This is a genomic window from Pseudomonas sp. S06B 330 (assembly GCF_002845275.2).
In the GTDB taxonomy this organism is placed as follows: domain Bacteria; phylum Pseudomonadota; class Gammaproteobacteria; order Pseudomonadales; family Pseudomonadaceae; genus Aquipseudomonas.
This window is the reverse complement of record NZ_CP088149.1, coordinates 1,323,969-1,420,000: the sequence shown is the minus strand read 5'-3', so window position 1 is coordinate 1,420,000 and position 96,032 is coordinate 1,323,969. Positions and strand designations below refer to the sequence as shown.

The 96,032-nt window shown below is 59.5% G+C and carries 89 protein-coding genes and 2 pseudogenes (2 of these 91 cut by a window edge); 55 read left to right on the top strand and 36 right to left on the bottom strand.

Translation table 11 applies throughout. The features are described from left to right. Nucleotides 1-142: the 3' portion of an aminoglycoside phosphotransferase family protein gene (locus CX511_RS06645; RefSeq protein ID WP_101293685.1), read on the top strand. 665 nt of this gene lie to the left of the window's left edge; the window shows 142 of its 807 coding nt (coding positions 666-807); its start codon lies off the left edge, out of view; the stop codon is at nt 140-142. A 50-nt stretch (nt 143-192) separates the two neighbouring features. Beyond that, nucleotides 193-1,083, top strand: a complete 891-nt coding sequence (locus CX511_RS06640) for a formate/nitrite transporter family protein (protein WP_101293686.1) — start codon at nt 193-195, stop codon at nt 1,081-1,083. A 6-nt stretch (nt 1,084-1,089) separates the two neighbouring features. On the opposite strand, the gene CX511_RS06635 is transcribed toward CX511_RS06640, so the two are convergent. Further along, the gene (locus tag CX511_RS06635; protein WP_045185877.1) at nt 1,090-2,193 is read right to left on the bottom strand and encodes an MBL fold metallo-hydrolase; all 1,104 of its coding nucleotides are present in this window, start codon (nt 2,191-2,193) and stop codon (nt 1,090-1,092) included. A gap of 126 nt (nt 2,194-2,319) precedes the next feature. Between CX511_RS06635 and CX511_RS06630 the strand changes: the two genes are divergently transcribed. Both CX511_RS06630 and CX511_RS06625 read left to right on the top strand, forming a co-directional pair. Continuing rightward, nucleotides 2,320-3,396, top strand: a complete 1,077-nt coding sequence (locus CX511_RS06630) for a diguanylate cyclase (protein ID WP_101293687.1) — start codon at nt 2,320-2,322, stop codon at nt 3,394-3,396. Between the two features lie 56 nt (nt 3,397-3,452). Further along, on the top strand, nt 3,453-6,035 hold the full coding sequence (locus tag CX511_RS06625; RefSeq protein WP_101293688.1) for a bifunctional diguanylate cyclase/phosphodiesterase: 2,583 nt from the start codon (nt 3,453-3,455) through the stop codon (nt 6,033-6,035). A gap of 63 nt (nt 6,036-6,098) precedes the next feature. Here CX511_RS06625 and CX511_RS06620 read toward each other — a convergent pair whose 3' ends face one another. Continuing rightward, nucleotides 6,099-6,422, bottom strand: a complete 324-nt coding sequence (locus CX511_RS06620; RefSeq protein ID WP_045185849.1) for a DUF2025 family protein — start codon at nt 6,420-6,422, stop codon at nt 6,099-6,101. Nucleotides 6,423-6,625: 203 nt separating this feature from the next. Here CX511_RS06620 and CX511_RS06615 point away from each other — a divergent pair, with 203 nt between their 5' ends. After that, nucleotides 6,626-7,840, top strand: coding sequence for a GAF domain-containing sensor histidine kinase (locus tag CX511_RS06615; protein ID WP_045185846.1), 1,215 nt, complete (start codon nt 6,626-6,628; stop codon nt 7,838-7,840). On the opposite strand, the gene CX511_RS06610 is transcribed toward CX511_RS06615, so the two are convergent. Next, complete coding sequence (locus CX511_RS06610; RefSeq protein ID WP_101293689.1) at nt 7,779-8,696, bottom strand: LysR family transcriptional regulator; 918 nt, start codon at nt 8,694-8,696, stop codon at nt 7,779-7,781. The genes CX511_RS06615 and CX511_RS06610 overlap by 62 nt on opposite strands. Nucleotides 8,697-8,859: 163 nt before the next feature. Here CX511_RS06610 and CX511_RS06605 point away from each other — a divergent pair. Further along, nucleotides 8,860-8,961, top strand: a pseudogene (locus CX511_RS06605) (short-chain dehydrogenase); the annotation flags it as partial. Nucleotides 8,962-8,989: 28 nt separating this feature from the next. On the opposite strand, the gene CX511_RS06600 reads toward CX511_RS06605, so the two are convergent. The 7 genes from CX511_RS06600 to CX511_RS06575 form a co-directional block, all read right to left on the bottom strand. Next, a complete protein-coding gene (locus CX511_RS06600) occupies nt 8,990-9,859 on the bottom strand; it encodes an efflux RND transporter periplasmic adaptor subunit (RefSeq protein WP_045185842.1) in 870 nt (289 codons plus the stop codon). A 12-nt stretch (nt 9,860-9,871) separates the two neighbouring features. Continuing rightward, nucleotides 9,872-10,078, bottom strand: coding sequence for a DUF1656 domain-containing protein (locus tag CX511_RS06595; protein WP_045185840.1), 207 nt, complete (start codon nt 10,076-10,078; stop codon nt 9,872-9,874). Further along, on the bottom strand, nt 10,065-12,053 hold the full coding sequence (locus CX511_RS06590; protein ID WP_101293690.1) for an FUSC family protein: 1,989 nt from the start codon (nt 12,051-12,053) through the stop codon (nt 10,065-10,067). Before CX511_RS06590 ends, CX511_RS06595 begins: the two co-directional genes overlap by 14 nt. Before the next feature lie 178 nt (nt 12,054-12,231). Next, entirely contained in the window at nt 12,232-12,348 is a 117-nt protein-coding gene (gene ccoM / locus CX511_RS25470; RefSeq protein ID WP_045185836.1) for a cytochrome c oxidase subunit CcoM, read from the bottom strand. A gap of 135 nt (nt 12,349-12,483) precedes the next feature. Continuing rightward, a complete protein-coding gene (locus tag CX511_RS06585; protein ID WP_177327796.1) occupies nt 12,484-12,645 on the bottom strand; it encodes a hypothetical protein in 162 nt (53 codons plus the stop codon). Between the two features lie 78 nt (nt 12,646-12,723). Beyond that, entirely contained in the window at nt 12,724-13,053 is a 330-nt protein-coding gene (locus CX511_RS06580; protein ID WP_045185835.1) for a hypothetical protein, read from the bottom strand. Between the two features lie 117 nt (nt 13,054-13,170). Further along, nucleotides 13,171-13,857 carry a M949_RS01915 family surface polysaccharide biosynthesis protein gene (locus CX511_RS06575; RefSeq protein WP_045185832.1) on the bottom strand — a complete coding sequence of 229 codons (687 nt, stop codon included), beginning with the start codon at nt 13,855-13,857 and terminating at the stop codon, nt 13,171-13,173. A 117-nt stretch (nt 13,858-13,974) separates the two neighbouring features. On the opposite strand from CX511_RS06575, the gene rapA reads away from it, so the two are divergent. Both rapA and CX511_RS06565 read left to right on the top strand, forming a co-directional pair. Then, nucleotides 13,975-16,821 carry an RNA polymerase-associated protein RapA gene (gene rapA / locus CX511_RS06570; protein ID WP_045185830.1) on the top strand — a complete coding sequence of 949 codons (2,847 nt, stop codon included), beginning with the start codon at nt 13,975-13,977 and terminating at the stop codon, nt 16,819-16,821. Nucleotides 16,822-17,065: 244 nt separating this feature from the next. Next, nucleotides 17,066-19,342: a putative bifunctional diguanylate cyclase/phosphodiesterase gene (locus tag CX511_RS06565; protein ID WP_101293691.1), complete on the top strand. Its 2,277-nt coding sequence runs from the start codon at nt 17,066-17,068 to the stop codon at nt 19,340-19,342. Here CX511_RS06565 and CX511_RS06560 read toward each other — a convergent pair. Further along, nucleotides 19,242-20,129: an NAD(P)-dependent oxidoreductase gene (locus tag CX511_RS06560; RefSeq protein ID WP_045185828.1), complete on the bottom strand. Its 888-nt coding sequence runs from the start codon at nt 20,127-20,129 to the stop codon at nt 19,242-19,244. The two genes, CX511_RS06565 and CX511_RS06560, sit on opposite strands and share 101 nt — an antisense overlap. A 198-nt stretch (nt 20,130-20,327) precedes the next feature. Here CX511_RS06560 and CX511_RS06555 point away from each other — a divergent pair, with 198 nt between their 5' ends. Next, nucleotides 20,328-22,511 (top strand): hypothetical protein, encoded by a 2,184-nt coding sequence (locus tag CX511_RS06555; RefSeq protein ID WP_045185827.1) that lies wholly within the window; start codon nt 20,328-20,330, stop codon nt 22,509-22,511. A gap of 165 nt (nt 22,512-22,676) precedes the next feature. Here CX511_RS06555 and CX511_RS06550 read toward each other — a convergent pair whose 3' ends face one another. Next, nucleotides 22,677-22,982, bottom strand: a complete 306-nt coding sequence (locus CX511_RS06550; RefSeq protein WP_045185826.1) for a DUF2288 domain-containing protein — start codon at nt 22,980-22,982, stop codon at nt 22,677-22,679. 321 nt (nt 22,983-23,303) lie between these two features. Between CX511_RS06550 and CX511_RS06545 the strand changes: the two genes are divergently transcribed. From CX511_RS06545 to CX511_RS06525, 5 genes are all read left to right on the top strand, one after another. Further along, nucleotides 23,304-24,431, top strand: coding sequence for a branched-chain amino acid ABC transporter substrate-binding protein (locus tag CX511_RS06545; protein WP_045185824.1), 1,128 nt, complete (start codon nt 23,304-23,306; stop codon nt 24,429-24,431). 226 nt (nt 24,432-24,657) lie between these two features. Then, nucleotides 24,658-25,581: a high-affinity branched-chain amino acid ABC transporter permease LivH gene (gene livH, locus CX511_RS06540; RefSeq protein ID WP_045185823.1), complete on the top strand. Its 924-nt coding sequence runs from the start codon at nt 24,658-24,660 to the stop codon at nt 25,579-25,581. Further along, complete coding sequence (locus CX511_RS06535; protein WP_045185821.1) at nt 25,578-26,834, top strand: high-affinity branched-chain amino acid ABC transporter permease LivM; 1,257 nt, start codon at nt 25,578-25,580, stop codon at nt 26,832-26,834. Before livH ends, CX511_RS06535 begins: the two co-directional genes overlap by 4 nt. Further along, entirely contained in the window at nt 26,831-27,598 is a 768-nt protein-coding gene (gene livG, locus CX511_RS06530) for a high-affinity branched-chain amino acid ABC transporter ATP-binding protein LivG (protein ID WP_045185819.1), read from the top strand. Before CX511_RS06535 ends, livG begins: the two co-directional genes overlap by 4 nt. Continuing rightward, nucleotides 27,599-28,300, top strand: coding sequence for an ABC transporter ATP-binding protein (locus CX511_RS06525; RefSeq protein WP_045185817.1), 702 nt, complete (start codon nt 27,599-27,601; stop codon nt 28,298-28,300). 140 nt (nt 28,301-28,440) lie between these two features. On the opposite strand, the gene CX511_RS06520 is transcribed toward CX511_RS06525, so the two are convergent. After that, complete coding sequence (locus CX511_RS06520) at nt 28,441-29,349, bottom strand: LysR family transcriptional regulator (RefSeq protein ID WP_045185815.1); 909 nt, start codon at nt 29,347-29,349, stop codon at nt 28,441-28,443. A 108-nt stretch (nt 29,350-29,457) separates the two neighbouring features. Here CX511_RS06520 and CX511_RS06515 point away from each other — a divergent pair, with 108 nt between their 5' ends. The 3 genes from CX511_RS06515 (at nt 29,458) to CX511_RS06505 (ending at nt 32,522) form a co-directional block, all read left to right on the top strand. Then, entirely contained in the window at nt 29,458-30,057 is a 600-nt protein-coding gene (locus CX511_RS06515) for a short chain dehydrogenase (protein ID WP_045185813.1), read from the top strand. Between the two features lie 70 nt (nt 30,058-30,127). Beyond that, a complete protein-coding gene (locus tag CX511_RS06510) occupies nt 30,128-30,802 on the top strand; it encodes a COG3650 family protein (protein ID WP_045185811.1) in 675 nt (224 codons plus the stop codon). Nucleotides 30,803-30,908: 106 nt separating this feature from the next. Further along, nucleotides 30,909-32,522 (top strand): NAD(P)/FAD-dependent oxidoreductase, encoded by a 1,614-nt coding sequence (locus CX511_RS06505; protein ID WP_045185810.1) that lies wholly within the window; start codon nt 30,909-30,911, stop codon nt 32,520-32,522. 40 nt (nt 32,523-32,562) lie between these two features. Here the strand turns inward: CX511_RS06505 and CX511_RS06500 are convergent, their stop codons facing one another. Beyond that, a complete protein-coding gene (locus tag CX511_RS06500) occupies nt 32,563-33,657 on the bottom strand; it encodes a PLP-dependent cysteine synthase family protein (protein WP_045185808.1) in 1,095 nt (364 codons plus the stop codon). A 223-nt stretch (nt 33,658-33,880) separates the two neighbouring features. On the opposite strand from CX511_RS06500, the gene nhaA reads away from it, so the two are divergent. After that, nucleotides 33,881-35,059, top strand: a complete 1,179-nt coding sequence (gene nhaA, locus CX511_RS06495) for a Na+/H+ antiporter NhaA (RefSeq protein ID WP_045185807.1) — start codon at nt 33,881-33,883, stop codon at nt 35,057-35,059. A 68-nt stretch (nt 35,060-35,127) separates the two neighbouring features. Here the strand turns inward: nhaA and CX511_RS06490 are convergent, their stop codons facing one another. Then, the gene (locus CX511_RS06490) at nt 35,128-35,592 is read right to left on the bottom strand and encodes an outer membrane lipoprotein (RefSeq protein ID WP_045185805.1); all 465 of its coding nucleotides are present in this window, start codon (nt 35,590-35,592) and stop codon (nt 35,128-35,130) included. Nucleotides 35,593-35,737: 145 nt separating this feature from the next. Between CX511_RS06490 and CX511_RS06485 the strand changes: the two genes are divergently transcribed. After that, nucleotides 35,738-35,974 carry a hypothetical protein gene (locus CX511_RS06485; protein WP_045185803.1) on the top strand — a complete coding sequence of 79 codons (237 nt, stop codon included), beginning with the start codon at nt 35,738-35,740 and terminating at the stop codon, nt 35,972-35,974. On the opposite strand, the gene pdxH is transcribed toward CX511_RS06485, so the two are convergent. The 5 genes from pdxH to dinG form a co-directional block, all read right to left on the bottom strand. Continuing rightward, nucleotides 35,971-36,618, bottom strand: a complete 648-nt coding sequence (gene pdxH / locus CX511_RS06480) for a pyridoxamine 5'-phosphate oxidase (RefSeq protein WP_101293692.1) — start codon at nt 36,616-36,618, stop codon at nt 35,971-35,973. The two genes, CX511_RS06485 and pdxH, sit on opposite strands and share 4 nt — an antisense overlap. 18 nt (nt 36,619-36,636) lie before the next feature. After that, complete coding sequence (locus CX511_RS06475; RefSeq protein ID WP_045185799.1) at nt 36,637-37,602, bottom strand: OmpA family protein; 966 nt, start codon at nt 37,600-37,602, stop codon at nt 36,637-36,639. Nucleotides 37,603-37,701: 99 nt separating this feature from the next. Then, nucleotides 37,702-38,847 (bottom strand): serine hydrolase domain-containing protein, encoded by a 1,146-nt coding sequence (locus CX511_RS06470; protein ID WP_101293693.1) that lies wholly within the window; start codon nt 38,845-38,847, stop codon nt 37,702-37,704. A gap of 151 nt (nt 38,848-38,998) precedes the next feature. Continuing rightward, the gene (locus CX511_RS06465) at nt 38,999-41,254 is read right to left on the bottom strand and encodes a beta-galactosidase (RefSeq protein WP_101293694.1); all 2,256 of its coding nucleotides are present in this window, start codon (nt 41,252-41,254) and stop codon (nt 38,999-39,001) included. 81 nt (nt 41,255-41,335) lie between these two features. After that, a complete protein-coding gene (gene dinG, locus CX511_RS06460; RefSeq protein ID WP_045185792.1) occupies nt 41,336-43,480 on the bottom strand; it encodes an ATP-dependent DNA helicase DinG in 2,145 nt (714 codons plus the stop codon). A 97-nt stretch (nt 43,481-43,577) separates the two neighbouring features. Here dinG and CX511_RS06455 point away from each other — a divergent pair, with 97 nt between their 5' ends. Next, the gene (locus tag CX511_RS06455; RefSeq protein ID WP_045185790.1) at nt 43,578-44,042 is read left to right on the top strand and encodes a CopD family protein; all 465 of its coding nucleotides are present in this window, start codon (nt 43,578-43,580) and stop codon (nt 44,040-44,042) included. 115 nt (nt 44,043-44,157) lie between these two features. Here CX511_RS06455 and CX511_RS06450 read toward each other — a convergent pair whose 3' ends face one another. The 4 genes from CX511_RS06450 to CX511_RS06435 all read right to left on the bottom strand — a co-directional run bounded on the left by CX511_RS06450 (nt 44,158) and on the right by CX511_RS06435 (nt 46,761). Then, complete coding sequence (locus CX511_RS06450; protein WP_045185788.1) at nt 44,158-44,916, bottom strand: hypothetical protein; 759 nt, start codon at nt 44,914-44,916, stop codon at nt 44,158-44,160. After that, a complete protein-coding gene (locus tag CX511_RS06445) occupies nt 44,909-45,184 on the bottom strand; it encodes a DUF1145 domain-containing protein (protein ID WP_101293695.1) in 276 nt (91 codons plus the stop codon). The genes CX511_RS06450 and CX511_RS06445 overlap by 8 nt, the downstream gene beginning before the upstream one ends. 93 nt (nt 45,185-45,277) lie before the next feature. Beyond that, nucleotides 45,278-45,985 (bottom strand): PA1041 family peptidoglycan-binding anchor lipoprotein, encoded by a 708-nt coding sequence (locus CX511_RS06440; protein WP_101293696.1) that lies wholly within the window; start codon nt 45,983-45,985, stop codon nt 45,278-45,280. 89 nt (nt 45,986-46,074) lie between these two features. Further along, complete coding sequence (locus tag CX511_RS06435) at nt 46,075-46,761, bottom strand: PA1041 family peptidoglycan-binding anchor lipoprotein (protein ID WP_045185783.1); 687 nt, start codon at nt 46,759-46,761, stop codon at nt 46,075-46,077. 159 nt (nt 46,762-46,920) lie between these two features. Between CX511_RS06435 and CX511_RS06430 the strand changes: the two genes are divergently transcribed. The 7 genes from CX511_RS06430 (at nt 46,921) to CX511_RS06400 (ending at nt 54,592) form a co-directional block, all read left to right on the top strand. Further along, nucleotides 46,921-47,415 carry a DUF6231 family protein gene (locus tag CX511_RS06430; protein ID WP_045185781.1) on the top strand — a complete coding sequence of 165 codons (495 nt, stop codon included), beginning with the start codon at nt 46,921-46,923 and terminating at the stop codon, nt 47,413-47,415. Nucleotides 47,416-47,419: 4 nt separating this feature from the next. Continuing rightward, nucleotides 47,420-47,896, top strand: a complete 477-nt coding sequence (locus CX511_RS06425) for a YchJ family protein (protein ID WP_045185778.1) — start codon at nt 47,420-47,422, stop codon at nt 47,894-47,896. Nucleotides 47,897-47,901: 5 nt separating this feature from the next. Next, entirely contained in the window at nt 47,902-48,372 is a 471-nt protein-coding gene (locus CX511_RS06420) for an LEA/WHy family protein (RefSeq protein WP_373432770.1), read from the top strand. Nucleotides 48,373-48,378: 6 nt separating this feature from the next. Further along, nucleotides 48,379-48,579 (top strand): SEC-C metal-binding domain-containing protein, encoded by a 201-nt coding sequence (locus CX511_RS06415; protein WP_045185773.1) that lies wholly within the window; start codon nt 48,379-48,381, stop codon nt 48,577-48,579. Nucleotides 48,580-48,692: 113 nt separating this feature from the next. Next, entirely contained in the window at nt 48,693-51,134 is a 2,442-nt protein-coding gene (locus tag CX511_RS06410) for a penicillin acylase family protein (protein WP_045185771.1), read from the top strand. Nucleotides 51,135-51,320: 186 nt separating this feature from the next. Then, nucleotides 51,321-53,369, top strand: coding sequence for a c-type cytochrome (locus tag CX511_RS06405; RefSeq protein WP_101293697.1), 2,049 nt, complete (start codon nt 51,321-51,323; stop codon nt 53,367-53,369). 107 nt (nt 53,370-53,476) lie between these two features. Further along, the gene (locus tag CX511_RS06400) at nt 53,477-54,592 is read left to right on the top strand and encodes a succinylglutamate desuccinylase/aspartoacylase family protein (protein WP_045185767.1); all 1,116 of its coding nucleotides are present in this window, start codon (nt 53,477-53,479) and stop codon (nt 54,590-54,592) included. 21 nt (nt 54,593-54,613) lie between these two features. Here CX511_RS06400 and CX511_RS06395 read toward each other — a convergent pair whose 3' ends face one another. Next, nucleotides 54,614-54,844, bottom strand: coding sequence for a hypothetical protein (locus CX511_RS06395; protein ID WP_045185765.1), 231 nt, complete (start codon nt 54,842-54,844; stop codon nt 54,614-54,616). Nucleotides 54,845-54,943: 99 nt separating this feature from the next. Further along, complete coding sequence (dcd, locus tag CX511_RS06390) at nt 54,944-55,510, bottom strand: dCTP deaminase (RefSeq protein ID WP_028943496.1); 567 nt, start codon at nt 55,508-55,510, stop codon at nt 54,944-54,946. Between the two features lie 350 nt (nt 55,511-55,860). Here dcd and CX511_RS06385 point away from each other — a divergent pair, with 350 nt between their 5' ends. Continuing rightward, nucleotides 55,861-56,070, top strand: a complete 210-nt coding sequence (locus CX511_RS06385; RefSeq protein ID WP_010221054.1) for a cold-shock protein — start codon at nt 55,861-55,863, stop codon at nt 56,068-56,070. A 162-nt stretch (nt 56,071-56,232) separates the two neighbouring features. On the opposite strand, the gene apbC is transcribed toward CX511_RS06385, so the two are convergent. Then, complete coding sequence (apbC, locus tag CX511_RS06380) at nt 56,233-57,327, bottom strand: iron-sulfur cluster carrier protein ApbC (RefSeq protein ID WP_101293698.1); 1,095 nt, start codon at nt 57,325-57,327, stop codon at nt 56,233-56,235. 156 nt (nt 57,328-57,483) lie between these two features. On the opposite strand from apbC, the gene metG reads away from it, so the two are divergent. From metG to CX511_RS06340, 8 genes and pseudogenes are all read left to right on the top strand, one after another. Continuing rightward, on the top strand, nt 57,484-59,523 hold the full coding sequence (gene metG / locus CX511_RS06375) for a methionine--tRNA ligase (protein WP_045185761.1): 2,040 nt from the start codon (nt 57,484-57,486) through the stop codon (nt 59,521-59,523). 90 nt (nt 59,524-59,613) lie between these two features. Next, nucleotides 59,614-60,195, top strand: a complete 582-nt coding sequence (locus CX511_RS06370) for an Rnf-Nqr domain containing protein (protein WP_045185759.1) — start codon at nt 59,614-59,616, stop codon at nt 60,193-60,195. Continuing rightward, nucleotides 60,192-61,028 (top strand): annotated as a pseudogene (gene rsxB / locus CX511_RS06365) (electron transport complex subunit RsxB); the annotation flags it as partial. The gene CX511_RS06370 and the pseudogene rsxB, both read left to right, overlap by 4 nt. Nucleotides 61,029-61,032: 4 nt before the next feature. Beyond that, entirely contained in the window at nt 61,033-62,019 is a 987-nt protein-coding gene (locus CX511_RS06360; RefSeq protein WP_045185757.1) for an RnfABCDGE type electron transport complex subunit D, read from the top strand. Beyond that, nucleotides 62,016-62,633 (top strand): RnfABCDGE type electron transport complex subunit G, encoded by a 618-nt coding sequence (locus tag CX511_RS06355; RefSeq protein ID WP_177327795.1) that lies wholly within the window; start codon nt 62,016-62,018, stop codon nt 62,631-62,633. The genes CX511_RS06360 and CX511_RS06355 overlap by 4 nt, the downstream gene beginning before the upstream one ends. Continuing rightward, nucleotides 62,626-63,150 carry an Rnf-Nqr domain containing protein gene (locus tag CX511_RS06350; RefSeq protein WP_220639105.1) on the top strand — a complete coding sequence of 175 codons (525 nt, stop codon included), beginning with the start codon at nt 62,626-62,628 and terminating at the stop codon, nt 63,148-63,150. The genes CX511_RS06355 and CX511_RS06350 overlap by 8 nt, the downstream gene beginning before the upstream one ends. Before the next feature lie 4 nt (nt 63,151-63,154). After that, a complete protein-coding gene (gene nth / locus CX511_RS06345; protein WP_045185753.1) occupies nt 63,155-63,793 on the top strand; it encodes an endonuclease III in 639 nt (212 codons plus the stop codon). Between the two features lie 104 nt (nt 63,794-63,897). Further along, entirely contained in the window at nt 63,898-64,077 is a 180-nt protein-coding gene (locus CX511_RS06340) for a PA3496 family putative envelope integrity protein (protein WP_045185752.1), read from the top strand. A gap of 93 nt (nt 64,078-64,170) precedes the next feature. On the opposite strand, the gene CX511_RS06335 is transcribed toward CX511_RS06340, so the two are convergent. After that, the gene (locus CX511_RS06335; RefSeq protein ID WP_045185750.1) at nt 64,171-64,797 is read right to left on the bottom strand and encodes a response regulator transcription factor; all 627 of its coding nucleotides are present in this window, start codon (nt 64,795-64,797) and stop codon (nt 64,171-64,173) included. 425 nt (nt 64,798-65,222) lie between these two features. Here CX511_RS06335 and CX511_RS25775 point away from each other — a divergent pair, with 425 nt between their 5' ends. Further along, the gene (locus tag CX511_RS25775) at nt 65,223-65,783 is read left to right on the top strand and encodes a hypothetical protein (RefSeq protein ID WP_404824689.1); all 561 of its coding nucleotides are present in this window, start codon (nt 65,223-65,225) and stop codon (nt 65,781-65,783) included. Between the two features lie 41 nt (nt 65,784-65,824). Here CX511_RS25775 and CX511_RS06325 read toward each other — a convergent pair whose 3' ends face one another. Continuing rightward, nucleotides 65,825-67,042, bottom strand: a complete 1,218-nt coding sequence (locus CX511_RS06325; protein WP_045185748.1) for an argininosuccinate synthase — start codon at nt 67,040-67,042, stop codon at nt 65,825-65,827. A 129-nt stretch (nt 67,043-67,171) separates the two neighbouring features. Then, the gene (locus CX511_RS06320) at nt 67,172-68,125 is read right to left on the bottom strand and encodes a flagellar protein MotY (protein WP_045185747.1); all 954 of its coding nucleotides are present in this window, start codon (nt 68,123-68,125) and stop codon (nt 67,172-67,174) included. Between the two features lie 130 nt (nt 68,126-68,255). On the opposite strand from CX511_RS06320, the gene pyrC reads away from it, so the two are divergent. Next, complete coding sequence (gene pyrC / locus CX511_RS06315; protein ID WP_045185745.1) at nt 68,256-69,302, top strand: dihydroorotase; 1,047 nt, start codon at nt 68,256-68,258, stop codon at nt 69,300-69,302. Beyond that, complete coding sequence (gene rnt / locus CX511_RS06310; RefSeq protein WP_045185742.1) at nt 69,299-69,967, top strand: ribonuclease T; 669 nt, start codon at nt 69,299-69,301, stop codon at nt 69,965-69,967. The genes pyrC and rnt overlap by 4 nt, the downstream gene beginning before the upstream one ends. A gap of 76 nt (nt 69,968-70,043) precedes the next feature. Here the strand turns inward: rnt and CX511_RS06305 are convergent, their stop codons facing one another. Next, nucleotides 70,044-70,646 carry a peroxiredoxin gene (locus CX511_RS06305; protein ID WP_010221038.1) on the bottom strand — a complete coding sequence of 201 codons (603 nt, stop codon included), beginning with the start codon at nt 70,644-70,646 and terminating at the stop codon, nt 70,044-70,046. 234 nt (nt 70,647-70,880) lie between these two features. On the opposite strand from CX511_RS06305, the gene CX511_RS06300 reads away from it, so the two are divergent. After that, a complete protein-coding gene (locus tag CX511_RS06300) occupies nt 70,881-71,099 on the top strand; it encodes a bacterioferritin-associated ferredoxin (RefSeq protein WP_045185737.1) in 219 nt (72 codons plus the stop codon). 199 nt (nt 71,100-71,298) lie between these two features. Beyond that, nucleotides 71,299-71,769: a bacterioferritin gene (bfr, locus tag CX511_RS06295; protein WP_045185735.1), complete on the top strand. Its 471-nt coding sequence runs from the start codon at nt 71,299-71,301 to the stop codon at nt 71,767-71,769. 65 nt (nt 71,770-71,834) lie between these two features. Here the strand turns inward: bfr and grxD are convergent, their stop codons facing one another. Both grxD and CX511_RS06285 read right to left on the bottom strand, forming a co-directional pair. Next, nucleotides 71,835-72,167: a Grx4 family monothiol glutaredoxin gene (grxD, locus tag CX511_RS06290; protein WP_045185734.1), complete on the bottom strand. Its 333-nt coding sequence runs from the start codon at nt 72,165-72,167 to the stop codon at nt 71,835-71,837. 92 nt (nt 72,168-72,259) lie between these two features. Then, nucleotides 72,260-74,368, bottom strand: coding sequence for a molybdopterin oxidoreductase family protein (locus CX511_RS06285; RefSeq protein ID WP_101293699.1), 2,109 nt, complete (start codon nt 74,366-74,368; stop codon nt 72,260-72,262). A 366-nt stretch (nt 74,369-74,734) separates the two neighbouring features. Here CX511_RS06285 and argF point away from each other — a divergent pair, with 366 nt between their 5' ends. Together argF and CX511_RS06275 are read left to right on the top strand one after the other, a co-directional pair. Next, the gene (gene argF / locus CX511_RS06280; protein WP_045185732.1) at nt 74,735-75,655 is read left to right on the top strand and encodes an ornithine carbamoyltransferase; all 921 of its coding nucleotides are present in this window, start codon (nt 74,735-74,737) and stop codon (nt 75,653-75,655) included. Continuing rightward, nucleotides 75,652-76,761 (top strand): ABC transporter ATP-binding protein, encoded by a 1,110-nt coding sequence (locus CX511_RS06275; protein ID WP_045185731.1) that lies wholly within the window; start codon nt 75,652-75,654, stop codon nt 76,759-76,761. Before argF ends, CX511_RS06275 begins: the two co-directional genes overlap by 4 nt. A 116-nt stretch (nt 76,762-76,877) precedes the next feature. On the opposite strand, the gene ybaK is transcribed toward CX511_RS06275, so the two are convergent. Then, complete coding sequence (gene ybaK, locus CX511_RS06270; RefSeq protein WP_045185729.1) at nt 76,878-77,348, bottom strand: Cys-tRNA(Pro) deacylase; 471 nt, start codon at nt 77,346-77,348, stop codon at nt 76,878-76,880. 283 nt (nt 77,349-77,631) lie between these two features. Between ybaK and CX511_RS06265 the strand changes: the two genes are divergently transcribed. From CX511_RS06265 to glpD, 4 genes are all read left to right on the top strand, one after another. Further along, nucleotides 77,632-78,483 carry an MIP/aquaporin family protein gene (locus CX511_RS06265; protein ID WP_045185728.1) on the top strand — a complete coding sequence of 284 codons (852 nt, stop codon included), beginning with the start codon at nt 77,632-77,634 and terminating at the stop codon, nt 78,481-78,483. Between the two features lie 67 nt (nt 78,484-78,550). Beyond that, nucleotides 78,551-80,050 carry a glycerol kinase GlpK gene (gene glpK, locus CX511_RS06260; RefSeq protein WP_045185724.1) on the top strand — a complete coding sequence of 500 codons (1,500 nt, stop codon included), beginning with the start codon at nt 78,551-78,553 and terminating at the stop codon, nt 80,048-80,050. Between the two features lie 124 nt (nt 80,051-80,174). Further along, nucleotides 80,175-80,930, top strand: a complete 756-nt coding sequence (locus tag CX511_RS06255) for a DeoR/GlpR family transcriptional regulator (protein ID WP_045185722.1) — start codon at nt 80,175-80,177, stop codon at nt 80,928-80,930. A 183-nt stretch (nt 80,931-81,113) separates the two neighbouring features. Beyond that, nucleotides 81,114-82,652, top strand: coding sequence for a glycerol-3-phosphate dehydrogenase (gene glpD / locus CX511_RS06250; protein ID WP_045185719.1), 1,539 nt, complete (start codon nt 81,114-81,116; stop codon nt 82,650-82,652). 63 nt (nt 82,653-82,715) lie between these two features. On the opposite strand, the gene CX511_RS06245 is transcribed toward glpD, so the two are convergent. Continuing rightward, the gene (locus CX511_RS06245) at nt 82,716-87,050 is read right to left on the bottom strand and encodes an NEL-type E3 ubiquitin ligase domain-containing protein (protein WP_045185717.1); all 4,335 of its coding nucleotides are present in this window, start codon (nt 87,048-87,050) and stop codon (nt 82,716-82,718) included. A 354-nt stretch (nt 87,051-87,404) separates the two neighbouring features. On the opposite strand from CX511_RS06245, the gene CX511_RS06240 reads away from it, so the two are divergent. The 7 genes from CX511_RS06240 to CX511_RS06210 all read left to right on the top strand — a co-directional run bounded on the left by CX511_RS06240 (nt 87,405) and on the right by CX511_RS06210 (nt 94,238). Continuing rightward, entirely contained in the window at nt 87,405-88,337 is a 933-nt protein-coding gene (locus tag CX511_RS06240; RefSeq protein WP_045185715.1) for a glutamate/aspartate ABC transporter substrate-binding protein, read from the top strand. Between the two features lie 99 nt (nt 88,338-88,436). Next, nucleotides 88,437-89,183: an amino acid ABC transporter permease gene (locus CX511_RS06235; RefSeq protein ID WP_045185713.1), complete on the top strand. Its 747-nt coding sequence runs from the start codon at nt 88,437-88,439 to the stop codon at nt 89,181-89,183. After that, nucleotides 89,180-89,848, top strand: coding sequence for an amino acid ABC transporter permease (locus CX511_RS06230; protein WP_177327798.1), 669 nt, complete (start codon nt 89,180-89,182; stop codon nt 89,846-89,848). The genes CX511_RS06235 and CX511_RS06230 overlap by 4 nt, the downstream gene beginning before the upstream one ends. Further along, complete coding sequence (locus tag CX511_RS06225) at nt 89,845-90,579, top strand: amino acid ABC transporter ATP-binding protein (protein ID WP_045185709.1); 735 nt, start codon at nt 89,845-89,847, stop codon at nt 90,577-90,579. The genes CX511_RS06230 and CX511_RS06225 overlap by 4 nt, the downstream gene beginning before the upstream one ends. 69 nt (nt 90,580-90,648) lie before the next feature. Beyond that, nucleotides 90,649-92,556 (top strand): two-component sensor histidine kinase AauS, encoded by a 1,908-nt coding sequence (gene aauS / locus CX511_RS06220; protein ID WP_045185707.1) that lies wholly within the window; start codon nt 90,649-90,651, stop codon nt 92,554-92,556. Continuing rightward, on the top strand, nt 92,553-93,878 hold the full coding sequence (gene aauR / locus CX511_RS06215; RefSeq protein ID WP_045185706.1) for a two-component response regulator AauR: 1,326 nt from the start codon (nt 92,553-92,555) through the stop codon (nt 93,876-93,878). Before aauS ends, aauR begins: the two co-directional genes overlap by 4 nt. A 33-nt stretch (nt 93,879-93,911) precedes the next feature. Beyond that, nucleotides 93,912-94,238 (top strand): GlpM family protein, encoded by a 327-nt coding sequence (locus CX511_RS06210; protein WP_177327797.1) that lies wholly within the window; start codon nt 93,912-93,914, stop codon nt 94,236-94,238. Between the two features lie 19 nt (nt 94,239-94,257). On the opposite strand, the gene CX511_RS06205 is transcribed toward CX511_RS06210, so the two are convergent. Then, nucleotides 94,258-95,253: an alpha/beta hydrolase gene (locus tag CX511_RS06205; protein WP_045185702.1), complete on the bottom strand. Its 996-nt coding sequence runs from the start codon at nt 95,251-95,253 to the stop codon at nt 94,258-94,260. Nucleotides 95,254-95,529: 276 nt separating this feature from the next. On the opposite strand from CX511_RS06205, the gene metR reads away from it, so the two are divergent. Continuing rightward, nucleotides 95,530-96,032, top strand: partial view of a transcriptional regulator MetR gene (metR, locus tag CX511_RS06200; protein WP_045185700.1) — the 5' portion only. 415 nt of this gene lie beyond the right edge of the window; only the first 503 of its 918 coding nucleotides appear in the window; it begins with the start codon at nt 95,530-95,532; the stop codon falls past the right edge of the window.

Below are 96,032 nucleotides of genomic sequence, written 5' to 3'. Positions count from 1 at the left end.
ACGCCAACGCTTGCTGCAGTGGATCGTTGCCTGGTGCGGGTTGTCGGCAGCCTGGTTCCAGGAAGACGAGGACCAAGAGGCCGTCGAGCAACGACTAAAAGTGGCGCAGCAGGCACTCAATGCACTGGCGGCAGGCAACTAATCGGGCTCCGCGCTGATCTGTAGATAAGGCACCCCATGTGAGCCACTGCCATGAGCGAGACCGAAAGCAGCAAAACCCCGGGCCTGTCGGCGGACGAAGAGCAGGAAGTCAGCCACAACCAACCGCCGCGCGCGGCGGTGTTGCACGAGATCATCCGCTACCAGGGTGATCAGGAACTGGAGCGGACAATTGCCGCCCTGTGGTGGTCGGCACTGGCTGCTGGCTTGAGTATGGGGCTGTCGATGATGGCCATGGGTCTGTTCTATGCGCGTCTGCCCGAGGGTGAAAGCAGCCAGGTGATTGCCAGCCTTGGCTATTCAGCCGGTTTTCTCGCAGTGATTCTGGCCCGCCAGCAACTGTTCACCGAAAACACCCTCACCGCCGTGCTGCCCGTCATGACCGAACCCACGCTGAGTAACCTTGGGCGCCTGTTGCGCTTATGGTCGGTGGTCCTGCTCGGCAATTTGGCCGGCACTCTATTGGTGTCTTATGTGATGTTGTACCTGCCGATTTTCGACAGCAAGACCGATGAAGCCTTTCTTGATGTCGGTCGCAAGGTAATGGAGAACGACCTCGGCCAGATGTTCGCCAAGGGCATTATCTCCGGTTGGATGATCGCCACCATGGTCTGGATGATCCCCGCCATGGAGCACGCCAAGATCTGGATCATCCTGATGATCACTTACCTGATGGCCCTGGGCGATTTCACCCATATTGTTGTCGGCTCGGTGGAGGTTTCCTACCTTGTCTGGGCCGGCGAGGTCAGTTGGCAGGTGTTCTGGCTGAACTTTGCCGCGCCCACGCTGGTTGGCAACATAATTGGCGGCAGCTTTATCTTCGCCCTGATCAGCCATGCCCAGGTACGCAGTGACAGCGGCAAGCCCCCTTCTCAATTGTCGGTCCTGGACAAAGAAAAGCTGCGTAGGCGCTCTCAGGAGTAGCCCGAGTCACTTCAACGCTTTCATCGCCATGACCCGCTCACTCGTCCCTTGCGGCTGGCGCAGTGGTTTAGGTAACCACCAGGCTGGACCGCTGTGGGGTTGATCAAGGCTGACCCGCTCGCCCATCTGCGGGGTACTGAGCGGCACCTGGGCAGCATTGGCCAACGCCAGAATGCGGTCGAACGGCTCATGCCAACTGTGCACCGAAAGATCGAACGTGCCGTTATGGATCGGCAACAGCCAGCGCCCGCGCAAGTCCTGATGCGCCTGCAGGCTTTGTTCGGGCTGCATGTGCACGTTGGGCCATTCAAGGTTGTAGGCCCCGGTTTCGATCAGGGTCACGTCAAACGGGCCGTACTGCTCGCCAATCTGCTTGAAACCCTCGAAGTAACCGGTATCACCACTGAAGAACACCCGCAGGTTCTCCTCCAGGATCACCCAGGATGCCCACAACGTGCTGTTGCTGTCGAACAGGCCGCGCCCGGAAAAGTGTTGCGCCGGGGTGGCAACGAAACGGATACCGTCGACCTGGGTTTCCTGCCACCAGTCCAGTTGTCGCACCTTGGCAGCCGGCACCCCCCATTCGATTAACAGGTCACCGACGCCCATCGGCGCGAGGAAATGCTCGGCGCGATCGGCCAACTGTCTGATCGCCTGTTCATCAAGGTGGTCATAGTGGTCGTGAGAGAGGATCACCGCAGTCAACGGTGGCAGTTCTTCCAGCTTCAGCGGCGGCGGGTGAAAACGCTGCGGACCGGCCCACTGCACCGGCGAGGCGCGCTCAGCAAATACCGGGTCGGTAATAAAGAAGCGATCATGCAGTTTCAGCAATACCGTGGAATGCCCCAGACGCCACAGGCTGCGATCCGGTGCCTCAAGCAATTGCTGGCGCCCCAAAGGCTGGACAGCGATGTCCACATCCGGCCGGGTTCCTGCTGGCTTACCGAGAAGCAGAAACTTGAAGCCGATGCGCAACTTTTTCAGCGCGCTGTCTTGCGGTAATGGGCGCAGGTTGTGATACCGCCCATCCTGGCGCAACGCCGGTTCACCGGCCTTTGGGGGAAATGGGGCCATGACTAGAAGCACTCCGAGGATGAGGGCGAGTTTCATGTTACCCCGAGGTGGCTGCATCCACTGTGAAATGGCTTGTAAGGCCATTTTTCAACAGCCTGCGATTGTTCAACAATATTCACACCTTTTATGCGATAAACGGCGTCCCGGAACAGACCAGCGACCATGATGGATAATAGAAGCGGCAAGGGACTTTCATTTGTCAGGAGGATCTACCTGCCGCGCATTATTGGCTTGGGTATCGGCATGCTTGCCGTTATGGCCGGTATTTCCGGCCTGGACATCCCGCAATGGGCCTGGGTGCTGCTGCTGTTCAATGGCCTGATCTGGCCCCATCTGGCCTTTCAACTTGCTCGACGCGCTGGCGTGCCGTACCACGCCGAGTACCGCAACCTGCTGTTCGATTCGTTGATGGGTGGGTTCTGGACCGCAACCATGCAGTTCAATCCCCTGCCCAGCGTGACGATCCTGGCGATGATGGCGATGAACAACTTCGCCGCAGGCGGTCAGCGCCTGTTCCTCAAAGGGCTGCTGATTCAGGGCCTGGGTGGGGGGCTTTCGATCGCCCTGTTCGGCGCCGGTTTGCAGTTGCAGGCCACCCCCATGCAGATCTATGCGTGCCTGCCGATGCTGACGCTGTACCCAATGGCTGTTGGCTGGGTCTGCTACAACCTGGCGATGAAACTCGCTGAACATAAACGCCGCCTCAGCGCCCTGAGCCGCACCGACAGCCTCACCGGCCTGCTCAACCATGGTTCCTGGAAAGACCTGCTGCAACTCAAGTTCCAGATCTGCCAGCAGCAACACTGCCAGGCGGTGATTGCCCTTATCGACATCGACCATTTCAAAGCCATCAACGATACCTACGGCCATGTAGTTGGCGACTGCGTGTTGACCCAGCTCAGCAGCGAACTCAAACGCGGCCTGCGCGAAGATGACCTGGCTGGCCGCTATGGCGGCGACGAATTTTGCCTGATTCTGCCCAATTCCGATGTTGAACAAGCCCGCCAGACCATGGAGCGACTGCGCGAGCGGATCGGCAGCTACCGTAACCCACAACTGCCGGCGTTGCGGATCAGCTTGAGCATTGGCCTGGCCAGCTGCCGCGAAGACTTGACGGATGCCGAGGCGTGGCTAAACGAAGCCGATAAAGCCCTGTATGTCGCCAAAAACAGTGGGCGCAATCAGGTCAATTTCTCCCAACCGGACCTCACAACGCTGAAGCTGGCCTATCCTCAATGAACGTTCGCCCCGCGGCGTAACCGTCGGGACGCAGTTCACCAAGGATGTGCATGCGTATGGACAGGATCGTCGAGGTTTCGCCTACCAGCCCACCCCCCAGCCTGCCGACACGTAAACTTATTGCCAGTATTGCTGCACTGTTTGTCCTGGCCTGCCTGATTGCCCTCGGGGCACTGTTCAACGTCGCCTCCTCTTTGAACGCCAACGAACGCGAGAAAAGTAGCTTCTATGCGCACAAGGCACTGGAGCAACGGCTCGAAGCCGCCCGCCAGTTCCTCTCCAGCTACGCCGTGTGGGATGCTGCCTATGAACACCTTAATGGCACTGCCGACCTGCACTGGGCCTACGAAGAAGAGAACGTCGGCGACTCGTTGTACACCGCCAGCGGTTTTGAAGGCGTGTTTGTAGTCGATGACCTCAGCACTAAATATGCCTTGTTCAAAGGCCAGCTTAGCAGCGCACCGGCCAGCACCTATATAGAAGAGCCGCTGGAATCGATCATCACCCAGGCGCGAGGCGTTGCCGCCGACCGCCAGCAGATTACCCGCCACGTCCTGTTCAATGGCTGGCCTGCGGTGCTGGTAGCGGCTGCGATCCGTCCTGATGATGAACTCCTGAGCATTGACCCGCGCACCACCTCGGTGATGATATTCGTCGACCAACTAACGGCGGAAAAGCTGGTCAACCTGGGCACCGGCGCAGGCTTGAGCGGCATGCACATTGAGAAAATTGGCAAACTGTCTGCCGATGCATCCAGCCTGCCCTTGGGCGATACCGGCTACCGCCTGGAATGGCTGACGCCGCGCCCGGGTGATCAGTTGCTCTGGGGGGTAATGCCACCGCTGCTCGGCGCGATGCTGGTGCTGGGCCTGCTGATGGTCTACTTCTTCCGCTACGCCTTGCGCACCTCGCAGAAAATCGACAGCACCCTGGAGCGCCTCCAAACCAGTAACCTGGCGCTGGAGGCCAGCGAACAGCGCTTTCGAGCCGTAGCTGAAGCCGCCTCGGACTGGATCTGGGAAACCGACCGCCACCATCGCTTGAGTTATCTGTCGCAGCGCTTCGTCGCCGTTACTGGCTTCAACACCAATGACTGGCTGGGCCAACCGATCAATCAACTGCTCAGTTGTGAAACCACCCCCCTCACCCTCTGGCTCGACAACCAGGCTGATCCCGACTCTGCGCAAATGGCCAACCTGCGTTGCGGCTATCGCGACCAGAATGGTCATTTACGTTTTTGCCGGGTGTCGGCCCGCTCGATCATGGCGGGCAACAAACTGATCGGTTTTCGTGGCACCGCCAGTGACATCACCGATGAAGTCGCCGCCCATGCCCACATTCAGCACCTGTCCATGCATGATGCGCTGACCGGCCTGGCCAATCGCAACAAGCTCTCACGTTTTCTCGAACAAGCCCTGCTCAAAGGCCAGGACGCGACTCCGTTGACGCTGTTGCTGCTGGACCTGGACAGTTTCAAACCGATCAACGACTCCCTCGGCCATGCCGCCGGCGACGCGGTGTTGCTGGAAGTCGCCACCCGCCTGCGTGAATCGACCCGCGACGGTGATCTGGTGGCCCGCCTGGGCGGTGACGAGTTTGTCCTGGTAATGAACGGCATGGACAGCCGCAACGAAATCGACCGCTTTTGCGCCCGCCTGATCGACAACCTGCATCAGCCGATCCACTTCGAGGAACAGATTCTGCACATCGGTGCCAGCCTGGGTGTTGCCCAGACTCGCCTGCAGGGCTTCGATGCCGGCGAACTGATCCGCTGCGCCGATATTGCCCTGTACCAGGCCAAGGCCGACGGCAAGAACACCTGGCGCTACTTTTCACCCGAAATGAACGACCAGATCCAGTACCGTCGGCAACTGGAAAATGACTTGCGCAAGGCACTGAAGAACAATGAGTTCGTTCTTCACTACCAGCCACGCTATCGATTGGAGACCCTGGAAATCGTGTCAGTCGAAGCACTGGTGCGCTGGCAGCATCCGCTGGAAGGGCTGCTGGGCCCGGACACCTTTATTCCATTGGCTGAACAGACTGACCTGATCGTACCGCTGGGTCGCTGGGTGTTGCGTGAAGCCTGCGAGACGGCTCGCAGCTGGCCGGAGCATCTGCTGGTTTCGGTCAACCTGTCACCGGCACAGTTCTCCCGTAGCGATGTGGTCAGCGATGTCTACAAGATTCTGGTCGACACGGGTTTCCCGGCCCAGCGTCTGGAGCTGGAAATCACCGAAAACGTCATGCTCAACGATATCGAAGGGGCCCTGGGCACCATGACCGCCCTCAAGGAGCTGGGCGTGCGGTTGAACATGGATGACTTCGGCACTGGCTATTCGTCACTGGGTTACCTGCGCACCTACCCGTTCGATAGCATCAAGATCGACAAACGGTTCATTGCCGGCTTGAGCAGTGATGGCAATGACCGTGCGGTGGTCCAGGCAATCATCAACCTGGGCAGGGCCATGGGCCTGACCGTCACGGCCGAGGGGGTGGAAACCGAGCAGCAGCTCAACGCCCTGGGCAAAGAAAAGTGCCACGAGGTCCAAGGTTACTACCTGAGCAAGCCGGTCGATAAACACGCCTTTGAACAACTGCTGCATAACCCCGGCAGCAATCGCACGGGGGCCTCCTAACCGCTAGTTGATTCGTAGCCGCAGCCTGGCGGCAGCGGCTACAACTGGCCAAAAAGGCCGCAGTTATGACTGCAGACGGCGCTGCGCGGCGATCTCCGGCAGGTCGCGACGACGCAGGTAAACCCGCAGCGGCTCACTGACATTGAGCCGCTCGTCAACATTTTGCGCCAGCAGTATTTCGATAAGTTCCCGGCTCAGGGTCATGACCTCACCCTCGCCCGCTTGCCAGACAAATTCGCTGCTGGGAGTGATGCTGTCATCGGCGACATCCATGCCGAACGAGTCTTCACTAAAACGCACGATGTGCTTGCCAAGCTTGCGGTGAAAGCCGACAAACCCCTTGAGCTGGTCGGCGGCGGTACAGATGTCCTGTGATGTGATGTGCATGTCAAACCTCACTGAAGCACCCACTTGGATGCTGGGCGAAAGGGATTGGCACGCGGGCATTGCTGGTCACTCTCTGACGGAGCGGCTCAACGCCCAAGATTAATGGAAAAACCTGGTCGGCGGGTACGGATTTTTCGCCCAGCTCAGGCGAGGTCGCTAGACTTAACCCACACTTCTCATTCAAGCCCTACCGTGGAAGCTTCATGAGCAACGCCATCACGTCCGACATCGCCACGATTGGCCGAATCAATGCGGTGCCCGCCATCTTGCAGGTGATCTGCGAATCCACCGGCTTGCGCTTTGCCGCCGTTGCTCGGGTGACCGAGAACAGCTGGACCGCCTGCGCCGTACTCGACACCCTGGGTTTTGGTTTGAAAGTGGGCGGCGAACTCGATCTGACCACGACCTTGTGCCACGAAATTCGCGGCAGCCACCAGACCATCGTGATCGACAAGGCCAGCGAGGATGAACAGTATTGCAACCACCACACCCCACGCACGTACGCGTTCGAAAGCTATATTTCAGTGCCGGTGTTTCGCACTGACGGCAGTTTTTTTGGCACCATCTGCGCCCTTGACCCTCTGCCTGCGGCGCTTAAGGGCAGTGCCATCCAGCCGATGATGGAATCCTTCGCACGCTTGCTGTCGATCCAGATCGAGAGTGAGGAAAACCTCCAGAGAACCGAAGAGGCCCTGCAAAAGGAACGCGCCATCGCTGAACTACGTGAACAGTTTATCGCCGTGCTCGGCCATGATTTGCGCAACCCGTTGTTTGCCATCACTGCCGGGGCGGAACTGCTGACGCAACGTCTGCAGGACGAAAAAAGTCGCACCATTGCCCAACACATCCTCACCTGCGGCCGGCGCGCCACGCAGTTGGTGCGCGATGTCCTGGATTTTGCCCGAGGACGCCTGGGTAATGGCATCACTGTCAATATCCAGCCTTGTCCGGACCTCGGTGAGGCACTCAGGCATGTTGCCTCGGAACTGCATCACGTTCACCCACAACGGCAAATCAATTTGCACATCGGTGATCTGAGTGGGATCAATTGTGATCGCGAGCGGATCACCCAATTACTGTCAAACCTGCTTGCCAATGCTCTGGCTCATGGCGCTCAGGATCAACCGGTGGACGTCACGGCGCAGATTCGCGAGGATGCTTTCGTGCTCAGCGTGCATAACGTCGGTAGCCCGATTGCGCCACAAATCCTCGCGCAGCTGTTCCAACCTTTTTCCCACCCACTCAACGACACCGTACGCGCAGGGTTGGGGCTTGGCCTGTACATCGCCAACCAGATCGCCCTGGCCCATGGTGGGCGCATGGAGGTGATCTCAAGCCAGGAAGCCGGAACCTTGTTCAGCTTCCACCTGCCACTGGGTCCAGACGCGGCTCAAGCAACGCTGCCAGCCAATCAATGAAGGCACGCAACCTGGGTGGCACGTGTTGTTGCCGGGCATAAAGCAATGACACTGGCATCGGTGGCGGTACGAAATCTGCCAACAACGGCACCAGCTCACCAGATTGCAGGTACGCTTGCAGACCTGCCGCTGGTGCCTGGATCAGTCCGAGCCCAGCCACACAGGCACTTTCATAAGCTTCAGTACTATTGACGGTGATGCTCCCGACCATGGGTTGAACCTGTAAGGCACCGGCTTGCAGGTACTCGAAACCCGGACTGCGGCTGCCGAGGTTCTTCACATAGTGGATCAATCTGTGGTGATGCAGGTCTGCCACGCTTGTGGGTACGCCATAGCGTTGCAAGTAGCGCGGGCTGGCGCAGTTGATCTGGGCCAGGACACCCAGCGGGCGGGCAATCAGGTCCAGGTCGCTCAAGGTACCAATACGCAGCACGCAATCAAAGCCCTCGCGCAGCAGGTCAACCTGTCGATCGGTGCAACTGATCTCCAACTCAATGCCAGGGTGGCAATCCACGAACTGTGGCAGCTCAGGCAGAATGATGCGCCGCGCCATCAAGGTCGGCAGATCGATGCGCAAGTGGCCGCTCAACGCGGCTTGTTCACGGTGAAACAGCCCTTCTATCTCATCCATGCGCGACAACAGGTCTTTGCTACGCTCGTACAGGTGCAAGCCATCCTGGGTCGCCTGGACCCGCCGCGTCGTGCGGTTGAGCAAGCGCGTACCGAGCAGGTTTTCCAGGGCCCGGACGTGTTCAGAGACCGTTGATCGAGGCAGCCCCAGACTCTCGCCGGCCAAGGTGAAACTCGACAGCTCGCTGACCCGGACAAAGGTACGTAACAGCTCCAGTTTGTTCATGACGGCGGGCTCGATTGTTCGCAAGTGCCGACCAGTATTTCCGAGGTGTGTGGATTTATCAGTAGCTAACCGACCAATAGACTTTCCGCGACGCCCCACCCTCCCCGAGGTACAGCACATGAATCGGAAAATCGCATTGATCACCAGCGCCAGCCGTGGCCTGCTGTGCAACATCCAGCTCAAGGGGCCGTTTTTTCTCACGCAACGCTTGCTGCCCCTGATTGCCGACCTCAATGGCCAGCGCCTAGAGGTTTCCGGTGGCATGTTTCTGTGAGCGATCGGTACAGCGCTGATTAACGCTGCACCGGGTCTTCGCGTACCTGTACGCTGGCAGTCATGCCAGCGCTCAAGGTCATGCCATCAGGGAGCTGCTCCAGTTTGATCCGCACCGGAATGCGCTGCGCCAAGCGCACCCAGTTGAAGGTCGGTTCGACTTCGGCGAGCAACTGGCTGTCGGGGTTGGCATTGCGGTCGGTGATGCCGCGGCTGATGCTTTCAACCTGCCCCTGGATGGGCTCGCCGGCACTCATCAACCAGACCTTGACCGGGTCACCGACACGAATGCGCGGCAGCTTGGTTTCTTCGAAATAAGCCTGCACATAGAACGTCGAATCATCGATCAGAGCCATAACCGGTTCACCGGCATTGACGTAGTTACCCTCGGCCAGACGCAAGTTGGTGATGTGGCCATCGCGCGGCGCTTTGACTTGACTGCGGGCCAGGTTAATCGCCGCTACTTTGACCTCAGCTTGCGCTTCACGCAGTTGCCCGCGTGCCACCGCAGCGTTGATCTGGGCGTTCTCGCGCAGCTCGGCGCTGATCGCCTGTGGCCCCAGGGCGACACGCCGCGACGCTTCATGCTCGCGCAAGCGCAATTGATGCTGGCGGGTCTCAGCCACCGCGTTGGCCTTTTCGAGGGCAGCTTCAAAGCGATCACGATCGATCGACATGAGCAACTCACCCGCTTTGACCTGCTGGTTGTCGTGCACCTTGAGCTCGCGGACCCAGCCTGAGACGTCGGGGGCAATGATCACCACGTCGGCACGGATTTTCGCATCGCGAGTCCAGGGCGTGAGCATGTAGTACTGCCAGAGCTTCCAGCCGGCAAAGATCGCCACTACCACCAGGCACAGAGTTACTGCGATACGCAGCAATGCACGCATGAATCACTCTCCTTACAAAGGCCCCAGCCCGAGGGTTACCAGGGTCAAAACACAAATGAACAATGCGCAATCGAACAAGGCTTCATGCCAGATCCAACGCCCCACCGGGGTCAGGCGCAACAGTAGACGCACGGCACCGGTCAGCACCAAGGCCAGCAACACATAGATCAAAAAAGGGCTGAGCAACACACCGCCCAACGCCCACTCACGCAAGCCCATGGATTTCCTCCTGTCGACGGCACCATTTGCCCCAACTGCGCTGCAACTGCAGCACCGCCCCTTGTGCCAGGCGCAGCGGATCGCTGGGTGGCTGACCTTGCAAGGCGTCTATAAATGCCTCGCTGGCCGCATCCAGGCGCTTGCCTCTGCCCGGCGCCGGTCCCCGTGAAAGCACGCTTTCCAGTTGCTGCAGGTAATCGCGCTCGGCGTTGCCGATCGGCGCCTGCGCAACTGCCAAACAATGGCGCAAGTGCAACAGCTCATCACCGATATCCAGGCCATGAATACCATCATCCCAACGCTGGCGCTGCGGCTCGGTCAAGGCCGAATAGTGCCGCGCCATTTGCAACAAGCGGTCGGCCATGCGCCCCCCGAACCAGGTTTCAGCCCCGCGCAGGTCGCGGCGAGTCAGGCGTACCAGGTCACTCTGGGTTGCCGCACGCAGGCGCCGGCCGTGCCAGGCCGGGTTGTGCAGCACCAGCAACTTGAACGCCAGGACTGCTGCGCCTACCCCCATCAACATTGCCTGAGCGCTGTTGAGAAAGGTCGCGACTTCAAACTCCATAGTGTTGAGAGGCGCCACCAGGACAATGAAATGCAGGCAATAAGAAGTGGCCGTGGCCCCGATGCGCGGATTGGCCATCCCCAAGGCGCCAAAGAACAAGGGCACACCCATGGCCATGCACAACATGGCAAAGCCACTCCACTGTGGCAGCAGAATCTGCCCAACGAAAAATGCCACCGGTATGGCCAGGAGTATCCCCCGCAAGAAGCTCATGCCTATCTGGGCGCCGTTCTCGCGGCTGGCAAACAGGCTGCATACCACACAGGTCAGTACCAGCCCGCCAGGGGCTGCGGGCCATGCGGTGGCCAACCAGAAACTAGCCATGGCCAGAAACGCCAGGGCGCTGCGCGAACCGAACAACAGTGCCAGGGGCAGATCACGGTGCGCAGCGAGACTATCAGGGGCATCCACCGGCGCTTTGCCCTCCTCCACCGCCCGCAGGGCCAAGGTTGCGGCCATGGCGTTGTCGAGCAATAACGTCAGGCGGGCCAGGCAATAGTGTTCGGCCGAGCTGATGCGCTCATCGTGCGCCGCATCCCAGATCCGTTGGCGCAGCACTAACAGGCCGGCCTGGTCGGGTGCGCACAGGGCGTCATGGACCTCGTCCAACCACGGTTGCAGATGTTGCGCCTGAACCTCATCCAATTGCTGCCACTGGCGCCTTACCGACCGGGCGATGCGCAAAAGAATCAGCAATTTTTGACTCAAGCCGCGGATAGCCCTGGCCCGCTGTCGGCCAAGACTGCCCTCGAACCAGGCATGCTCACGTTGTGCGTCAACCGCGACAATCCGCCCGAGAATCTCCAGCAGGCCTTTACGTGCCTGGGCTTCGCCGGTCAATGTCGCGCTGGCCGCCTGCAAGCCACTGATCCAGGCTTGGTGCGCCTGACCACTAAGCTGTTGTTCAACGCGCATGGGCCAGAGCACCGCGCTGGTCACGGTGGCGCAGACAATCCCCAGGCAGATCTCGGTGCAGCGCGCCACCGCCTGATCGAACACGGCCAGCGGATGACTGATCGCCGGTAACGCAATGATCGCCACGGTGTAACCGGCCAATACAAACGAATAGGCCCAGGCACTGCGCAATAATGTCGAACATGCGGTACACAGCGCCAGCCACAGTGCCAGGGCCAGCAGAAACAACCAGGGCGTCTGAGCAAACAAGCCGATGAACAGCACCGACATGACCGTACCAACCAAGGTACCGCACAGCCGTGCCAGGCCTTTCTGCAAGACCATGCCGGACAACGGCTGAGCCACAATGAACGCCGTCATCAGCGCCCAGGCCGGTTGCTCCAGGCCCCAGCGCAGAGCCAGCCACAAGGCCAGGCCACCGCCCAGCAGGGTTTTGATCGCAAATTGCACGGCGAGTTTATTGGGCGCCAACAGGGCCTGCAAAGTGATGGGCACGAGACGAACCTTGGGTAACAGTGATGTAACGATAGACAGGATGGGCAGAAAACATCGGACACAGATTATTAGCTAGCTAACTAATAAGAGTCCAGTAAAGCGGAAAGGTTTCTTGCGGACAAAAAAATGGGCGACCGAAGTCGCCCTAAATGCCTTGCGTGCTCGTGTACCGGAAGAATCAGCGCTGTTTGCGCTTGTTCGAATCCCTCCAGATGAAAATTCCGAAACCGACAAAGAACAGCAGCATAAGGCCGACTGTAATCACTCCAGCGATAACCACATTATCGAAGAACATATCGGCCTCCATTCGCCTGTCCCCTGTCTGATGGGCTCAAGGTAACCAATGGCTGGCGGAAGGAAATTGACCGAGGTCAATAGCGCCCGGAGCCGGGCGCGAAAGGCGGGTGCAGGGTTGACCTGCATCAAGTTTTCAACGCTTCTTGGGTTTGCCCTTGGGCTTTTTCTTGGCCTTGCCCAACGGCATGGCCTGCTCGAATGCCTGGCGTACTTCGTTCAGGCGTTTTTCATTGAGGTCGTGGACACGTCGAGCGCGCTCGGCGCTGAGGTCGATCAGGTTGTCATCTTGGCTCATGTTCTGGCTCAGGAAGCGGATGGCGATCCTGCAATAATGAAGGCTGTTACCTTCGCTGACCAGTGACTGAACGGCTCTTCAGACTTCGATATCGACCAACAGCCCCTGACGCGGCTGTTCGCCCATCAGCGGCGCGACCGGTACGGTGTTGTCGGCATTGACCTCATCACCCGGCAATGGCTGATAAAGTTCATCATCCCGGCTTGACTGGCGGCGGCCCTGTTGACGGCGTTGCTCTTCACGCAGGAGCAGCGCTGCTTTCTCCGGATCACGATGTTTCAGGTCAATGGCGCCCTCACTGGAGGCCGGTTGCGCGGGCACCACCGGCTTGATATCGGGGGTCGGCTTGACCGGGTCCAGTTGCGATGTCACTGGGGCGGCACTGAGCGGAATGATGGGCGGCAGCATGGGGGAGATCTCCTGTCGCCTCTGTGTCGGCTCGCCACCGATGGCCTTGAGCTGACAATCAATAATATTGTGGAGCGCATCACAGCCTCCGGTGCCCGGAGTATAGCGTCTGAGCCGTTAAGGCTCGTCGCTGTCCTCAGGTGCCGGGGCAATTTCGCTCCAGGGGCGGGTGAGCACCTTGTTCCATACGCTATCCAGATGCCCGCGCAGTACAGCCGGTGCCGATTGCAATGAAGGGCTGTCTTCGCGTTCACCGCCAAAAGGCGCTTCGCCTGGCGGCGTAATCAACGACTGACCAACAATGGCGTACCTGGCCTGCCCTTCCCGCAGCTCCACGCGCAACTCATGGGAATCGACCCCACCGCCACAGAAGGCATGACTGGCTACTGTTAGCTCGGCCACACCATCACTGTTCAAGTCACTGGCACCGCTGACATCGGTATAGAAGCCGACATCCAGATCCAGCCCGGAGCAGTCGGTTTCATGTTCGATCTTCCAGCGGGCCTTGAACTCGTCATTGCCTGCAGCTCGCCCGTACAGGGTCGCAGTGAGCAACACCCGATCAAGGTCTTCGCCGCTTTCTGCGTCACGCACCTGATCGTCGTTACGGCTGAGCACCAGTAGCGCTTCACCCTCGCGATCACGATAGTGCACAGCCTGCACCGGTGACTGAATACCCAAAGCATCGAGCTGTTGCGTGGGCAACGGCGCCAGCACTTCGAAGCGGGGTGAGTCACAGGCAGCCAGCAACGAAAGGCCGCCAAGGAGCAAAAAACGGGGTACACATAACGGTTTTGAACGCATGGATGTCACGGCCCTCACTGGCGACAGCAGTTTTCGTCGCTGAAATTGCTAGACTCTTTGGTCTGCACAGTCCTATCCGTTAAGATAGTCGGCTTTTCATGGCGGGAGTCAGGCAGTATGGCGCAGCAGTATCAACCGGGGCAACGCTGGATCAGCGACAGCGAAGCCGAGCTAGGTCTGGGGACCGTTCTGGCACAGGACGGCCGCTTATTGACCGTGCTCTACCCGGCCACTGGCGACACCCGCCAGTACTCCCTGCGCAATGCGCCCCTGACCCGGGTGCGCTTCTCGCCTGGCGACCAGATCACCCATTTCGAAGGCTGGAAGCTGACCGTGCGCGAGGTCGACGATGTCGACGGCCTGCTGGTCTACCATGGCCTTGATGGGCAAAACCAACCGTGCACCCTGCCGGAAACCCAGCTGTCGAACTTCATTCAGTTCCGTCTGGCCAGTGACCGTCTGTTTGCCGGCCAGATCGACCCGTTGCCGTGGTTTTCCCTGCGCTACAACACTCTGGAACACACCAGCCGCCAATTGCAGTCCTCATTGTGGGGCCTGGGCGGCACCCGTGCCCAACCGATTGCCCACCAGTTGCATATCGCTCGCGAAGTAGCCGACCGTATTGCCCCGCGGGTATTGCTGGCGGACGAAGTGGGCCTGGGCAAAACCATCGAAGCGGGCCTGGTGATCCATCGTCAGTTGCTCTCCGGCCGTGCCAGCCGTGTACTGATCCTGGTTCCAGAGAACCTGCAGCACCAGTGGCTGGTAGAAATGCGCCGGCGCTTCAACCTGCAGGTCGCCCTGTTCGACGCCGAGCGCTTTATCGAAAGCGATGCCAGCAACCCGTTTGAGGATGCCCAGCTGGCGTTGGTCGCCCTGGAGTGGTTGCGCGAAGACGAAAAGGCCCAGGACGCGCTGTTTGCCGCCGGCTGGGACCTGCTGGTGGTCGACGAAGCCCATCACCTGGTCTGGCATGAAGAACAGGCCAGCCCTGAATATTTGCTGGTCGAGCAACTGGCCCAGGTTATTCCGGGTGTACTGCTGCTGACCGCGACGCCTGAACAGTTGGGCCAGGACAGCCACTTCGCCCGCCTGCGCCTGCTCGATCCAAACCGTTTCCATGACCTGGCCGCTTTCCGCGCCGAAAGCGAGCACTATCGCCCGGTGGCCGAAGCAGTCCAGGAGCTGCTCGACGAAGGTCGCCTGTCGACCAAAGCCCACGCCACCATCGAAGGTTTCCTCGGTGCTGAAGGCGAGGCCTTGCTGGCCGCTGTCAACGACGGTGATACCCAGGCCAGCGCACGCCTGATTCGCGAACTGCTCGATCGCCACGGCACCGGCCGCGTCCTGTTCCGCAACACGCGTGCCGCCGTCCAGGGCTTCCCTGAGCGCAATCTGCATCCTTATCCGCTGCCAAGCCCCGATCAGTACATGGAGCTGCCGCTGGGCGAGCATGCCGAGCTGTATCCCGAAGTGGCATTCCAATCCCAGGGCGACAGCACAGAGGAAGAACGCTGGTGGCGTTTCGACCCTCGGGTCGACTGGTTGATCGATACCCTGAAGATGCTCAAGCGGGTCAAGGTCCTGGTGATCTGCGCCCACGCCGAAACCGCCATGGATCTGGAAGACGCCCTGCGCGTACGCTCCGGCATTCCGGCCACGGTGTTCCATGAGGGCATGAGCATTCTTGAGCGCGACCGTGCTGCCGCCTACTTCGCCGATGAGGAATTCGGCGCCCAGGTGCTGATCTGCTCGGAAATCGGCAGTGAAGGCCGTAACTTCCAGTTCGCCCACCACCTGGTGCTGTTCGACCTGCCGGCTCACCCTGACCTGCTCGAGCAGCGTATCGGCCGTCTCGACCGTATCGGTCAGAAACACATCATTGAACTGCACGTACCGTACCTGCAGAACAGCCCACAAGAGCGCTTGTTCCAATGGTACGACCAGGCTCTCAACGCCTTCCTGGCCACCTGCCCAACCGGTAACGCCTTGCAGCATCAGTTCGGCCCGCGCCTGCTGCCGCTGCTCGAAAGCGGTGACGACGGTGAGTGGCAAGCGCTGGTCGATGAGGCCCGCGCCGAACGCGAGCGTCTGGAGGCCGAGCTGCACAGCGGTCGCGACCGCCTGCTGGAACTCAACTCCGGTGGTGCTGGCGAAGGTCAGGAGTTGGTCGAGGCGATCCTTGAGCAAGATGATCAATTCACTCTGCCGATCTACATGGAAACCTTGTTCGACGCCTTCGGCATCGACAGCGAAGACCATTCGGAAAACGCCCTGATCCTCAAGCCGAGCGAAAAAATGCTCGACGCCAGCTTCCCATTGGGCGACGACGAAGGTGTCACCATCACCTACGACCGCAACCAGGCACTGTCTCGCGAAGACATGCAATTCATTACCTGGGAGCACCCGATGGTCCAGGGTGGCATGGACCTGGTGCTGTCCGGTTCGATGGGCAACACCGCTGTAGCGCTGATAAAAAACAAGGCGCTCAAGCCCGGTACCGTGCTGCTTGAGCTGCTCTATGTCAGTGAAGTGGTCGCGCCACGCGCCCTGCAACTGGGCCGCTACTTGCCACCAGCTGCGCTGCGCTGCCTGCTCGACACCAATGGCAACGACTTGGCCTCGCGAGTGTCTTTCGAGACCCTCAATGACCAGCTCGAGAGCGTGCCCAAAGCCAGTGCCAACAAGTTCATCCAGGCCCAACGTGATGTGTTGACGCCGCGGATCAACAGCGGTGAAGCCAAGATCATGCCGCGCCATGCCGAGCGAGTGGCCGAAGCGCAACGTCGTCTGGCGGCAGAAACCGACGAAGAGCTGGCCCGCCTTACCGCACTGCAGGCAGTCAACCCAAGCGTGCGCGACAGCGAGATCGACGCCTTGCGCAAGCAGCGCGAACAAGGTTTGGCGATGCTGGAAAAAGCAGCGCTGCGCCTGGAAGCGATCCGCGTGCTGGTAGCCGGCTAACCCCAAGGGTTGCTGCACACCGAACGCGGACCGGCCCATCGCCGCCAACGCCGGCTCCCACAGCCCTGTGGGAGTCGGCGACGCGTTAGCGCTTTAGAACCCCTCGCTATTGCCCCAATGCCCAAATCGTAGAATCAAAGTGCCATTAATCAGGATAGGTTAATGCGCGCTTTCTATACTCCTCCAGAACGGTCTCCAGACAGGCTTCTGGGGGACGAGTGAAAACTCGACAAAGAGGCAAGCTATGGAGTGGCTGGGGCTACATTTGCTCGCCGAACTTCCGGCAACCGGACAGATCATCCTTGAGTGCCATTACAACCCTTACCTGGTAGTACTGGCTTTTCTGGTAGCTGGCGCAGGCAGCTACGCCACCCTGAGCATGGCCGAACGCCTGAACCATGTGGAACACCCAGCAGCCCAGCGACAATGGCGACTGCTCGGTGCCTGCTGCCTGGCTGGCGGAGTCTGGGCGCTGCATTTCATCAGCATGCTGGCGTTTCAGGCACCCATTGAAGTGCACTACGACTTCGCCCTGACCGGCCTGTCGTTGGCGGTCATGCTGTTCGCTGGCTGGTTGGCGATGAATACCCTGGGCTTGCGGGATCTTCGCGCCCGGCATTTCCTTCAGGCGGCTGTTTGCATCGGCCTGGGTATCGCCGCGATGCATTACACCGGCATGGCTGCCATGCGTTCCAATGCCCAACAAATCTATCGCCCAGACATGTTCGCTGCTTCTATTGCCGTTGCCATCTGTACCAGCCTGCTGGCGCTGGTGCTGGCCCGCTACTTTCGCTATGGCAGCGGCACGCTCCATCAATTGCTCAAGTACGGCGCTAGCCTGCTGCTGGCCGGGGGGATTTTCGCCACCCACTTCATCAGCATGTGGGGCATGACCTTAATCATCCCCGCCGATGCCACCGTGACCCTGCCGAGCGCTGACAATAACCTGCAACTGAGCCTGACCATTGCCTTCATCACGCTGCTAGTCAGCGCCAGCAGCATCAGCGCAGCGCTGTCCGACCAAAAGCTGCAGAGCAAGGAGCACGATCTGCGTCGGGTGAACGTTCTGCTCAGCCAGCTAGACCAGGCACGGGTATCGCTGCAACAGGCTGCTCATTACGACGCCCTGACCAACCTGATCAACCGCCGCGGCTTCAATCAGGTATTTGCCGAGCGCCTAGCCGAGCAGAGTGTCAATGAGGGCATGTTGGCGGTGATGTTCCTCGACATTGATCATTTCAAACGCATCAATGACAGCCTCGGTCATGATGCTGGCGATGAGCTGCTCAAGGTTATCGCCGGCTACATCAAGGCGGCGACCCGCAGTCAGGATGTGGTTGCCCGTTTCGGCGGCGACGAATTCTGCATCCTCATCGCCCTGAACAACCGTGAAGAAGCCCGGCACCTCGCTCAGCGCATCATGCAAAAAATGAAAGAGCCGATTGACCTGGCCGGGCGGCGCATGGTCATGACCACCAGCATCGGTATCAGCATCTTTCCTGACGACGGTCGCAGCTGTGATGAACTGCTCAAGAATGCGGACCTGGCGCTGTATCAGTCCAAGGGGTGTGGACGCAACAGCCTTAATTTCTTCAACAGCGCCCTTAAGACTCGCGCTACGCTGGAGCTGCAACTGGAAGAAGAGCTACGTATCGCCCTGCTTGAAGAACGGGGACTGCGCATTCATTACCAACCGATTTTCGACCTGCATACCGGTCAGGTGGCCAAGCTTGAAGCCTTGGTACGCTGGCAGCACCCACAACACGGCTTGCTCAGCCCGGACCGCTTTATCGGCATTGCCGAAGCCAATGGGCTGATCACCGATCTTGACCTGTGGGTACTACGCCATGCCTGTACAGACCTGGCCCAATTGAATCGCCATGGATACGCCGGGTTAAAGGTCACGGTCAATTGCTCGGCCCTGACATTAGGCTGCGAAGCGTTGGCCAGGGAAGTTGAGCATGCCCTGCAACACGCCGGGCTGGCCGCCTCTCAGCTGGAGTTGGAAGTCACCGAAAACGCACTGATGGGCAACATTCACAGCACCATCGCTTTGCTCAAGGACGTTCGCGCGCTGGGCGTGTCGTTGTCGATCGATGACTTTGGCACGGGCTATTCATCACTGGCTTATCTCAAGCGCCTGCCGCTGGACACCCTGAAGATCGATCGCTCGTTCATTCAGGATGTGCCGCGCTGCCGAGAGGACATGGAGATTGTTCAAGCAATCATCATCATGGCCCACACCCTCCACCTACAAGTGATCACTGAAGGCGTGGAAAGCATGGAGCAATACCAGTTTCTCGCCCAACAAGGGTGCGACTTCGTTCAGGGTTATCTGCTCAGCCGCCCGGTGCCTTTGGGTGAGCTGCGTACAATCCTCAGTCGGCTCGACCAGCGCCATGAGCCGTCGCTGGCCAGCTTCAATCCTTACGCCGGTACTGTTCAATCAGTGTCGCCGGATCTTTTTGCAGATAGCCCTGACTTGCATGCAGGCGCATCAGCTGTGCGGCGAGGCCGCTGATCGGCGTTGCCGAGCCCTGTTCGCGCGAGAATTTCACCGCCGTATCCAGATCTTTGAGCAAGGTCCGCACGTGCCACTTGACCGGCTCGAAGCGGCTTTCGGCCATTTGTGGTGCGAGGATCTGCAACGGCTTGGAGTCGGCAAAGCCGCCAGCCAGGGCTTCGGCAAGCAAACTGGCATCGACGCCGGATTGCTCGGCAAGCGCCACTACTTCGGCAATCACCAGCGCATTACACGCCACGATCATCTGGTTGCAGGCCTTGGTCACCTGCCCTGCCCCCACCGGCCCCATGTGGGTGACCCGTTGACCGAGGGTCAGCAGCACCGGGCGCACACGCTCAAGGTCCGCGGCATTGCCACCGACCATGATCGCCAGACTGCCCGTTTCGGCGCCCGGCGTACCGCCTGAGACCGGCGCATCAAGCCAGCTCATACCACTGAGGGCGGCAAGTTCGGCGGCCATCTCGCGGGTCGCGGTCGGCTCCAGGCTGGAAAAGTCCACCAGCAACTGCCCGGCTTTAGCGCCCTTGGCAATGCCTTCGGGGCCAAACACCACCTCACGCACCACAGCCGTGTCGGCCAGACACAAGAGCACCAGATCAGCCGCCTGACACAGCTCGGCCGGCGTCGACACCTGTCGAGCGCCCGCCTCTACCAAGGCTGCGCATTTGTCCGGTGAGCGGTTCCAGACCGTCAGCGGATATCCCCCCGCCAACAAGCGCCGACACATCGGTAACCCCATCAGACCGATTCCGGCAAACCCCAGTGAAGGACGTGCAGTGCTCATGTACAGCTCCAGGCAGATTAAAGAAGTTCAATGATTGGACGATTCAGTTGCAGGCGTGACAAGGAAAACTCCTACGGCACTAGGGTAACCCCCTATCGCTCACGCCAAATGCGCACTGATAAAGTCGCGAAACTTATCCAGTGATGGCTCTATGATATCTACTAGAACAGCCACCCACCCCCAGGCAAATGGCGCAAAATGACCTCCAAGACTACTTCTGCCAACGCGGTTTCCGAGCTGACGTCATCCACTCCCGCGTTCAGTGCTTCAGGCTCCAAAGAATTCTACAGCCCGCGAGCGCTTAATCCGCAGCAGTACCTGTATTTCACCGAGACCGATATCCAGCGCATCCTCGACAACCTCGACGGCCTGCGTGATCTGGTGTTTCCGCCCAGCAGCCATGTTGAGGACGAAAGCCAGCTACGCCTGGATCAGCAGTTTCCCTCGGTTTGCCTGATTGGCCTGGGTCGTTGCGGCTCGAACATCGCCCTGGATGTCGCCGAACTTGTATACAACGCCCGCACCTTTTACCTCAACGAATTCAACAATGATGACCGCGCTGGCAGCGAGCCCAACTACAGCCCGGCGCGCTGGATTCGCAACAACCTGCGCCTGGTGCAGAACAAAGGCAGCAAGCCGGTATTCTTGGTTGAACCGCTGGTGATGCTGGGGGACCTGGACAAGGACATTGCCGGTCGCATTCGCTTCTCGCGCAAGGGTGAAAAAAGCGGTTTCATCCGCGACTACAGCAAAATGAAGATCATGGACCTCTCGGAAGTCCATGCCGGGGGCGCAGGCAATGCGCCGATCCTCGGCCAGTATCTGGCCAAGATCATCCTCAACAAGGAAACCCATCGTTTTTCCAGTGCAGACTGGAAGCTGATTCACTCTTACCTGATCGACTCCTGCGGGATCAAGGCCAACCAGTCGCGCTTGTACTTCTACATATTCAGCGCCGGTGGCGGTACTGGTTCGGGCATGGCCTCGGAGTTCGGCCTGGCCCAGCAGTACTCCTACATGAACAAGACATTCGACACCAAGCCTGCCGATGAAAACGACGGCAAGAGCGGGCATTCGTTTGTGTTCGAGCCGATTTTCACCAGTGGCATTTGCGTACTGCCGAACATTTCCGACCATCGCAGCGAAATGTCAGAAGCCCTGCACATCAACGCTGGACGCCTGCTGTGTAAGTACCTGTCGGAAGAATGGGACTTCTCCTATAACTTCGACAATGAAGACAGCAGCGAAGCCAGCGTCATGGGACGCATCCGCCCGTGGAACGCGATGATGCTGATTTCCAACGACATCATGCGCTACGCCGAAGAGAATGATGACGGCAACATCCAGAACATTGATGTCAATGCCATGGAAAAGCATGCCAACCAGTACATTTCCCAGCAGATCTTCAACATCCTCACTGCCCAGGCGGTGACCACCGACTACGACCAGAACTACTTCCGCCGCGCCGGTATCGATATCGGCGAAACCATTCGCCTGGATGCCAACGACCTGTTCATGAGCTTGGCCGGCCCTGTGGCCATTGCCTATGCCGAATCGGTGGTACCGGAACAGCCGTCGCCGAACTCAGAAAAATTCAAAGTGTTCGAGAAGGACCAGCCGCGGCTGAACATCGACGACCTGTTCTTCCGCTCCATCGACCTGCCGCACTTCAATAAAGTGACCCAGGCCATCGAAGGCATCAGCCTGCTGCCGATCGAGTCGAAGCGCTATCGTGCAGCCCTTGAGCAGTACAAGGCATCCGGCTATGACGCCGCCGCCCTGCATGACCTGCACTTTTTCAAGAATTGCTCGTCGGTGGTGTCGATCGTCTCGCTGCCCAAGGACTACAAGCTCTCGTACATGGACCTGAACCGGCTCAAGACGCACCTCAACAGCCTGTTTCCCAACACCACCCTCAAGCGCTATGCCCTGGTGATCGGTGCATCGGCGAACCTGTCGCTGACGACACTGATTGCCAAGAGCCCGTGCCTGTCAGACGACTTCCTGACCTTGATCGTGGCCTTCATCAAGCGTTGCTTTGCGCGTAACCCATACCGCTTCGACGATACCCTGGATAACGCCATCCTTGAGTTCATCACCAGCGATGAGTTCGACGAAGACCGCATCGACGACCTGCTCAACGAGTTCGAGAACCCGGCGAAGATCCTTGATACCAACTGGTACGCGATCAAGCCGATGTACGAGAAAAAATACCGCGAACTGATCAATGACAAGAGCAAGTTCGTCTCGATCAATGACATTCGCCTGTCGCGTGAATGCGTCAAGAAGGCGGTGAAATACCTGCGCGAGATCTTCCGCCACCGGATCGGCAAGACGCGGGTCATCTCGCTCAACAGCCATACCGGCAAAGTGGATTATTGAGCTGAGGTCTTATTCAGCCTTGTGGGAGCGGATTTATCCGCTCCCACGGGTTGTTACCGTTAACGTTAAGCACACTCAACTGTTACCAACAGCCACCCTCGCTGAACAGTCCCGCGCACCAAAATCTGCTCACTGCTCGTTTTCGCGCACCAATCTGGAGCGCACTCAGGTTTTTTTCTTTTCTTGAATCACAATAAACGGTGAAACCACCACGGCCCAGATCTCTGGATCGCGGCTCTGAAGGTCTAGCGCCTGCTCGGCAGACACCGGGCCGACAGTGCCAGCATTGCGCCATGCGGCAAAGGTTTCGCCACGGTTTTCGGCCATTGCCTGTGCAACTTCAATCAGGTCCAGGCTCGGGTCGACCCAAATCAGGTCACCCTTGGCCCAAAAACGCTCCAGGGCTTTCCACTCGATTACTGCGGTCTCGCCGAGCAGTTTGGCATAGAGGGTGCTTGGTTGATCAGTCATGGGTTCCTGCCAGAAATAATTCGACTACTTTAAGAGGTCGGTATTTTTGCAGAAAAACCCGGTTTCAAATAAGTAATTGATCGAAAAGGACTTGAAAGCAAAGGATGGCCGCTTGCAATAGGGCGAGACCAAGCCGCTTTCCTGTACGTTTCTGTCAATTAAGCGACACGCGCCGAATTTGTCCCCGCGGGCCTGCTTTTCAAGCGACAAAGCAGCGCTCTACACTGTACCGGTACAGTTGCCAGGGCCATTTCGGAGCAATCCGGTCCTCACGCTCTGGCCGCAGGACTATAAAAATTACAACAGAATGAGTGGAGCACTATGAGTAAGGCTACTAAGCAGATTTCCAAGCTGTTTGCCGCAATGGTTCTGGCCGGGGTTGCCAGCCATTCGTTTGCAGCCGATACCATCAAAATCGGCATCGCCGGCCCGAAAACCGGTCCGGTTACTCAGTACGGTGACATGCAGTTCATCGGTGCAAAACAGGCCATCAAAGACATCAACGCCAAGGGCGGCGTCGACGGCAAGATGCTCGAAGCCAAAGAATACGACGACGCCTGCGACCCGAAACAGGCCGTTGCGGTGGCCAACAAAGTGGTCAACGATGGCGTCAAGTTCGTAATCGGCCACCTGTGCTCCAGCTCCACCCAACCCGCGTCCGACATCTATGAAGACGAAGGCGTGATCATGATTACCCCGGCTGCTACCAGCCCGGAAATCACCTCCCGTGGCTACAAGCTGATCTTCCGCACCATCGGTCTGGACAGCGCTCAAGGCCCCGCCGCCGGCAACTACATCGCCGACCACGTCAAACCGAAAGTGGTTGCCGTGCTGCACGACAAGCAGCAATACGGTGAAGGCATCGCCACTGCCGTGAAGAAAACCCTGGAAGACAAAGGCACCAAGGTTGCCGTCTTTGAAGGTCTGAACGCCGGTGACAAGGACTTCTCCTCGATCATCCAGAAACTCAAGCAAGCCAATGTCGACTTCGTCTACTACGGCGGCTACCACCCAGAGCTGGGCCTGATCCTGCGTCAAGCCAAAGAAAAAGGCCTGAACGCCAAGTTCATGGGCCCTGAAGGCGTTGGCAACGACTCCATCTCGCAGATTGCTCAAGGCGCTTCCGAAGGCCTGCTGGTGACCCTGCCCAAGTCCTTCGATGCCGAGCCTGAGAACAAGGCCATCGTCGACGCTATCAAAGCCGATGGCAAAGACCCAAGCGGCCCGTTCGTGTTCCCGGCCTACTCCGCTGTCGAGCTGATTGCCAAAGGCATCGAAGCCGCCAAGTCTGAAGACACCGACAAGGTGGCTGCAGCCATCCATGCTGGCACCTTCAAGACCCCGACTGGCGATCTGTCGTACGACAAGAACGGCGACCTGAAAGACTTCAAATTCGTGGTCTACGAATGGCATTTCGGCAAACCTAAAACCGAAGTTTCCCCTCAGTAATCCCGTCTGACTATATGACTACAAGCCCACTGTGCGAGCAGTGGGCTTTGTTTTACGAGGTTCATGGGCCTGACTCCCGCGATCCGGGGGCAGGTTCACCTGAAAATCTTAAAACCGTCACCAGCGGTTCTCTGGCAGTGCCTGCGTCGACGTGGCTCAAGACCACCCGAGCGAGCCGGGTCAAGCCCACCAGTGAAATGCGTATCGGGTTTTTAGGAGCGCTGTAATGCCTGAGATCTATCACTTCTTCCAACAGCTGGTTAATGGTCTGACCATTGGCAGCACCTATGCCTTGATAGCCATTGGCTACACAATGGTTTACGGCATCATTGGAATGATCAACTTCGCCCATGGCGAGGTCTACATGATCGGTTCCTACGTGGCCTTCATTGCCCTTGCCGGGCTGGCCATGATGGGTATCGATTCACTGCCGATATTGATGACCGTCGCCTTCGTCGCCACGATCTTCGTCACCAGTGCCTATGGCTACAGTATCGAACGGGTCGCCTACCGCCCTTTGCGTAACAGCAACCGGCTGATCCCGCTGATTTCTGCCATTGGTATGTCGATTTTCCTGCAGAACACCGTATTGCTATCCCAGGACTCTAAGGACAAGTCCATCCCCAACCTGATCCCGGGGAGCATCTCCTTCGGCCCAGGCGGCGCAGAGGAAGTGCTGATCTCCTACATGCAGATCCTGGTTTTCATCGTCACCCTGGTGGCCATGACCGGTTTGACCCTGTTCATCTCCCGCTCTCGCCTGGGGCGCGCTTGTCGCGCCTGCGCCGAAGACATCAAGATGGCCAACCTGTTGGGCATCAATACCAACAACATCATCGCCCTGACCTTCGTCATCGGTGCCGCCCTGGCGGCCGTGGCGGCGGTACTGCTGAGCATGCAGTACGGCGTGATCAACCCCAACGCTGGCTTCCTGGTGGGCCTGAAGGCCTTCACCGCGGCGGTGCTGGGCGGCATCGGCAGTATTCCGGGTGCCATGCTCGGGGGGCTGGTGTTGGGTGTGGCCGAAGCGTTCGGCGCCGACATCTTCGGCGACCAGTACAAGGACGTGGTGGCTTTCGGTCTCTTGGTTCTGGTGCTGTTGTTCCGTCCGACCGGCATCCTCGGCCGTCCGGAGGTTGAAAAAGTATGAACAAAAATCTCAAACAGGCGTTCTTCAGCGCCTTGCTGGTCTGGGCCGTCGCCTTCCCGGTGCTTGGCCTGAAACTCAGCATCGACGGCATCAACCTGATCGTTCACAGCCAAGGGCCTTTCACCCTCACGGTCATCGCCGTGTGTTCGGTGCTGATGTTCTTGCGCGTCTTGTTCGACAAGCAATGGAGCGCGGTAACCAGTCGGCGCTCGGACCGCAAGTTGATCTCGCCCGCCATGAGCAACTTCCTGACCCTGCCCAAGACGCAACGCTGGGTGATCATGGGGCTGATCGTGTTGGCGCTGGTCTGGCCGTTCTTCGGCTCACGCGGCGCAGTCGACATCGCTACCTTGATCCTGATCTACGTGTTGCTGGGCCTGGGCCTGAACATCGTGGTGGGTCTGGCTGGCCTGCTCGACCTGGGCTATGTCGGCTTCTACGCCGTCGGCGCCTACAGCTACGCCCTGCTGTCGCACTACTTTGGCTGGAGCTTCTGGATCTGTCTGCCGATCGCCGGCATGATGGCGGCGACCTTCGGTTTCCTGCTCGGCTTCCCGGTATTGCGCTTGCGCGGTGACTACCTGGCGATCGTGACCTTGGGTTTCGGTGAGATCATCCGCCTGTTCCTGCGTAACCTCACCGGTTTGACCGGCGGTCCGAACGGCATCAGTAACATCGAGAAGCCCACCTTTTTCGGCCTGACCTTTGAACGCAAGGCCGCCGAAGGCATGCAGACCTTCCACGAATTCTTTGGTCTGCAATACAACTCGATCAACAAGGTGATCTTCCTCTACCTGGTTGCCCTGCTGCTGGCCCTGCTGGCGCTGTTCGTGATCAACCGCTTGCTGCGCATGCCCATCGGTCGTGCCTGGGAAGCGCTGCGTGAAGACGAGATCGCTTGCCGTGCGTTGGGTCTGAACCCCACCGTGATCAAACTCTCGGCGTTCACCCTCGGTGCCTGCTTCGCCGGTTTCGCCGGTAGCTTCTTCGCCGCGCGCCAAGGCCTGGTGACGCCGGAGTCGTTCACCTTCATCGAGTCGGCGATCATCCTCGCCATTGTCGTGCTGGGCGGTATGGGTTCGCAGTTGGGCGTGATTCTCGCGGCCATCGTGATGATCCTGCTGCCTGAGTTGATGCGCGAGTTCAGCGAGTACCGCATGTTGATGTTCGGTGCGCTGATGGTGTTGATGATGATCTGGCGTCCGCAAGGCCTGCTGCCTATGCAACGTCCCCATATGGAGCTGCGTCGATGAGCCGCGAAATTCTGCAAGTCAGCGGCCTGAGCATGCGCTTCGGCGGCTTGTTGGCGGTCAACGGCGTGGCCCTGACCGTCAAGGAAAAACAGGTGGTGGCGTTGATCGGCCCCAACGGTGCCGGCAAGACCACGGTGTTCAACTGCCTGACTGGCTTTTACAAGCCCAGCGCCGGCACCATCCTGCTCGACGGCCAGCCGATCCAGGGCCTGGCCGGCCACGAGATCGCCCGCAAAGGCGTGGTGCGCACATTCCAGAACGTGCGTTTGTTCAAGGACATGACCGCGCTGGAAAACCTGCTGATCGCCCAGCACCGGCACCTGAACACCAACTTCTTTGCTGGCCTGTTCAAAACCCCGGGCTTTCGTCGCAGCGAGCACGAAGCGAAAGAGTACGCACGGTACTGGCTGGAGAAGGTCAACCTGTTCGAGTTCGCCAACCGTCCTGCAGGCACACTTGCCTACGGCCAGCAACGTCGCCTGGAAATCGCCCGCTGCATGATGACCCGTCCACGGATCATCATGCTCGACGAACCGGCAGCCGGCCTGAACCCAAAAGAGACCGAAGACCTCAAGGCGCTGATCAGCGTGTTGCGTGAAGAGCACAACGTCACCGTGCTGTTGATCGAACACGACATGAAACTGGTCATGAGCATCTCCGACCATATCGTCGTGATCAACCAGGGGACGCCCCTGGCCGACGGTACGCCGGAACAGATCCGTGACAACCCTGAAGTGATCAAAGCCTACCTGGGGGAAGCGTAAATGCTGCAGTTTGAAAACGTTTCCACGTTCTACGGCAAGATCCAGGCGCTGCACAGCGTCAACGTCGAGATCCACCAGGGCGAGATCGTCACCTTGATTGGCGCCAACGGTGCGGGCAAATCGACCCTGTTGATGACCTTGTGTGGCTCGCCCCAAGCGCACAGTGGCAGCATCAAGTACCTGGGCGAAGAGCTGGTCGGCCAACCCTCCTCGCACATCATGCGCAAAAGCATTGCGGTGGTGCCGGAAGGTCGTCGGGTGTTCGCTCGCCTGACCGTCGAAGAAAACCTGGCGATGGGCGGTTTCTTCACCAACAAAGGGGACTACCAGGAGCAGATGGACAAGGTCCTGCAACTGTTCCCGCGCCTGAAGGAGCGTTTTGCCCAGCGTGGCGGCACCATGTCCGGTGGTGAGCAGCAGATGCTTGCCATTGGCCGGGCGTTGATGAGCAAACCCAAGCTGCTGTTGCTCGACGAGCCATCGTTGGGCCTGGCACCGATCATCATTCAGCAGATCTTCGATATCATCGAGCAACTGCGCCGTGATGGGGTGACGGTGTTCCTGGTTGAGCAGAATGCCAACCAGGCACTGAAGGTTGCCGACCGTGCCTATGTGCTAGAAAACGGCCGGGTGGTGATGCAGGGCACTGGCGAAGCGCTGTTGACCGATCCCAAGGTACGCGACGCTTACCTGGGCGGCTGATCGGCGCCAGCAAATCTCCTGGCTGCCCCTGTAGCCGCTGCCGCCAGGCTGCGATCGGGCGTGAAACGGCCGTCATTTACGCCCATCACGGTGACTGGATGACGACTGCTTCGCAGCCGATCGCAGCCTGGTGGCAGCGGCTACAAGGCCTGTAACGCCTGGCCGCTGCATTTGAACCAGTGCAGCAGATAATCAGTAAGCACCTGAACCCGCTTGGGCATCCGGCCTTGATAAGGATGGACCAGAAACAACGGTACACTGCGGGTCTGATAATCACGCAACAGCCATTGCAGGCGCCCATCAGCCAGTTCCGCGTGCACCATGTAGGACGGTAACCGAGCAATCCCGGCGCCGAGCAGTGCAGCCTTCTTCAGCAAGCTGTAATGGTTACTGGCAAAACTGCCGCCGACCTGCACACGCAGCAACTCATGCTGTTGGTGATACAACCACTCCTCCCGCCCGCTGTAATGGCTATTGAGCAGACAGCGATGGCCACTCAGCTGCGCGGGCGTGAGCGGTTCGCCATGACGGTCCAGGTATGCAGGACTGGCACAGGTCAACTCCTGCATGGCCAACACCGGGCGCGCGACCAGGCGCGCATCGTCCTGTACCTCGGTGCGGATCGCCAGATCAAAACCATCGCCGAGCAAGTCACGGTAGCCATTGTTCAGCTCCAGCTCCACTTGCAGGTCCGGATAGGAAACGGCGAACTCCAGCAACAATCCATCGAAAAAAGTCTCGCCCAGCGATACCGGCACGCTGATTCGCACCGGTCCCGCCAATTCATCCTTGAGCATCGCCAGGGTTTGCCGGGCGCCTTCCATCTGCCGCAACAGCGCCTGGGCCTGAGGTAACAACATCGCCCCGGCGGCAGTAAGGCTCAGGCGCCGCGTGGTGCGATGCAGCAACTTCACGCTATGGCTGGTTTCTAAAGCACTGATGCGCTTGGACAGCTGCCCTTTGCTCCAGCCAAGCTGCTGCGCGGCCTGGGTAAAACTACCCAAATCCATCAACACGGCAAAGGCTGCCAAATCGTCCAGTTCGCTCATGGATTGTTTCCAGATGAAAACCAAAGGTTGCCTATTAGCACGCTTATCCTAGAAAAAATCCACCCTAGACTTGAGCCTGATTCCCACCATCTATAAAGGAACGGCTCAATGAAAATCCTCTTGATCGGCGCTAGCGGCACTATCGGCTCGGCCGTGGCCAAAGAACTGGAGCAACGCCATGAAGTGCTGCGCATCGGCCGCAGCAGCGGTGACTACCAGGTCGACATCAGTGACAGTGCCTCGATCCGCCGCCTGTTTCAGCAGACCGGCCGTTTCGATGCCCTGGTCTGCGCCGCCGGTAACGTCACCTTTGCCCCCTTGGACGAGATGAGCGAAGCACACTTTGCCCTGGGCCTGAACGATAAGCTCATGGGCCAGGTCAACCTGCTGCTGATCGGTCGTGAATTCATCAATGATGGCGGTTCGTTCACCTTCACCACGGGCATCACCAGCCATGACCCGATCCGCACTGGTGCTTCGGCCAGCCTGGTCAACGGCGCCATCGATGCCTTCGTCAAGGCCGCCGCCATCGAGCTGCCCCGTGGTTTACGGGTCAACTCGATCAGCCCCAATGTCCTGGAGGAAGCCATGCCGGCCTACGCCCCGTACTTTCGCGGTTTCAAACCGGTACCCGGCGCCGAGGTAGCACTGGCCTACGCCAAGAGCGTCGAGGGGCTGCAAACCGGCCAGACCTATCATGTCGGCTAAGGCCTTGTGATCAGCGTCCAGCCTGCGTAACGTGGCGGCACCTTTCGGTAGAGACCCTGGAGTTTGCTCGATGCGTGCCGCCCCTTCGCTGTTGCTTGTCACCCTGTTGCCCCTGTTCGGTGGCTGCCAGATGCTGGCCGATAAACCGCAGGCTGCTTCGACTGCAGGCATGACCCGCATGCAGGGCGAACTGAGCGCCCAAGGCGGTCAGTTGCTGTTCAAACCCTGTACCGAAAACCGTCACTTTGCCGTCTTCGATGCCGGTAACACCGGCGTGCTGCAGGAAGCTGCCGCCCTCGCCGATGAACCGGGCACTCTGTTCGCCGACGTCATTGGCACCCTCGGCGCCAGCCAGAAAGCCGGCAACGACGGGCAACTGAACGTTCAGCGCCTGTACCGCGTGGAACACTCCAACAGCGCCTGCAGCGATCCCAACTTCAAGCGCCTGACCGTTCGCGCACACGGCAATGAACCCGATTGGGACCTCAAAGCCAGCGGTAAGGGCATGGTCCTGACGCGCCCTGGAGTGCCGGAACTGGCCGTGCCGTTTCTGGAAGAACAATTGCCCGATGGTCGTTTCAGCCTCAGCACCGAGGCCAACGGTCAACGCGTTGAGCTCTGGGTCGCTCCGCAACGCTGTGTCGACAGCATGAGCGGCGCTGTCAGCCACCTGAGCGCCGAGCTGCGGGTCAACGGCCAGACCATGCGCGGTTGCGGTTACTACGGTGGCTCACGCAACGACTGATTATCGGCACTTGCTTTTATCCTGCCTGCAAAGGCAGCGAACAGCTTATACTTGGCGGTTTGTGTAAAGCCGCCGGCCGTTCATGGCCGGGATACTGGACCCTGCCATGTTACGAATCACCGAACTGAAGCTGCCGCTGGATCATCCTGATGAAGCCCTGCGCGAGGCCATCGTGCAACGCCTGGGCATCAGCGACGAGCAGTTGCTGGACTTCACCCTGTTCAAGCGCAGCTATGATGCCCGCAAGAAGAACAGCGAAATGCTGTTCATCTACACCATCGACCTGAACGTCAGCAACGAAGCCGAACTGCTGCATAAGTTCGCCGACGACCATAACGTCAATATCGCGCCAGATGTCAGCTACAAGGTGGTCGGCCAGGCACCTGCTGACCTGCAGGAGCGCCCTATTGTCGTCGGTTTCGGCCCGTGCGGGATTTTCGCCGGCCTATTGCTGGCGCAGATGGGCTTCAAGCCGATCATCCTTGAGCGCGGCAAGGAAGTCCGCCAGCGCACCAAGGACACCTGGGGCCTGTGGCGCAAAAGCGTACTCAACCCCGAGTCGAACGTGCAGTTTGGCGAAGGCGGTGCGGGTACCTTCTCCGACGGCAAGCTCTACAGCCAGATCAAAGATCCGCAGCACCATGGCCGCAAGGTCCTGCACGAGTTCGTCAAAGCCGGCGCGCCGGAGGAAATCCTCTACGTCAACAAACCGCACATCGGTACCTTCCGCCTCACCGGCATGGTTGAGAACATGCGCCACGAGATCCATGCGCTGGGCGGCGAAGTGCGCTTTGAAGAGAAAGTCAGCGACCTGTTGATGGAAGAAGGCCAACTCAATGGAGTGGTGCTGGCCAGCGGCGAACAGCTGCATTCCAAGCATGTGGTCCTGGCGCTGGGCCATAGTGCCCGTGACACCTTCCGCATGCTGCATGCCCGCGGCGTGTTCATGGAAGCCAAGCCGTTTTCCATTGGCTTCCGGATCGAACACCCCCAATCGTTGATCGATCAGGCACGCCTGGGTAAATACGCCGGACACCCGAAGCTTGGTGCCGCCGATTACAAGCTGGTGCACCACGCCAAAAACGGTCGTTCGGTCTACAGCTTCTGCATGTGCCCAGGTGGCACCGTGGTAGCCGCCACCAGCGAACCAGGACGTGTGGTCACTAACGGCATGAGCCAGTATTCGCGCAACGAACGAAACGCCAACTCGGGTATCGTCGTGGGCATTACCCCGGAGCAGGATTATCCGGGTGGCCCGCTGGCCGGTATCGAGCTTCAGGAACAACTCGAAGCCCATGCCTATGTACTGGGCGGCAGTAATTATCAGGCGCCAGCCCAACTGGTCGGTGACTTTGTCGCGGGTCGGCCATCCACAGCACTGGGCAGTGTCGAGCCGTCGTACAAGCCTGGGGTCAATCTTGGCGACCTCGCACCGAGCCTGCCTGACTTTGCCATCGAAGCCATTCGTGAAGCCCTGCCGGCCTTCGATCGTCAGATCAAAGGCTACAACCTGCACGATGCGGTGTTGACCGGGATCGAAACGCGTACCTCGTCGCCGCTGCGTATCACCCGTGATGCCAGCATGCAGAGCCTGAACCTCAAGGGCCTGTTCCCGGCGGGTGAAGGTGCAGGTTATGCCGGTGGGATTCTGTCGGCAGGTGTCGACGGGATTCGCATTGCCGAAGCGGTAGCACGCAGTATGTTGGGCTTGAAAGGCTAATCGAGCAGTGGGAGCGGATGAATCCGCTCCCACACGTGTTTCAAATCCCCGCGCGCAACACCGCCTCAGATAACGCCTCACCGCGCTCCACGCAAGCCGCCACCGCCTCGATCAATCCGTGCAACTCAAACCCCTGCGCCGCCAGCCAGTTCTCGTCGTAATAGCTGGTCGCATAGCGATCACCACCATCACAAAGAATCGCCACAATCGATCCGGCCTCCCCTGCTGTCTGCATGTGCTCAGCTGCCGCCAAGGCACCGATCAGGTTGGTACCACTGGAACCGCCCACGCGTCGCCCCAACCGTCCGGCCAGATAATGCATGGCTGCCAGCGACAGCGCATCGGGGACCTTGACCATGGCATCGATCACCTGCGGCAGAAATGATGCCTCGACCCGCGGTCGACCGATACCTTCGATGCGCGAGCCACAATCGAGCTGCAACGAGCGATCGCCACTGATGTAACTATCAAAAAACACCGAACGTTCGGCATCGGCACACAGTACCCGGGTGGCGTACTGGCGATAACGCACGTAACGCCCCAGGGTTGCGGTGGTGCCACCGGTACCTGGGCTTGAGATCAGCCAGGCAGGCTCTGGATAACGCTCGAAACGCATCTGGCTGAAGATCGATTCGGCAATATTGTTGTTGGCGCGCCAATCGGTGGCGCGCTCGGCGTAGGTGAACTGGTCCATGAAGTGGCCACCGGTTTCCCGCGCCAGGCGTTCGGATTCGGCATAGAGCTGCGTCGGATCCTCGACCAGATGACTGTGACCGCCATGAAAGGCGATTTGCGCGATTTTTTCCTGGGAGGTGCTGGCCGGCACCACGGCAATGAACGGCAGGCCGAGCAAGCGGGCGAAATAAGCTTCAGAAATCGCCGTCGAACCACTGGACGCTTCGATCACCGGGGCATTGGGCCGCAGCCAACCATTACACAACGCATACAGAAACAGTGAGCGCGCCAGACGGTGCTTGAGACTGCCGGTGGGGTGGCTGGATTCATCCTTGAAATACAATTCGACCTGAGGAAATCCAGGCAGAGAAAGCGGGATCAAATGGGTATCGGCACTGCGTTGAAAGTCGGCCTCAATGATGCGGATGGCTTCACGTGCCCACAGGCGATGATCACTCATGTGTTCTTTCCCGGAAAAAGATCGATATTCAAGGGATCATGTTAGGAAAATCCGTACAACATCAACAGATACAGCCAGGCAAAATATTTCCACATAACTGCTAGGCTGCATTTCGCAGGAGCGTTACAGCTTATAACAAAAAAGAATATAGTTTTTGTTTGAAAGCATATCCTCACAGGGTAGGGTGTGCCCCTGTTCAGAACCCTCAGGATGGAGATCGCCCTTGCTGCGTAGCACTTTCACACGTTTCTTTCAGTTGGAAGCTGCCAGCGGTCTATTGCTGATTGCTGCAGCTGCCCTGGCCCTGATCATCAACAACTCGCCGTTGTCCTATCTGTACAACGGCTTGCTGGATGTCCCGGTGGTCGCCCAGATTGGCGCGCTGAAAATCGCCAAGCCTTTGCTACTGTGGATCAACGACGGCCTGATGGCCCTGTTTTTCCTGTTGATCGGCCTTGAGGTCAAGCGCGAGATCATCGACGGGCATTTGTCCAAACCTTCGCAGATCGTTCTGCCGGGTGCTGCTGCGATTGGCGGTATGGTGGTGCCGGCGCTGATCTACTGGTTCCTGAACAAAGACAACCCCGCCGCTGTTGCGGGCTGGGCCATCCCGATGGCCACTGACATCGCCTTCGCCCTGGGCGTGCTGGCACTGCTGGGCAAACGCGTGCCGGTATCGCTGAAGCTGTTCCTGATGACCCTGGCGATCATCGATGACCTGGGCGCTATCATTGTCATTGCGCTGTTCTACTCGGGTGAGCTATCGAGCTTGTCGCTGATGCTTGCCGCCGCCTGCCTGGTAGCGCTGATTGCGATGAACCGGCTCGGCGTGGTCAAGCTCGGGCCGTACATGGTGATCGGCTTGATTCTCTGGGTTTGCGTGCTCAAGAGCGGTGTCCACGCCACCCTGGCCGGGGTAACCTTGGCCCTGTGCATCCCGATGCGTACCCGCAATGCCGAGCCTTCGCCACTGTTGACGCTGGAGCATGCCCTTCATCCTTGGGTGGCCTACGGCATTCTGCCGCTGTTCGCCTTCGCCAACGCCGGGGTTTCGCTGGCCGGGGTAACCCTGGAAAGCTTCACCCACTATGTACCCATGGGTATCGCCGTCGGCCTGCTGCTGGGCAAAACTGTCGGTGTCTTCGGCCTCACCTGGCTGGCAGTCAAACTGGGCATGGCTGCCCTACCGAGTGGTGCCAACTGGGGTCAAGTACTGGGTGTGGCGATCCTCTGCGGCATTGGTTTCACCATGAGCCTATTCGTCGGCTCGCTAGCTTTTGTACCGGGCAGCAGTGAATACGCTGGCATGGACCGCATGGGTATTCTCACCGGTTCGATCCTTGCAGCGCTGATCGGCTACAGCGTCACGGCACTGGCCAGTCGCAAGGCATCTGCAGCCTAAACCGGCCCAAGCAATAAAAAACCCCGACCGGCCTAGCCGCGTCGGGGTTTTTTATTACCGGTGACGTATCAGTGAGTGACTCGGCTGGTGCCGTCAACGGTCATGATGCGAACACGCTCGCCGACGCGGAAAATCTCGTTTTCCTGGACGGCCTGCACATAAGCACGGGTGCTGCCATCGTCTTCACGCACAGTGACTTCCACACCCTGGGTGCGGGTCAGGCCTTCTTCCGCAGCAGAACCTGCCAGGCCACCGGCCACAGCACCAATGACTGCTGCAACAATGCTGCCACGTCCACCACCAATGGCACTGCCCGCTACACCACCGACAATGGCGCCAGCGCCACCGCCGATAGGCGTTTTGGTGCCTTCGATTTTCACCGGTCGCAGCGACTCGATGGTCCCCATGCGCACGGTTTGCACACGGCGGGCTTCGTCGCGCGTGTAAGAGTCACCGGTCAGGCTTGAAGCACAACCACCGAGCAGCAGTGACATCGTGGTGAAGCTGGCAACCAGCAAAACAGATTTACGCATAGGACGATCTCCATAAGACAGGTGTTCATTAGACTCCGCCCATTGATCGCTGTCACGACTAAGGCGGGGTAAAATAGCTTCCATTCAGCTTTCATACAGGCTGCTTCTTCGATGTCGCCTGAAAACGTTTAGCGCAAGGATAGACATGGATTACTTCATCGTCGTCGTCACGACTGTGGCAGGGCTGTACTTTCACTGGTGGTTATATGTGCGCATCCGTCGCTGGATGGACCGCGACCTGGCGCTGTCATTGGCCGGAGCCGATGAAGGCAAGAAAGCCTACATGCTTGAATGTCTGGACAACGCCAAGGCGCAAAAGGTCAAACGCAGCGAGCTGGCGACCTGGCTGGAACGCGAGGCCGCCGCTTACCAGGGCGATTAAGGAGCCAGGCGCTCGCGCAACCAGGCACCCTGCTGCAGGTGATAATTGAGGCGATCATGCAGGCGGCTAGCACGGCCTTGCCAGAACTCGATGCGCTCTGGCAGCAAGCGGTAACCGCCCCAGTGTTCGGGGCAATGCGGCTGACTGTCACTAAAGCGCTGCTCGGTGGCTTTAACCAAGCCTTCGAGCTCCGCACGATCGGCGATCACTCGACTCTGCGGTGAGGCCCAGGCACCCAGGCGGCTGCCCAACGGCCGCACCTGGTAATACTCGTCAGACTCCTCGGCCGTGACCTTGACCACCTTGCCTTCAATACGCACCTGACGCTCCAGGGCTGGCCAGAAAAAAGTCATGGCCGCGCAGGGATTGACCAGCAGTTGCTGGCCTTTGGCGCTGTCGTAGTTGGTGAAGAAGGTAAAGCCTTGGTCATCAAGCCCCTTGAGCAAGAGGATTCGACAGTGCGGACGGCCTTCTGCGTCCACCGTTGCCAGGGTCATGGCATTGGCTTCCACCGGCGGCTGTTCGGTTTTCACCGCATCATCGAACCATTGCCGAAACAACGCGAAAGGCTCGTGCGGGGCCTGGGCTTCAGCCAAGCCATCACGGGTATAGTCGCGGCGCATATCAGCCAGGGTCTTGGTCATTACTGCGTTCCTTGACGATCAGTTGGTCTTCGCAGGGCTGGTGTTGGCAGCCACTTTTTTGGCCGCTGGCGCAGGCTTTTTAGCTGCAGCCTTGGCGGCAGGGGCTTTCTTCTTGGCTGTGGTGGCCTTGGCCGGAGCCGCTTTTTTGCTGGTGCTGGCTTTTTTCACCGGTGCCTTGGCAGCAGGCTTGACTGCAGCCTTGACTGGAGCCTTGGCGTCTTGCACCGCGACCAGCTCAGCCGGGCTCGGTGTAGGCTGCTTGTACTTGGCGAGCAAGGCCATCATGGTGTTTTGCGGGGTCAGCACCAATTCCACACGGCGGTTGAGGGCACGGCCTTCAACACTGTCATTGGCCGCGCGTGGCATTTCCGAGCCCATGCCACGCAACATCAAGCGGTCACGCTGCAAGCCACTGAGGCGGAAGATTGCAGCCACTGACTGAGCACGTTCCTGGCTGAGTTTCTGGTTACCGGCAGCGGCGCCGCTGGTATCAGCGTGGCCAAGTACCAGTACCGCAGTCTGTTTATCGGTTTCGATGGCTTTGGCAACACGGGTGATCGGACCCAGAGTGACGGGCAAGAGCATGGCCGGACGATCAGGGTTGTAGGAACTGTCCACTGGCACGGTAACCACCAGCACGTCTTCACGACGCTCAACTTCGAACTTGCTGTCTTTGATGGCTTCACGCAGGCGCGGCTCGTAACTGTCCAACCAGGCTTGAGTCGCCTTGTGGTCAATTTTCGGTACGGCTGCAACCTTGTCACTGGCGCCGAATGGCCACCACCAACGGCTGTTGCTCTCGGACTTGGCATCGGCTTTGGCGACTTTTTCGACCACCACGTCCTTCACTTCCTGCTCGGCAACCTTGTCCGAACCGAACGGCCACCAGTCGATCCCACTATCGGCCACACCTTTTTGAGAGTGCTGGGCGCAGCCGGTCATGGCCAAGCACAGGGCGAGAGCTAAGGTTTTATGTGAAGACATCAGTGATACACCATGAAAATGAAAGAAATTCTGCCCAGCAACACCGGGCATTGGAATTCAGAATAGACAAAGGGTTCAGGCAACACCGGGGTTAACCGATCAAAGGCAACTTGCCAGGACCCGCACCAACTTTTGCGCGCGCGGATCCATCAACACATAAGGGCCCAGGGTGTTGGTGACAAAACCAAAGGCGACATCGTACTCGGGATCGGCAAAACCAACCGATCCCCCGGCCCCCGGATGGCCAAAGGCCTTACTACCCAGGCCAAAAGTGGCGTTGGCCACGGTCGGCTGGTCAAGCATGCAACCCAGGCCAAAGCGGGTCTGGGTCAACAGAGTCTTGTCCTGGCCCAGGCTATGCTCACGGGTCAATTCATCGAGCAGTTCTGACTCCAACAAGCTGCCATCGAGCACTCCGGCATAAAAACCCGCCAGACTCCGGGCGTTGCCATGGCCATTGGCCGCTGGTTGCTGCATCCGTCGCCATTCTGGCTTATTGGTGCTGGTGAGCATACCCGGCGGGTTGGTAAAGGCGCGGGTGGATAGCGCCTGCGGCTCACGCAGGGTGACCTGGAGCAGGCGCTGAGCCGCTTCGTCGCCCATGTTGCCCTTGCCACGGGCAATGTGCGCCACCCGCGGAAAGTCCTCGTCGGTCAAGCCGATGTGAAAGTCCAGCCCCAAAGGCCTGGCAGTACGGGCAACGATCGACTCGCCAGGGCTACGGCCATCGGCACGGCGAATCAGTTCGCCGATCAACCAACCAAAGGTGATTGCCGCATAGCCATGGGCGGTACCCGGCGTCCACCACGGTGCCTCGCCAGCCAGTGCCTGAACCATGGTTTGCCAATCGTAGAAAGCCTCTGCAGGCAGCAGCTCACGAAGCGCAGGCACCCCGGCACGATGGCTGAGCAATTGACGCAGGGTAATGGCTTGCTTGTCGGCTTGGGCAAACTCCGGCCAATAGCGCGCTACTGGAACATCCAGGGCCAGCTTACCCTCGCCTACCAATTGCAAGGCAGTCACGGCGGTGAACATCTTGGTGCAGGAAAACAGATTGGCAATCGTGTCGCTGTGCCAGGCCTCGGCGCCGTCCTTGTCGGCGGTACCCGACCAGAGGTCAACGACGGTCTCCCCGCCGACCTGAATGCACAGCGCCGCGCCACGCTCCTGAGGATCGTCGAACAGCGCAGCAAAGGCTTCGCGCACAGCTTCAAACTTAAGCTCGTAATGACCTTGAATCTGCACCCAGCCACACCCCGCACATGCCGCAATCGAAAATGGCGTGCATTGTTTCAGCCCGCGACGCTTTTGGGAACACACAGCGGTCAGACCGTCACACAACCCTGCCTATTGCCGGCCTGATGCGTTGATCATGCATCAGGCCGTAGGCGTCTTGTTACGGGGCTTTTGCGGCCTTGTCAGCGACGACTTGCTTGCCGATCTGCTCCTGGGCTTGAAGATTGCTCTTACGCACGCTGTCGACAAAACCTTGGAACGGCACATCGGTGATGCCGACCAGTCCGAAGTGGCCGTTCTCGCCATCCAGCAAACGACCACTGACCGGTTGATCCAGGTACTGGAACCAGTGCACGCCAATAATCGATGGCTCAGCCAACGCAGCCTTGACGAAGGCTGCGTATGCCGGCCCCCGACCTTCTTCCTTGGCCACTTCCATCGGCCCTGGCCAGAACGGGCCGCGATCACGTGAACCGAACTGGAATTCCGAGACCAATACCGGCTTGTCCAGCGCCTTGAGCTGGTTGAAGTCGTAACCATCCTGGGGCTTGGGGGTATAGAAGTTGAAACTCAGGACATCACAGAACTCGGCACAGGCAGCGACCGCTTCAGGCGTGCTCACCGCATAGCGGCCACCGAGCAACAGGTGGTTGGGCGCATGCCATTTCAACGAGTCGGCAATGGTCTTGAAATAGGTGTCGGCAAAGACCTTCTGGAAATGCTTGAAGTCGGCCTCGATCTCGGGATGCTCAGGGCTCGGCAACGGTGGTTCAAAGCCTGGGTCTTCCATCAGTTCCCAGGCCGGCAGGTCGATGCCCCAGGCCTTGGACAAGCCAGCCTGGTTGCGGTACTTGTCGCGCAGTTGCTTGAGGAAAGCGCGCTTGGCCGGCACATCGGTGGTCAGGCGCAAGGTGCCGTAAGCCAGAGCGTAACGCGCCCTGGGATCTTCACCCGGTGCAGCCCAGGCCAATTCGTTGTCGGCGAAATAGCCGATCAACCAAGGGTCGTCGCGGTGATCACGCGCCGCGATGGCCACGGCGCGCTCGGTGGCCATGGCAAAGCGCGGGTCGAACGGGTCCGGCATGCGCCCCCACCAGTCCATCCCGGTGCTGATGCTGGTGTAATCACCGACGATCGACAACGGCAGGGTGTAAGGCAGGCGGTTGGCCTTGCCCAGGTCCGGTTCGCTCCAGTTGCCCAAAGTGTTGAAGCCCCAGGCCTGCAAGCGGTCAAGGGTATGCCCCTGCCAGCGCTGCTTGTCCAGGGTCGGCGTCGGGCACACCTGCGCAGCGCTGGTGTCGTTAGCCGCTGTCGGGGTGCAGGGCTTGCCGTGGCTACGCTCAAGGTTGGCGGCATAGAAATCGAACCAGCGGCCTTGGTTGAAACCGCGACCACTGGCCGATCCGTTACCGTCGTTGTTGTTACCTTCACCATAGAACTGCGCCAGCGGTTCACCGGCTTGCGGCAAGGCGCTAAACATCGTTTCACGCCCGGCGACATAGGTTCGACCACCATCAGGAGCAACGGTGTTGACGCCCAACGAATAGAACGGATGACCTTCCGGGGTAACCAGGTACCAGCGTCCATCACGCTTTTCAGTACGGAAGAAGCCCTTGGCGTCGAAGCTCGGGCCGCCGGTGACACCCCCAAACTTGTCTCGTTGCAAGTGGCTTCGCTCAGCCAGCCAGCCCTTGAGTTGCTGCTGCTCACGAACAGCGGCAGCCTTGAGTTGTTCATCATTGACGATTTTCTCTGGCCAGCGCCCACGCGTGGACTGCCCATAGCCATCAACCAGACCGGTATAGACAGCCTTTTGCAGCAGATCGTCATCCAGAATGCCGACGCGCTCGATCATCAAGCTTTGGGCAACGTCAGGCTTGTTCATCGACAAACTCACCGACACCACTTGCTTCAAGTCCAGCGCACCGCTGCTGCTGCTCAGCAGCCAACGCTGGCCCTCGTGTACCCAGGGCATCGGTGGTCCGGCACGCATGCCCTGGCTCAGCGGCGAACTGGCGGTCAGCGGCACCACCACCGTTTGCGCAGGGCCTGCGGGCAGGTCGATTCGGCTGGTGAGACGCTTGCCATCACTGCTCAGCACCGTGACATCCACAGTCAGTGGCCAGTCCATACCGCTTTGCAGGCGCAAGGTCATGGCCGTTGCTGCAGACCAATCCCAAGCGCCGGCTTGCGGACTCAAACGCAGGCTTGGCCGCTGCACCGGGTTGAACACCACGCGACGCAATACCTCGCCCTCTGCCGTCTGCTCTGCGTTGTACTGCGGCAAGTTGGCATCTTCGGTGACCACATTGACCACGGCGGCCGGGCGCACAAAACTGAACAGCGTCTGTTGCCCAGCCAGCAGCGGTGTGCTGAACAACAGTGCGAAGACAGCAGGCAAGGTACGGCGAATCATAGGGCTGGAGCTCTCCTTGAGGGCCCATGCGGGCCTTGAACTGAGTCATAGACAACACCCCGGAGCATTGATCCCCGGGGGTCAGGAAATTTCCCGTCGAAACGGCGGCAAAGCATTGAGAATAGCCTTGCCGTAGCGCTGGGTGACCACCCGTCGATCCAGCAGAGTGATGGTGCCGCGGTCCTCTTCGGTACGCAGCAGGCGACCGCAAGCCTGGATCAGGCGCAACGAGGCGTCCGGCACGGCAATCTCCATGAACGGGTTGCCTCCGCGGGCTTCGATCCACTCGGCCAGGGCCGCCTCGACCGGGTCATCCGGCACCGCGAACGGAATCTTGGCGATGACCACGTGCTCACAGTAGGCACCCGGCAAGTCGACCCCTTCGGCGAAGCTGGCCAGGCCGAACAGAACGCTGGAATCTCCACCGTCGACGCGGGCCTTGTGCTTGTTCAGGGTCTCCTGCTTGGACAGGTTGCCCTGAATGAACACCTGTTTGCGCCAGTCTCGGTCCAGGCCATCGAACACGTCCTGCATCTGCTTGCGCGATGAGAACAGCACCAGCGAGCCACGCGAGCCCTCTACCAACTCGGGCAGATCACGAATGATCGCTGCAGTGTGAGCGGCGGCATCACGGGGGTCAGCGCGCAGGTCCGGCACCCGCAACACGCCAGCATCGACGTGGTGAAAGGGACTCGGCACAACACTGGTGACCGCTGTTTTGGGCAGTCCCGCGCGCATGCGGAAACGGTCGAACTTACCCAGTGCAGTCAGTGTTGCCGAGGTGACCAGAGCACCATGGGCAACATTCCACAAATTGCGCCGCAGCATTTCTGCGGCAAGAATCGGGCTGGCATTGACCTCAATGTCGAACAGCGCCCCACTCTCCGCCAGGGTCAGCCAGCGGGCCATGGGCGGGCTGTCTTCCGGATCTTCAGCGGTGAAGGCGGTCCACAATTCCCAGTTACCCTGGGCACGCATCAGCAGGCTGCCAAACAGCGGGTACCACTCTTCAGCCTGATGGCTGGCAATACCAATGTTGACCTCGGCATCCATACCTTCCTTGAGCAACTCGGTCAGGCGGGTGAACAGGTCGGTCAGGCGTGAGAAGCCTTTTTTCAGCTCGATGCCCATCTCGCGCATGTGTTCAGGGACGACGCCACCTTCGAAACGATGACGTGGCCGCTCGCGGCCTTCCATGTCTTCGCCGGGACGGAAATCCGCGACCTGTTCGCAAGCGCTGAACATGAACTGCTGCTGCGCCTTGATTTCCCGCGCCAGCTCCGGCACCTGTTCGATCAACTTGCCCAGATCGCCGGGTAACGGGTGCTGGGCCAGCAACTTGGTCAGGTTCTTGGCAGTTTGCTCAAGCCAGTCGGCAGTGGAACGCAGGCGCGTGTAATGGGCGAAATGGCCGATGGCCTTGTCTGGCAGGTGATGGCCTTCGTCGAACACATAGATCGTGTCGCGCGGATCGGGCAATACCGCACCGCCGCCCAGGGCCAGGTCGGCCAAAACCATGTCGTGGTTGGTAACGATGACATCAACCTTGCCCATGCCCTCACGGGCCTTGTAGAAAGTGCACTGGCCGAAATTCGGACAATGACGGCCGGTGCACTGGCTATGGTCGGTGGTCAGGCGCGCCCAGTCCTGGTCTTCCAGGGCTTGGGGCCAGCTGTCGCGGTCGCCGTCCCAACGGTTGCCGGCGAGCTTTTCGATCATGCTGGTGAACAACTTCTGGCTCGCCTCGTCGACCTCGATCTTGAAGCCTTCTTCCTCGAATAGCTGAGCAGTGGCCGACTGAGCGTGGCCTTCCTGCAGCAGCAGATCGAGCTTGGACAGGCACAGATAACGCCCGCGCCCCTTGGCCAGAGCGAAGGTGAAGTTCAGACCGCTGTTGCGCATCAGGTCAGGCAGGTCCTTGAAGACGATCTGCTCTTGCAGCGCCACCGTTGCTGTGGCAATTACCAGGCGCTTGCCCGCGGCCTTGGCGGCAGGAATCGAGGCCAGGCTGTAGGCAACCGTCTTACCGGTACCGGTACCGGCCTCGACCGCCACCACAGCGGGTTCGCCGGAGCGTCGACCTTCATCGTCACAGTCGATGTCGCCAAGCACCTTGGCCACTTCGGCGATCATCAGACGCTGGCCGTAGCGAGGCTTGAGGCTCTTGGCTTCGAGAAAACGCGAATAGGCGCCCTGAATCGTGGTTTTGAGTTCGTTGCTGATCATGGTATCGGGGCGCCCGGAGGGCTGGATAAATTTTCAGTGTTTCGGTTGGGTCGCTATCATACCCCGCTATTGCCCTTTGCGCCGAATGGAGATCCTGATGACCGCCTTTGCCCTTCCTTATAGCCTGCACCTTCTGGCCGCCCTGGTCTGGGTTGGCGGCATGTTCTTCGCCTGGCTGATCCTGCGACCGGCGGCGGTTGCAGCGCTCGATGGCCCCGCGCGCCTGCGTCTGTGGGTAGAAGTGTTTCAGCGTTTTTTCGTCTGGGTATGGATAGCCATCGCCGTCCTTGCGATCAGCGGCATTGGCATGCTGCACCTGCGTTTTGGTGGTTTTGACGCCGCGCCACGCTACGTTCAGGTCATGATGGGCGGCGCCATCGCGATGATTGCCCTGTTCATTCGTGTCCAGGCATTGCTGCTGCCGGAATTGCGCAAAGCTGTAGAGGCTCAGGACTGGCCGAATGGCGCCGCAGTGTTGGGCAAGATTCGTCGTTTGGTGGGTATCAACCTGCTGCTTGGAATCGCAGTGGTACTGGTGGCGAGTACACGCCTGCTGATGTGAGCCAGTTATTAGTCGCTGTGGGAGCCGGTCTTGCCGGCGATGGGCTTTACGCCGTGTCAGTTGTTACGCGGCATCTGCATCGCGGGCAAGGCCAGCTCCCATAGCTTCGGGATAACTACAAGCGCTGCAGGATCAACGCCCCAGTAGCCCCCGCCAACCCAGGCTGCCCCGCCACGCCGGGCTTTCCAGCCGCACCTGCTGCGGTCTTGTAGACCAAGCACCCCTTACTCGCGCCTCCAGCCCCTGGTTTACCGGCAGCGCCAGCTACTCCAGGCGCACCTCCATCGAGCTGCACCTTGATCCGTTCAGCGGGAAAATTCGTCGGCAGGGCCAAGCGCACTTGCCCTCCGGCCGCGCCGTCATGACCATTGCCACCGTTGTCACCATTGGCGCCACGACTGGCCTGCCCCCAGGTACACCCCCCGGACTTGCCGTTGGCCCCGTCCAGCCCGACATAGCCCGGGGCTCCCGCCCCGCCGCGGGCATCGATGGCCAGCAGCGGCGCCTGAATCGAATGCAACTGGAGATCCAGGTTGCGACCCGCTTTCGCCGCTCGCTCATACGTCCCCGGAGCACCATGGGCAGTAATTTGGCTACCCTCCCCCATCTGCGCATTCGCCACCTCAACGCGCAACGTGCTATCAGCTGGCGCAATAGCAATGCGTGCCTCTTGCCCCAACTGCAACTCATCCACCTTCAGTTCGACCAGGCTGGCCGGCAGCAACAGCGTCCCCGCATCGGCCACGTGCAGACGTTCCAAGTGCACCACACTGGATTTGTTCGGCAAGCGCAACACCGAATGCGGCGCGACGCTGATCGACTCAGCCAACACCAAGGGGCTGAACAACGCCGCCAACAACACCAATTTACGCATGAGCAGACTCCTGTCGTGGGGCCGGAATTGAAAGGACATGAAAGATACCGACCAGCAGGATTTGCAAGCGGTCAAACCAGCGATGGCTGCGGCCACGTAGACGGCCATTGAAAAACAACACTTCAAGCACATGCAATCCAAGCAGCGTGGCGCCGACAAGGTTGATCAAACGATTGAAGGGGAACTCCTGGGGGATCAACAGATTCACCAGCACCACCCACCAGAACACCACCGTCAAGGCTTTGCCCAGTCCCAGTAAGCCCTTCATATGCGCCCTCTGCTGTTATTTTTGTAGGCGACGCCTGTAGCCGGCATCGCCTACAACATTAACGGCTGGCACTGCCCCGCACCAGCGCCCCGATCAATTGAGGTGCAGTTCAACCCTGCGGTTCTGGGCGCGCCCGGCCTCAGTGTCGTTGTCAGCGATAGGTTCGCTCTCGCCGCGGCCCATACTGGTCACCTTCGATGGCGAAAGCCCTTGGCTGATCAGGTATTCGGCAACACTGCTCGCACGCTGTTCGGACAGCGTCTGATTGTAGGCGTCGGAGCCACGGCTATCGGTGTGCCCAATGACCTTGACGCTGGCCACGCTGGATGCATTGAGCTTGCTGATCAACGCCTGCAACTGACTGTCGGCACTGCTGGTCAGCTCGGCGGAGTCATAGGCGAACATCACCGCCCCCTGGTCATTGAGGGTGATGACCTCAGGCTCAGCTGCCTTCTCGGTCACTGGATACTGCGGCAGTGGGCAGCCAGTGTGGCTGACCGGGGTATTGGCCGAGGTATCCGGGCACCGATCACGGCGATCAAATACGCCGTCTTCATCCTCATCACCGTCCTGGGCATAGCAGATCAGTCCCCCAGCGATGGCGCCGGCAACACCGCCCCCGGCTGCCCAGGCAGAACTTTCGATAGCCCCTAGCCCGCCACCCACCAAACCGCCAAGCAGGCTGCAGACTGGCCAGGTCCTTTGATTGAGTGGTGCGCTGCCATCGCTGTGGGTGGCGCAACCAGAGAGCAGGCTTGCAGCCACCAGCACCGGCAGTGCGGTCTTGAAGAGAACACTCATGGGAATTGCTCCTGTGTCACCGGCATCTACCGGTCACACAGGAGTAAAGACCGGCCTGCAGCACTTCTCAAGCCGCAGGCCGGTGGGCTTCAACGCTCGATGCGAATTTCCACGCGGCGGTTCATGGCCCGACCTTCAGCGGTCGAGTTGTCGGCTTCCGGCCGAGACTCACCAGCCCCCTGCACCGAAACAAAGCTGGCTTGCGGAACACCGCTGCTGACCAGGTAGTCAGTGACCGACTGAGCGCGTTGTTCTGATAATTTCTCGTTATAGGCATCTCGACCGACGCTGTCAGTGTGTCCAGTCACAGTCAGTCGGGCGGTAGGTGCCTCATTTTTCAGGCGGGTTGCGATGGTGTTCAAGCGTTCTTTGTCTGCCGGGGTCAAACGGGCAGAGTCGAACTCAAAGTGCACATCGCGAATGACGATGACCTCTTCCTTGACCACAACCACTTCTTCAACTGCAGGTGCAGGTGGGCAACCGTTGGCATCCACTTGCACACCCGGCGGTGTACCCGGGCACTTGTCACGGCTGTCCGGTACGCCGTCACCGTCTTCGTCGCCATCGCCATGGGCCCAGCAGTAGCCCGCCGCCATGCCAGCGCCAAGCAACGCGCCCCATCCAGCCCAACTGGAGCTCTCTATAGCGCCCAAGGCCGCGCCGCCTACACCCCCGACGGCAGCACACATCGGCCAGTCGGTCTTTTGTAAACCTGCGCAACCAGTCAACACGCTGGTGAGCAGAACCAGAGGTAATGCTGTGCGTACTATGCTCATTTGTTGCGTCTCCTAGGGGGAATCGGTTCAAAACCGATGCTCTGGGAGTAAAGACCGCGCACACCATCTCCGCCAGCAATAAGCCATGATGCGGTTCTGAGCCACTATGCCTAAGGGGCCGAGATGGTTAGTCTTGACGCATCTGATCGAGGGTTCCTGATGATTGACGGATTTTCCCAGCGCACGCCCCAACAGGCCTTGGCAGCGCTACTTGAACGCCACCCACCGCAACGTTTGTTGCTGGTCGGTTCTCGTTTTCCAGCCCTGGAGGCCTTTGCCCAGGCCCATCCGCAGGTCGAAATTGCCCAAGCCCAACCGGGTCCTCTGCCAGACAACCTGGCGGCTCAGCGTTTTGACCTGGCCTTGCTGGTCGATTGCCTGGAACACCTGCCCAAGCGCAAGGGGCTGGAACTGCTGGGCGGCATCCGCAACCTAAATGCCAGTCGCGTAGCGGTGCTGGCTGACCTGAACGCCTGCGGCTGGCAAGACACCGATTTCTTCGCCCTGGCCCTGCAAGCCAACGAAAAATTTCAACGAGATGATCAGGTATTGAGCCTGTTCACCTATGATCTACGTGAATACAAACAGGTCCCGGATTGGCTCAATGCCAAGTTCTGGGCCAACCCGGAAAATTTTGGCAAGTACTGGTGGTGAAACAATGAGTGTCTCGGTATGTCCCTGCGGCAGCGGTAATCTGCTTGACGCCTGTTGCGGACACTATCACGCCGGGCATCCGGCCCCTGACGCGCAAGCGCTGATGCGCTCGCGCTACAGCGCCTATGTGCTGGGGTTGATCGATTACCTGGTGCACACCACCCTGCCCGCGCAGCAGGCGGGCTTGGATCGTGACAGCATCAAAGCCTGGAGTACCCAAAGCACCTGGCTGGGCCTTGAAGTGGAAAGTGCAGAAGTGTTCGGCGGTCAGCCTGAGCATGCCTTTGTCACCTTCACTGCGCGCTGGCATGACAACGACGGTGAACATAGCCACCGTGAGCGCTCGGCCTTTGTGCAAAATGGTGGGCACTGGTACTTCATTGATCCAACAGTAGGCCTGAAGGCCGGACGCAACGACGCCTGCCCCTGCGCCAGCGGGCAGAAATTCAAGAAATGCTGCGCCAGTTACCTGGGGAGCTGAAGCCTATGGCCCGCCTGTTGCTGTTCAGCTTCCTGATACTGCAACTGACGGGCTGCGCCAGTTGGTTCAGCGATGACTACCGCGATCCCGAGGTGCACTTGGTCAAGGTCGAAGCGGTCAAGGTGCGCCTGCTGGAGCAGGAGTTCATCCTCCATGTGCGCGTCGACAACCCCAATGACGGACGCCTGTTCATACGCTACCTGAATTACAAGGTCCGCCTGAACGATTTGCTCCTGACCGAAGGCGAGGAGAGCCTTTGGCGCAGCGTTGGCGGGCATGCGCGGCGAACCTTCAAGATTCCTGTGCGTACCAACCTCTGGCAACAGATCAAGCCATTGGCGAAAATGCTCAAAAATACCGAGCAACCCCTGCGCTATCGTCTCGATGGCGAACTTATCAGCGGATTAATCTTCTCCCGCGAACTGCACTTATCGCGCAGTGGTGAGATAATTCCCGGCGATCTTTTACCGGAGTAACCCGCAATGACCCAACAACCCCATGTCCATGGCCCTGACTGCAACCACGATCATGATCATCATGACCATGACCACGGCCATGTTCACGGTCCGCACTGCAACCACAGCCACCAGGAGCCGGTACGCAACGCCCTGAAGGATGTCGGCCGCAACGATCCATGCCCGTGCGGCAGCAACAAGAAGTTCAAGAAGTGCCACGGGGCCTGATTTGAGCCCTGCGGCAGGCCGTTGAAAATAAAGGCTACGCCGCCGCTTGCATGGCGTGGTCGGGCTCACTAACGTAGCGCCTTTTAGACGCCACGCCCTGCAGGAGCCCGACCATGGCCGCGCCAGCCTTTTCCCCTTTCATCCCCCGGTTCGGCGTAGCCGCAGCGATGTTCGGCATGCTTGCCGTCAGCGGCTGTCAGATGGGCGGTTATCGCGACAGCGTGCCACCGGTCAGTGGCGTTCAACCGCTCAAAGGCTTGGCCCAGAACGTCTCGGTACGACGCAACGCCCTGGGCATGCCGTTGATTGAAAGCAACAACTTCCACGATGCGCTGTTCGCCTTGGGCTATGTACATGCCGGTGACCGCATCGGCCAGATGGTCGGCATGCGCTTGTTGGCGCAGGGCCGACTCGCCGAGATCGCTGGTGCGGATGTGCTGGAGGTCGACCGCCTGATGCGCGGCGCCAACCTGAAACAGTCCGCCAATCAGCTTTATGCCGATGCCTCGCCACGCCTGAAGCGCTTCTTCGAAGTCTATGCCCGCGGTGTCAACGCTTACCTGTTCCGCTACCGCGACCGATTGCCGGCGCCGTTGGCACAAACCGGTTACCGCCCGGAATACTGGAAGCCTGAAGACTCGGCGCTGATCTTCTGTCTATACAACTTCAGTCAGTCGGTGAACCTGCAAGAAGAGTTGGCCGCCCTGACTCTGGCGCAAAAAGTCGGCAGCGACAAGCTGGCCTGGCTGTTGCCCAGCTACCCGGATGAACCGTTGCCATTGGCCGAGGCCGACAAACTCAAGGGCCTGAACCTCAGCAGTCAACTCGCTGGGCTGGCACCGCTGACTGCCGCCAGTGAACAACTGGCAGCGCTCAATCTGCTGGGTACGGCGGGCTCCAGCAACTGGGCTATCGCCCCACAACGCAGCCGCAACGGCAAGAGCCTGCTGGCCAGCGATACCCTTGGCGCCTGGGCCATGACCCCGGTGCAGATTCGTGCGCCCAAGTATCAGGCCGCCGGCGTGTCGATTGCCGGCCTGCCGCTACTGCTTTCCGGCTACAACGGCAAACTGGCCTGGAGTACCAGCGCGGTCATGGCCGATAACCAGGACTTGTTCCTGGAGCGGATTAAACGTGAAGGTAACCGTCTGATGTACCAGGCCGACGGTAAGTGGCTGCCAGCGCAGGCACGCAACGAGACCTTCTTCATCAAGGGCCAGCGCCCGCGGCGCGAAACCCTGTACGACACCCGTCACGGTACACTGCTCACCGGTGCTCAGAACGCCAGTCTCGGGCTCGCCCTGCAGGTGCCTCAGCTCAAGGGTGATATGAGCATGGACGCGTTCTTCAACTTGTCGCGGGCGCAGAACGTCGAGCGCGCCTTCGACAACACCCGGGAAATCGGCGCCGCCGCGCTGAACTTTGTCTTCGCCGACGCCAGCAACATCGGTTGGCAGGTCAGCGGGCGTTTCCCCAACCGTCGCGAAGGCCAGGGGCTGCTGCCCTCACCAGGCTGGGAGGGACGCTATGACTGGGATGGCTATGCCGACCCGATGCTCCACCCTTACGATCAGGATCCGGCCCAGGGTTGGTTGGGCAATGCCAACCAACGCAGCGTACCTAAAGGTTATGGCATGCAGTTGTCCAATAGCTGGTACTACCCTGAGCGTGCCGAACGCCTGGGGCAACTGGCGACGAATGGCAAGCATGACAGTCGCAGCCTGATCACCATGCAAAACGATCAGACCACCCTGTTCGCCAGCAAACTCAAGCAGATGTTCGAAGCCCCCGGCATGGCGCAGCCGCTCAAGCAGGCAATCGATGCCTTGCCGGGCGATCAGCGCAGCAAGGCCCGTGAGGCCTACACGCGGTTAATGGCCTTCGATGGTCGCCTGAGCACCCTCTCAGCTGACGCCGCCCTGTATGAACTGTTCCTGCAGGAAAGTGCAAAACAGACCTTCCTCGATGAGTTGGGCCCAGAATCGTCAGCGGCCTGGCAGGCCCTGGTCGGCAACGCACGCTTGTCCTACTCGGCCCAGGCCGATCATTTGCTCGGCCGCGAAGACAGCCCGTTCTGGGACGACCAGCGCACCGCACAGCAGGAAGACAAACCGGCCATCCTCGCCCGCAGCCTGGCAGCTGCAATCAGTGCCGGGGAAGCGCAACTGGGCAATGACCGACGCGCCTGGCAATGGGGCAAGTTGCACGCATTGCGCTGGCCGACACCAACCTTCCATGGCCTGGGAGACGCCGTCAGCCGTAAGCCACAAGCCAGCGGTGGCGACCACAGCACCCTGAGCCTGGCGCCGTATGCCTGGGGCAAGGACTTTAATAGCCAACTGCCTCCGTCGCTGCGCATGGTGGTGGACTTTGGCCAGATCGAGCCGCTGCAACTGCTAAGCAGCAGCGGCCAGTCCGGCAACCCGGCCAGCCCGCACTTTGCCGACGGCCTGGACGCTTGGTTCAAGGGCCGTTACATGAGCGTGCCGCTGCAACCGCAGAACGCTGAGCGGGCCTATGGCAATAAGCGCCTGACCCTGGTGCCAGGCAAGTAACGACCCTTCCCCCGCAGCCGGTGCAATGCCGGCTGCGATGATCCAAATCAACTGCACCTGTGAGCAATTGCTCTACAACGAAACTCAGACGAGCTTCGTCTTTAGTGCTGCCTGATGAATCATAAAAACGATTGCGCGCCACTGCCCAGGGGACAACCCCAGGCCGGGTGATTAAAGGAATATGCAATGGCTTCTGTTCTTTCGCGTCTGGCCCTGTGCGCCACCACGCTGCTGCTGATACCCGCCCTTTACGCCAGCGAGCCAGACACGGCAGCGGCTGAACCTGCCAACCAGACGCTGCTCGAACGTGGCCGCTACGTGGCCCAACTCGGGGACTGCATCGCCTGCCACACCGCCCCGCAAGGTGCACTGATGGCCGGCGGCCTGCAACTTAAAACGCCCATGGGCACGATCTACTCGAGCAACATCACCCCGGATCCGGAAACCGGTATCGGTCGTTACAGCTTCGAGCAGTTCGACTCCGCCATGCGCGAAGGCGTGAGTGCTGATGGCACCCAGCTTTACCCCGCGATGCCCTACCCGTCCTACGCGAAAATGAGCGAAACGGACATGCGCGCGCTGTACGCCTACCTGATGCAAGACGTGGCACCGATCAGCCAGCCCAATCAGGCCGCCGACATGAGCTGGCCATTCAACATGCGCTGGGGGCTGGCGCTGTGGAACTGGGCGTTCCTCGACAACCAGCCTTTCGAGCCCGACCCGAACCGCGACCCTTTGATCAACCGCGGCGCCTATCTGGTCCAGGGTCTGGGCCATTGTGGCGCCTGTCATACCCCGCGTGGTATCGCCTTCCAGGAAAAGGCCATGAGCGATGCTGGCAGCAGCGGCAAGCACTTCCTTGCTGGGGAAACCGTCGAACATTGGCGTGCGCTGAGCTTGCGTAACCTATGGACGGTGCCAGACACCGTAGAACTGCTCAAAACCGGGCAAAACCGCTTCGCCACGGTGTCTGGGAACATGGCCGACGTGATTCATCACAGCACCCAACATTTCAGTGATGCGGACCTGACGGCCATCGCCAGTTATCTCAAGTCTCTACCGCCGAGCGACGACGACTTGCCCATGCCTGCGGTTGCACTGACGCCAGCGGCGCCTGCCGCCGACCTGTTCAGCAGCCGTGGCGGGCTGGGTTACACCCAATTTTGCAGCGACTGCCACCGCCCCGATGGTGGTGGCGTGCCTGGCATGTTCCCGCCACTGGCCGGTAATCCGAGCATTGCCTCCAGTGACCCGACGTCCCTGCTGCACATCACCCTGACCGGCTGGGAAACCGCGCAAACCGCTACCCATTTGCGGGTCTACACCATGCCTGGCTTTGCCCGTTTGTCGGATCAGGAAATCGCCGAAATCCTCAGCTTCGTGCGCAGCCGCTGGGGTAACGACAGCGCGGCTGTCACGGCGCAGCAAGTGAGGAGACTGCGCGGTCAACTCAATCCACAGACCACCGACTCCAGCGCTTTTGAGACCCCGCGCCTGGCCGACCTGCTCGCTGCCACCAATGCCGACCAGGTCATCCGCGGCATGCGTCTGCACCTGCAAACCAAGGCGTTGCTGCCGGACAATGTCGGCAATGCGTTGAACTGCACCAGCTGTCACCTCAACGCTGGCACCGTGGCCGACGGTTCGCCGTTCGTTGGCGTGTCAGCGTTTTTCCCTGGTTACGCACCACGCGCCGGCAAGGTCATCACCCTGGAAGAACGCATCAACGGTTGCTTCCGACGCTCGATGAACGGCACACCGCTTGCGCCACAATCAGCCGACATGCAGGCCATGGTTGCCTATTTCGAGTGGATGAAGAACAACACGCAACCCGGCGATAAAGTGGCCGGGCGTGGAGTGGGCAAGATCGACCCCGCCATCAAGCCGGACCTGGCCAACGGTGAGCAGGTCTACGCCAAGCAGTGTGCGGTATGCCATGGCGCCAACGGTGAAGGTCTGGCTCGCGCCGATGGGAGCCTGGTGTTTCCGCCACTATGGGGTGAGCAGTCCTTCAACATCGGTGCCGGTATGGCGCGCACCTATACCGCTGCCGCGTTCGTCAAACGCAACATGCCCATTGGCTTTCACGAACGCTTTCCCCTTGGCCAGGGTGGCTTGAGTGACCAGGAGGCCGTGGATGTCGCCGCTTGGTTCTCCCAGCAACCGCGCCCGGATTTCCCCGACAAGGTCAAGGACTGGCCCAACGGCGGTAAACCGGTGGATGCGCGTTACTGACAGGGTAGAAGGGGAGCGACAACCTGCGCGCGGGGCAACTTTATGCTTATATCATCATGCCCGCCGGCGTAGTCTGGCTCCCCCAGGACCGACCCACTAGGACTGATATGCATCACTCGACCCACGACATTCTGGCACCGGTTCCAGGCATTGCCCGCCAGATCCATAGTTTCCATTTCGGCCCCCGGGGCGCCGGCAAAATCTACATTCAGGCCTCACTGCACGCCGACGAACTGCCCGGCATGCTGGTCGCCTGGCACCTCAAGCAACGCTTGAGCGAACTCGAAGCCCACGGCGTGTTGCGCCGTGAAATCGTCCTGGTGCCCATCGCCAACCCGGTCGGCCTCGAACAAGTGCTGATGGATGTGCCTTTGGGCCGCTTCGAGCTGCAAAGCGGTGAGAACTTCAACCGTAATTTTGTCGACCTGAGCGATTCGATCGGCGATCAGATCGAAGCCCACCTCACCCAAGACCCGGTGCACAACGTGGCCTTGATCCGCGAATGTTTGCGCCGTGCTCTGGACGCGCAACCGGCGCGCACCCCGCTGCAATCGCAACGCCTGACCCTGCAGCGCCTGGCCTGCGACGCCGAAATGGTGTTGGACCTGCATTGCGACTTCGACGCCGTCGCCCACCTTTACACCACCCCCGAAGCCTGGCCTCAGGTCGAGCCGTTGGCATGTTATCTCGGCACCCAGGCCAGTCTGTTGGCCACCGACTCCGGCGGCCAGTCCTTCGATGAGTGTTTCACCCTGGTCTGGTGGCAATTGCAGCAGCGCTTCGGCAAACAGTTCCCGATCCCTCAGGGCAGCTTTTCGGTCACCGTCGAGCTGCGCGGCCAAGGGGATGTCAGCCACCCGCTGGCAGAAAAGGATTGCGCGGCCATTCTGGACTATCTGACCCAGTACGGCGCCATTGAAGGCCAGGCCGCCAGCCTGCCTGCATTGGCCTACCCGGCCACCCCGCTCGCCGGGGTGGAGCCTGTGGCCACGCCTCTGGGCGGTTTGCTGGTCTTTCACGCCAAGCCGGGACAGTACCTGGAAGCAGGCCAGCTGATCGCCGAGGTCATCGACCCGCTTAATGATCGCGTGACCCCAGTGCGCAACGTCCAGCCGGGTTTGATGTATGCCCGATCACTGCGACGCATGGCTACCGCCGGCATGGTCATCGCTCATGTCGCAGGGCGTGAGGCGTATCGCAGCGGTTACCTGTTGTCGCCTTGAGCATACTGGGCCAAGGGAACGTCAGGCCACTGGAGCCGGCGGGGCTTCGTCCGGCAAGGTCGGCTCACCCGGCTCGGTGGGCTGTTCGTTAGGTGGTGGCTGATCGGGCGTATCCGGATCGGGTTGACCCGGAATCCCGCCAACCTGAGCGATATGTGGGTGCGGGTGGGCCAGCAACGACCAAGCCAACACCCCAACACTATTGGGCTGCAACACGGCCAGCTTGGCACTGATGGACGGGTCGAGTTTCATCGGCGGCTCCTGGGCGACATCCGCCAGGCCTATTGCCTGGCGAATCAGTTCAACACATTAGAGTCCGCCGGCGGGCAAGAATTCCCGCGTTTCGTCGGCTCAGGTACGTGGCAGGGTAACGCCGCGCTGGCCCTGGTATTTGCCGCCACGGTCCTTGTAGGACACTTCGCACTCTTCGTCGGATTCGAGGAACAGCATCTGTGCCACGCCTTCGTTAGCGTAGATCTTCGCCGGCAAGGTGGTGGTATTGGAGAATTCCAGGGTCACATGGCCTTCCCACTCCGGTTCCAGCGGGGTGACGTTGACGATGATGCCGCAACGGGCATAGGTGCTCTTGCCCAGGCAGATGGTCAGGACGTTGCGCGGAATGCGGAAATACTCAACGGTGCGGGCCAGGGCAAAGGAGTTCGGCGGGATGATGCAAACGTCGCTCTTCACGTCGACAAAGCTGCCGGCGTCGAAGTTTTTCGGATCGACGGTGGCCGAGTTGATGTTGGTAAACACCTTGAACTCGTCGGCGCAGCGTACGTCGTAGCCGTAGCTGGAAACGCCGAAGGAGATCAGCCGGTTGTCGCTCTCACCGCGCACCTGGCGCTCGACGAACGGCTCGATCATGCCGTGTTCCTGCGCCATGCGGCGAATCCACTTGTCCGATTTGATGCTCATGGCGGGTGTCCTGAAATAACGAGGTGAAGAAAATCTGAAGCGCATCTTACCGGGCCCGGCGTCCGGTTCAAAGTTCAATGCACCGCCAGGCGTCGAATCCGCGTATGACGGGGCCTTCAGGGAGAGTGATAGCACCGTCAGTCATGATTTATGCGAAAGCTGAACAAGACCATTGGCACGTTCTGGAAAAAGGGTTAAGGTGACGCCACTGTGCTGCACGTGTCACTGAGAATATCTACCTGATGCAAGATTTCGATCAACCCATCTTCATGAATTTTCTGCCTCTTTGCACTCAGTCTCGGCCAGGGCGTTTCCTGAGTCGTAGTTAACTTTGTCCAAGGAGACAGACCATGTCCAATCGCCAAACCGGTACCGTTAAGTGGTTCAACGATGAAAAAGGCTTCGGCTTCATCACCCCACAATCCGGTGACGACCTGTTCGTACACTTCAAAGCCATCAAGGCTGACGGCTTCAAGAGCCTGAAAGAAGGCCAAGCGGTCTCTTTCATCGCTACCCGCGGTCAGAAAGGCATGCAGGCTGAAGAAGTAGAAGTTATCTAACTTCCGCTTTACAGCTTGAAAAAAGCCCCGCCCTTAACAGGCGGGGCTTTTTTTATGCCTCGATTTCAAGCTGCCTGGCAGCCCATCGCTGGCAAGCGAGCGCCCACAAGGCCCCGTGCGGGCACAACCTGTGGGCGCTGGCTTGCCAGCGAAAGCATCACCTCAATCTTCGCTGATAGTGATATTCGGCATTGCCGGCGCCGCCGCTTCCTGCAACACGATTCGCGCCCCTACCTGACGGGCCAGTTCCTGATAGACCATGGCAATCTGGCTTTCCGGCTCGGCAATGGCCGTTGGCTTGCCGCTGTCGGCTTGCTCGCGAATCAACATCGACAGCGGCAGCGAGGCGAGCAACTCGACATCGTATTGCGATGCCAACTTCTCCCCCCCCCCTTCGCCAAACAGATGCTCGGCGTGGCCACAGTTAGAGCAGATATGCACGGCCATGTTCTCGACCACGCCCAACACCGGGATATTGACCTTGCGGAACATCTCCACGCCTTTCTTGGCGTCGATCAGCGCCAAGTCCTGCGGGGTGGTAACGATCACTGAACCTGCCACCGGCACTTTCTGCGCCAGGGTCAGTTGAATGTCACCGGTGCCTGGCGGCATGTCGATGACCAGATAATCCAGGTTGTCCCAGGCCGTCTGGGTGACCAATTGCAACAACGCCCCGGAAACCATCGGCCCACGCCAGACCATCGGCGTGTTGTCATCGGTCAGGAAGGCCATCGACATGACCTCCACACCGTGCGCCTTGAGGGGTACGAACCACTTCTGGTCGCGAATCTGTGGACGCGTACGCTCAGGGATGCCAAACATCACGCCCTGACTCGGGCCATAGATGTCGGCATCGAGAATCCCCACCCGCGCCCCTTCACGGGCCAGGGCCAGGGCCAGGTTGGCCGCCGTCGTAGACTTGCCCACACCGCCCTTACCCGAAGCCACGGCAATGATGTTCTTGACGTTGGCAAGGCCAGGGATTTGCGCCTGCGCCTTATGCTCGGCGATCACGCAATTGATATCGACGCGCGCCGAGGCAACCCCGTCGATACCTTCGATGGCGGTTTGCAGCACCTGCGCCCAGCCATTTTTGAACAGACCGGCCGCATAACCGAGTTGCAACTGGACACTGACCTGCTCGCCCTGGATATCGATTGCCTGCACACAGCCGGCGCTGACGGGGTCCAGGTTCAGGTAAGGGTCGGTGTACTGGCGAAGAACGGCTTCGACGGCTGCGCGAGTGACGGCACTCATGGAGACTCCCGTGATAAAGACTGAGTAAAACAGGCCACTATGCTAACCCGCGAAACATCCACAGATACGTCCATGGGGTGAAATAAATTTCCCGGCGTTTTATAGTGGCCGATCACCGTTTCATCTCAAGTAGCCGAAAAAAGTAGCCGAGCCCCCATGTCCGAGCCACGTCAGATTCTCGTAACCAGCGCCCTGCCCTATGCCAATGGTTCCATTCACCTTGGCCATATGCTCGAGTACATCCAGACAGACATGTGGGTGCGCTACCAGAAGCATCGTGGCAACCAGTGCGTGTACGTCTGTGCCGACGACGCCCATGGCTCGGCCATCATGCTGCGCGCCGAAAAGGAAGGGATCACCCCTGAGCAACTGATTGCCGCCGTCCAGGCTGAGCACAGCGGGGACTTTGCCGACTTCCTGGTCGATTTCGACAACTTCCACTCGACCCACGCCGAGGAAAACCGCGAGCTGTCGAGCCAGATCTATCTCAAGCTGCGTGATGCCGGGCACATTGCTACCCGTTCGATCACTCAGTATTTCGACCCGGACAAAAAAATGTTCCTGGCCGACCGTTTCATCAAAGGCACCTGTCCCAAGTGCGCCGCTGAAGACCAGTACGGCGACAACTGTGAAAAGTGCGGCGCCACCTATGCGCCCACCGAGCTGAAGAACCCCAAGTCGGCGATTTCCGGTGCCACCCCGGTGCTCAAGGACTCCCAGCATTTCTTCTTCAAGCTGCCCGACTTCCAGGCCATGCTCCAGCAGTGGACCCGCAGCGGCACCCTGCAGGACGCCGTGGCCAACAAGATCGCCGAGTGGCTGGATGCCGGCCTGCAGGAATGGGACATCTCCCGTGACGCGCCGTACTTCGGCTTCGAAATCCCTGACGAGCCAGGCAAGTACTTCTATGTCTGGCTGGACGCGCCGATCGGCTACATGGCCAGCTTCAAGAACCTGTGCGCCCGTCGTCCGGAACTGGACTTCGATGCGTTCTGGAACAAGGACTCTAACGCCGAGCTGTACCATTTCATCGGCAAGGACATCGTCAATTTCCATGCCCTGTTCTGGCCTGCCATGCTTGAAGGCGCCGGCTACCGCAAGCCGACCGCGATCAACGTCCATGGCTACCTGACCGTCAACGGTTCGAAGATGTCGAAGTCCCGCGGCACCTTCATCAAGGCTCGCACTTACCTTGACCACCTGTCGCCGGAATACCTGCGCTACTACTACGCTTCCAAGCTCGGCCGCGGCGTCGACGACCTCGACCTGAACCTGGAAGACTTCGTCCAGAAGGTCAATTCCGACCTGGTCGGCAAGGTAGTCAACATTGCCAGCCGTTGCGCCGGGTTCATCCAGAAGGGCAACGATGGCGTGATGGTCGCTGGCGATGCCGCGCCAGAGCTGACCGAAGCCTTCCTGGCCGCTGCGCCAGGCATCGCCGAAGCCTATGAAGGTCGCGACTTCGCCCGCGCCATGCGCGAGATCATGGGGCTGGCCGACCGCGCCAACGCCTGGATCGCCGACAAGGCACCGTGGTCGCTGGCCAAGCAGGAAGGCAAGCAGGATGAGGTCCAGGCCATCTGCGCCCAGGGCATCAACCTGTTCCGCCAACTGGTGATTTTCCTCAAGCCGGTACTGCCGTTGCTGGCCGCTGACGCCGAGGCGTTCCTCAACGTTGCGCCGCTGACCTGGAACGATCACCAGACTCGCCTGAGCAATCACCAGTTGAACCCGTTCAAGGCGCTGATGAGCCGTATCGACCCGGCCAAGGTCGAAGCCATGACCGCCGCCAGCAAGGAAGACCTGGCCGCCAGCCAAACCTCCGTGGTGACCGGCAACGGCGAACTGAGCAAAGATCCACTGTCTGCCGAAATCGACTTCGACACCTTCGCTGCCGTCGACTTGCGCGTAGCGCTGATTCTCAAGGCTGAAGCCGTTGAAGGTGCCGACAAACTGCTGCGCCTGACCCTGGACATCGGTGACGAGCAGCGCAACGTGTTCTCCGGCATCAAGTCAGCCTACCCGGATCCGGCCAAGCTCGAAGGTCGCCTGACCATGATGATCGCCAACCTCAAGCCACGCAAAATGCGCTTTGGCATCTCCGAAGGGATGGTCATGGCTGCTGGCCCTGGTGGTGAAGAAATCTACCTGCTCAGCCCTGACAGCGGCGCCAAGCCTGGTCAGCGCATCAAGTAACGCCCTCGCCCCGGACGATTGCGTCCGGGGCGTTCTCATCCTCGCCTCATTGCCGGATAATGGCGAACAGCCCCGGCAATGTGCACCTCCATGAGCGAATTCATCCTGGCCCTGATCAGCGCCGCGCTGGTCAACAACCTGATCCTGCATCACGGATTGGCAATCGACCCAGCCCTGCAAACGTCAGCGGCTGACGAGCGTCGCCGACTGCATGCGCTGGGCCTGGCAACGCTGGTATTACTGGTACTGGTCTGCAACCTCGGGCAGCTGCTTTACCGCTACCTCCTGCTCCCCCTGCAGCTTGACTACCTACGCCTGTTCGTCCTTTTGCCGCTGTGCGTGCTGCTGATCGAGCCGTTGCTAGGACTGCTATCGCGCGCCCTACCTGCGTGGCCCTTCAAGGGGCTGACGCCACTACTGCTAGCTAATGTGGCACTGCTAGGCTTGAGCCTACAGGTCACTGAAGGGGGGTATGACATCCTGCAGACCCTGGCCTGGAGCCTGGGTGGCGGGCTGGGCTTCTGGCTGGCCCTGAGCCTGTTCGCCGACTTGCGTGAACGTAGCGACAACGAAGCTATTGCCCGCAGCTTTCGCGGCCTGCCTGTACAACTGATCGGAGCCGGCGTGATGGCCTTGGCGTTTCTCGGCTTCAACGGATTATTTTCATCATGAGTCTGATTCAACGCATCGACGCCCTGCTGCCGCAAACCCAATGCGGAAAGTGTGGCCACCCTGGCTGCAAGCCTTACGCAGAGGGCCTGGCCAAGGGCGAAGCGATCAACAAATGTCCACCAGGAGGCAGCGAAACCATCGCTGCCCTGGCCAAGCTGCTGCAGGTTCCGGTCATTGCCCTGGATTCCGAGCGCGGCACCGCCCCGCCCCAAGTCGCTTATATTCGCGAAGCCGAATGCATCGGTTGCACCAAATGCATCCAGGCCTGCCCGGTGGATGCGATTGTCGGCGCGGCGAAATTGATGCACACCGTTATCAGCGCTGAATGCACCGGCTGCGACCTGTGTGTGGCGCCTTGTCCGGTAGACTGCATCGACCTGCTGCCACTCAGCGCAAACAGCCCTATCGTGGCCATTGTCGGTGGCCTGGCCGAAGACGAGCACACGCTGGCCGCACGCAGCAACAAACGCAACCAGGCGCGTCGGCGCTTTGAACTGCGTAACAGCCGCCTGCAGCGCGAGGAGGCGCGCAAGCAAGCCGAACGTGCCGCCCGCAGTCAACGTGCCGCCAGCAGCAACAGCGTCGATCAGACCATTGCCAGTGATGACCCGATCAAAGCGGCCATCGAGCGGGTCAAGGCGCAAAAAGCAGCCGCTGCCGATGCCGCACTGAAAAAGGCCAAGATTGCCGCCGCCATGAGCCGGGCCCAATTGCAAAAGGCCCGCAGTGCCTTTGGTGAGGCTCCGAACGATGCCCAACGGGCACAGTTGGCTGAACTGGAGCAGGAGGCCGAACAGGCTCAGGCACAATTGCTGGCCCTGCAACCGGCCCCCGCTCATGCCAGCCACTGATCACAGCGAGCGCCTGCGCAGCACGATGCTGCTGGTGCTGCTGGCGTGCCTGCCAGGGGTGCTGGCACTACTATGGCAACATGGCTGGGGTTTTCTGTTCAATCTACTGCTGTGTACAGGCACCGCCCTGGCCAGCGAAGCCTTGTTGCTTAAGCTGCAGCAACGACCTGTACTGCCTTCGCTCAACGACGGCAGCGCTCTGGTCAGCGCCACCCTGCTTGCCGTTGCCCTGCCGGCCTACGCGCCCTGGTGGTTGCCAGTTATCGCTACGACGAGCGCCATTGGCCTTGGCAAGCACCTTTATGGCGGTGTCGGGAAAAACCCATTCAACCCAGCCATGCTCGGTTATGCCGTGGTGTTGCTAGCCTTTGCCCAACACATGACGCAGTGGCCCGGCGCACAGCTACTGGACCTGGGCACCAGCCTGCAACATGTATTCGGCTGGAGCAGCAGCGAGCAACCTGACGCCTGGGCCCAAGCCACTCTCCTCGATGGCTTGCGCAACAACCGCAGCTTGACCGTAGATGAACTGTTCCGCAGTCATCCTGGCTTTGGCCATTGGGGTGGCAAAGAAAGCGAATGGGTCAACCTCGCATTCCTGCTGGGCGGCTTGCTGCTGTTACAGCGCAAAGTGTTCAGCTGGCACGCTCCGGTCGGCTTGCTGGCCAGCCTGTTCGTGCTCAGCCTGTTGTTCTGGAATGGCTCCGGCTCGGACTCCAATGGCTCGCCGCTGCTGCATTTGTTCAGTGGTTCGACCATGCTGGCTGCCTTCTTTATTGCCACAGAACCGGTTTCCGGCCCCAAGTCACCTCAGGCCAGACTAGTGTTTGGCATCGGCATAGGCCTGTTGATTTACCTGATTCGCACCTGGGGCAGCTACCCCGATGGCACCGCGTTCGCCGTGCTGTTGATGAACCTCTGCGTACCGGCGTTGGAGCGTTGGGCCGAGCGACGCCAGGGGCTGCCATCATGAACCGCGTATCGATGCGCAGTGCTGTGCCGTTGTTGCTTATAGCAGTGCTGAGCCTGGGCAGCAGCGTGATCTGGCAGCACTTCAGCGCCAAGGATATCGCCCGTGCACAGCAGCAGCTCAAGGCGCAGACATGGCTGAGTGTTCTGGCAAAACAGACTTACGACAATCAACCGTTGCAGACCCCTGTGGCGCTGGACAACCCTACTCTCGCCCACAGCCAACTGCTGGCAGGCTATCGCGCCACGCTGGCTGGCCAGCCCAGTGCAGTGGTGCTGCACAGCCAGCTCCAAGGTTACGGTGGCGCACTCGAACTGCTGATCGCCATCGACCCACAAGGCCGTTTGCTCGGCACCAAGGTTCTACGACAGCAGGAAACTCCAGGCTTGGGCGCCAAACTGGTCGAACCGGGCAACGCGTGGCTGCACGGATTCATCGGTGCCAGCCGGGAAAACACCGCCGATACTGCCTGGGCGCTCAAGCGTGACAACGGCCAGTTCGATCAACTGGCTGGCGCAACGGTGACCTCACGCGCCGTGATCCATGCTGTGCATGACGCCCTGCGCTACTTCGACGAACACCGCCAGCGTTTACTGGAGGGCGCCAGCAATGACTAAGCAATGGCTGACGGCAGTGAGCCTGGCGCCCCTGCTGGGCGCCACCCAAACGCTGGTCAATGCGTCTGCGATTGCTGCATTGAGTGTGTTGATAATCGCCCTGCATCAACTGCTAATGAGGCCGCTACAGCACTGGCTTACTGCGCGCCACAGAATGTTCGCCAGCGTCCTGCTCGCTGCGGCACTGGTCACTTGCCTGGAACTAAGCTTGCGCGCCTGGGCCCTGCCCCTGTATCAGGCGCTGAGCCCCTATCCGGCGTTGATCGCCGTACAATGCCTGGTGTTCGAATACGCTCAAGGTGAAAGCCGAAGTTGGCGCAATACAACCCGATTGCTGGTCGGCTTCGCTGTCTTGTGCCTAAGCCTGGGAATGTGTCGCGAACTACTCGCGGGTTGGACGGGATTGCGTCTGGCGGCCTTGCTACCCGGGGCTTTTTTTCTGATGGGCTTGTTGCTGGCCCTGTACAACTGGGCTTGCCTACGGCGAGCCCCTCCACGTCGTCAAGGAAAGCGTTGACCCCATGAATGCTGCTAAACGCCTGGAAATATTTCGCAGGCTGCACGAAGACAACCCTGAGCCAAAGACCGAACTGGCTTATACCTCACCCTTCGAGTTGCTGATTGCGGTCATTCTTTCGGCCCAGGCCACTGATGTCAGCGTGAACAAAGCGACTGCCAAGCTGTATCCGGTGGCCAATACCCCCGAGACGATTTATGCCCTGGGCGTCGATGGCCTGTCGCAATACATCAAGACCATTGGCTTGTACAACAGCAAAGCACGTAATGTCATCGAAACCTGCCGCCTGCTGATCGAGCAGCATGACAGCCAGGTGCCGCAAACCCGTGAAGCCCTCGAGGCATTGCCCGGCGTCGGCCGCAAGACTGCTAACGTGGTCCTCAATACAGCCTTCCGGCAACTGACAATGGCGGTGGACACGCACATCTTCCGCGTCAGCAACCGTACTGGCATTGCCCCGGGCAAGACCGTGCTAGAGGTTGAGAAGGCATTGATGAAGTTCGTCCCCAAGCCTTACCTGCTCGATGCTCACCACTGGTTGATCCTGCACGGACGCTATGTATGCCTGGCCCGCAAACCCCGCTGCGGAAGTTGCCGGATCGAAGACCTGTGCGATTACAAGCAGAAAACCTCCGACGATTGAGGCAATAGTGAGAAATGCATTCTCTCGATTGAAAAAATCTTTTTTACCCGGTCAAGAATTCTCGCTATAAGGTGCGCCAATGGCCTCTTGGCTGGGAGTGACATATGAGCACCGTTAAAGAAGACCTGGACGTAGACGAAGAATTCTCTCCTGTTGAGTCAGACGATGTGGAGCCCACTGTTGAAACCGCGAAGACCAACCTGAGCAAACGCCGCACCATTGATAACCTGCTGGAAGAGCGGCGCTTGCAAAAACAGTTGGCCGATTACGATTTCGACCTCTGATATCTGAATATCGCACCACCAGACAGTGTCATGTTGGTCAAACCGCCCCGCGAACAAAGCCTCCCCATGGAGGCTTTGTTGCTTCTGGATTGATCAAGCCAGACCGTTGCGTTGCGCCAGCTCGATAAGGTCAACCAACGAGCGTGCGTTGAGCTTGAGTAGCAAACGGGTTTTGTAGGTACTGACCGTCTTGTTGCTCAGAAACATGCCATCTGCAATTTCCTTGTTGGTCTTGCCTCGTGCCAGCTGCTGCAGCACCATCATCTCCCGCCCCGACAGGCGTTCGACCATATCAGCCTCACTGGCGCCCCCCATGTTGGTGCGCACCGAGTGCAGTGCTTGATTGGGGAAATAGCTGTAGCCGGACAACACTGCCTTGATTGCACTGAGCAGCTCGGTGAGATCCTGCTGCTTGCACACGTACCCCGCCGCCCCCGCCTGCATACAACGCATGGAGAAATGCCCCGGCGCCTGCGAGGTCAAGACCAGCACCTTGCTAGCCGGGCAAGTGGACGTGACCCGGGCTATGACCTCGAGGCCGTCGAGCTTAGGGATGCCGATATCCAGAATGACGATATCCGGATCATGCTCTCGTGCCAGTTGTAACGCGTCCACGCCATTATCCGTCTCCGCGATGACTTCATAACCATGCCGTTCCATCAGCATACGTACAGCCAGGCGAATGACCGGATGATCATCCACGATCAGCACTTTATTCATGGGCAGATCCAATTGTTCGCTGTTCGATTTTTTTTGAGCCCGCACAATAGCCTAGTCAAACGACATATTGTATTGCAGCACCCGCGAGCAAATGCACACAAAGATAAAACCTACACACACAAAGGAATAGTCCTACAAGATAATGCTTAACCCGCACACTCACGACCAAAACAGCATCTCTAGGATTAAAGAGATTCCTTCTGCAAAATTAAAATAACACCAGACCCCTCCCGCAACCCAGCCACATGCGCCTTAATTCTTGAAGGAAAAGTCCTATATTGCGACTCTACAAGTACCGGCAGTGCATTAGCCTATGGAAGATAAAGGGTAATAAGTTCTCTCAGCAGAAACCTCACCCACTGCCAAGTGGGCCGGATATCTCGGCTAACTATCACCTGACTGGAACCAAAGGCGAGGACACGGCGATGAGTAATCCAGAGCCCAAAAGCCCATTGACCATCATTGCGATATTCGCCGGAATTATCGAAGCCTCCGCCCTGGCTTCGTTGCCCTTTCTAAGTGAGGATAGCCAGAACACTTACACATGGTTTCTGGTTGGCTTTCCGTTTTTCCTCACTGTCTTGTTTTTCCTCACGCTCAACTTTAATTACAAGTCCTTGTATTCACCTTCTGCTGTTGAACCTACAACGCCCACCATTGCCCAGGCGCCCCAACAGCCCGCCACCAAACCGGAAACATCGGTAAGTGAAATACTATCGGCACCGGTGGAAGATGAAAATTGTAACGAAGTTATCAATACCTCGATGGGCAACGGTATTAGATCCGTTCAGAAGCCAGGCACATCATTGCAATACGCCCAGACCCGCGTAACCATCACCATGAGTGGCGCCAGCGCTAACAAAGTGCTCGAACACTTTGTCCTGCAAGCGCTGAATCAGACCCAGCCGTTGTGCAGCACCTGGATACTGCATAACCTGGAAACCGGCACTCAGACCACCCTGGCGACCCAACTGATCGATAAATAAAAAAACCCCGGACTAAGCCGGGGTTTTTGTTCAAGGTGCCGTTAGATCAACGAACGACCCTTGTTCGCAGCAATGCGCATACGCAGCGCATTGAGCTTGATGAAGCCTGCTGCATCAGCCTGATTGTAAGCACCACCATCTTCCTCGAAGGTCGCGATGTTGGCGTCAAACAGCGAATCATCAGACTTGCGACCTGTAACGATCACATTGCCCTTGTACAGTTTCAGGCGAACCACACCATTCACATTGACCTGAGAAGCGTCGATCATCTGCTGCAGCATCAGACGCTCCGGGCTCCACCAGTAACCGGTGTAGATCAGGCTGGCGTACTTGACCATCAGCTCGTCTTTGAGGTGAGCGACTTCACGGTCCAGGGTGATCGATTCGATTGCCCGGTGAGCGCGCAGCATGATGGTGCCGCCAGGGGTCTCGTAGCAGCCACGAGACTTCATGCCGACATAGCGGTTCTCAACGATGTCCAGACGACCGATACCGTTTTCACCGCCAATGCGGTTGAGGGTCGCCAGAACAGTGGCCGGCGACATTTCAACGCCATCCAGCGCAACGATGTCACCATTGCGGTAGGTCAGCTCCAGGTAGGTCGGAACGTCCGGCGCGGTTTCTGGCGACTTGGTCCACTTCCACATGTCTTCTTCGTGTTCGGTCCAGGTATCCTCCAGCACGCCACCTTCATAGGAGATGTGCAGCAGGTTGGCGTCCATCGAATAGGGCGACTTCTTCTTGCCATGGCGCTCAATCGGGATGCCGTGCTTCTCGGCATAGTCCATGAGCTTTTCACGGGAGAGCAGGTCCCATTCACGCCATGGCGCGATGACTTTGACACCTGGCTTGAGCGCGTAGGCGCCCAGCTCGAAACGGACCTGGTCATTACCTTTGCCGGTAGCACCGTGGGAAATGGCATCGGCGCCGGTTTCATTGGCGATTTCGATCAGGCGCTTGGCGATCAGCGGACGAGCGATGGAAGTACCCAGCAGGTACTCGCCTTCGTAAACGGTGTTGGCGCGGAACATCGGGAATACGAAGTCGCGCACGAATTCTTCGCGCAGGTCGTCGATGTAGATCTCTTTCACACCCATGGCCTGAGCCTTGGCGCGGGCCGGTTCGACCTCCTCGCCCTGCCCCAGGTCGGCAGTGAACGTCACTACTTCACAGTTGTAGGTATCCTGCAGCCACTTGAGAATCACCGAAGTATCAAGGCCGCCGGAATACGCCAGTACGACCTTTTTTACGTCCGCCATGCCATCACTCCACGGGGTTTTACGGAAAGCCGTTGATTCTACCGGCCTTGCTGAAAAAATTACAGTGGGGCGACAGCTTGTGACGACAAAGCGACAGGAACTGTCGAGAGCGCGACGGACGGTCGCACCTCAGGACTTGACCGGCGGTTGACTGTTATCGGCTTGTGCAGCTGCCTCCGGTGCCGGTTCTGAGGCTTTTTCTGGCGCTTTGCGCACCTGTGTTTGCACCGGCGTCACGCGATCAAGTTCAATATTCACTCGACGATTGCGGGCGCGGTTCGCCGCCGAGTTGTTGGCGGCCAGCGGATAGCGTTCGCCGTGGAAGCGAACCGTGATTTGATCTTCGCCAATGCCATGGGCCTTTAGGTACTCCATGACTGCAAGCGCGCGACGGCGGGACAGATCACGGTTAGTCAGGCGATTGCCACTGTTGTCAGAGTGACCATTGAGCTCGATGTGGTTGACCGTCGGATCAGCCTTGAGAAAGGCCAGGATCACGTCCAGACGCGCCTTGGCATCAGCGTCCAGGTCGATACCACCGCCGGGAAAACCAACCCGCGTCTGACGGACCTGGTCGTAATTCATCGGCAACAGCTTAGCGGCGCACACTTGATAATCGCTGTAGGCCTTGCTGAATTTCACTGGCAGCAGGCGCACTTCCATTGCCCGCCCAGCCTCACCGGCATGGTTACGCACCACGGTACTGCGGCCATCAAGCAGCCCATTGATCAGGCGACTGGCCTGGCCTTGAGAGCTGGTGAACAGCACGCCATTGCGGGCCATGCGCACCGCCCCGAGATTGATATCGCCACGCCCTGGCTGCCAAGGTGCTGCGGCGGCGAGCAAAGTGGCTGAGCCGCTGCCCAGTGCATTGCTGCTCGAACGCAATTGAAAGGTCGCCTGTTCACCGGCGCGGCGCACGAACTCACCGCTGCCAAAATCGGCAATCGGCTGGACCAGTCGACATTCGAACTGATCACCTTCGACCTTCCACTCAATATTCTCCAGACGGGTCTGGAAGGTAAGTGCCGTCGCCGGGAGGCAAGCAAACACACTGAGCAGGGCTAGATAACGCTGGCGCACGGGCGGCTCCACAGATTTTCACGGTATACCCGCAGGCTATCGGTCGGCGGTCGCAAAACTTGATAGCGAGTGCTCGACCCCGGCTTTTCCGGTAGCATTCACCTTGAGTTCGACCCGCCTGGAATCCCCAATGTCCGACCGCCTGACCCTCCTGCGTCCCGATGACTGGCACATCCATCTTCGCGATGGCGCCGTCCTGCCCCACACCGTTGGCGACGTTGCGCGCACCTTTGCTCGCGCAATCATCATGCCCAACCTGGTACCGCCCGTGCGTAATGCCGCCGAGGCTGGCGCCTATCGCGAGCGCATCCTGGCCGCACGCCCGACCGGCAGCCACTTTGAACCGTTGATGGTGCTGTACCTCACCGACCGTACCCAACCCGAGGAAATCCGCGCGGCGAAGGCCACCGGTTTCGTGCACGCCGCCAAGCTGTATCCGGCCGGTGCGACGACCAACTCCGACTCCGGCGTTACCAGCGTCGACAAAATCTTCCCGGTGCTCGAAGCCATGGCCGAAGTCGGCATGCCGCTACTGGTCCACGGTGAAGTGACCCGCAGCGAAATCGACGTATTCGACCGCGAGAAGCTGTTCATCGACGAACACCTGCGCCGTGTCGTCGAACGCTTCCCGACCCTGAAGGTAGTGTTCGAACACATCACCACCAGCGACGCCGTGCAGTTCGTCAACGAGGCCCCAGCCAACGTTGGCGCGACCATTACCGCCCAGCACCTGCTGTATAACCGCAACCACATGCTGGTCGGCGGTATTCGCCCGCACTTCTATTGCCTGCCGATCCTCAAGCGCAACACCCACCAGGTGGCCTTGCTGGACGCGGCCACCAGCGGCAGCAGCAAGTTCTTCCTCGGCACCGACTCAGCGCCGCATGCCCAGCACGCCAAAGAAGCCGCATGCGGTTGTGCCGGTTGCTACACCGCGTACGCTGCCATCGAGCTGTACGCTGAAGCGTTTGAACAGCGCAATGCCCTGGACAAGCTTGAAGGCTTTGCCAGCATTCACGGCCCGGCCTTCTATGGCCTGCCACGCAACACCGAGACCATTACCCTGGTTCGCGAAAGCTGGACCGCCCCAAGCAGCTTGCCGTTTGGCGAGCAAACCGTTATCCCGCTGCGCGCCGGTGAGCAACTGCGCTGGCGCCTGCTGGAGGAAACTGCGTGAGTGAAGATCTGTACGACGACCAGGAAGGTCAAAGCGGCGGCCCACGCCATCCAATGGCCGAGCGTTTCCGTGGTTATTTGCCCGTTGTCGTGGACGTAGAAACCGGCGGGTTCAACAGCGCCACTGACGCGCTGCTGGAAATTGCCGCAGTGACCATCGGCATGGACGAAAAAGGTTTCCTGTTCCCGGAGCACACCTACTTCTTCCGCGTCGAACCATTCGAAGGCGCCAACATCGAACAGGCGGCCCTGGAGTTCACCGGTATCAAGCTGGACCACCCACTGCGCATGGCGGTCAGTGAAGAATCGGCCCTGACCGATATCTTTCGTGGCGTGCGCAAGGCACTGAAGGCCAATGGCTGCAAGCGGGCAATCCTGGTTGGCCACAATAGCAGCTTCGACCTGGGCTTCCTGAACGCTGCCGTGGCGCGCCACGACATGAAACGCAACCCGTTTCATCCGTTCTCCAGCTTCGACACTGCCACCCTGGCCGGCCTGGCTTACGGTCAGACCGTGCTGGCCCGAGCCTGCCAGAGCGCCGACATCGACTTCGACGGTCGTGAAGCCCACTCGGCGCGCTACGACACTGAGAAGACCGCTGAGCTGTTCTGTGGCATCGTCAACCGCTGGAAGGAAATGGGCGGCTGGCAGGATTTCAACGACTGAAGTCGAGTCGTCGCATCACCGTTCCTTCAGGTACAAAAAAACCGGCCATCTAGGCCGGTTTTTTTATGGCTCGCTATTACAGCTTGCCAGCGTTCTCGCTCAGGTAAGCAGCAACGCCTTCAGGCGAAGCGGTCATGCCCTTGTCGCCTTTTTTCCAGTTGGCAGGGCAGACTTCGCCGTGCTCTTCGTGGAATTGCAAAGCGTCAACCAGACGCAGCAGCTCGTCCATGTTGCGGCCCAGTGGCAGGTCGTTGACGATCTGCGAACGGACAACGCCTTTGTCGTCGATCAGGAACGCACCACGGAAAGCAACGCCGCCTTCGGACTCAACGTCGTAGGCCTTGGCAATGTCGTGCTTCATGTCAGCGGCCATGATGTACTGAACCTGACCGATGCCACCGGCATTGATCGGGGTGTTGCGCCAGGCGTTGTGAGTGAAATGCGAGTCGATCGACACTGCGATCACTTCAACGTTGCGCGCCTTGAATTCGGCCATGCGGTGATCCAGAGCGATCAGCTCGGACGGGCAGACGAAGGTGAAGTCCAGTGGGTAGAAGAACACCAGGCCGTACTTGCCCTTGATGGCCGAAGCCAGGTTAAAGCTGTCGACGATTTCGCCGTTGCCCAGAACAGCTGGAACGGTGAAGTCCGGGGCATTTTTGCCAACGAGTACGCTCATGCGATATCTCCTGATGGGGTGGAATCATCTGCACAGGCCAGCAGGCGCTGACCCGGCATCAAAATGGCCGACCATCATACACCGCCCGGCGCTGCTCGCCGAGTTTCAGTCCGATTGCGCGACAATCTGCCATTGGTCGCTCTAGTCCGCGGCTTTGGAGAATGTGCTTTGACAAGCATTCTCATTAACATTAAGCTTCGTTGCATTGAGCCCTTACCAGCGATGGTCTGCCCTATGTATGTGTGTCTTTGTGTTGGTGTAACCGACGGACAGATCCGCGACGCGATCTATGAAGGATGCTGCAGCTACAAGGAAGTCAGAGCCGCCACCAACGTGGCGAGCCAGTGTGGCAAATGTGCCTGCCTGGCCAAGCAAGTGGTGCGTGAAACCCTGACCGAACTGCAGGTCAGCCAAGCCGCCCTGCCCTACCCTGTAGAATTTACTGCCGCGTAAAAACCGCCTATTCCAAGAACCGGACCTCGTGTCCGGTTTTTTTATGCCTGTAATTCAACAAGTTAGGGTTAAAACGCGGAACACAAACATTCTTATTCCGATTAATTTTCATTTATTATTCAATAACTTAGGTTTGACAGTCGAAGTTAGCAAGCTCAAACTCTTGCTTATAGGCACACTTATAGGGCAGGACCCCATCATGAAAGGCGACGTTAGCGTCATCCAGCATCTCAACAAGATCCTCGGAAACGAGCTGGTCGCAATCAACCAATACTTCCTGCATGCACGCATGTATGAAGACTGGGGTCTGGATAAGCTCGGCAAGCACGAGTACAAGGAATCCATCGATGAAATGAAACACGCTGACAAACTGATCAAGCGTATTTTGTTTCTTGAAGGCATTCCGAACGTCCAGGATCTGGGCAAGTTGCTGATTGGTGAACACACCAAGGAAATGCTCGAATGCGATCTGAAGATCGAGCAAAAAGGCCTGGTCGACCTCAAGGCAGCTATCGCTCACTGCGAGACGGTTGGCGACTTCGGCAGCCGTGAGATGCTCGAAGATATCCTCGAGTCCGAGGAAGAGCACATTGACTGGCTGGAAACCCAGCTGAGCCTGATCGACAAGGTCGGTCTGGAAAACTACCTGCAGTCGCAGATGGGCGAATAATCAGCCCCCTTGCACTGACAACAAAAAGCCCCGCAATGCGGGGCTTTTTGTTGACTAAACCGTAATCAGGCGTTGTCGGCAGCCTTGGCGGCAGCGTCCTTGATCAGGGTCTGCAGTTCGCCGTTGGCGAACATCTCAGCCATGATGTCGGAGCCGCCAACCAGCTCACCAGCCACCCACAGTTGTGGGAAGGTCGGCCAGTTGGCGTACTTTGGCAGATTGGCGCGAATTTCCGGATTCTGCAGGATATCCACGTAAGCGAATTTTTCGCCACAACCCATCACGGCTTGCGCCGCCTTGGCCGAAAAACCGCACTGCGGGGCATTCGGCGAGCCTTTCATGTAAAGCAGAATGGTGTTGTTAGCAATCTGCTCTTTGATTGTTTCAATGATATCCATGAAGCACCTCGCGGCTGAACTTTCCGACCTGGTTGTCGGCACGGTGACGCATTGTATCGGAAAGCCAAGCGTGACGCTCGGCCTTGCCGATATCAGGCCGCAACCACCTGAACCGGCACACCATTGAGTGCCGCATTGCCCGAGACCGCATCCACGTGGCGCTCATCGGTCAGGTCATTAGCACTGGCGCCCGGCTGACTGCTGGCAATCTCCATGCGTACCCCAGCGCGGGCGTGACCAAAACCGTGGGGCAGACTGACCACACCGGGCATCATGTCGCTGCAGGACTGCACTTCAACCTCAATGCTGCCGACTCGCGAGCTGACGTTCACCCGTTGCCCATCCTGCAGTTGCCGCCCTGCCAGATCATCCGGGTGCATGAGCAATTGGTGACGCGGCTTGCCCTTCACCAGGCGGTGATAGTTGTGCATCCAAGAATTGTTGCTGCGCACATGGCGACGACCAATCAGCAGCAGTTGCCCTGGCTCAGGAGGATGCTGACTGGCAAATCGCTGCAGATCGTGGAGGATTTCCACCGGTGCTGCCTGAATGTGCTGGTTGGCGGTCTTCAGGCGCGCTGCAAGGTTTGGCTGTAGCGGCCCCAAGTCAATTCCGTGCGGGTGCTGAGCGAGTGTATCTATCGACAGATTGAAGGGCGAACGCTCGCCATAACGCCCCTGACGCAAGCCGATATCGATCATCTGCGCCGGCGCCAAGGTCGGCTTCAACGGTTTGTCACTGAGCGCGGCAAAGGCCTTGGCCAGGCCTACAAAGATTTCCCAGTCGTGCAACGCCCCTTGAGGTTTGGGCAGGATCGCCCGGTTGAAACGACTGACGTTGCGCACCGCCAAGAGATTGAAGGTGGTGTCGTAGTGATCATTCTCCAGCGCCGAAGTAGACGGCAGGATCAGGTCGGCGTAACGCGTGGTTTCATTGATGTACAGATCCATGCTGAGCATGAACTCAAGCCCATCCAGCGCCCGCTCCAGTTGCCGCCCGTTAGGCGTGGACAGCACCGGATTACCCGCCACTGTCACCAGTGCGCGCACCTGCCCCTCCCCCTCGCACAGCATTTCTTCAGCCAGTGCTGCCACGGGTAACTCACCGCCGTATTCCGGCAGGCCGGAGACCCGACTCTGCCAGGCATTGAAATGCCCGCCTGCCGTACTGGCAACCAGGTCCACCGCGGGCTGGGTGCACAGCGCGCCACCGACCCGGTCCAGATTGCCGCTGACCAGGTTGATCAGTTGCACCAGCCAATGACACAAGGTGCCGAACGCCTGAGTCGAGACGCCCATCCGCCCGTAACACACCGCCTTGTCGGCCGCGGCGAAGTCTCGCGCGAGCTGACGAATAACCAAGGCCTCAACACCACACAGTGGCGCCATTGCTTCGGCGCTAAAAGGGGCAAGCGCAGCACGCACTTCATCCAGGCCATCAACCGGCAACGCCGAGGCCCGCTCCAAGCCTTCGCTAAACAAGGTATTGAGCACGCCACAGAGCAACGCCGCATCTCCACCAGGACGCACGAACACATGCTGGTCAGCCATCGCTGCGGTTTCACTGCGCCGCGGATCGACCACCACCACTTTGCCGCCGCGGGTCTGGATCGCCTTGAGACGCTTCTCAACATCTGGCACGGTCATGATGCTGCCGTTGGAAGCCAGGGGGTTGGCGCCCAGAATCAGCATGAAATCGGTGTGGTCGATGTCCGCAATCGGTAACAACAGGCCGTGGCCATACATCAAGTAGCTGGTCAGGTGTTGGGGCAACTGATCGACCGAGGTGGCTGAAAAGCGATTACGGGTCTTGAGCAGGCCTAGGAAGTAGTTGCTGTGGGTCATCAACCCGTAGTTGTGCACACTCGGGTTACCTTGATAGACCGCCACGGCATTCTGTCCATGGGCCTGCTGGATAGCCCAAAGCTTCTGCGCAGCCAGCTCGAAGGCTTCGTCCCAACTGATCACCTGCCAACCGTCGCCTACGCGCTTGTGCGGCGCACGCAGGCGATCAGGGTCATTCTGGATGTCTTGCAGGGCCACAGCCTTGGGGCAAATGTGGCCACGGCTGAAGCTGTCCTGGGGGTCACCCTTGATCGAGCTGATACGCGGCGCGGCACCCGGCTCCTCGGTGATTTCAATGTTCAAGCCACAGATGGCTTCGCACAGGTGACAGGCACGGTGATGCAGGGTCTTGTTCATGGCCACCTCTTCCGGGGGTCTGCTGATAAACCGGACTATGAGCCTGAGCTTGCCTGACGACCAGTGAGTTTCGCCGTGTGAATCTAGCGGCATCAAGCGCAGCGATTCGTCCAAGGGTTTGCCAAGGCGCCAGCGGGCAGTGTAAAACCTTGGTGTAGCACACAAAAAAAACCGCCACCCAATGGGTTACGACACTGCCTGCAATACAGACAGTGAACAGCCCACTTGGTATGACGCGACATTTAATTATAGTATTGCGTCTTCCCTTATTTCGTCGCCCCGTGCGGCTTTCGCCGCAGGTCAGCTCCGTTGTTTCTGAAAACCGGTAGTGTTGATCTGCGGTCTGTTGCAAAAAGGTAGTCAACCATGAGCGCTAGGCACTTTCTCTCCCTGATGGATTTCACACCCGACGAACTGCTCAGTGTGATCCGTCGAGGCATCGAGCTGAAGGACCTGCGTAACCGCGGCGTACTGTTCGAACCCCTGAAAAACCGTGTACTGGGGATGATCTTCGAGAAATCCTCGACCCGGACCCGGCTGTCGTTCGAAGCCGGCATGATCCAGCTCGGCGGCCAGGCGATTTTCCTGTCCCCGCGCGATACCCAATTGGGCCGCGGCGAGCCGATCGGCGACTGCGCCATCGTCATGTCGCGCATGCTCGACGCGGTGATGATCCGCACCTTTGCCCATAGCACCCTGACCGAGTTCGCCGCCAATTCCCGAGTTCCGGTGATCAATGGTCTGTCGGACGACCTGCACCCGTGCCAGTTGCTCGCCGATATGCAAACCTTCCTTGAGCATCGCGGCGCAATCCAGGGCAAGACCGTCGCCTGGATCGGTGACGGCAACAACATGTGCAACAGCTATATAGAAGCGGCCATCCAGTTCGATTTCCAACTACGCATCGCCTGCCCGGCCGAATTCGAACCGAATGCGCAGTTCCTGGCCCAGGCGGGTGATCGTGTACAGATCTTCCGCGAACCCAAAGAGGCGCTGCAGGGCGCACACCTGGTCAGCACCGATGTCTGGACTTCCATGGGCCAAGAAGAGGAAACTGCACGGCGTCTGGCCTTGTTCGCGCCTTACCAGGTAACCCGCGAACTGCTCGACCTGGCAGCACCCGATGCCCTGTTCATGCACTGTCTGCCCGCCCACCGTGGCGAGGAAATCAGCCTGGACCTGCTCGACGACCCACGTTCGGTCGCTTGGGATCAGGCTGAAAACCGGCTGCATGCACAGAAGGCGCTTCTCGAATTTCTTGTTGAACCGGCCTATCACCACGCATGAGTCAGCCTTTACTGCTTAACCTGCGCAACCTCGCCTGTGGCTATGGCGAGCAGCGCATCGTCCAGAACCTCAACCTGCACCTCAATGCCGGCGACATCGGTTGCCTGCTGGGCTCGTCGGGGTGCGGCAAGACCACCACCCTGCGCGCCATTGCCGGCTTTGAGCCGGTGCATGAGGGTGAGATCCAGCTGGCGGGCGAGGTCATCTCCAAAGCCGGCTTCACGCTGGCACCAGAGAAGCGCAGGATCGGCATGGTGTTCCAGGATTATGCGCTGTTCCCGCACCTGACCGTTGCCGAGAACATTGCTTTCGGGATCGGTAAGCATCCACAGCAACAACAGGTCGTGGCAGAGATGCTCGAACTGGTCAAACTTGGCGGGCTTGGCAAACGTTACCCGCACGAGCTCTCCGGTGGCCAGCAGCAACGTGTGGCCCTGGCCCGCGCACTGGCGCCCGAACCGCAGTTGCTGCTGCTCGACGAGCCCTTCTCCAACCTCGACGTGGAGCTGCGTCGGCGCCTCAGTCATGAAGTCCGTGACATTCTCAAGAGCCGTGGCACCAGCGCCATTCTGGTCACCCATGATCAGGAGGAAGCCTTTGCCGTCAGCGATCATGTCGGTGTGTTCAAGGAAGGCCGCCTGGAACAATGGGATACCCCGTACAACCTGTATCACGAACCACTGACGCCATTCGTGGCCAGCTTCATTGGCCAGGGCTACTTCATCCGTGGCCAACTGACCAGCCCGGAGTCGGTACAGACCGAATTGGGTGAGCTGCGTGGTAACCGTGCCTATACCTTCACCCCAGGCAGTGCGGTCGATGTGTTGTTGCGTCCGGACGATATCATTCATGCGCCACACAGCGCCCTCAAGGCGCTGATTACCGGCAAGAGCTTCCTCGGCGCGTCGACGCTTTATCGCCTGCAACTGCCTACCGGCAGCCAGCTCGAGGCCATTTTCCCCAGCCATATCGACCATCAGATCGGGGCCGAAGTTGGCATCGACGTGGCTGCCGATCACTTGGTGCTATTTGCCGTACCGGGCAGCGTTGCAGCGCAACTGCCAGTGCCGGAGAACGGTGTGCGCCGGTTTAGCTCGGCACTCTGAAAGCGATCATTATGGGAGCTTGCCCTGCTGGCAATCGGGCCCGAAACGACGGTCATTCAGGCCCGATCGCGCAGGCGATCGCAGCCTGACGGCAGCGCCTACAGCGGGTCAGGCTGTTAGCCGCGGGCAATGACGGCGAACTTGGCCTGGGTGTGTTCAGCTAGCACCGCGGCTGCCAGCTCAACTTCCAGGCCGCGACGCCCGGCGCTGACGAAAATTGTTTCAAAGTCTTGGGCCGACTGATCAATAAATGTACGCAGACGTTTCTTTTGCCCCAGCGGACTAATACCGCCCAAGAGGTAACCAGTGGAACGCTGCGCCGCCGCCGGATCGGCCATTTCACACTTCTTGACCCCAGCCGCGTGGGCCAAGCCCTTCAGATCGAGACTACCGATCACCGGCACCACAGCCACCAACAACTCGCCCTTCTCACTACTGGCCAGCAAGGTCTTGAACACCCGCACCGGCTCAAGACTGAGCTTTTCAGCCGCTTCGAGCCCGTAAGAGGCGGCTTTGGGATCGTGTTCATAACTGTGAATGTGATGTTCGGCGCGAACCTTTTTCAGCAGATCCAGGGCGGGGGTCATGCAGCACTCCAAACAAGAGGTGAATAGCTGTTCGCCGGCTACTTTAGGTCAAAACCTGCGCAGCAACCAACGCCCATTAGCGGCGCCGATAGTCAGATTGTGAATGACGGTTCACTTTCGACCTTTGACATAAGCGTTTCTTGTCTATATTTTTTCGAATCTGAATATAACGATGCCCTGAAAAGGTGCATTTTTGCCGCCTGCCTGACCGAAATGGGGATTTCTGTCGGGTTTTTGTCGAGCGCTCACAGCGCCTCACAACAACAAGAACCGAGGTTAACGAATGACGACAGCTGTGCGACAACCAACATTATCCAGCCAATGCCTGGCCGAGTTTTTCGGCACTGCCCTGCTGATCTTCTTCGGCACAGGCTGCGTGGCTGCGCTCAAAGTCGCGGGTGCCAGCTTCGGCCTGTGGGAAATCAGCATCATCTGGGGCGTCGGCGTGAGCATGGCGATTTACCTGACCGCCGGCGTATCCGGTGCTCACCTGAATCCTGCGGTGAGCATTGCCTTGTGGCTATTCGCCGGTTTCCAGAGGCACAAACTGCCGTTCTACATCGTCGCGCAAATCGCCGGCGCCTTCTGTGGTGCTGCGCTGGTCTACACGCTCTACAGCAATCTGTTCTTCGATTACGAACAGGCCCATGAAATGATTCGCGGCAGCCAGGCCAGCCTGGAGCTGGCTTCGGTGTTCTCCACCTACCCACATCCGGCACTGTCCACCGGTCAGGCATTCCTGGTTGAAGTCATCATCACCGCCATCCTCATGGCGGTGATCATGGCCTTGGGCGACGACAACAACGGCCTGCCACGGGGCGCCATGGCGCCGCTGCTGATTGGCCTGCTGATCGCCGTCATTGGTAGCGCCATGGGGCCCTTGACCGGCTTTGCGATGAACCCGGCCCGTGATTTTGGCCCTAAGCTGATGACATTCTTTGCTGGCTGGGGCGATGTCGCCTTAACGGGTGGTCGTGACATTCCCTATTTCCTGATTCCCATATTTGCGCCGATCATAGGAGCGAGCCTTGGGGCCGCCCTGTACCGCGGCGTGATCGCCCGCAACCTACCGGTTGCCGAGAGCGAGAGCGCGCAGACCGACGCCAACCCTCAGGGCAAGACCCAGGCATCCTGATGCCTGCCGCGGCGAGCCACGCTCGCCCTGCCCTGACCTCTACCCTATTTAGTGCAAGGCCAACGACATGACAGACACCCAGAACAAGAACTACATCATTGCCCTGGACCAGGGCACGACCAGTTCTCGGGCCATCATTTTCGACCGCGATGCCAACGTGGTAGGCACCTCGCAGCGTGAGTTCGCTCAGCACTACCCGCAAGCCGGCTGGGTCGAACATGACCCGATGGAAATCTTCGCCACCCAGAGCGCGACCATGGTCGAAGCGCTTGCCCAGGCTGGCCTGAGTCATGACCAAGTGGCGGCCATCGGTATCACCAACCAGCGTGAAACCACAGTGGTCTGGGACAAGGAAACCGGGCGCCCGGTGTACAACGCCATCGTCTGGCAGTGCCGACGCAGCACCGAGATCTGTGAGCAGCTCAAACGTGACGGCCTGCAGGACTATATCCGCGAAACCACCGGTCTGGTCACTGACCCTTACTTCTCCGGCACCAAGCTAAAGTGGATCCTCGACAACGTCGAAGGCGCCCGTGAGCGCGCCGAGCGTGGCGAACTGCTGTTCGGCACCGTCGACAGCTGGCTGATCTGGAAATTCTCCGGCGGCAAGGTGCACGTCACCGACTACACCAACGCCTCGCGCACCATGCTCTTCAACATCCACACACTGCAGTGGGACGAGAAGATGCTCCAGGTGCTGAACATCCCGCGGCAGATGCTCCCCGAAGTGCGTAGTTCCTCTGAAGTCTACGGCTACAGCAAGAGCGGCATCGCCATTGCGGGTATCGCGGGTGACCAGCAAGCAGCCCTGTTCGGGCAAATGTGCGTGGAGCCGGGCCAGGCCAAGAACACCTATGGCACCGGTTGCTTCCTGCTGATGAACACCGGTGACAAAGCGGTGAAATCGTCCCACGGTCTGCTCACCACCATCGCCTGCGGCCCACGCGGCGAAGTGGCCTATGCCCTGGAAGGTGCAGTATTCAACGGTGGTTCTACCGTGCAGTGGCTGCGCGACGAACTGAAAATCGTCAACGACGCCCATGACACCGAATATTTCGCCAGCAAGGTCAAGGACAGCAATGGTGTTTACCTGGTGCCCGCCTTCACCGGCCTGGGCGCACCGTATTGGGATCCCTATGCCCGCGGCGCTCTGTTTGGCCTGACCCGTGGGGTCAAGGTCGATCACATCATCCGTGCTGCCCTGGAGTCTATTGCCTACCAGACCCGTGATGTCCTCGACGCCATGCAGCAGGACTGCGGCCAACGCCTGAGCGAGCTGCGCGTAGACGGTGGCGCAGTGGCCAACAATTTCCTCATGCAGTTCCAGGCCGACATTCTCGGTACTTGTGTCGAGCGTCCGCAAATGCGCGAGACCACCGCCCTTGGCGCCGCCTACCTGGCCGGCCTGGCGTGCGGTTTCTGGAGCGGCCTGGATGAGCTGCGCGGCAAGGCGATCATCGAGCGCGAATTCAGCCCGCAGCTCGATGAAGCAGCCAAAGAGAAGCTGTATGCCGGCTGGTTGAAAGCGGTGGACCGCACCCGCGATTGGGAACCGCACGAGGAGTAGGCGGTAGCTACAAGCGATAAGCTGCAAGCTGCAAGGGCGCGGGGCGAATGATCTTGTGGCTTGCAGCTTGGGGCTTGAGCTGCTTTCATGGCGCAATTTGCCCGGCAGCCCAAAAGGACCGCCCATGAACCTGCCTCCCCGCCAACAACAAATCCTCGAACTGGTCCGTGAACGCGGCTACGTCAGTATCGAAGAAATGGCGCAGATTTTCGTTGTCACCCCGCAAACCATCCGCCGCGATATCAATCAGCTGGCAGAGGTCAATCTGCTGCGCCGCTATCACGGCGGTGCCGCCTACGATTCCAGTATCGAGAACACCGCCTACGCCATGCGCGCTGATCAGATGCGCGACGAAAAGCAGCGTATTGCCGAGACCATCGCCGCGCAGATCCCTGACCACGCCTCGCTGTTTATCAACATCGGCACCACCACCGAATCCATCGCCCGCGCCTTGCTCAATCACAGCCACCTGAAGATCATCACCAATAACCTGCATGTGGCCTCGATCCTCAGTGCCAAGGATGACTTCGAGGTGCTGTTGGCCGGGGGCAATGTGCGCCGCGACGGTGGGGTGGTGGGTCAGGCCAGTGTCGACTTCATCAACCAATTCAAGGTTGACTTCGCGCTGGTCGGTATCAGTGGTATTGACGAAGACGGTAGCCTGCTGGACTTCGATTATCAGGAGGTCCGGGTTTCCCAGGCTATCATCGCCAACGCCCGACAAGTGATTCTCGCCGCCGATTCCAGCAAGTTCGGCCGTAACGCCATGGTGCGCCTGGGCTCGATCAGCCTGATCGATTGCCTGGTCACCGATCAAGCCCCCGTACCGGCCCTTGCCCAACTGCTCAACCAGTTCAAGATTCGTCTGGAAGTGGTCTGAGGGTGCAGCCGCTGCCACCGCAACGGTGGCAGCGTAAATGTTCGTTATTTTTCATTTAATTGTCATCCGATCAGTATTTTCTATGGAAAGCGACTGGCAGGCAGCATTCTGTTGCGCTAGTATTTTCGAAAATGAACATCAATGTTCAAATTCGATGTTAGAAAGTCCTTGAGGAAGCCACCCGTGCCGCAATCCAGCTTGTCATCGCCCGCCCTTGCCGATCTCTATGACCTCGCCGTAATCGGCGGTGGCATCAACGGCGTGGGTATTGCCGCCGACGCGGCTGGACGCGGCCTGTCGGTGTTTCTTTGCGAAAAAGACGACCTGGCCAGCCACACCTCTTCGGCCAGCAGCAAGTTGATCCACGGCGGCCTGCGCTACCTTGAGCACTACGAGTTCCGTCTGGTGCGTGAAGCGCTAGCCGAGCGGGAAGTATTGCTGGCCAAGGCTCCGCATATCGTCAAGCCAATGCGCTTCGTCCTGCCGCACCGCCCGCACCTACGCCCGGCCTGGATGATTCGTGCTGGACTGTTTCTGTACGATCACCTGGGCAAGCGTGAAAAGCTCGGCGCCTCGCGCAGCCTGCGCTTCGGCCCGGGTAACCCGCTCAAAGCGAACATCACCCGCGGCTTCGAATACGCCGACTGTGCAGTGGATGACGCCCGCCTGGTGGTGCTCAACGCGATGGCCGCTCGCGAGAAAGGCGCAGACATTCGTACCCGCACCCGTTGCGTCAGCGCCTGGCGCATCGACGGTGTCTGGAATGTGCAGCTGGAACATGCCGACGGCAGCCAGCAGTCAATCCGTGCCCGCGCCCTGGTCAATGCGGCCGGCCCATGGGTGGCCAAGTTCATTGAAGATGACCTCAAGCTCGACGCGCCTTACGGCATTCGGCTGATCCAAGGCAGCCACCTGATCGTGCCAAGACTGTATGACGGCGAGCATGCCTACATCCTGCAGAACGAAGACCAGCGCATAGTCTTCGCCATTCCGTACCTGGAACGCTTCACCCTGATCGGCACCACTGACCGCGAATACACCGGTGACCCGGCCAAGGTCGCGATCACTGAAAGCGAAACCGATTATTTGCTCAACGTGGTCAACGAACACTTCAATCACCCGCTCAGCCGTGCCGATATCCTGCACACTTACGCGGGTGTACGCCCGCTGTGCAACGACGAATCCGACAACCCGTCGGCAGTGACCCGCGACTACACCCTGGCGCTCTCTGCCAGCAAAGGCGAAGCGCCGTTGCTGTCAGTATTCGGTGGCAAATTGACCACTTACCGCAAGCTGGCTGAGTCGGCAATGACCCAGCTTGCGCCCTTCTTCACCCAGATGCGCGGCAGCTGGACAGCCAGTGCAACGCTGCCAGGTGGCGAAGACATGACCACCCCGTACGCGCTGGCCGATGCCATCCTGGCCCGCTGCGGCTGGCTACCGGCGGAAATCGCCAAGCGCTGGGCACTGACCTACGGTAGCCGCGTATGGCGTCTGCTTGAAGGTGTGGAGGGTCCGGACGACCTGGGCCAGACTATTGGCGGTGGCCTGTTCACCCGCGAGGTAGATTATCTGTGCAGCGAGGAATGGGCGACTGACGCCGACGATATTCTCTGGCGCCGCACCAAGCTCGGCTTGTTCACCAGCCAAGCAGAGCAGCAGGTGCTGCGTGACTACCTGCAACAGGTCGAAGTGAACCGTGCCCGGGTTCGCGCCGCCTGAGTGATTGACCGCGGACGGGCAGGTGATTGCCAGCATTCACCTGCCCGTCCAGCCGAACGCTAATTACGTACGACTGCGCTCATCCGCTTCCCTGGTCAAACTGAGCAGCAATTCATGCTCGGCAGTCGCCAGTTCCGCCATCAATGTATTACTTCGCTCCATATAGACCCGTTCGCCTGAGCTTTCGACCTCGTCCAAGTACTGCGCCAAACGCTCATGAAAAGGCGCAACCAGCGCCTCAAAGCGTTGCGCGTGACGTTCACGCATATACGTTTCCCAGAACGGACGCTGCGCCAGTGAAGCAATCAAGGCCTCCGGGGTCTCGGCACGCATGACTGCCGCTTCGGCCCTTCGCACATCGCTGGTCGTTATTGACGCATGATCCTCGTAGTACATTTCCTCAGGCTGTGCGGGCAAATCAAGTGCTGACGCAAGCCTTGTCCGATAGGCAAGGCGCAGCTCTATCTCATCCACTTCTGGCTCCGCCCCCTCGCGTAACCTGAGTGTATGCAGGGCGGCTATTCGGTCGACTTCATCCAGGCGAAACAATGAGCGCCCCAGCCGAAGCAAACGCGCTTCCACCTGATTCACCGGGCCTGCGAACATAGCGATCTCAGCCAGGACACTGATTTCCAGCTGACTGAAGATCAGCAGCAGGCGATCTTCACAGGTTCGCGGTCCACCTGCTTCGCGAAATAGACGCAAACGCAGGGCTTCATGCTGCTCACAGGCTCTTAGCATCGTCCAGACACGTCTGCGATAGCCCTGCGGGTAATCCTCGAACTCCTCGAGGCGAGAAAAGTCCGCGAGAAAACGCAACAGATCTGCCGACCCAGGCTCTTGGTGCAGCCTATCCCACAGCGCTCGATGTTGTTCGCGCAGCGCGCCTTGCTCATCGCCGAGCCAGAGATCGCGAACTGCGGTATCGACCGCATAATGGCGAGCAGAGGCACCCCCTCTGGCGCCTGGTTCAGATACGCTGGCCGCTTGATCCAGCAACGTTTCGCTCAGCGAATCCAATGGGTTGTCGTGCAGACTCATTCGTTGAGCGCGTTGTCGCAGATATTGCAGCTCACCCCGCAGTTGGCGAATGCGATTGTCCCGAAGGTCGATGTAAGCGCGCCAGGGCAGTTCCCGACCAGAGGATGACAGATGCTCAAGGTTTGCCGCACGCAGCAGCAACCGTCGCAAACTCCTGTTGTCCTCCAGCGCCGGCACCCGCCCAAGGGGGTTGTGGCTCAGATCGAGTGTTTCCAGGCGCGTCAGCGCACCGAGACGCCGATCGCCTTGCCCATCCATGGCGATCTGATTGTGAGAGAGATGCAACTGCCTGAGCTGAGTCAGTTGTTCGATGCCTGCCGGAATGGCAGTGAGTTGATTGTTACTTAGGTCCAGTTCGATCAGCCGATCGAAGCGCGGCAGAAAATCTTCCGCGAGGCTGCTCAGGTCCATGTCGCGCAATACCAGACGACGTACATGACTGAATGTCACCCCCGGTGGCAACGATGGCAGGCTACCCACACGCTCACCCTCGATCGTCAGCATGTACTCATCGTCAAAGCCGACGAGCTTACGGCGCCAGCAGCGACGCAATCCTGTGGCAACCCTTCTGCGCCTGAGCGCATCGAGGGGGTTGCGCCATTCACTCTGCCAGGCGTGCAAGGCTTGGCGCAGGCGAGCCAGCTGGTCTTGAAGCTCATGGTAGTGGCCCCACAAGCTTTCTCCTCTGCCTAGCACGTTCAGCAGGTAGGCATTTAACTGGTCGTCGCTAAGCGTGGGATAGATCTGCTGGATACCTCGCCTGGTCGCTTGCCGACTGCCCTGGCCACGACCACTGAGCGGGTAGCCCAGGCGCCCGTCGGCAAACCGCAGAGGCGGCCGCACGCCAAGACCGATGGGGGCCATGCCGATCAACTCAGCAACCTGTTCACGGTTACTGCTGACGTGAGCCACCAGACAGTCCCTCAACCCCAGCTCGGTCAACTGCACATCACCAAGCACCACTTTCTGCCTTGGCTCCATGCTCAGCAACAAGGCCTTGAGCAGACTGTCCGTGGGTGCGGCCTGCCCAACATTACCCCCATCCATGGCCAGATAGCCCCGCCGCCCCTTGATAATGCGCCGTACGTGAACAGACTGCGCAGCACCGCGCCCAGCCAGCAGTGGTCCATCCGGCGCCCTCTCTCGCAATTCTAACCGTAGGGTCTCGGCCCATGGTGCAAGGCGATCGATCAGCCCCAGCACCAACCGCTCGCAATCAGCGTTGACTGCTTGAGGCAGGTACAACCCCGCGCAGGCTCTGTCCACCCGGCTATCGCGCAGAAACCAGCGCACCCGCTCCGCCAGCGCCAGCGGCACCCGGCTGCTGGCAAGCATGCCGTCAACCTGCGCACCACTTGCCTGCTCAACAATTTCCCGCGCGCCACGCACCGACAAACCAGGAAAATCCCGTATCAAAAGGCCTTGCGCTGCGTCTGGCATTGCCTGCCGCAGCTTCATCTGCTCCTCGAATGCCTCGCCTCGCAACGCCGGGTAGTGCATGTTCAATTCAAAGCGCTCCACTGCATCGAGCAACCGTGCAGGTGCGCCAGCGTTCTCCAGATGCAGTTGCCGCAGCTGGGCCTGATCGAAACCTGTGATTTCGAGCAAGGCCTGGGCCACGGCATCTGACACCTCAGCCAAGCGACTGCCCAGACGCCGCACCAGGTGTCCTGCGCCCTGCCAATACTGTGGTTGCTCCAGTTCGTGCTGCCAGCCACCACTGCCATTGTGCTCTACCACAGGCGCATGATCGGCACGGTATGGATGGCGAATCCGCCAGTTCCCCGTAGCGGGGTCTTGCAATACTTGATAAGCCCCCTCATGCAGGCGCAAGCGCCAGTGATCGGCGTAACGAACCGGGCTGCCCAAGGGTGTTTCCCGGTCTGTCACCTGGTAAGCGCGTAGCTCGTCACTGCACAGCTTGAGCCGGCCCGCATCGGTACGCAGCGGCACCAGACCATCGACAAAAGGCACACGCTGGGTGAGGTGGAAGGCCTGCTCGCTTACCTTGCCAACCACTACCCCTACCGCCAAGCTCTGCGCGACCCCAAACAAGTGATCCAAGGCCGCCTGGCGGTCTCCCAGTTGCCAGTCCTGGTAACCTTCATACACCTCATCGGCAAGCTGAACCGCCGCCACTGTCAACATGACTTCGCCCAGAACCGGAACAAACAGCCCGATCAAGTTCAGCAAGTCCAGCCCGGCACGTTGATACCCCTCTAGTCGCTCACGTCTTGAGGACTTGTCCTCATCATCGGTGGGCACCGCCAGAACCCTGGCATCGTCCAATTGCTTGTCGATGTGCAAGGTACGCAAATGGACGAAAAGTGATGTATGGAGAGCAAAGTTCCGGCCATCAAGCTCCGGCGGCTCACCTGCCGTGGCTGAGCGCATCAGGTTGGCGAGCCTATCGGTGAAGGCAGAGCGATCCCGCTGACTGATAAACCGTGAGAAGAAAGTCCGGTAGGAGGCGTTGCGCAAGCGGCTGGCGAGCGCTTGATACACAGCATCCCAAGAGCCATAGCAGGCCACCGGCAGTTGGGGATCATCCGGAATCCAGACAATGACCGACTCCAGCGCAGCGTCTTTCGCCAGGCGCATTTCCATTGCCACCACACCATGAATGCGTTTGCCCAGCAGAAACAGCTGACGAGGTGTCAGCCCCCCGGGAATCGGCGGCACAATGGGTGCTGGCGAAAACACCGCAAGCATAAGCAAGTAGCTGCGCTCGTCGAGCTCGCCTTTGAGCTTGGCGATACGCACCGCGACCTCCAACTGCGAACGCTGACTTTCCTCGAACAAACCGTCGATGGCTTGCCTGGCAGACATGTCCTGCGGCCGCAGACACGTCTGCAGCACGGTTTGATAGCGCCCACCAAGGTCCAGACGTCTGCACAACCGGGCAAACGCCCCGAAGCCGAGCGCCAGCGACTGGCCGTCGGCATCCAGCAGTTGCGCACGACGCAGTGACGACGTTCGGGTTTCCTCCTCGCTATAGTTGTGCAATGCCGCGGCCAACAAGCTTTGCCTCGAGGTGAAGGTGTAACGGGGCGGCGGTAGGTTTGGCGCCGCCGTGGGCAAGGTCACTTCTTGCTCGATATGAACCTGGCCCCCGCGCACATCAGCATCGACGAGCCCTTCCTGAGTCAATGCGTTTACAAGCAATGGCGCGGCGTATGCGTCCAGCGCAGGGATAGCATCCAGCAACTCGCGCAGCTGCTGGGCGTTGGCCTGCTGCCTCCTCATCGCACGCTGTAATGCCCGCAAGTGATCGACCTGGGCCGCCGTCAGCCAGCCCGGCAACTGCTGAGCGATCAGTGCATCGATCGAGTCGAAGGGGATAGGAATTGTTGACATGAAATGCCCTCCAGGCAGAAAAAAGCCAGAAGATCACCTCTGCTTCGTGCCATGGCGCTACCCCATTACCACCCACCCTAACCCGACCTGACACCAGCTTGACCTGCCCATCATTCGGATTTCCGAACAATAAAAACACACGAATTCGGGATGCCGGACACCGATATTCAACAATCAATCGTCAAAAAACTTTAATCCCCAGTATTTCCGGGGGGTTATGATCGAAGTCAGGGCTTGGCACGAGTCATGCTCTACACTCAGTACCCGAATGCGCAAACCGCTTCATTGCAGTGTTCGCTGAACGAAAGAGCCCGCCAACGGCTCCATAAAAAAAACAACGTCGAGGAAATTTTGATGCGTATTGTTCCCCACCTGTTGGGCGCAGCCATCACGGCCGCTTTGATCAGCATGCCAGTCACCGCCGCAGAGCTGACTGGCACCCTGAAAAAGATCAACGAATCGGGCACCATTACCCTGGGGCACCGCGACGCCTCTATCCCGTTCTCCTACATCGCCGACGCTTCGGGCAAACCCGTCGGTTACTCCCACGACATCCAGCTGGCAATCGTCGAGGCCCTGAAAAAGGACCTGAACAAGCCAGACCTGAAGGTCAAATACAACCTCGTCACCTCCCAGACCCGCATCCCGCTGGTGCAGAACGGCACCGTTGACGTCGAGTGTGGTTCGACCACCAACAACGTCGAGCGTCAGCAGCAGGTAGCCTTCTCGGTCGGTATCTTTGAAGTGGGCACCCGCCTGCTGACCAAAGCCGAAGACGGCAAGCCTGAAAACGCCAAGTACAAGGATTTCCCGGACCTGGCTGGCAAGAACGTGGTGACCACCGCCGGTACCACCTCCGAGCGCATCCTCAAGTCGATGAACGCCGATAAGCAGATGAAGATGAACGTCATCTCGGCCAAAGACCATGGCGAGTCGTTCCAGATGCTTGAATCCGGCCGCGCCGTGGCCTTCATGATGGACGACGCGCTGCTCGCCGGTGAAATGGCCAAGGCCAAGAACCCGAAAGGCTGGGCCATCGTCGGCACCCCACAGTCCTACGAAATCTACGGCTGCATGGTCCGCAAGGATGACGCACCGTTCAAGGCTGCAGTCGACAAGGCCATCGTCGGCCTCTACAAATCGGGCGAGATCAACAAGATCTACGACAAGTGGTTCAACCAGCCGGTCCCGCCAAAGGGCCTGAACCTGCAATTCCCGATGAGCGACGAGCTCAAGGCGCTGATCGCCAATCCTACCGACAAAGCTGCAGACGAAAAGAAGTCCTGATCCCCAGCTAGTTAGTGTCTAACCTTTCATCCGAGGGTGCCCTGCGCCCTCGGATGCTCGAAGGTGCCCGTGAAACAACTGATCTGAGGGGAGATCCCGATGAATTACAACTGGGACTGGGGCGTATTCTTCAAGTCCACCGGCGTGGGTAGCGAAACCTATCTGGACTGGTACATCACCGGTCTAGGCTGGACCATCGCCATTGCCATTGCCGCCTGGATCATCGCATTGCTGCTGGGTTCGGTCCTCGGCGTTATGCGTACTGTCCCGAACCGTCTGGTATCGGGTATTGCCACGTGCTACGTGGAACTGTTTCGTAACGTACCGCTGCTGGTGCAGCTGTTCATCTGGTACTTCCTGGTGCCCGACCTGCTGCCTGAAGGCCTGCAGGAATGGTTCAAACAGGACCTCAACCCCACTACCTCGGCACTGATCAGCGTGGTCATCTGCCTGGGCCTGTTCACTGCTGCACGTGTCTGTGAGCAAGTGCGCACCGGTATCCAGGCGCTGCCGCGTGGTCAGGAAGCCGCCGCCCGCGCCATGGGCTTCAGCCTGCCGCAGATCTACTGGAACGTGCTGCTGCCGCAAGCGTACCGAATCATCATTCCGCCGCTTACCTCAGAGTTTCTGAACGTATTCAAGAACTCCTCGGTGGCCTCGCTGATCGGCCTGATGGAGCTGCTGGCACAAACCAAACAGACCGCCGAGTTCTCGGCCAACCTGTTTGAAGCGTTCACCCTGGCGACCCTGATCTACTTCACCCTTAACATGGGGCTGATGCTGCTGATGCGCATGATCGAGAAGAAAGTCGCGGTGCCCGGCCTGATCTCCGTGGGGGGTAAATAATGGACTTCAGTGGAATCATTCCTGCCCTGCCGGGCCTGTGGAACGGCATGGTCATGACCTTACAGCTGATGGTCATGGGCGTGGTCGGCGGCATCGTGCTCGGCACTATCCTGGCCTTGATGCGACTGTCGTCGAACAAGCTGCTGGCGAACATCGCCGGCGTCTACGTCAACTACTTCCGTTCCATCCCATTGCTGCTGGTGATCACCTGGTTCTACCTGGCGGTACCTTTCGTGCTGCGCTGGATTACCGGCGAAGACACGCCGATCGGTGCCTTCACCTCCTGCGTCGTGGCGTTCATGATGTTCGAGGCGGCGTACTTCTGTGAAATCGTCCGCGCCGGTGTGCAGTCGATCTCCAAGGGCCAGATGGGTGCGGCACAAGCCCTGGGCATGAGCTACAGCCAGACCATGCGTCTGATCATCCTGCCCCAGGCGTTTCGCAAAATGACCCCGCTGCTGCTGCAGCAAAGCATCATCCTGTTCCAGGACACCTCGCTGGTCTACACCGTCGGCCTGGTCGACTTCCTCAACTCGGCACGTGCCAGTGGCGACATCATCGGGCGCTCCAACGAGTTCCTGGTCTTCGCCGGCGTTGTCTACTTTGTCATCAGCTTCTCCGCTTCCTTCCTGGTCAAGCGTCTGCAGAAAAGGATAACCGTATGATTTCCATCAAAAACGTCAACAAGTGGTACGGCGACTTCCAGGTTCTGACCGACTGCAACACCGAGGTCAAGAAAGGCGAAGTGGTGGTGGTTTGCGGCCCGTCCGGTTCGGGCAAGTCGACCCTGATCAAATGCGTCAACGCCCTGGAACCCTTCCAGAAGGGTGACATCATTGTCGACGGCACCTCGATCGCCGATCCCAAGACCAACCTGCCCAAGCTGCGGTCAAAGGTCGGTATGGTGTTCCAGCACTTCGAGCTGTTCCCGCACCTGACCATCACCGAGAACCTGACCATTGCCCAGCGCAAGGTACTCGGTCGCAGCGAAGCGGAAGCGACCAAGAAGGGGCTGGCGCTGCTTGAGCGCGTCGGTCTTAGCAACCAGGCGAAAAAGCACCCTGGCCAGCTCTCCGGTGGTCAGCAACAACGTGTGGCGATTGCCCGCGCCCTGGCCATGGACCCGATCGTCATGCTGTTTGACGAACCGACCTCGGCGCTGGACCCGGAAATGGTCAGTGAAGTACTGGATGTAATGGTTCAACTGGCCCACGAAGGCATGACCATGATGTGCGTGACCCATGAAATGGGCTTTGCCCGCAAGGTCGCCAACCGGGTGATCTTCATGGACAAGGGCAACATCATCGAAGACTGCACCAAAGAAGAATTCTTCGGTGACCAGAGTGCCCGTGATGAGCGCACCCAGCACTTCCTCAGCAAAATTCTGCAACACTGAGGTGATGACCAGCACCCTCTGTCTGGCATTCGTCAGCCAGTGGGTGCTGGTCGTACCAAGGCCACTGTGATGAAATGCGACCCCACGCTCTTTCGCCCAGCCAAGCCTGCCCTTGCCGTGAAACCCCGTCTGATACGCCAACTGCTGATGCCACCCTTGATCATCCTGCTGATGATCGGCTTGGGTGTGGCTGGCTTTATGATCAGCGAGCACAACGGCATCCGCACCTTGAGCGAATCCGGCGAGCGCCAGCTTGAGCTGCACGCGCGCGGCGTCGAAAGTGAAATCAGCAAGTACACCTATCTGCCCAGCCTGCTGGAACTGGAAAACAGCGTTTCCAGCCTGCTGACCGAGCCCGATGGCGAACACCGCCAAACGGTCAACGAATACCTCGAAGGCCTGAACCGGCGCAGCCGTAGCCGGGCGATCTTCGTTCTCGATACCACTGGCCGGGTACAAGCCACCAGCAACTGGCGCGATGTCGACAGTTTCCTTGGCGAAGACCTGTCGTTCCGTGCTTATTTCCAGCATGCCGTACGCGGCCAGCCTGGACGCTTCTATGGCATCGGCAGCACCACCGGTGAGCCTGGCTACTACCTGGCCCATGGCCTGGAAGAACACGGCAAGATCATCGGCGTAGCAGTGATCAAGGTGCGCCTGGAAAACATGGAAGAGCGCTGGCAACGGGCCCGCCTGGAAGCCTTTGTCAGCGACGAAAACGGCATCATCATCCTCTCCAGCGATCCGGCCCGCCGGCTCAAGTCGGTGCGTCCGCTGACTCCGGACATCAAGGAACAATTGGCCCGTAGCCTGCAGTACTACTGGTGGCCGCTCAATGAGCTGCAGCCCTTGTCACGGGAAACGCTTGCCGACGGTGTCGAGAAACTCAGCTTCCCGGCCAATGCCGAACTCGGTGATGGTCGCCGCGAAGTCGCCTACCTGGCCCAGACCCGGCGCCTGAGCGACACACCATGGCATTTCACCCTGCTCACGCCCCTGCAGGACTTGCGCCGTGAGTCGATCATCCAGGGCATGCTGGTGGCCGTCGCCTTCGCCCTGCTGACCATCGTACTGATTGCCTGGAACGAACGACGCAAGGTGATTGCCACCCGCCTGGCTGCCCGTGAGGCACTGGAAGAAGCCAACAGCCAGCTGGAGCGCAAGATCACCGAGCGCACGGCCGATCTGCGTGCCAGTAACGAACGCCTCAAAGGCCAGATTCGCGAGCGGCGACATGCCGAGCAGACCTTGCGCCACGCCCAGGACGAACTGGTCCAGGCCGGCAAACTCGCCGCCATTGGCCAGATGTCTACCAGCATCGCCCATGAACTGAACCAGCCGCTGGCGGCGCTGCGTACGCTGTCGGGCAATACCGTACGCTTTCTCGAACGCGGTGCCCTGGAAACCGCCAGTACCAACCTGCGTACCATGAACGACCTGATCGACCGCATGGGCCGGATCACCGCCAGCCTGCGCTCCTTCGCCCGCCGTGGTGACGACGGTGGCCAGGCTTCGCTGGCCAAAGCCGTGGAAGCCAGCCTGCAGGTGCTGGGTAGCCGTATCGCTGGCTGCCACCTGAAGCTCAACAGCCAGTTCGACGACCAACAACTGGCCATCGATCAGACCCGCCTGGAACAGATCCTGGTCAACCTGATCGGCAACGCCCTCGACGCCATGGCCGCGCAGCCACTGCCCGAGCTCTGGCTCGAAGGCGAACTGCAAGGTGACAAGTATCGCCTGCGAGTGCGCGACAATGGTCACGGCATCGATGACGAAGCGCGTAAGCATTTGTTCGAACCGTTTTTCACCACCAAGCCGGGAGAGCACGGCCTGGGCCTGGGCCTGACCCTGTCCGCCAGCCTCGCCGCCGCAGCCAAGGGCAACTTGAGTGTCGAACACCCTGCCAGTGGTGGCACGGCGTTCGTCCTCACCCTGCCCCTGGTCAATGCCCCTACAGAATCTGCCGAGTCCCTATGAACCAAGCGCCCCTTACCGTCCTGATCGTCGAAGACGACCCGCATGTGCTGCTCGGCTGCCAGCAGGCCCTGGCGCTGGAAGATATTGCCTGTGAGGGAGTCGGCAGCGCCGAAGAAGCCCTGCAGCGCATCGGCGATGATTTCGCCGGCATCGTTGTCAGCGACATCCGTCTGCCCGGCATTGATGGCTTGGAGCTGCTGAGCCGGCTCAAGGCCCGCGACAGCAGCCTGCCCGTGGTGTTGATCACCGGCCATGGCGATATCGACATGGCCGTCGGCGCCATGCGCAATGGCGCCTACGATTTCATGGAAAAGCCCTTCGCCCCGGAACGCCTGGTCGAAGTGGTGCGCCGAGCCCTGGAACAACGCGGGCTGTCGCGGGAAGTCTTCGCCCTGCGGCGGCAACTGGCCGAACAGAGCACCTTGGAAGGCCGGATCATCGGCCGCTCGCCGGCCATGCAGAACCTGCGCGAACTGATCGCCAACGTTGCCGACACCTCGGCCAACGTCCTGATCGAAGGCGAAACCGGTACCGGCAAAGAGCTGGTTGCGCGCTGCCTGCACGATTTCAGCCGTCGCCAGGCACAACCCTTCGTCGCCCTGAACTGCGGTGGCCTGCCCGAGAACCTGTTCGAAAGCGAAATTTTCGGCCACGAGGCCAATGCGTTTACCGGCGCAGGCAAGCGCCGCATCGGTAAGATCGAGCATGCCAATGGCGGCACACTGTTTCTCGACGAAGTCGAAAGCATGCCGATCAACCTGCAGATCAAACTGTTGCGTGTACTGCAGGAGCGCACCCTCGAGCGCCTGGGTTCGAACCAGAGCATTGCGGTGGATTGTCGGGTGATCGCCGCGACCAAGTCCGACCTCGACGCCCTCGGCCAGAGCGGGCAGTTTCGCAGTGACCTGTACTACCGTCTCAACGTAGTCACCTTGGAACTGCCGCCGCTGCGCGAACGTCGTGAAGATATCCTGCAACTGTTCGAGCATTTCCTGCAGTTGTCGTCATTGCGCTTCGATCGGGAAATTCCGCAACTGGACAGCCAGACTCTGTCGCGGTTGATGGCCCACGACTGGCCGGGTAACGTGCGTGAACTGCGCAACGTGGCCGAACGCTACGCGTTGGGCTTACCCGCGTTCAAGAAAGCCGGCGCCAGCGGCAACCAGGGCCTGGGCTTTGCCGAAGCGGTCGAGGCCTTTGAGCGCAACCTGCTCAGCGATGCCCTGCAACGCACCGGCGGCAACCTCAGCCAGGCCAGCCAGGAGCTGGGCATGGCCAAGACCACCCTGTTCGACAAAGTGAAAAAATATGGCTTGGGTTGACCGACCTCTACCGCGAGAAAACACGTGGACCTGATACTCAAAGCCTGCCTGGGCGCAGCGGTGGTAGTGATCCTTGCCGCCCTGGCGAAAACCCGCAATTATTACATCGCCGGGCTGGTCCCGCTGTTTCCGACCTTTGCCTTGATTGCCCACTATATCGTCGGCAAGGGCCGCTCGCTTGAGGACTTGAAGACCACGATCCTGTTTGGCATGTGGTCGATCATTCCCTACTTCGTCTACCTGGCAGCCCTGTATGTGCTGGTCGACCGCATGCGCCTGGAGCTGTCGTTGGCGCTGGCGGCAGTGGCGTGGCTGGTGGCGGCGACGGTGTTGGTCAGTATCTGGGTGAGGCTGCACTAAGCGCAGTGCAGCCCCGCGATCAATACACCGCCAGGTGGGTATCCGTCAGCCGCTGCGTCTTCAAATAAGGCAACACCGCCCCCAGCAACGCCCCCTTGTACTGTTCCTGGAATCGATGAGCCAAGCCCGGAATCAGTTTCAACTGACTGCCCTGGATGTGCGCCGCCAGGTGTACACCATGCATCACCGGCAACAGCGGATCGGCGGTGCCATGCACCACCAGCGTCGGCACCTGCAGGCGATTGAGCAATGCAACCCGGCTCGGTTCGGCAAGAATCGCCATGATCTGACGCTCAGCCCCCTCTGGATTAAAGGCCCGGTCATAGGATTGCGCCGCTTGTTGCAGCAATGCCTGACGATCCTCCTTGACCTGCGGGCTGCCTAACGCGGCCAACAAGTCGGCCTGCTGCTCGATGGCCACTTCACGGTTTGGCGCCTCGCGCCTGGCCAGCAACTGCAGCAAGGCCGGGCTGGGCGTCGGCAAGCCTTGAGCGCCGGAACTGGACATGATTAACGTCAGGCTTTCGACTCGCTGCGGAGCAAGTGCCGCCATATGCTGAGCAATCATCCCGCCCATGCTCACGCCGAGCACGTGGAAGCGTTCGATCTGCAGGGCGTCCATCAACCCCAAGCCATCTTCAGCCATGTCATTGAGGCTATAAGGCGCCTCTACCGAGAGCCCAAGCTTGAAACGCACGACCTGATACGTCAGGTTGGCAGTGGCCGGAGCCTGACTCCAGGTGCTCAGGCCTACGTCGCGGTTGTCGTAGCGGATCACTCGAAAGCCTTGTTGGCACAAGGCAACCACCACCTCATCAGGCCAGTGGATTAACTGACCACCCAGGCCCATGACCAACAACAGCGCAGGGTCTGCGTCGCGACCGATGCTTTGATAAGCAAGGTTCAACTGTGCCAGCTCAACGTGTTCGGTCGGCACGTTGGCATCGCAACGTCCCGCTGCAAAAGAAGGTAAGGCGGCGCAGATCAGCGCCAGAAAAAAGCAAAAAGCCCGCATGACAGAAACACCAGAATGCAAATCCCCAGTAGAGCGAGAGTCTGATGACTTTCATGCGGGCGCGCTGCCACAAAACCGTGACCGTTTGATGACACTCGCTCAACGGTCAGCGCCATGGATTATCGTGAGGCAGTTCCCCGACCACCGGCCAGTTAAGACAGTTGCCTGCATTTCCCGCTTTTTATAAAAGAAGGCGCTCTTGTCGACAGACAGAACAACATGAGACAAACTCAATAAATTCGCGCTAATCTCAAATTCTGTTCATGGAGCACCGTCGTGCTGGAAATTCGCCATCTCAAAACCCTGCACGCCCTGCGCGAAGCCGACAGCCTGGTAGAAGCCGCAGAACGTCTGCACCTGACCCAGTCGGCCCTGTCCCATCAGTTCAAAGAGCTGGAAGAGCGCTTGGGCATGCAGTTGTTCATGCGCAAGACCAAGCCAATCCGTTTCACCAGCGCGGGCCTGCGCCTGCTGCAACTGGCCGATGCCACCCTGCCACTGCTGCGGGGTGCGGAGCGTGACATTGCCCGCCTCGCCGGAGGCACCGCCGGGCGCCTGCACATGGCCATCGAATGCCACAGCTGCTTCCAGTGGCTGATGCCGACCATCGACCAGTTCCGCGACGCCTGGCCAGAGGTCGAGCTCGACCTGGCCTCAGGTTTTGCCTTTGCACCATTGCCCGCGCTGGCCCGCGGTGACCTCGACCTGGTGGTGACCTCCGACCCGCTGGACCTGGCCGGCCTGACCTATGTACCGCTGTTCACCTACGAAGCCATGCT

What these genes read in the sequence shown, in the direction of transcription:
- CX511_RS06640 (WP_101293686.1), top strand. Translation starts at nt 193, where the DNA reads ATGAGCGAGACCGAAAGCAGCAAAACCCCGGGCCTGTCGGCGGACGAA.
- CX511_RS06635 (WP_045185877.1), bottom strand. Translation starts at nt 2,193, where the DNA reads ATGAAACTCGCCCTCATCCTCGGAGTGCTTCTAGTCATGGCCCCATTT.
- CX511_RS06630 (WP_101293687.1), top strand. Translation starts at nt 2,320, where the DNA reads ATGATGGATAATAGAAGCGGCAAGGGACTTTCATTTGTCAGGAGGATC.
- CX511_RS06625 (WP_101293688.1), top strand. Translation starts at nt 3,453, where the DNA reads ATGGACAGGATCGTCGAGGTTTCGCCTACCAGCCCACCCCCCAGCCTG.
- CX511_RS06620 (WP_045185849.1), bottom strand. Translation starts at nt 6,422, where the DNA reads ATGCACATCACATCACAGGACATCTGTACCGCCGCCGACCAGCTCAAG.
- CX511_RS06615 (WP_045185846.1), top strand. Translation starts at nt 6,626, where the DNA reads ATGAGCAACGCCATCACGTCCGACATCGCCACGATTGGCCGAATCAAT.
- CX511_RS06610 (WP_101293689.1), bottom strand. Translation starts at nt 8,696, where the DNA reads ATGAACAAACTGGAGCTGTTACGTACCTTTGTCCGGGTCAGCGAGCTG.
- CX511_RS06600 (WP_045185842.1), bottom strand. Translation starts at nt 9,859, where the DNA reads ATGCGTGCATTGCTGCGTATCGCAGTAACTCTGTGCCTGGTGGTAGTG.
- CX511_RS06595 (WP_045185840.1), bottom strand. Translation starts at nt 10,078, where the DNA reads ATGGGCTTGCGTGAGTGGGCGTTGGGCGGTGTGTTGCTCAGCCCTTTT.
- ccoM (WP_045185836.1), bottom strand. Translation starts at nt 12,348, where the DNA reads ATGTTCTTCGATAATGTGGTTATCGCTGGAGTGATTACAGTCGGCCTT.
- CX511_RS06585 (WP_177327796.1), bottom strand. Translation starts at nt 12,645, where the DNA reads ATGAGCCAAGATGACAACCTGATCGACCTCAGCGCCGAGCGCGCTCGA.
- CX511_RS06580 (WP_045185835.1), bottom strand. Translation starts at nt 13,053, where the DNA reads ATGCTGCCGCCCATCATTCCGCTCAGTGCCGCCCCAGTGACATCGCAA.
- CX511_RS06575 (WP_045185832.1), bottom strand. Translation starts at nt 13,857, where the DNA reads ATGCGTTCAAAACCGTTATGTGTACCCCGTTTTTTGCTCCTTGGCGGC.
- rapA (WP_045185830.1), top strand. Translation starts at nt 13,975, where the DNA reads ATGGCGCAGCAGTATCAACCGGGGCAACGCTGGATCAGCGACAGCGAA.
- CX511_RS06565 (WP_101293691.1), top strand. Translation starts at nt 17,066, where the DNA reads ATGGAGTGGCTGGGGCTACATTTGCTCGCCGAACTTCCGGCAACCGGA.
- CX511_RS06560 (WP_045185828.1), bottom strand. Translation starts at nt 20,129, where the DNA reads ATGAGCACTGCACGTCCTTCACTGGGGTTTGCCGGAATCGGTCTGATG.
- CX511_RS06555 (WP_045185827.1), top strand. Translation starts at nt 20,328, where the DNA reads ATGACCTCCAAGACTACTTCTGCCAACGCGGTTTCCGAGCTGACGTCA.
- CX511_RS06550 (WP_045185826.1), bottom strand. Translation starts at nt 22,982, where the DNA reads ATGACTGATCAACCAAGCACCCTCTATGCCAAACTGCTCGGCGAGACC.
- CX511_RS06545 (WP_045185824.1), top strand. Translation starts at nt 23,304, where the DNA reads ATGAGTAAGGCTACTAAGCAGATTTCCAAGCTGTTTGCCGCAATGGTT.
- livH (WP_045185823.1), top strand. Translation starts at nt 24,658, where the DNA reads ATGCCTGAGATCTATCACTTCTTCCAACAGCTGGTTAATGGTCTGACC.
- CX511_RS06535 (WP_045185821.1), top strand. Translation starts at nt 25,578, where the DNA reads ATGAACAAAAATCTCAAACAGGCGTTCTTCAGCGCCTTGCTGGTCTGG.
- livG (WP_045185819.1), top strand. Translation starts at nt 26,831, where the DNA reads ATGAGCCGCGAAATTCTGCAAGTCAGCGGCCTGAGCATGCGCTTCGGC.
- CX511_RS06525 (WP_045185817.1), top strand. Translation starts at nt 27,599, where the DNA reads ATGCTGCAGTTTGAAAACGTTTCCACGTTCTACGGCAAGATCCAGGCG.
- CX511_RS06520 (WP_045185815.1), bottom strand. Translation starts at nt 29,349, where the DNA reads ATGAGCGAACTGGACGATTTGGCAGCCTTTGCCGTGTTGATGGATTTG.
- CX511_RS06515 (WP_045185813.1), top strand. Translation starts at nt 29,458, where the DNA reads ATGAAAATCCTCTTGATCGGCGCTAGCGGCACTATCGGCTCGGCCGTG.
- CX511_RS06510 (WP_045185811.1), top strand. Translation starts at nt 30,128, where the DNA reads ATGCGTGCCGCCCCTTCGCTGTTGCTTGTCACCCTGTTGCCCCTGTTC.
- CX511_RS06505 (WP_045185810.1), top strand. Translation starts at nt 30,909, where the DNA reads ATGTTACGAATCACCGAACTGAAGCTGCCGCTGGATCATCCTGATGAA.
- CX511_RS06500 (WP_045185808.1), bottom strand. Translation starts at nt 33,657, where the DNA reads ATGAGTGATCATCGCCTGTGGGCACGTGAAGCCATCCGCATCATTGAG.
- CX511_RS06490 (WP_045185805.1), bottom strand. Translation starts at nt 35,592, where the DNA reads ATGCGTAAATCTGTTTTGCTGGTTGCCAGCTTCACCACGATGTCACTG.
- CX511_RS06485 (WP_045185803.1), top strand. Translation starts at nt 35,738, where the DNA reads ATGGATTACTTCATCGTCGTCGTCACGACTGTGGCAGGGCTGTACTTT.
- pdxH (WP_101293692.1), bottom strand. Translation starts at nt 36,618, where the DNA reads ATGACCAAGACCCTGGCTGATATGCGCCGCGACTATACCCGTGATGGC.
- CX511_RS06475 (WP_045185799.1), bottom strand. Translation starts at nt 37,602, where the DNA reads ATGTCTTCACATAAAACCTTAGCTCTCGCCCTGTGCTTGGCCATGACC.
- CX511_RS06465 (WP_101293694.1), bottom strand. Translation starts at nt 41,254, where the DNA reads ATGATTCGCCGTACCTTGCCTGCTGTCTTCGCACTGTTGTTCAGCACA.
- dinG (WP_045185792.1), bottom strand. Translation starts at nt 43,480, where the DNA reads ATGATCAGCAACGAACTCAAAACCACGATTCAGGGCGCCTATTCGCGT.
- CX511_RS06455 (WP_045185790.1), top strand. Translation starts at nt 43,578, where the DNA reads ATGACCGCCTTTGCCCTTCCTTATAGCCTGCACCTTCTGGCCGCCCTG.
- CX511_RS06450 (WP_045185788.1), bottom strand. Translation starts at nt 44,916, where the DNA reads ATGCGTAAATTGGTGTTGTTGGCGGCGTTGTTCAGCCCCTTGGTGTTG.
- CX511_RS06445 (WP_101293695.1), bottom strand. Translation starts at nt 45,184, where the DNA reads ATGAAGGGCTTACTGGGACTGGGCAAAGCCTTGACGGTGGTGTTCTGG.
- CX511_RS06440 (WP_101293696.1), bottom strand. Translation starts at nt 45,985, where the DNA reads ATGAGTGTTCTCTTCAAGACCGCACTGCCGGTGCTGGTGGCTGCAAGC.
- CX511_RS06435 (WP_045185783.1), bottom strand. Translation starts at nt 46,761, where the DNA reads ATGAGCATAGTACGCACAGCATTACCTCTGGTTCTGCTCACCAGCGTG.
- CX511_RS06430 (WP_045185781.1), top strand. Translation starts at nt 46,921, where the DNA reads ATGATTGACGGATTTTCCCAGCGCACGCCCCAACAGGCCTTGGCAGCG.
- CX511_RS06425 (WP_045185778.1), top strand. Translation starts at nt 47,420, where the DNA reads ATGAGTGTCTCGGTATGTCCCTGCGGCAGCGGTAATCTGCTTGACGCC.
- CX511_RS06420 (WP_373432770.1), top strand. Translation starts at nt 47,902, where the DNA reads ATGGCCCGCCTGTTGCTGTTCAGCTTCCTGATACTGCAACTGACGGGC.
- CX511_RS06415 (WP_045185773.1), top strand. Translation starts at nt 48,379, where the DNA reads ATGACCCAACAACCCCATGTCCATGGCCCTGACTGCAACCACGATCAT.
- CX511_RS06410 (WP_045185771.1), top strand. Translation starts at nt 48,693, where the DNA reads ATGGCCGCGCCAGCCTTTTCCCCTTTCATCCCCCGGTTCGGCGTAGCC.
- CX511_RS06405 (WP_101293697.1), top strand. Translation starts at nt 51,321, where the DNA reads ATGGCTTCTGTTCTTTCGCGTCTGGCCCTGTGCGCCACCACGCTGCTG.
- CX511_RS06400 (WP_045185767.1), top strand. Translation starts at nt 53,477, where the DNA reads ATGCATCACTCGACCCACGACATTCTGGCACCGGTTCCAGGCATTGCC.
- CX511_RS06395 (WP_045185765.1), bottom strand. Translation starts at nt 54,844, where the DNA reads ATGAAACTCGACCCGTCCATCAGTGCCAAGCTGGCCGTGTTGCAGCCC.
- dcd (WP_028943496.1), bottom strand. Translation starts at nt 55,510, where the DNA reads ATGAGCATCAAATCGGACAAGTGGATTCGCCGCATGGCGCAGGAACAC.
- CX511_RS06385 (WP_010221054.1), top strand. Translation starts at nt 55,861, where the DNA reads ATGTCCAATCGCCAAACCGGTACCGTTAAGTGGTTCAACGATGAAAAA.
- apbC (WP_101293698.1), bottom strand. Translation starts at nt 57,327, where the DNA reads ATGAGTGCCGTCACTCGCGCAGCCGTCGAAGCCGTTCTTCGCCAGTAC.
- metG (WP_045185761.1), top strand. Translation starts at nt 57,484, where the DNA reads ATGTCCGAGCCACGTCAGATTCTCGTAACCAGCGCCCTGCCCTATGCC.
- CX511_RS06370 (WP_045185759.1), top strand. Translation starts at nt 59,614, where the DNA reads ATGAGCGAATTCATCCTGGCCCTGATCAGCGCCGCGCTGGTCAACAAC.
- CX511_RS06360 (WP_045185757.1), top strand. Translation starts at nt 61,033, where the DNA reads ATGCCAGCCACTGATCACAGCGAGCGCCTGCGCAGCACGATGCTGCTG.
- CX511_RS06355 (WP_177327795.1), top strand. Translation starts at nt 62,016, where the DNA reads ATGAACCGCGTATCGATGCGCAGTGCTGTGCCGTTGTTGCTTATAGCA.
- CX511_RS06350 (WP_220639105.1), top strand. Translation starts at nt 62,626, where the DNA reads ATGACTAAGCAATGGCTGACGGCAGTGAGCCTGGCGCCCCTGCTGGGC.
- nth (WP_045185753.1), top strand. Translation starts at nt 63,155, where the DNA reads ATGAATGCTGCTAAACGCCTGGAAATATTTCGCAGGCTGCACGAAGAC.
- CX511_RS06340 (WP_045185752.1), top strand. Translation starts at nt 63,898, where the DNA reads ATGAGCACCGTTAAAGAAGACCTGGACGTAGACGAAGAATTCTCTCCT.
- CX511_RS06335 (WP_045185750.1), bottom strand. Translation starts at nt 64,797, where the DNA reads ATGAATAAAGTGCTGATCGTGGATGATCATCCGGTCATTCGCCTGGCT.
- CX511_RS25775 (WP_404824689.1), top strand. Translation starts at nt 65,223, where the DNA reads ATGAGTAATCCAGAGCCCAAAAGCCCATTGACCATCATTGCGATATTC.
- CX511_RS06325 (WP_045185748.1), bottom strand. Translation starts at nt 67,042, where the DNA reads ATGGCGGACGTAAAAAAGGTCGTACTGGCGTATTCCGGCGGCCTTGAT.
- pyrC (WP_045185745.1), top strand. Translation starts at nt 68,256, where the DNA reads ATGTCCGACCGCCTGACCCTCCTGCGTCCCGATGACTGGCACATCCAT.
- CX511_RS06305 (WP_010221038.1), bottom strand. Translation starts at nt 70,646, where the DNA reads ATGAGCGTACTCGTTGGCAAAAATGCCCCGGACTTCACCGTTCCAGCT.
- CX511_RS06300 (WP_045185737.1), top strand. Translation starts at nt 70,881, where the DNA reads ATGTATGTGTGTCTTTGTGTTGGTGTAACCGACGGACAGATCCGCGAC.
- bfr (WP_045185735.1), top strand. Translation starts at nt 71,299, where the DNA reads ATGAAAGGCGACGTTAGCGTCATCCAGCATCTCAACAAGATCCTCGGA.
- grxD (WP_045185734.1), bottom strand. Translation starts at nt 72,167, where the DNA reads ATGGATATCATTGAAACAATCAAAGAGCAGATTGCTAACAACACCATT.
- CX511_RS06285 (WP_101293699.1), bottom strand. Translation starts at nt 74,368, where the DNA reads ATGAACAAGACCCTGCATCACCGTGCCTGTCACCTGTGCGAAGCCATC.
- argF (WP_045185732.1), top strand. Translation starts at nt 74,735, where the DNA reads ATGAGCGCTAGGCACTTTCTCTCCCTGATGGATTTCACACCCGACGAA.
- CX511_RS06275 (WP_045185731.1), top strand. Translation starts at nt 75,652, where the DNA reads ATGAGTCAGCCTTTACTGCTTAACCTGCGCAACCTCGCCTGTGGCTAT.
- ybaK (WP_045185729.1), bottom strand. Translation starts at nt 77,348, where the DNA reads ATGACCCCCGCCCTGGATCTGCTGAAAAAGGTTCGCGCCGAACATCAC.
- CX511_RS06265 (WP_045185728.1), top strand. Translation starts at nt 77,632, where the DNA reads ATGACGACAGCTGTGCGACAACCAACATTATCCAGCCAATGCCTGGCC.
- glpK (WP_045185724.1), top strand. Translation starts at nt 78,551, where the DNA reads ATGACAGACACCCAGAACAAGAACTACATCATTGCCCTGGACCAGGGC.
- CX511_RS06255 (WP_045185722.1), top strand. Translation starts at nt 80,175, where the DNA reads ATGAACCTGCCTCCCCGCCAACAACAAATCCTCGAACTGGTCCGTGAA.
- CX511_RS06245 (WP_045185717.1), bottom strand. Translation starts at nt 87,050, where the DNA reads ATGTCAACAATTCCTATCCCCTTCGACTCGATCGATGCACTGATCGCT.
- CX511_RS06240 (WP_045185715.1), top strand. Translation starts at nt 87,405, where the DNA reads ATGCGTATTGTTCCCCACCTGTTGGGCGCAGCCATCACGGCCGCTTTG.
- CX511_RS06235 (WP_045185713.1), top strand. Translation starts at nt 88,437, where the DNA reads ATGAATTACAACTGGGACTGGGGCGTATTCTTCAAGTCCACCGGCGTG.
- CX511_RS06225 (WP_045185709.1), top strand. Translation starts at nt 89,845, where the DNA reads ATGATTTCCATCAAAAACGTCAACAAGTGGTACGGCGACTTCCAGGTT.
- aauS (WP_045185707.1), top strand. Translation starts at nt 90,649, where the DNA reads ATGAAATGCGACCCCACGCTCTTTCGCCCAGCCAAGCCTGCCCTTGCC.
- aauR (WP_045185706.1), top strand. Translation starts at nt 92,553, where the DNA reads ATGAACCAAGCGCCCCTTACCGTCCTGATCGTCGAAGACGACCCGCAT.
- CX511_RS06205 (WP_045185702.1), bottom strand. Translation starts at nt 95,253, where the DNA reads ATGCGGGCTTTTTGCTTTTTTCTGGCGCTGATCTGCGCCGCCTTACCT.